Source organism: Nocardioides ungokensis (genome assembly GCF_013466985.1).
Classification (GTDB): Bacteria; Actinomycetota; Actinomycetes; order Propionibacteriales; family Nocardioidaceae; genus Nocardioides; species Nocardioides ungokensis.
Genome location: NZ_CP059164.1, coordinates 3,227,328 through 3,340,566, shown reverse-complemented (window position 1 = coordinate 3,340,566; position 113,239 = coordinate 3,227,328). Strand labels below are relative to the sequence as shown.

Genomic DNA, 113,239 nt, shown 5'->3' with positions numbered 1-113,239 from the left:
CCTGGCCCGGATGCTGAACGTCCCGTTCGCGATCGCCGACGCCACCGCGCTCACCGAGGCGGGCTACGTCGGTGAGGACGTCGAGAACATCCTGCTCAAGCTGATCCAGGCCGCCGACTACGACGTCAAGAAGGCCGAGACCGGGATCATCTACATCGACGAGATCGACAAGGTGGCCCGCAAGGCGGAGAACCCCTCGATCACGCGCGACGTGTCAGGCGAGGGCGTGCAGCAGGCCCTGCTGAAGATCATCGAGGGCACGACCGCCTCGGTGCCGCCGCAGGGCGGCCGCAAGCACCCCCACCAGGAGTTCATCCAGATCGACACGACGAACATCCTGTTCGTCGTCGGCGGGGCGTTCGCCGGCCTCGAGCACATCGTCGAGCAGCGGGTCGGCAAGAAGACCCTCGGCTTCACCGCCGAGGTCCGCGGCGCCGCCGAGCGCGAGGCCGACGACCTGCTGACGCAGGTGCGTCCTGAGGACCTCACCAAGTTCGGCCTGATCCCTGAGTTCATCGGCCGCCTGCCGCTGATCGCGTCGGTCTCCAAGCTGGACCAGGAGGCCCTCGTCCAGATCCTCACCGAGCCCCGCAACGCGCTGGTCAAGCAGTACCAGAAGCTCTTCGACCTCGACGGCGTCGAGCTGGAGTTCACACCCGACGCGATCGCGTCGATCGCCGACAAGGCCCTCGAGCGGGGGACCGGCGCACGCGGTCTGCGCGCCATCATCGAGGAGGTCCTCCTCCACGTGATGTACGACGTGCCCTCGCGCGGCGACATCGGCAAGGTCATCGTCACCGGCGAGGTCGTCACCGACGACGTCGCGCCGACGCTGATCCCGCGTGAGTCCGAGGCGAAGAAGAAGAAGTCCGCCTGACGGGCGTCGCAGCACCCTGTCGGGCTGAGCTAGTCCCTTCGGACTAGTCAATTTGGGTCCGATCGGGCCATGTTGTCCTCGGGTCAGGTTCGGTTTGCTTGGGGCAGGCGCTTTTTGCCTGCCCATCTCACGCCTACGAGGGAATCCACCACCATGAGCGCCGACCACAAGCGACCGCTTTTCGCGTTCGTCGTCGTGGCCGTGATGTGCGTCCTCATCATCGTCAACGCGATCCGCAGCGACGCTGTCGTCGGGATCCTGCAGCACGGCAGCGCACGGGTCGTGGCCGGTGTGGAGTTCGTCTCCACCGGCACGGTGCACGACCGGAGTCGTCAGCGGCAGGCGGCGGACCCGCCCTTCCCCGTGACGACCCCAGCGCCGATCACGGCGCCGCCGGCACCGTCCACCTCGGGGTCCTCGCCGACCGGGGCGCCGGCCGCCACCGGCCACGGTGCCGCGGACCATGCGTCGTCCGGACCGGATCAACCCGGGCCGGGCTCGCCATCACACGGGGGACAGGCACCCGGGCAGGGCCACTCGCAGGGCCACTCGCAGGGCCAGACGCAGAGTGAGCCGCAGGGGCACGCCCCGAACCAAGGCCAGGACCAGGGCCCTGCGCAGGGTCACACCCAGGGCCACGCCGACAGCGCGGACACGGGCAACGAGGACACGGGCCACGGCGACACGGGCCACGGCGAGACCTGGCCCGGCGACGGCTCGGAGAAGCAGGGGCAGGTCGCGGGCAGTACGCAGCTCCAGCAGCTCGCGGGCCAGCTGGGTGACGAGCTCGGGAACGCTGTCGGGCAGGCGCTCGGTCACGCCCAGCCGCCCGGGCAGAGCGACTTCCCGGCCCAGCCCGGACACTCGCAGCAGGCACCGGGACACGAGCCCGCGCGGCACCACGGCCAGGGCGGGAGCCACGGCCAAGGGAAGCAGCACGGCCACGCGAAGCCGCACGGCCTGACCAGGCAGCACGGCCACCACCACGTGGCGCAGCACGGTCACCACCGCGGGCCCCGGCACGACTGAGCCGGCCGGAGCGCTGCGGGACGTGTTCAGCCCTGCGGGGCCTCGGCGAGCTGCGCATCGACGCTGATCTCCTGCGCGTCGTCGACGACGGTGAAGACGAGGTCGCCGGTGATCCGGCCCGTCTTGCGCAGGTCGTCGGCGGCCTGCTCCGCAGCCCGGACCAGCGTCTCCGGTCCGGTGATCTCCACGCGGGAGAGCTCCGCGCGCATCGAGACCTTGGCCTGCGACTTCGCGCCACGGATCCCGATCAGCGCCGCTGCCACGGCGTCGACCATGGTCGGGTCGGCCGCCGCGGCCGAGCCGAGGTCGAGCTCGGTGGGCCAGGCGGCCCGGTGGATCGAGCCCTCCTGCCACCACGACCAGACCTCCTCGGTCACGTAGGGCAGGAACGGCGCGAGCAGCCGCAGCTGGACCTCGAGCGCGATCGCCAGGGTGGCTTTGGCCGACGAGGTCGCCGTGCCGCCTTCCTCGTCGTACGCCCGCTCCTTGACCAGCTCGAGGTAGTCGTCGCAGAACTCCCAGAAGAACTTCTCCGCCGTCTCCAGGGCCGTCGTGTAGTCGTAGGCGTCGAAGGACTCCGTCGCCTTGGTGACGACGTTGGCCAGCCGGCCGAGCAGGGCGCAGTCGATCGGCTCGGAGACCTCGAAGGGCGTCAGCCCGGTGGCGCCCACGCCGCTGAGGACGAAGCGCGAGGCGTTGAGAATCTTCATGGCGAGGCGACGGCCGACCTTCATCTGGCTCTCGTCGAACGGCGAGTCGAGACCCGGTCGCGCCATCGCGGCGCGCCAGCGGACGGCGTCGGCGCCGTACTTCTCGAGGATGTCGGTCGGGACGACGACGTTGCCCTTGGACTTCGACATCTTCTTGCGGTCGGGGTCGAGGATGAAGCCCGAGACCATGGCGTGCGACCAGGGCGCCGCGTGGTTCTCGTAGTGGGCTCGGACCACGCGGGAGAACAGCCAGGTGCGGATGATGTCGTGCGCCTGGGTGCACAGGTCCATCGGAAAGACCCGCTGCCACAGGTCGTCGTCGCTCTCCCAGCCGCCGGCGATCTGGGGGGTGAGGGACGAGGTCGCCCAGGTGTCCATCACGTCCGGGTCCCCGATGAAGCCGCCCGGCTTGCCGCGCTGCTCCTCGGCGTAGCCCTGCGGCGCCCGCGTAGACGGGTCGATCGGCAGCTCCTCCTCGCGGGGCAGCAGGGGGTGGTCGTAGTCGGGCTCGCCCTCGGCGTCGAGGGGGTACCAGACCGGGAAGGGGATGCCGAAGAACCGCTGCCGCGAGATCAGCCAGTCGCCGTTGAGGCCGCCGACCCAGTTGTCGTAGCGATGCTTCATGTGGCCCGGGAGCCACTCGATCTCGGCGCCGCGCTCGAGCATCTCGGCACGCAGCGACGCGTCCCGGCCGCCGTTGCGGATGTACCACTGGCGGGTGGCGACGATCTCGAGCGGCTTGTCGCCCTTCTCGTAGAAGTTCGTCATCCGCTGGGTCGGGGTCGGCTCGCCCTCGAGGTCACCGCTCTCCCGGAGCTTGGCGACGACCGCCTCGCGCGCGGAGAAGGCGGTCTTCCCCTTGAGGTCCTCGTACGCCGCGGCGGCCTGCTCGCCCGCCAGCCAGTCCGGGGTCTCGCGCGACATCCGGCCGTCACGGCCGATGAGCGTGCGGACCGGCAGGTCCAGCTCGCGCCACCAGGTGACGTCGGTGAGGTCACCGAACGTGCAGCACATGGCGATGCCGGCGCCCTTGTCCATCTCGGCGGCCGGGTGGGCGAGCACCGGGATCTCGACGCCGAAGACCGGCGAGGTGACCGTGGTGCCGAAGAGCGGCTGGTAGCGCTCGTCGTCGGGGTGGGCGATCAGGGCGACGACGCTGGGGATCAGCTCGGGCCGGGTCGTCTCGATGTGGATGGGGCTGCCGTCCGGCTTGTGGAAGGCGACGCGGTGGTAGTGGCCGGCGTACTCGCGGGCCTCGAGCTCGGCCTGGGCGACGGCAGTCTGGAAGCTGACGTCCCAGAGCGTCGGCGCCTCGTGGAGGTAGGCCTCGCCGCGGGCGAAGTTGCGCAGGAAGGCGCGCTGGCTGACCGTCTGGGCCTTGGGCCCGATGGTCGTGTAGTGCTGCGACCAGTCGACCGAGAGGCCGAGGGTGCGCCACAGCTGCTCGAAGACCTCCTCGTCCTGCTCCACGAGCCGCTCGCACAGCTCGACGAAGTTCGGTCGGCTGATCGGCACCTGCTTCTTCGCATCGGGCTTCTCCGGCGGGGTGAAGTCCGGGTCGTAGGGCAGGCTCGGGTCGCAGCGGACGCCGTAGTAGTTCTGGACCCGGCGCTCGGTCGGCAGGCCGTTGTCGTCCCAGCCCATCGGGTAGAAGACCGACTTGCCGCGCATCCGCTGGTAGCGGGCGATGAGGTCGGTGTGGGTGTAGGAGAAGACGTGGCCCACGTGCAGGCTGCCGCTCACGGTGGGCGGCGGGGTGTCGATCGAGTAGACGCTCTCCCGGGGCTGGGAGCGGTCGAAGCGGTAGGTCTCGTCGTCCTTCCACCGCTTGCTCCAGGAGGCCTCGAGACCCTCCAGCGCCGGCTTGTCCGGTACGACGACGGCACGCTGGTCGGTGCTCGTCGTGTTCGGTGCCTGCTCGTGCGTGGTCTCCGTCATGGCGAAATCCTAGGGTGAGAGCGCCCACCCCCGGAAACCGGTTGTGGAGCGGCGTGGTGCCGGGCCTACCCTCCGGCCATGTCCCACGAACCCCACGAGGTGCTGATCACCGAGGACCCGGCCGAGTTCCTGGCCCTATCGGAGGAGCACCTGGCCGCCGACCCGGTGCTCACGACCGTGGTCTCGACGGTGACCCACCGGGTGCTCGCCCAGCTGGAGCGGGGGGTCCCGACACCCCCGCACCCTCGGTGGTGGGCCGTGGTCCGCGACGGCGCCGGCGCGGTCGCGGGCGTGGCCATGCGCACCGCACCGTTCGCGCCCCACCCGCTGTTCGTGCTGCCGATGCCGGACGACGCGGCGGTCGCGCTGGCCCGGGCGGTGCACGCGCGCGGCGAGCACCTCGGTGGCGCCAACGGCACCCTGCCGGCCGCCCGCGTCGTGGCCGAGGAGGCCGCCCGCCTCCAGGGTGGCGCCGCCACGATCTGGGAGCACACGCGGCTCTTCGAGCTCGGCGAGCTGGTGGAGCCGATGCCGGTGCCGGGCGGGATGCGCCGGGCGACGCCCGCGGACACCGACGTGTGCCTGGCGTGGTTCCAGGCGTTCGCGGCGGACGCCGCCGAGCAGGCCGGCCGGACGGAGGGCGAGGGACACGAGGAGTACTTCACCCGCGAGGACATGGTCGAGCGGATCGACGCCGGGCGGGTCTGGCTCTGGGAGGTGGCGGGGGAGCCGGTGCACCTGACCGGGTTCAACGCGCCGAGCTTCGGGGTGGCCCGGGTCGGGCCGGTCTACACGCCGAAGGAGCACCGCGGCCGCGGCTACGCCAGCGCCGGCGTCGCCGAGGTCTCCCGGCGGCTGCTCGACGAGGGCGCCCGGGTCTGCCTGTTCACCGACCAGGCGAACCCGACGTCCAACCGGATCTACCAGGCCCTCGGCTACCGCCCGGTCGCCGACATGGCCAACCTCGTCGTCGGCTGAGGGCAGTCCAACCGGACGGAGCCCGGGCCTCGCGACTCGCGCGAGGGCCGGGCTCCGGAGGTCGTGCTGGTCTCAGTTGGTCGCCACGTCGGCGCAGGTCACCCAGGCGCGGACGATCTGGTCGGTGTTGCCGTTGTTGTATCCCTTGATGACCCACTCCGTCGGACGGAAGTTGCCCGCGTCGTCGACGGGGACGTAGTCGCCCTCGAAGTACGGCGCGGAGACCGTCACCTGGATCGACTTGTTGTCGCCGCCCAGGTCCTTGTCGCCGCCCCAGGTGGAGAACCCACCGCCGAGCGCGTACTGCCCGGCCGGGCACTCGCCGCGCACGGTCTGGAGGCTCGCGCCACCGTCGCCGACCCAGGTGGTCTTGTAGTCGGCACCGGCGGTCAGGTTGGTCACGCCGTCCTTGCCGGCAGGTCCCTGCTCGCCGGTGCGGTCCAGCCTCTTGTTGACGCCGTCGGACAGGTCGACGCCGTGGACCGCTCCGTCCTTGATCTGCGCCGAGTTGATGAGACCGGCAGCGGTCGCCCCGCCCACACCGGCCCCGACGGCCAGGACGATGCCGGCGACCGAGACGCCGAGCGCGGTACGGGCATTGATGTGCTTCATGAGATGTGTCCCCCCTAGTACGGACCCACCGGGCGTCCTTTGCCCGGCGGGGCGCCTGCAGCGTGTCACGCGGATCGGGACCGGGTGGTTGATTTGGTCAATCTTCTGGCGATTCGCGGGTTCGGCGGCTGGGGCCCGGTCAAATAGACTCGGGACACGATGAGTGAGACCCCCGCCGCCCCCCGCCTCGCCGAGACCTTCGCCGAGGTCGAGGACGCCCTCCTGTCCCGCTGGCCGGAGACCCGGCTGGAGCCGTCCCTGGACCGGATCCGGGCCTTCACCGAGCTGCTCGGTGACCCGCAGACGTCGTACCGGCTGATCCACCTCACGGGCACCAACGGCAAGACGTCGACGTCGCGGATGATCGACACCCTGCTGCGCGCACTCGATCTGCGCACCGGGCGCTTCACCAGCCCGCACGTGGAGCGGATGACCGAGCGCATCTCCGTCGACGGCGAGCCGCTGACGGACGAGGAGTTCGTGCGCGCCTTCAACGACGTCGCGCCCTACACCCACCTCGTCGACGAGGACCAGGAGCACCCGCTGTCGTTCTTCGAGACGGTCGTGGGCATGGCGTACGCCGCGTTCGCCGACGCACCCGTCGACGTGGCGGTCGTCGAGGTCGGGATGGGCGGCTCGTGGGACGCCACCAACGTCGCCGATGCCGACGTGGCCGTGGTGCTGCCGATCGCGGTCGACCACGCGCAGTACCTCGGTGACTCGCCGATCGCCATCGCGGAGGAGAAGGCCGGCATCATCAAGCCCGGCTCGATCGCCGTGCTGGCCCAGCAGACCCCCGAGGTCGCCGAGCTCCTGATCCAGCGCGCCGCCGAGGTCGGGGCGACCGTCGCCCGGGAGGGCATGGAGTTCGGCGTGGTCTCGCGCGTCCCCGCGGTCGGCGGACAGGTCGTCTCGTTCCAGGGGCTGCGGGGGAGGTACGACGAGGTCTTCCTGCCCCTCTACGGGGCCCACCAGGCGCAGAACGCCGCGGTCGCGCTGGCCGCGGTCGAGGCGTTCGCGGCCAGTGGTGAGCAGAGCCAGCCGCTCGACGAGGACCTGGTGCGCGCGGCGTTCGCCGAGGTCACCTCGCCCGGCCGGCTGGAGATCGTGCGGCGCAGCCCCACGGTCGTGCTCGACGCGGCCCACAACCCGCACGGCGCCGAGGCGCTGGCGGCCGCGCTCGAGGACTCCTTCACCTTCTCCCCGCTGATCGGGGTGCTCGGGGTGATGTCGGACAAGGACCACGAGGGCCTGCTGACGGCGCTCGAGCCGCACCTCGCCCACGTCATCTGCTCGCAGAACTCCACCCCGCGTGCCCTGCCCGCGGAGCGGCTCGCCGAGGCGGCCCGCGCCGTCTTCGGGGAGGACCGCGTCTCGGTGGCGCCGCGGCTGGCCGACGCCGTCGACCAGGCGGCCGCGCTGGCGGAGGCCGGCGAGGCGTTCGGCGACCCGCTGGGCTCCGGCGCCGTGCTCGTCACGGGTTCGGTCGTCACCGTCGGCGAGGCCCGGGCGCTGCTCGTGCCGCGCGGCAGGGAGGCCCGCGCATGAACACGCCACGAAACCGCTCGCTGTGCTTGCGCAGGGACGCCGCATGAGCGACGACCGGACCCGCTCGCCCCGCCGCGGGATGTGTGCCGCGATCCTGTGCCTCGAGGCGATCACGCTCGGGCTGACCACCCCGGTCATGGTGTCCGTCTCCGACGTTGCCCTCGGCACCGCTCTGGCCATCGGCCTCGGCCTGATGGTCGTCTGCCTGCTGCTCGCCGGGATGCTCCGCGCGGAGTGGGCCTACACCCTCGGGTGGGCGGTCCAGGTGGCCGCGATCGCCCTCGGCTTCGTGATCCCGCTGATGTTCGTCCTCGGCGCGATCTTCGCGCTGCTGTGGGGGACCGGCTACTTCCTCGGACGCAAGATCGAGCGGGAGCGCGCCGCGGCGTACGCCGCCTTCGACGCGCAGCGGGACTGACGCCCAGCCCTCACCCCAGCGGCCGCACCAGCGCCGCCAGCGCCTCCTCGAGCTGCTCGTCGGTGCACCCGCCGAAGCCGACGACCAGGCCGGTGAGGTCCGAGGAGCGGCAGTAGTCGGCGAGCAGGTTCACCCCGTAGCCGGCGGCGCGGGCCGAGTTCCGGGCCCGGCGCGCCTCGGCCGCGGGCAGCAGCCACGTCGAGTACATCCCGGCGAGCGGTCCGGCGAGCTCGGCGTACGGCGAGAGCGCGGCGGCCACCCGCGGCGCCCGCTCGGCGTACACCCGGCGTGCCGTGCGCACCACCTTGTCGACGTAGCCCTCGCGCAGCAGCGACACGAAGGCCCGCTGGACCGGCCAGGGAGCGGCGTCGTGGGTGATGCGGCGGCGCTCGTTGATCGGCTCCAGCAGGTCCGGTGGCGGCACCAGCCAGCCCAGCCTCAGGCTCGGAGCGACGGACTTCGAGGCGGTGCCCAGGTAGGCGACCCGTGAGCGGTCGAGCGTCGCGAGGGCCGGAACGGGCGCGACGTCGTAGCGGAACTCGGAGTCGTAGTCGTCCTCGAGCAGCACCGCCCCCGCCGCCCGGGCGGCAGCCAGGGCCGAGAGCCGGTCCGTCGCCGGCATCACGCGGCCGAGCGGGTGCTGGTGGGCGGGGGTGAGGTAGGCGGCGACGACGCCCGCGAGATCGGTGACCGGGGCGGTGGCCGGCAGGTCGACGACGCCCCGCCCGCTGCCGCGGACCGTCTCGACGGCGGCGCGGTAGCCCGGGTCCTCGAGGGCCACCGGGCCGGGCGGCAGCGCGGCCAGCACGTGCCTGAGCCCGTCGGTGGTGCCGTGGGTGACGACGAGCTCGTCGGGGTCCACCGCCAGGCCGCGGGTGCGGGCCACGTGGTCGGCCAGGGCCGCGCGCAGCTCCGGCAGCCCGCGGGGGTCGTCGTACCCCCTCGGCGGGCGGGCGGTGGACACCTCGCGCCAGGCCCGGCGCCAGCCGGCCGCGTGCCGCGGGTCGATCCACGGCGTCCCGGCGTCCAGCCACACCAGGTCACGGCCGGGGGACGGCGTGCGCCGTCGGGCCGGCGCCGCGAGGGCTGCGCCCCCGCCGGACGCGACGAAGGTGCCGGCGCCGCGACGGGTCTCCAGCCAGCCCTCCGCGAGCAGCTGGTCGTAGGCCTGCTCGGTGACCGAGCGGGCGACGCCGAGGTCGGTCGCCAGTGACCTGGTGCTGGGCAGCCGGTCGCCGCGGGCGAGCGTGCCGGCCAGCACCAGCTCGCGGATCTGCCCGGACAGCTGGACGCCGAGCGGCACGCCGCGGCTGCGGTCGAGCCGCACCGGCACGGGGGAGTGGGGCACCGGATTGTCCTGTCCAAGTGGTCTCGAATTGGCCCGTGACGACGGGCCACCGGGAGTCGACGATAGTCCGGTGACCACGACTCCGCTCTCGCCGTCCCCCGCACGACCGTCACCCGCGGTCGCAACCGTGCCGTCGTCGACCGCGACCAGCTGCACGCGCTGCTCGCCGACGCCCTGGTGGCCCATGTCGGCGTCGTCATGGGCGGGCACCCCGTCGTGCTCCCCACCGCCTACGCCGTGGACCCCGGCGGCCCGGACCGCGACGGCACCCTCTACCTGCACGGCTCGGTGGCGGCCGGCTGGCTGCGGGGCGCCGAGGACACGACCGTGTGCGTCACGGTCACCGAGCTCGACGGGCTCGTTGCCGGGCGCTCGGCCTTCCACCACTCGATGAACTACCGATCGTCGGTCGTCATCGGAGCGGCCCGCCTCGTCGACGACGCGGTCGAGAAGGAGCGGGCGCTCGCGCTGATCGTCGACCACATGGTCCCCGGGCGCTCGGCCACCCTGCGCGCGAGCACCCGCAAGGAGCTCTCCGCAACCGCGGTGCTCGCCGTTCCCCTGCACGAGGCCTCCCTCAAGGTCCGGGCCGGTGGCCCGGTCGACGAGCCGGAGGACGTCGCCGCCGGGGTGTGGGGCGGGCACGTGCCGCTGCGCCGCGTGGCCGGCGACCCGGTCGCGGACGCCGACGCCGGCGGTCCCGTCCCCGAGGACGTACGCCGTCGCGCCGCCGGACTCGCCGCTGGGTAGGGTGCGGGCCATGACGCAGCGCACCCTGGTCCTCCTCAAGCCCGACACCGTCCGTCGTGGACTGGTGGGGGAGGTCCTCTCCCGCTTCGAGGCCAAGGGCCTCTCACTCGTGGCCATGGAGCTCCGGACCATCGACGCCGACAAGGCCGACGAGCACTACGCCGAGCACGTCGAGCGCGACTTCTACCCGCCGCTCCGGGCCTTCGTCACCAGCGGTCCGCTGGTCGCCATGGTGCTCGAGGGTGACGAGGCCATCGAGGTCGTGCGCGCCCTCAACGGCGCCACCGACGGCCGCAAGGCCGCGCCGGGCACCATCCGCGGTGACCTGTCGCTGTCCAACCGGGAGAACCTCGTGCACGGCTCCGACGGCCCGGAGTCGGCCGAGCGCGAGATCAAGATCTGGTTCCCGAACCTCTGACACGACGCGGGCCCCGTCCGGCTGCCCCCCTGGTCGCCAGCCGGACGACGGCCCGCACGCCGCACCGTACGTGAGCGGGGGCGACCTGCTCGCCGGTGAGTCTCACCGGGTTTTGCTTCCCTGAGGCACCAGCGGGAGGCAGGATCGCCTCCATGATCCGGCTGGTCGAACGTGCCACCGAGCTCCATCAGGTCATGACGCTGATCGAACGCGCCCGGGAGGGCACGGGCGGGCTGCTCCTCCTCGAGGGGGAGGCGGGCATCGGCAAGACCACGATCCTGCGGGAGGCTGCGGCGATCGCGGCCCAGGAGGGCATCGCGGTCGCGCGGGCGACCGGCCACCCGATCGAGTCCACGCTCTCCTTCGGCCTGGTCCGCCAGCTGCTCGAACCCGCGCTGGCCGGGGTCGCGCCGGAGGAGCGCGCCGCGCTGGCGGCGGGCCCGGCCCGGGCGGCGGTCGCGCTGCTCGAGGGTGCCCCCGCCACCGGCAGCGAGGAGCTCGAGCTCGTGCACGCGGCGTACCGCCTCGTCGCCGAGCTGGCGACGGCCGGCGGCGACCGTCCCTGGCTCGTCGTCGTCGACGACCTGCACTGGGGCGACCGCTCCTCGGTCACCTTCCTGCTCTACCTGGCGCAGCGCCTCGCCGACCTGCCGGTCGGGCTCCTGGCCACGGTGCGCACGGGCGAGACCACGGACGTGGACGACCTGCTCGGCCGCCTGCTGGCGGAGGTCGGCCTGGGTGGCACCACCCTGGGGCCGCTGTCGGCAGAGGCCTGCACCGAGCTCGTGCGTCGCCGCTTCCCCGAGGCCGCCGACACCTACTGCGCGGAGTGCGCGCGCGTGACCGGCGGCAACCCGCTGCTGATCAACGAGCTGCTGCAGGCCGTCGCCACCAGCGGCGCCGCCACCGACGACGACGCGGCCCAGCGGCTGCACGAGACCTCGTCGATCTCGCTCCAGCGCTCCACCAGCCTGCGCCTGGCCGGTGCCGGGGAGGCCGGCCGCGAGGTCGCGGAGGCACTTGCCGTCCTCGAGCCGGGCGCTCCGCTGCGCCGCGTCGCGGCCCTCGCCGGCCTGCCGACCGAGGTCGCCGCCTCCGCCGCCGACGCGCTGGTCCGGGCCGGCGTGCTGCAGTCCAGCGACCCGCCGGCCTTCGCGCACCCGCTCCTGCAGTCGGCCGTCCGCAGCTCCATCCCGGATGCCGAGCGAGGCACCCGGCACCGGCGCGCCGCGGCACTCGCCCACGAGGACGGGGTCGGCCCCGAGCCGGTCGCGGCCCACCTGCTCTGGTCCACGCGCGCCGCTGACCCGTGGGCGGTGGAGCGGCTGCGCGCCGCGGCCCACGACGCCCGGTCCCGCGGTGCAGCCGAGTCGGCCTGTCGCTACCTCGAACGCGCCCTGGAGGAGCCCCCGTCGCCGGACGAACGCGCCCACGTCCTCGCCGAGCTCGCCGAGGCCGAGCTGCTCACCGGCAGGCTGAGCGCCGTCGAGCGCCTCGACCAGGCGAGCCAGGCAGCCGTCGACCCCGAGACCGAGCTGGCGGTGATGGTGCGGATCGGTGACGTGCTGTTCCAGAGCGGGAAGTACGACGAGGCGGCCGAGGTGTTCGACCGCGCCCTGCGCCTCCAGAGGGGCGGGGACGACGAGCTGCACTCGCGGCTGCGCGTGTGCCGGCTCGCCATGGAGACCCTGCGCCCGGGCGGGAAGGTGGGACCGGACCTGGTGGACGTCCCCGACGAGCAGCTCGCCACCGGCGGCCGTTTCCTCCAGGTCCACCTCGCCCTCGCCAGCGTCATGGGCGTGACCGACCACGAGCAGACCCGCCGGCTGGCGCTCGGAGCGCTCGACGACGGCGCGATGCTGCGGGAGCAGGGCATCGGCCTGGACCTGATGGTGGCGCTGGGCTGCCTCATCTGGGCCGACCTGTTCGAGGAGTGCGACGAGGAGGTGGCTCGCGGCCTCGAGGTGGCCGACCGCCAGGCCTCCCACCTGGGCCGGGCGAACCTGCTCTTCGGCCGAGCCTGGGAGCGCTACTGGGCAGGGCGGCTCGAGGAGGCCGTCGACGACTCCCTCGCCGCCATCGAGCCGTGGCGAGGGGGCTGGAACGGCCAGATCCACTTCGCGCGCTTCTGGTGCGCTGTGGCGCTCCTGGAGCTGGACCGCCTCGACGAGGCGGAGGCCGTGGTCGACGAGCCGGACTCGCCCGAGCACGGCGCGGACGCCGTCGGCATCGCCACGATCGAGGTCGCCCGCGGCCGGGTCGCGGCTGCCCGAGGCGACCACGAGGCGGCCCGCGAGCACATGGACAAGGCGGTGACGGCGGCGTCCAGCCTGCCGTTCCTGGTCAACCCGACCGTGCTGCCCTGGCGCTCGGAGGCGGCGCTGGCGCACCTCGCGGTCGGTGACGTCGAGCGGGCCCGCGCGCTGGTGGCCGACGAGGTCCGCCTGGCTCGCGCCTACGGCGCCCGTCGGCCGCTGGGGGTGGCGTTGCGCGCCCAGGGCCTGGTGGTCGGCGGCGAGGAGGGGCTCGAGCTGCTCCGGGAGAGCGTCGAGACGCTCGTCGAGTCACCGGCCCGGCTGGAGGAGACCCGTGCCCGGATCGACCTGGGCGCGGCGCTGCGCCGGGCCGGGCGGCGCAGCGAGGCGCGCGAGATGCTGCACGAGGGGCTGGACGTGGCGACCCGCCTCGGTGCGGTCCGCCTGCGTGACCGGGCCCGTGCCGAGATGACGGCCGCGGGTGGCCGACCCCGCCGGGAGGCGGTGAGCGGTCCGGAGTCGCTGACCCCGAGCGAGCGCCGGGTCTGCGAGCTCGCGGCGGCCGGTCGCAGCAACCCGCAGATCGCCGCGGAGCTCTTCCTCAGCAGACGGACCGTGGAGTTCCACCTGCGCGGCGCCTTCCGCAAGCTCGGGTCGGCTCGCGCGACGAGCTGGCCGCGGCGCTGCGCGATCCCCGGGTGGACTGACGGGCGACTTACCCGCGGGACCGGCGACCGGCCGCGGCGCGACGTACGCCGCATTTCCCGCGCCGACGGGTCCGCGTGTCCTGCCGGGGAGGGGCCCTCCCGCTCCTTAGCCTTGTGCCACTCCCTTCCCAGCAGCACCATTTCTTCCCCAGGGCGGCAGCACATGGCGAACAGCTTCATCGGCCGAGACATGGCCGTGGACCTCGGCACCGCCAACACCCTCGTCTACGTCCGCGGCAAGGGAGTCCTCCTCGACGAGCCCAGCGTCGTCGCCCTCAACGCCACCACCGGCGAGATCCTCGCGGTCGGCCACGAGGCCAAGCGGATGATCGGCCGCACGCCGGACAACATCACCGCGATCCGCCCACTCAAGGACGGCGTCATCGCCGACTTCGAGGCGACCGAGCAGATGCTGCGGTTCTTCATCCAGCAGGTGCACCGCCGGCGCTACTTCGCCAAGCCGCGGATGGTCATCTGCGTGCCGAGCGGGATCACCGCCGTCGAGCAGCGCGCCGTCAAGGAGGCGGGCTACCAGGCCGGCGCCCGGCGCGTCTACATCGTCGAGGAGCCGATGGCCGCCGCGATCGGCGCCGGGCTCCCGGTGCACCAGGCCACCGGCAACATGGTCGTCGACGTCGGCGGCGGGACCACCGAGGTCGCCGTCATCTCGCTCGGCGGCATCGTCACCAGCCTGTCCATCCGCACCGCCGGCGACGACCTCGACCAGGCGATCGTGGCGTGGATGAAGAAGGAGTACTCCCTGATGCTGGGGGAGCGCACCGCCGAGGAGGTCAAGATGACCCTCGGCTCGGCCTTCCCGCTGCCGGACGAGCCCGAGGCCGAGATCCGCGGGCGCGACATGGTCTCCGGCCTCCCGCGCACCGTCGTGGTCAGCAGCGCCGAGGTCCGCCAGGCGCTCGAGGAGCCGCTGCACGCCATCGTCGACGCCGTCCGGGCGACGCTCGACCAGACCCCGCCGGAGCTCGCCGGCGACATCATGGACCGCGGCATCGTGCTCACCGGCGGTGGCGCGCTGCTGCGCGGCCTCGACGAGCGCCTGCGGCACGAGACCGGCATGCCCGTGCACGTCGCCGAGGACCCGCTCACCTCGGTCGCCCACGGGGCGGGCAAGTGCGTCGAGGAGTTCGAGGCCCTCCAGCAGGTCCTCGTCTCCGACCCCCGGCGGTACTGATGGGTCCGCTCGACAGGCTCCGCAAGCCGTCCGGCGGGTTCGGTGGTCGCAGCCGCTCCAGGGCGGGCCGGGAGCGCCGCTGGGGCGGCTCCGGCCAGCTCGACGACGGCTCCCGCCCGTCGCGCTCCCTGCTGGTGGCCCTGGTGCTGGCCAGCCTGACGCTCATCACGCTCGACTACCACGGCGGTGACGACTCCCCGGTCGAGTCGGCGCGGCGCGCCGTGGGTGAGGTCTTCGGACCCGTCGAGACCGGCACCGCGACCGCGATCCGGCCCTTCACCGCCGTCCCGGACTGGTTCCGCTCGCGCGGCGCCCTGAACGAGGACGTCGCCCGGCTCCAGGCGGAGAACTCCCGGCTGCGGTCGGCGGCGGCCACCGAGGACTACGACCGCAACCGCCTCCGTGAGTACGACGGCCTGACCGCCGCCGCGGACAACCTCGGCTACGCCCTGGTCCCGGCCCGGGTGGTCGCGATGGGGTCGGCCCAGACCTTCTCCGACACCGTGACCATCGACGCGGGCTCCACCGCCGGGATCCATCCGGACATGACGGTCCTCAACAACGACGGCCTGGTCGGCCGGGTCCTGCGCGTCACCAGGACCACCGCCACCGTCCTGCTGATCGTCGACACGGACTCGGTCGTCGGCGGCCGGGTCGGCGAGAGCATGGAGGTCGGCTTCCTGCACGGCCGCGGCGAGATCGGGGGCGACGGCCGGCTCGACCTCGACCTGGTCGACGGTGCGGAGGTCCCGGCCAGCCACGACACGGTGGTCACCTGGGGCAGCAAGGACGGCGCGCCGTACGTCTCCGGCGTGCCGGTCGGCCGCGTCACCAGCGTCTACAGCAGCGTGCGGGAGTCGACCCAGCGCGCGGTGATCGATCCCTACGTCGACTTCGCGTCCCTGGACCTCGTCGGTGTCGTGGTGCCGTCGGGCACCCGCAGCGACCGGGCGGTCATCGAGGCCGACGGGAGCCTGAGGTGAGCGCGGTGCGCGGCCTGGTGGCCGCCCTCGCCGTCGCGGTGGCGCTGGTCCTCCAGGTCACGGTGTTCCCGCACCTGGCCTTCGAGGGCATCGTGCCCAACCTCTGCCTGCTCGTCGTGGTCGCCGCCGCGCTCACCCGCGGTCCGCAGTTCGCGGTGGTCCTCGGCTTCCTCGCCGGGGTCGCGCTCGACCTGGCGCCGCCGGCCGACCACGTGGCGGGCCGCTGGGCCCTGGCCCTGGTCGTCGTCGGCTGGCTGGCCGGCCGGATGCGCCAGGACGTGAAGCCCACCGCCACCACGGTCGTCGCGACCGTGGCCGCGTCGTCCTTCGTCGGCACCTCGATCTTCGCCATCAGCGGCCTGGTGCTCCGGGACCCCGCCCTCGGCGTGCCCGACCTGCTCCGCGTCATCCTGGTCGCCGTCGTGTGGGACGTCCTGCTGACGCCCTTCGTGCTGCCGCTGCTGATGCGGATGTTCCACCGCCTCGAGCCCGCCCGGACGGCGTGATGGCGCCGCGCGACTCCGGGCCGTCGGGGCGCATGTCCGCGGCCGCCACCACCAAGAGCCGGCTGCGCCTGATCGTGATCCAGGCGCTCGTCTTCGCGCTCTTCGCGACGCTCTTCGCCCGGCTCTACTACCTCCAGGTCGTCGGTGGCGAGGAGTATCACGCGCAGGCGGCCTCCCAGTCGGTCCGCGAGGTCGTCGTCCAGCCGCAGCGCGGCCTGATCGTCGACGACATGGGTCGCCCGCTGGTCGCCAACCGCACCTCGTGGGTGGTCTCGGTCGACCGGGCGATGCTCGACAAGATGTCTCACTCGCAGCGGGGCAAGCTCATCGAGCGGCTGGGTGCGGTGGTCGGCCAGAAGCCCGCGACGATCCGCCAGCGGCTGGTCACCTGTGGTGAGTCCGGGAGCGTGACGGGCACCTGCTGGAACGGCTCGCCGTACCAGCCCGTCCCCGTCGCCTCCGACGTCCGCCAGGGTGTGGCGCTGCGGATCCTCGAGCAGCCCGAGGACTACCCGTCCGTCGTCGCCGAGCAGCAGAGCGTGCGGGCCTACCCGCAGCCCTTCGGCGACAACCTCGCGCACGTGCTCGGCTACCTGAGCCCGATCACGGCGCAGGAGTACGACCGCGCCCAGAAGCACGGCGACCGCTCCCTCAACGGCGCCTCCTCGGTGGGCGCCGGCGTCGAGAAGCAGTACGACGCGTGGCTGCGCGGGATGCCCGGCTACAAGCGGGTCGCCGTGGACTCGATGGGCCGCGTGCTCGGCAACAGCAGCGAGGTCAAGGGCCAGCCCGGCGACACCCTGGTGACGTCGATCGACGCCAAGGTGCAGGGCGTGGTCGAGAAGCAGCTGGCGCAGACGATCAAGCTGGCCAGGCAGACCTACGACCCGGTCACCCACCAGAACTACAAGGCCGACTCCGGTGCCGTCGTGGTGATGGACGCCAAGTCGGGCCGGATCATCTCGATGGCCAGCCAGCCGACGTACGACCCCTCGGTGTGGGTCGGCGGCATCACCAAGAAGCAGCTGGCCCACTCTACTCCGACGCGGCCGGCACCCCGCTGCTCAGCCGAGCGACGCAGGGCCAGTTCGCCCCCGGCTCCACCTGGAAGCCGATCATGACCGTCGGGGCGCTCAACAACGGCTTCACCCCGCAGACCCGCCTGGACTGCTCCTCGGGCTTCCAGGTGGGCAACCGGTGGTTCAAGAACTACGAGTCCGAGGCCTACGGGATGATCGGCTTCGACCGCGCCCTGCAGCTCTCGTGCGACACGTTCTTCTACCGGGTCGGCTTCCACTTCTGGCAGAAGTACGGCTCGGACCCGACCAACGTGAACGCCAAGGACCCGCTGGTCCAGGAGGCCAAGAACTTCGGCTTCGGCAGCGAGACCGGCATCGACCTGCCGGGCGAGGCCAGCGGTCGGATCGCCGACCGGCACTGGAAGCTCGCCTACTGGAAGTCCATGAAGGGCTACTACTGCTCGATGGACCGCAAGGGCAACGCCCCGAGCGCCTTCCTGAAGCTGTTCGCCCACGAGTTCTGTCTCGAGGGCAGCTACTACCGGGCCGGCGACGCGGTGAACTACTCGATCGGGCAGGGCGACACGATCGTCACGCCGCTCCAGCTCGCCCGCGCGTACGCCGCGCTCTCCAACGGCGGCACCCTGTGGAAGCCGCAGATCGCCAAGGCGATCGTGAGCGCCGACGGCAAGGTCCTCAAGCGCTTCACGCCCAGGGCGACCGGCAAGGTGGACGCGTCCGCGTCGAGCATCCGCTACGTCAACCAGGCGCTGCTCGGCACGCCCAAGGTGGGCACCCTGGCCTGGAAGTTCATCGACTTCCCGCTCGACACCGTGCACATCCGCGGCAAGACCGGCTCGGCCGAGGTCTACGGCAAGCAGTCGACCTCGTGGGTGGCGACCTTCGACGACAACTACGTCGTGGTCATGATGGTCACCCAGGCCGGCACCGGCTCGGGCACCTCCGGCCCGGCGGTCCGCAAGATCTGGGAGGCGCTCTACGGCATCAAGGGGATGAACGTCGACCCCGCGCACGCCGCGATCCCCGGCACCGTCCCGCCGAAGGACCTGCCCACGTTCATGAAGGACGGCTCGATCCTGCCGCCCGCACGGGAGGACTGACATGCCCCACCAGCCCAGCCCCCGCTCCGCCCGCAGCACCCTGCGCGCGCCCGGCCTCGACTGGCTGCTGATGCTCGCGGTGCTCGCCCTGGTCACCCTCGGCAGCCTGCTGGTGTGGTCGGCCACCTCGCACCGCGACGACCTCACCCTCGGCGACCCCACGGCGTACCTGAAGAAGCAGCTGGTCAACGTCGCCATCGGCCTCGTGCTGCTGGTGATCGTGATGGCCACCGACCACCGGTGGGTGCGGATCGTGGCCCCGCTGGTCTACCTCGCCTCGATCGTCGGGCTGGTCATGGTCCTGACGATGGGCTCGACCATCAACGGGTCGCGTTCGTGGCTCGAGCTCGGCGGGATGTCGATCCAGCCGTCGGAGTTCGCCAAGCTCGCCGTGGTCATCGGCATGGCGCTGCTGGTCGCCGAGCGCGCGGAGAACCACTGGCACAACCAGGTCGGGACCGCCGAGGTGGTCGGCATGCTGGTGATCGCCGGCGTCCCCGCCGCCCTGATCATGCTGCAGCCCGACCTCGGCACGATGCTCGTGCTCTCGGCGACGGTCTTCGGCGTCCTGGCGACCTCGGGCGCCCCCCGGCGCTGGCTGGCCCTGCTCGGCGTCGGCGGCGTCACCGCGGCTGCGGTCGCGGTCGCGGCCGGCTTCCTCAAGCAGTACCAGGTCGACCGCTTCATGGCGTTCACCAACCCCGACCTCGACCCGCGGGGCGCCGGCTACAACACCGAGCAGGCGCGCATCGCGGTCGGCAACGGCGGCCTCTTCGGCCAGGGCCTCTTCCACGGCTCCCAGACGCGCGCCGGCTTCGTGCCCGAGCAGCACACCGACTTCATCTTCACCGTCGCGGGCGAGGAGCTCGGCCTCGTCGGCGCGGGCGTGCTGATCGCCCTGATCGGCATCGTGATCTGGCGGGCGCTGGCCATCGCGCGGCACACCGACGACGTCTTCGGCCGGGTCGCGGCCGCCGGCATCGCCTGCTGGTTCGGCTTCCAGGCTTTCCAGAACGTCGGCATGTGCCTGGGCATCATGCCGGTCACCGGCGTCCCGCTGCCGTTCGTGTCGTACGGCGGCAGCTCGATGTTCGCGGGCATGCTCGCGATCGGCCTGCTGCAGAACATCCACCTGCGCTCGACCGCCTCGCTGCCGACCCGCTACATCATGCCGGTGCGGGTGCTCGCGTCCCGCTGACGGCTGCTCAGGGCTGCACGGACAGGAACAGGTACGCCGCCAGCAGCACCAGGTGCACCCCGCCGTTGAGCGGCTTGGCCCGCCCGGGCACCACGGTCAGCACACCGACGACCACGGAGATCGCGAGCAGCACCATCTGCATGGCGTCGAGCCCGAGTGCCAGCGGACCGTCGAGCCAGATGGAGGCGGGCCGCGATGGTCGGGATGGTCAGGCCGATCGAGGCCATCGCCGAGCCGTACGCCAGGTTGAGGCTGACCTGGACGTCGTCGCGTGCCGCCGCCCGGACGGCCGCGATCGACTCCGGCAGCAGCACGAGCAGGGCGATCACCACCCCCACGAACGCCGCGGGGAAGCCGGCGGCGGCGACGCCGTCCTCGATCGCGGGTGACTCCACCTTGGCCAGGCCGACGACGGAGACGAGCGAGACCAGCAGCAGGCCCAGGCTGGCCATCGCCGTGCGGCCGGAGGGCGGGTCGGCGTGCCCGTCGCCGTCGGCGTCGACCGGTCCCGGTCCGGAGTCGACCGGCAGGAAGAAGTCGCGGTGCCTGACGGTCTGGGTGAACACGAACAGTGCGTAGAGCGCCAGGGAGGCGACCGCGGCGAAGGCCAGCTGCGAGGAGGAGAACTCCGGGCCCGGCTCGCTGGTGGTGAAGCGGGGCAGCACCAGCGTCACCGACGCCAGGGTGATCACGGTGGCCAGGGCCGACCCGGCGCCCTCGGGGTTGAAGACCGCGAGGTGGTGGCGCAGCGCCCCCACCACGAGGGCCAGGCCGACGATCCCGTTGACCGAGATCATCACCGCCGCGAACACGGTGTCACGGGCGAGCCCTGAGGTGTCCTTGTCGCCGCTGACCATGAGCGTGATGATCAGCGCCACCTCGATCACGGTCACGGCGACGGCGAGGATCAGCGAGCCGAAGGGCTCGCCGACCCGGTGCGCCACGACCTCCGCGTGGTGGACCGCGGCCAGGACCGCCCCGACGAGCACGCCGCCCACGACCGCGACGAGCAGGGCGCCGGCCGCGCCGTTCGGGTGCCGACCCCAGGACGCGGCCAGCACCACGAGCGCCACGACGGGTGTGACGACCGTCCACCGGAACCTGCTCGACACCACCGCATCCATGCCCAGACCCTAGGGAACCCCACCCAAGGACGTCCTAGGCTCGAGGACGATGACCATCGAGCACGCACCGGCCGAGACCGGCGAGTACACCCACGCCCAGGTCCTCACCATCCTCACCGGCCTGATGATGGGCATGTTCCTCGGGGCGCTGGACCAGACGATCGTCAGCACGGCGATCCGCACCATCGCCGACGACCTCCACGGCCTGTCCGTGCAGGCCTGGGTGACCACGGCGTACCTGATCACCTCGACGATCGCGACGCCGATCTACGGCAAGCTCGGCGACCTGTACGGGCGCAAGAAGCTCTTCATGTTCGCGATCACGATCTTCATCGTCGGCTCGGCGCTGTGCTCGTTCGCCACGTCGATGTACATGCTCGCCGGCTTCCGCGCCATCCAGGGGATCGGCGCCGGCGGGCTGTTCACGCTGGTGCTCGCGATCATCGGCGACATCGTCTCGCCGCGGGAGCGGGCGCGCTACAGCGGCTACTTCATGGCGATGTTCGGCACCTCCAGCGTCCTCGGCCCGGTGATCGGCGGGTTCTTCGCCGGGCAGTCGGTGCTGTTCGGGGTGGCCGGCTGGCGCTGGGTCTTCCTGGTCAACGTGCCGCTCGGCGTCGCCGCCCTGATCGTGGTGGCGCGCACCCTGCACCTGCACCAGCAGGCCCGCGACCGGGCGAGCATCCGCATCGACTGGTGGGGCGCCACCTGGCTGGTCGTCGCCCTGGTGCCGCTGCTCACCGTGGCCGAGCAGGGCCGCCAGTGGGGCTGGGACTCCGGCCGGTCGCTGACGGCCTTCGTCATCGGGGCGGTGGGCCTGGTCGCCTTCGTCTGGGCCGAGGCGAGGATGGGTGAGGCCGCGCTCATCCCCCTGCGGATCTTCCGGGTGCGCGCGGCGGCGGTGGCCATCGCCGCCAGCGTCATCGTCGGCATGGCGATGTTCGGCGGCATCATGCTGCTGCCGCTCTACATGCAGATCGTGCACGACGCCTCGCCCACCGAGGCCGGCTTCCTGATGCTGCCGATGGTCGTCGGGATGATGGCCGCCTCGATCGGCTCCGGGCAGGTCATCTCCCGGACCGGGCGGACCCGGCCGTTCCCGCTCGTCGGCTCGCTGCTCATCACCGCGGGGCTGCTGCTGCTCTCGCGGACGGGTGCCGACACGCCCCTCATCGAGGTGCTGCTGCCGATGTTCGTGCTCGGCCTGGGCCTCGGCAACTGCATGCAGCCGCTGCTGCTGATCCTGCAGAGCGCCGTGCCGCCCCGCGACATCGGCGTGGCGTCGAGCTCGGCGACGTTCTTCCGGCAGATCGGCGGCACCCTGGGCGTCGCGATCTTCCTCTCGATCCTGTTCGGCAGCGTGGGAGGCAACATCGCGAACGCGGTCCGCGCCGACGCCGCCACCCCGGCCTGGGCGGCCACCGTTCGTGACCCGCAGGTGATGGCCGACCCGCTCAACCGGGCCGTGGTCCAGGCCCTGCAGCACCCCACCCCGGACGGGGGAGTCCTGGGCCAGGTGCAGGACGACTCCTCGATCATCGGCCGGATGAACGCCGTCCTCGCGCACCCGTTCAAGGTGGGCTTCGCCGACTCGATGGCCTCGGTCTTCCTGATCGCCGGCGTCGTGGCCTTCCTCGCCTTCCTGGTGCTGCTCTGGATGCCGAAGGTCGAGCTGCGCGCCACGTCCGCGAGCGCCGCGTCGCGCGCGGACGCGGTGGCAGCTGCCGGTCCGCCTGCCGACCCGCGGGGCTGAGCCCACGCGCGCACCATGGCCCGCACGGGCCATGGTGCGCGCGGGAGGCGAGTGACACCGTGGAGGCGTGGCGCCTGCAGAGCTGCTGCGCGACGCGGTCGAACGTCGCGCGATCTCGGGCCATGAGGGAAAGTCGGGAGCCGGCCTGGAACGGGTCCGGCTCGCGGACGGGCGCGCCCTGGTCGTCAAGAGGGTGCAGCCGGGCGAGGACTTCACCCTCGACCTGACCGGTGGTGGCCCCGGGCGCGAGTACGTCCTGTGGCGCGACGGCGTGTTCGACCGCCTGCCGGACGGCGTGGGCCACGCGGTCGTGGACGCGTGGCTGGAGGGGGAGACCACCGTCGTCGTGATGCGGGACCTGGGCGAGACCGTGCTGACCTGGGAGCACCACCTGTCGCCGGCGCGTGCCTTCTGGGTCGTGGAGCGGTTGGCCGCGCTGCACCGCGGCTTCCTCGGCGACCCGCCCCCTGGGCTGGCGCCGCTGGACCTGGTGCTCAGCCTGTTCGCGCCCGCCCGGATCCGTGCCGTGGCCGATGAGGGCAACGAGCTGATGGTCCTGGCCTGCCGCGGCTGGGAGATCTTCGCGGAGACCGTCCCGGCCGACGTGGCCGACCCGGTGCTCGGGCTGCTCGACGACGTACGCCCCCTCGCCGACGCGCTCGGCCGTGCGCCGGTCACCCTGGCCCACGGCGACGTCGCCACCGTGAACATGGCCTTCGAGGGTGACGACCTGGTGCTCCTCGACTGGTCGATGCCCAGCGCCGCACCGGGCGCCCTCGACCTCGCCCGGTTCATCGCGGGCTGCGCGTCGGTCCTGGCCCCGACCCGCGAGGAGCTGCTGGCGGCCTACCGCCGCGCGGCCGGCCCGGCGGCGGACGAGAGGTCGGTGCGGCTGACCCTGCTCTCGGGCCTGGTGTGGCTGGGCTGGAACAAGGCTCTGGACGCCGCGGAGCACCCCGACCCGGCGATCCGGCAGCGGGAGAAGGCGGACCTCGACTGGTGGGTCCGCGCAGCACGAACCACGCTCGAGAGCGGAGAACTCTGATGGATCTGAACACGATGTACGCCCGCACCGTCGAGACCTGGGCCGAGCGCGTCAACGCCGTGCCGTCGGACCGGTGGGCCGACCCGACGCCGTGCCGCGACTGGACGGTGCGGACCTGGTCAACCACGTGTGCGGCGAGGACCTGTGGACCGCGCCCCTCGTCGCCGGCCGCACCATCGAGGAGGTGGGGGACCGGTTCGACGGCGACCTGCTCGGGAACGACGCGATCAACAGCGCGCTCTCGGCGGCTCAGGAGGCCACGCGAGCCGTGGCCGAGTCGGCGCCCCGGGGCGGCACCGTGCACCTGTCGTACGGCGAGGAGCAGCTCGACGAGTACGTCCACCAGCTGGCGGCCGACCACCTCATCCACGCCTGGGACCTGGCGGTGGCGACCGGTGGCGACCCGCGGCTCGACCCGGCGCTGGTGCACGAGGTGGCCACCTGGTTCGCCGAGCGCGAGGAGCTCTACCGGTCCGCCGGAGCGATCGGACCCCGGGCCGCCTCGCACGGTGACGCCCAGAGCGAGCTGCTGGCCGGTGCGGGCCGGGACGCGGCGTGGGGGCCCAACCACGCTGCGCTCGCGCGGTTCTCGGCGGCCTTCGGGCGCGGGGACGTCGACGCGATCATGGCCCTGATGACCGACGACTGCGTCTTCGAGGGCACCGAGCCGGCCCCGGACGGGACCCGGGTCGAGGGGGCGGCGGCCGTACGCGCGGTGTGGGAGGACCTGTTCGGCACCACCCGGGACGCCGCCTTCACCGAGGAGGAGTGGTTCGTGTGCGGGGACCGGGGCGTGCTGCGCTGGCGCTTCGACTGGACCGGCGACGACGGCACGCCGGCGCACGTTCGTGGGGCCGACGTGCTGCGGATGCGGGACGGGAAGGTGGCCGAGAAGCTGTCCTACGTCAAGGGCTGACCACGTCGTGAACGACTGTTGCGGGTGAGGACCGGGAGCGTCGGGTCGTGCTTGGATGTGGGCATGACCGAGCACACCATTGACCCGGCCATCGTCGAGGCGGTCCAGGCCGTCGCCAACCGCTTCGGCGCCGCGGGGCTCGAGGACCTGATCGCCGAGGCACAACGTGAGCTCGCGGAGGCGCGCGCCGCGCTCGAGCAGCTCGCCTCCGAGACACCGTAGGCCTCTCCGGGGAGGCCTCTCCGGGGAGGCCTATCCCGCCGGTCGGGCCAGGCGCTTGAGCCGGCCGCGGGCAGTCGAGTCCTCCCTGAGGGACACCAGTCCGGCCGCCTTGGCCAGGCCGTGTGGCGGCATGTTGCCGTAGACGGCTTCATACTCCCCGGCGCGCACCAGGAACGTCTCGTGCCAGATGCCCGACCGCGGGTCGCGGCCGACGCGGCGCCAGTAGTTGCGCCAGGCCGGCCGGTGCGGGTCGTCCTCGCTGTTCGCGTAGCGCTCGAGGTCCTCGAAGGACCGCCAGTACTGCACGTTCATCGTCAGCCCGTAGGTCTCGTAGCCGAGGAGGCCCTTCTCAGGATGCCTGGTGAGGTACTTGAGCATGTAGGGCATGCCGCGCATGCCCCCGAGGTCGCGCAGCGTCCGGACCGGGTGGCGCGGGTCGATCCGCGCTCCGATCAGGAACACCACGAAGTCACCGTCGATCTGGGCCGCCCAGCGGCCCTGCCGCACGTCCGCCATCCTCGGATGGTCCCCCGCGTCGACGGGCGTGACAAGGGTCGCCCGGTCCATCGGTCCGTCCGGTCTTCGGTTCGCCCGGGGCCCGGAGGGCGACGTACGCTAGGCCGATCCCCGATCCGTTGTGAGGAAGTGCTGTGTCCACAAGCCTGTTCGCCCGTCTCGAGCCCCGGCTGTCGTCGGTCTCGAAGCCGATCCAGTACGTCGGTGGCGAGCTCAACTCGACGGTCAAGGAGTGGGACTGCGCACCGGAGGGGCAGACCGTCCGCTGGGCGCTGATGTACCCCGACGCCTACGAGGTCGGACTGCCCAACCAGGGCGTGCAGATCCTCTACGAGGTGCTGAACGAGCGCGACTGGATCGTGGCCGAGCGCACCTACTCGGTGTGGCCGGACATGGAGAAGGTCATGCGCGAGGGGGACGCGCAGGGGCCCATCCCGCAGTTCACCGTCGACGCCCACCGCGCCGTGCGCGACTTCGACGTCTTCGGCCTGAGCTTCTCCACCGAGCTCGGCTACACCAACATGCTCAACGCCCTCGACCTCGCCGGGATCCCGCTGCACGCCACCGAGCGCGGCGAGGACGACCCGGTCGTGCTCGCCGGCGGCCACGCGGCGTTCAACCCCGAGCCGGTCGCCGACTTCCTCGACGCCGCCGTGCTCGGTGACGGCGAGGAGGTCGTGCTCGCGATCTCGGAGGTCGTGCGCGAGTGGAAGGAGGACAAGCTCGGACCCGGCGGCTCCGCCGTGAACAGGGACGAGCTGCTCCGCCGCCTCGCGGTCACCGGCAACGTCTACGTGCCGAAGTTCTACGACGTGAAGTACGCCGAGGACGGCTCCATCGAGGCGGTCGTGCCCAACCGTCCCGGGATCCCGTTCCGGGTCCGCAAGCACACCCTGATGGACCTCGACGCGTGGCCCTACCCGGCCAAGCCGCTGGTGCCGCTCGCCGAGACCGTCCACGAGCGCTTCTCGGTGGAGATCTTCCGCGGCTGCACCCGCGGCTGCCGCTTCTGCCAGGCCGGCATGATCACGCGGCCGGTGCGCGAGCGCTCGATCGAGACCATCGGCGACATGGTCGAGAACGGCATCCGCAAGTCCGGCTTCGAGGAGGTCGGGCTGCTGTCGCTGTCCAGCGCCGACCACACCGAGATCGGCGAGGTGGCCAAGGGGCTGGCCGACCGCTACGAGGGCTCCAACGTCTCGCTGTCGCTGCCCTCGACCCGCGTCGACGCGTTCAACATCACGCTGGCCAACGAGTTCTCCCGCAACGGCCGGCGCTCGGGCCTGACGTTCGCCCCCGAGGGCGGGTCGGAGCGGATGCGCAAGGTGATCAACAAGATGGTCACCGAGGAGGACCTGATCCGCACCGTTGCCACGGCGTACTCCCACGGCTGGCGGCAGGTGAAGCTCTACTTCATGGTCGGCCTCCCGACCGAGACCGACGAGGACGTCCTGCAGATCGCGGAGCTGGCCAAGAAGGTCATCGCCAAGGGTCGCGAGGTCTCCGGCCGCAACGACATCCGGTGCACGGTCTCGATCGGTGGCTTCGTGCCCAAGCCGCACACGCCGTTCCAGTGGGCCGCGCAGCTCGACCACGAGACCACCGACCACCGGCTCAAGCAGCTGCGCGACACCGTGCGCGAGGACAAGCGCTTCGGCCGGGCGATCGGCTTCCGCTACCACGACGGCAAGCCCGGCATCATCGAGGGACTGCTCTCGCGCGGCGACCGGCGGGTCGGTGCGGTCATCGAGCAGGTGTGGCGCGACGGCGGCCGCTTCGACGGCTGGAGCGAGCACTTCTCCTACGACCGGTGGGTCGAGTCCGCGACCACGGCGCTCGACGGCAGTGGCGTCGACCTGGAGTGGTTCACCACCCGCGAGCGGGAGTACGACGAGGTCCTCCCCTGGGACCACCTCGACTCGGGGCTCGACAAGGACTGGCTGTGGGCCGACTGGGAGGACGCGATCGACCCCGACTCCGACGTCGAGGTCGAGGACTGCCGCTGGACGCCCTGCTACGACTGCGGCGTGTGCCCGGAGATGAACACCGAGATCCAGATCGGGCCCACGGGCCGGCAGCTGCTGCCGCTCAGCGTCGTCTGAGCGGCGTCAGGCCGGCTGACGCAGCTGGTCCTCGACGTACGTCGGGCGGGCGACGTACAGGCCGATCAGGATCTGCGGCACGCTCAGCGCGGCCAGCATGACCAGCGGCCAGGTCCAGCCGCCGGTGGCGTCGTGGACGAGGCCCACGCCGAACGGGCCGACCGCCGCAAGCAGGTAGCCCATCGACTGGGTGAACCCGGAGAGTGCTGCCGTGCCCTGCGGCGTGCGCGAGCGCAGGCCGATCAGCACCAGCACGATCGGGAAGGTCACCGCTCCGACGCCCACGAGCAGCGCCCAAAGGATGGCGAGGTCGTGGGGCGACACCATCAGGCCGATGTAGCCGATCGGGTAGCACGACATCACCGCGAGCAGGATCCAGCGCTGGTCCTCCCGGCGGGCGACCGCGGCGGGGGCCCACAGCGACAGCGGGATGGAGACCGCGGCCACGAGCCCGAGCAGTGCGCCCGCCTGCGCGGCTGTGTAGCCGTTGTCGCGCCAGAGCTGGGCGAACCAGCCGAAGACCGCGTAGGCCTGCAGTGACTGGAGGCCGAAGAAGAACGCCATCGCGACACCGATCCGGGTCCGGGCGACGTCCCCGAACCGGACGGAGCGGGGCGACGTCTCCAGGGCACGGTCGTGGGCGACCAGGCCCAGCCACGGAATCGCCGCGACCAGGGCCACGACCGCCCAGGCGCCCAAGCCCGAGCGCCACCCGGCGTACGTGTCGGAGATCGGGACGGTCAGCACGAGCGCGCAGGTGAGGCCGACGGCGAGCGCGGTGGTGTAGATCGCGGTCACCTGGCCGACCCGGTCGGGGAAGTGCAGCTTGACCAGGGACGGCAGCAGCACGTTGGCCATCGCCATGCCGCCCAGCGCCAGCATCGAGAGCAGCAGGAAGACCGGCTCGCTGTGGGTCAGCGCGCGGCCGAGCAGGCCGGCGGCGACCGTGAGCAGCGCCACCAGGGTCACCCGGTGCACCCCCGCGACCCGGGCCGCGGCCGGGGCCAGCGCTCCGAAGCAGGCGAAGGCGAGGACCGGCAGCGAGGTGAGCAGGCCGGCCGCGGTGCCGGACATCCCCAGGCCGTCGCGGACCTCGGCCAGGACCGGTCCGACGCTGACCGCGGCGGGGCGCAGGTTGAGCGCGAGCAGGACCATGCCCAGGAGGATCAGCACCGAGGCGCGGCGAGAGGGGGTCACTGCACGCATGTTCCCAGTCGGGCGGGACCGGACGCGCAGCGGGTCGATGCGCCGAACCGGCTGCGTCGTCGGTGCCCTGCGGCAGGATGGCCGCATGCGGCACCTCTCGGACGTCGAACGACGCGCCCGGCTCGCACGGCGGCACGCGGTGGCCCCGGGCCTGCGCGCCCCTGACGCCGTGGCGGCCACGCGCGCGATGACGGTCCTGCACGCCACCGAGCCGGCGACCGTCTACCTGTCGCTGTTCGCGAGGGTCGACGAGCTGACCCACGCCGAGGTGGACCGGGTGCTCTACGACGAGCGTGAGCTCGTCAAGCAGCTGGCCATGCGCCGGACCCTCTTCGTCTTCCCGCGCGACCTGCTGCCCGCGGCCTGGGGGAGCGCCTCGGCCCGGGTGGCGACCCAGCTGCGCGCGCGTCTGGTCAAGGAGGTGGAGGCCGGCGGCATCGCAACCGACGGCTCGGCCTGGCTCGACGCGGCGAGGGGCGCCGTCCTCGCGCGGCTCGCCGAGGACGGCGAGCTGTCGGCGCAGGACCTGCGCGATCAGGTGCCGGAGCTCGCGGGTCGCCTCGACATGGCGGTCGGGAAGTCCTACGGCGCCAACGTGCCCATCGCGCCCCGGGTGCTGACGCAGCTGGCCGTCGAGACCGAGATCGTCCGCGGCCGCAACGCCGGCCACTGGCGCACCTCGCGACCGCTGTGGACGCTGATGCGCGGCTGGCTGGGGGAGGAGCCGGCGCCGCTCAAGTCGGACGAGGGCTACGCCGAGCTGGTCGCCCGCTGGCTGGCGACCTTCGGCCCGGGCACGGCCGCCGACATCCAGTGGTGGCTCGGCGGCACCGCCGGCGCGGTCAAGCAGGCCCTGGCTGCCGTGGGCGCCGTCCAGGTCGCGCTCGACGGGGACGGCGTCGGCTGGGTGCTGCCCGACGACCTCGAGCCCGACGGTGGCGCCGAGCCCTGGGCAGCGCTGCTGCCCGTGCTGGACCCGACCGTCATGGGCTGGAAGGACCGCTCCTTCTACCTCGGCCCGCACGGCGAGGCGCTCTTCGACCGCAACGGCAACGCCGGCAGCACCGCCTGGTGGGACGGCCGGATCGTGGGCTGCTGGGTCCAGGACCCCGACGGCGTGGTGCACGTCGACCTGCTCGAGGAGGTCGACGCCGCCGGCCGCGCCGCCCTCGACCACGAAGCGGCGCGCCTGACTGCCTGGCTCGACGGCACCCGGGTGAGCACCGTCTACTCCTCGCCGGCGATGAAGCGCGCGTTCGCCGCCGTCTCCGGTGGTTGATTGCTGACGCGAGCTCTCACCGATGGTTGAGGTGCGAGCGTCAGCGAGCCTCGAAACCCCCGCAGCCGAGGCAGGGCGTTGCTCCCTTCGGCCTGCGGGTTGGTGGGTGGTTGCGGTGCTAGGCAGCTACGCGGGGGACGCCCGCCGGGGTTGCGGCCGCCTCCCGGGCTGCGGGCCGCGACACGGCTTTGGTCACCAGGCCCTGGGGATCGAACATGTGATCGATTCGTTATTCACGACGGTGGATAACCGCAGGTCAGCGACCCCTGACTGTCGGTGGCCTCTGGTTGAGTTGGGTCATGGAGCAGCCCACCGGTACGCCGACCACCCCCGCCGGGGTGCTCGCTGCCGCGAACACGCTGGTGGCTGATCTGGACGAGACGATGTGGGTCGCGAAGTCCTCGGAGGAGCTGGTCGAGGCGGTGGTGGTGGCCGAGAGGCTCCGCGCCCACCTCGCCGCCCTCGAAGCCTCGGTGGTGGCCGAGGTGCACGCCCGTGGGGTCGCCAAGGGTGAGTTGGCGTGGGGGTCGACCGCGGAGTGGTTCACCCACCTGGCCGGCACCCACCGCGGCACCGGCCACCAGACCGTCCGCCAGGCCGAGGTGCTCGTGCACGAGCGGTCGCGACCCACGCCCATGACGCCGGGCGGGTCTCACCCGAGCAGGCCGCGGTGATCGTCGACGCGGTCGACACTCCCCACCGAGCCAGTGCGGACGGGGAGGCGTTCCTCCTCGATGCCGCGACCCGCCTGAACGCGACCGACCTGGCCAAGGCCGCGAGGCACCTGGTCGAGGTCGCCGACCCCGACGCCGACGAACGCAGACCGAGGGAGCTGGACCGGCAGGACCGGGCCGCCCACCACGGTCGGTTCCTGGCGATCGTCGAGGACGGGGCCGGCGGCATCCGGCTCCGCGGCCGGGCACCGTGAGGACGCCGCGGCGATCAAGGCCGCCCTCCTGCCGTTGACCAAGCCCAGCCCTCGGTCGACCCGGTCACGGGTGCGGAGAACGTGGACCCGCGGGACCACGGCGCCCGGCTCTGGGACGCGCTGGTCGAGACCTGCCGGCACGCCCTGACCACCGACCTGCCACCCGACTGCCACGGCGCACGGCCCCGGATCGCGGTCACCACCTCGGAGGCCTGCGGCAGAAGATCGACTGGGCCACCCTCGGCACCACCGGACCCGCGGTCACCGACGACGGGCTGGAGCTCACCCCCGCGACCATCCGGCGGATGGCCTGCGACGCCGACCTCATCCCCGTTGTGCTGGCACCCAGGGCGAGGTGTTGGACGTCGGCCGCACCAACCGGCTGGTCACCCCCGTGATCTGGCGGGCCCTGGTCTGCCGCGACCGGCACTGCGCCTTCCCCGGCTGCACCCGCCCGCCGGTGATGGGCCACGCCACCACATCGTCCACTGGGCCGACCACGGAGAAACCAGCCTCAGAACCTGGTGCTGCTCTGCGGCACCACCACCGCACCATCCACCACACCCCCTGGCAGGTCCGGCTCAACCCCACCGACGGAAAGCCCGAGTTCCTCCCCCCCAGCGACCCGGAGCACCACCACCCACCTGGATCCGAAGCAGGTGTCGGCGGGAGTGAGGTGGCGTCGACCGGCGTGCCGGGCGGCGCGGGGAGGCCGGAGGCGCGCGGATAGCCTTTCGGGGTGCGTCAACAGCCCGAGCAGCAGGCCCCACCCGTCCAACGACTGCGTGTCCGGTACGCCAAGCGAGGACGGCTGCGCTTCACCAGCCACCGCGACTTCAGCCGCGCCTTCGAGCGGGCGGTCTTCCGCGCCCGCATCCCCATGGCCTACTCCTCGGGCTTCAACCCCCACCCGCGCATCTCCTACGCCGGCGCGGCGCCGACCGGGTCGGCGAGCGAGGCGGAGTACCTCGAGATAGGGCTGGCAGAGGTGGTCTCGCCGGAGCTGGTGCGCGACGCTCTCGAGGAGGCACTGCCCGACGGTCTCGACATCCTCGAGGTGGTGGAGTCGCCGGGTGGCTCTCTCGCCGAACGGCTCGAGGCGAGCCGCTGGAGCCTCGAGGTGACGACCCCGGTCGAGCAGGTGGAGGCCGCGGTGGCGAGCTTCCTGGCGGCGGACTCGGTGGTCGTCGAGCGGATGACCAAGAAGGGGCTCCGGGAGTTCGACTGCCGGGCGGCGGTCGTGTCGCTCACTTTTGCGCCGCACGAGCGGGGGGCGCGGCTCGACCTGGTCCTGCGGCACGCGGTGCCGGCGGTCCGGCCCGACGACGTGCTGACCGGTCTCGCCGCCGTGTCCGACATGGACGCGGGGGAGTCCCCACTGCTGACGCGACTCGCGCAGGGACCGCTCGACCCGGCGACCGGCGGCATCGGCGACCCGCTGCGTGGTTCGGCATAGGACCCTTTCGGGTGGCGTGTGCGATACTCGCCGTGGTTGACGACGGATGGCTTGCTGTTCACGAGTTGACCCGACGACGTTCTCGCCGTCCCCCGTGCGGGGTCGGCACAGTGGGTGTACGTCCTCGCCAGACCGCGACGCGGCAGGTGGGTCGGTGACAGCGATCCACGACAGTCCTGGGACTGTGCCCGGCGACCGCGGCAGGTGTTGGAGCCGGCCGCCCAGTGACGCACCGCGGAGGGTGTCGCCGCCACCGAAGGCTTAGCGCCGTCGACCCTGAACTCGCGGGTCCGCGGCGTCCGACACGCCCGGCGCGAGCGCCGGGTCGAGGAGCAGTACATGCCCGACGACCTCTACCCCGCAGGGACCACCGCACACGGTGACGAACAGGCGACCGAGACCGGCGCCCCCCAGAGCGAGACCCCGAGCACCACCGGCGACAGCGTCGCCGACCAGGCTGCCGCGCCTGCGAAGAAGACCGCGGCGAAGAAGACCACCGCCAAGCGAGCCCCGGCGAAGAAGGCGGCCGCGAAGAAGACCACGGCCAAGAAGGTCGCGGTCGTGTCCCTCGAGGACGAGCCGCTCCCGGGCGCCGAGGAGGCGGGCCCCGCGCCGGCGAAGAAGGCGGCCGCGAAGAAGACCACGGCCAAGAAGACGGCGGCCAAGAAGACCACCGCCAAGAAGACGGCGGCCAAGAAGACCGCAGCCCCTGTCGAAGACCCTGCGGCCCCGGTCGCGGCCGACGAGGAGCTCGACGAGACGACGGTCGACCCTGCCGCTGCCGCTGCCGCTGCCGCTGCCGCAGCCGACGCCGCCAAGCCGACGACCGAGCCGGCCGCGGAGACCGCCGCCCCGATGCTGCTCTTCAAGGCCCCCGAGGCGACCAAGACGCCTGCCAAGCGCACCCGCAAGGCACCTGCCGCCAAGGCGCGTCCCGAGGCCGCCCAGCAGGCCGACAAGCAGGCCGACGAGGCAGTCGAGGCCGAGGTCGCGACGGCTCAGCCCGAGACCGGCGAGGAGCAGGCGGCCGAGAGCACGCCCGCTCCGGACAAGCCGGAGAGGCAGACCCGCACCCGCAACCGCCGCAGCGCCAAGCCCGAGGCCCAGGAGCTGGCCGAGGCGGACGAGAGTGCCGACGTCGAGGGTGCCGAGACCGAGAACGTCGAGGTCGGCGAGGCTGCCGAGACCACCGACCAGTCCGCAGCCTCGACGACGGGTGAGTCCGCCGACGGCGAGGAGACCGAGGGTGGCGGCCGCCGCCGTCGCCGCCGCGGGGGCCGACGTCGCCGCAAGTCCGGCGACGGCGAGTCCAACGGCAACCAGGACAGCTCCGCCGGCGACTCGGACGAGGACGAGACGTCCACCGAGGCCGAGGGCGACCAGGACGAGAACGGTGGCGAGGGCGGCTCCTCGCGCCGCCGCCGGCGCCGCCGTCGTTCCGGCGACGACTCCGGTGACGGTGGCGACGACCCGCAGAACACCGTCACCCGGGTACGCAAGCAGCGCTCCGCGGAGGACGAGATCACCGCGGTCGCCGGCTCGACGCGACTCGAGGCCAAGAAGCAGCGCCGCCGTGAGGGCCGCGAGGCCGGGCGCCGTCGCGCGCCGATCGTGAGCGAGGCGGAGTTCCTCGCCCGCCGCGAGTCGGTCGACCGCGTCATGGTGATCCGCCAGCGCGACGAGCTGACCCAGATCGGCGTCCTCGAGGACAAGGTCCTCGTCGAGCACTACGTCGCCCGCGAGTCGCAGACGTCGCTGATCGGCAACGTCTACCTCGGCCGCGTGCAGAACGTCCTGCCCTCCATGGAGGCCGCGTTCATCGACATCGGCAAGGGTCGCAACGCGGTGCTCTACGCCGGTGAGGTCAACTGGTCCGCGCTGGGCCACCGCGACGGACAGCCCCGCAAGATCGAGTCCGTGCTGACCTCCGGCCAGCCCGTGCTGGTCCAGGTCACCAAGGACCCGATCGGCCACAAGGGCGCGCGCCTGACCAGCCAGATCAGCCTGGCCGGCCGCTTCCTGGTCTACGTGCCCGACGGCACCACCAGCGGCATCTCCCGCAAGCTGCCGGACACCGAGCGCAACCGCCTCAAGACCCTGCTCAAGGAGATCGTCCCCGACAGCGCCGGCGTCATCGTGCGCACCGCCGCCGAGGGCGCCAGCGAGGACGAGCTCACCCGCGACGTCGAGCGCCTCAAGGCCCGCTGGGAGGACATCGAGCGCAAGACCAAGGGCAGCGCCCCGCAGCTGCTGTACGGCGAGCCCGACCTCACCCTCAAGGTCGTCCGCGACCTGTTCACCGAGGACTTCAGCAAGCTCGTCATCCAGGGTCAGGACGCTTGGGACACCGTCCAGGGGTACGTCAAGCACGTCGCGCCCGACCTCGAGCAGCGTCTCGAGCGCTACGACCCCGACGGCAGCGGCAAGGACGTGTTCGCGACGTACCGCATCGACGAGCAGATCGCCAAGGGGCTCGACCGCAAGGTCTGGCTGCCCTCCGGCGGCTCACTGATCATCGACCGCACCGAGGCGATGACGGTCGTCGACGTCAACACCGGCAAGTTCACCGGGTCCGGCGGCAACCTCGAGGAGACCGTCACCAAGAACAACCTGGAGGCGGCCGAGGAGATCGTGCGCCAGCTCCGGCTGCGCGACATCGGCGGCATCATCGTCGTCGACTTCATCGACATGGTCCTGGAGTCCAACCGCGACCTGGTGCTCCGCCGCCTCGTCGAGTGCCTGGGTCGCGACCGCACCCGCCACCAGGTCGCCGAGGTGACCTCGCTCGGACTGGTCCAGATGACCCGCAAGCGGATCGGCACCGGCCTGGTCGAGTCCTTCAGCGAGAACTGCGAGCACTGCCAGGGCCGCGGCGTCGTCATCAAGGACGCCCCGGTCGAGCCCAAGAGGCCAGAGGACGAGGCGCGTCGCGGCGGCCGTCGCACCCGCGGTGGACGCGGTCGTGGCGACGGCGACTCCGGGCACCAGCACGACGCCGGCGACGGTCATGCCGCCAAGTCGGCGCCGTCGCCGAAGGACATCGCAGCGGTCGCCAAGCCGGAGAACGCCGACAAGGTAGTCACCGAGGACCAGCAGGTCGAGAAGCAGTCGGCCGAGCCGAAGGCTCCGGCCGAGCAGGCACCGGTCGAGACGCCTCCGTCCGCGCAGCCGGCCGAGGTGTCCACCCCTGCGGAGCAGCCGGCTGCCGCCGAGGCAACGCAGCCCGAGCCCGTCGAGCCGGCCGCCCCCAAGGTGGTCACTCGCACCCGACGCCGGTCCGCGAGCCGACCGGCCGGACAGCCCGAGCACCAGGCCGTCCCGCAGCCCGTGGTCGTCGAGACGCCCGCCGCGGCGGTCGAGACGGCGCCGGTCGCACCGGTGGCGCCCGTCGAGCCGCCCAAGGTCGTGACCCGCACCCGCGGACGCAGTGCCAGCCGGCCCGCCGGCCCGCCCTCGGGTGCCGCGGCCGACGAGGGCGAGGTGCCCGCGATGGCCTCGGCCCCGGCGATCCCGAGCGGGAGCTCCGGCAGCGTCGGCGAGCCCCCGGCCCACGGTGTGGTCGAGCCCGGGACCGCGGTCGCGGAGACCGGGGCCCACACCGACGCGGAGCCGTCGGAGGACAGCCACCCGGTCGAGCACGTCCCGATCAAGAAGAAGGGTTCGCGCAAGCGCTGAGGCGCCCGCCACCCCTGCCGGACCCCGGGCCCGGTCACCGTTTTGCGGTGACCGGGCCCGATCCGTACTATTGACCCTCGGTGCGCTTGTGCGTGCCTCTCTCTGTGTGGCAGTCCCGCGCGACGCTCGATCCAGAACAGTCCGAGGATCGTTCTTGTGCGCTCGACAGCCCCAGACCATGACGTAAGCGAGAGATCGACGAAGGAGACCGCGGTGTACGCGATCGTGCGCGCAGGCGCCAAGCAGCAGAAGGTTGCCGTGGGCGACGTCATCGAGATCGACAAGGTGACGACCGAGGTGGGCCAGACGCTGACCCTTCCCGTCGTCCTCGCCGTCGATGGCGAGACCATCACCTCCGACTCGAAGGCGCTCGACAAGGCCTCCGTGACCGTCGAGGTGCTCGGTGCCACCAAGGGCCCGAAGATCATCATCCAGAAGTACAAGAACAAGACCGGGTACAAGAAGCGCCAGGGTCACCGTCAGAAGTACACCCAGGTCAAGGTCACCGACATCTCCCTCTGAGCGCAGCACGGCTCCGAGACACCTAAGGACTCGAAATGGCACACAAGAAGGGCGCGGCGTCGACCAAGAACGGTCGCGACTCCAACGCGCAGCGGCTCGGCGTCAAGCGGTACGGCGGCCAGACGGTCAACGCGGGCGAGATCATCGTGCGCCAGCGCGGCACCCACTTCCACCCGGGCAGCGGCGTCGGCCGTGGCGGTGACGACACCCTGTTCGCGCTCGTCGCGGGCGCCGTCGAGTTCGGCACCCGCCGGGGTCGTCGTGTCGTCAACATCCTCCCGGGTGAGTGACCAGACGCTCACCTGAGGCTTTCATCGAAGGGCGTCCCACTTCGCGGGGCGCCCTTCGTCATTTTTCGGCAAACAGCTTGATCGGCGGTTGACCATGGCAGTGCCCACCTTCGTGGACCGGGTGACGTTGCACGTCAGCGCCGGTCGGGGCGGCAACGGTGTCGCCTCGGTGCACCGCGAGAAGTTCAAGCCGCTCGGCGGGCCCGACGGCGGCAACGGCGGCCCGGGCGGGTCGGTGATCCTCCGGGTCGACCCCGACGTCACCACCCTCATCGACTACCACCACAGCCCGAAGCGACGCGGTGAGCACGGCGGCCACGGTGCCGGAGGCCACCGCAACGGTGCCCACGGTGCCGACCTGGTGCTGCCGGTCCCGGACGGGACCCTGATCACCGACCAGGACGGCAACGTCCTCGCCGACATGGTCGGCCCGGGCACCGAGCTGGTCGTGGCCCAGGGCGGCCGGGGCGGCCTCGGCAACGCGGCGCTGGCCTCGTCCAAGCGCAAGGCTCCCGGCTTCGCGCTGCTCGGCGAGCCCGGGGACGAGCTCGACATCGTCCTCGAGCTCAAGGTCGTCGCCGACATCGGCCTGGTGGGCTTCCCGAGCGCCGGCAAGTCCAGCCTGATCGCCGCGATCTCGCGAGCCCGCCCCAAGATCGCCGACTACCCGTTCACCACCCTGGTGCCCAACCTCGGGGTGGTGACCGCGGGCGACACGACGTTCACCGTCGCCGACGTGCCCGGGCTGATCGAGGGCGCCAGCGACGGCCGCGGCCTCGGACACGACTTCCTGCGCCACATCGAGCGCTGCGCGGCGCTGGTCCACGTGATCGACACCGCCACCCTGGAGCCCGGCCGCAACCCGGTCGGGGACCTCGACGTCATCGAGAACGAGCTGGCTCGCTACGGCGGCCTCGAGGACCGGCCCCGGCTGGTCGCGCTCAACAAGATCGACGTGCCCGACGGCCGTGACATCTCGGACTTCGTCGTCGACGAGCTGCGCGAGCGCGGGCTGCGGGTCTTCCCCGTGTCCGCCGCGTCGGGGGAGGGCATGCGCGAGCTGACCTTCGCGATGGCCGAGATCGTGGCGCGGGCCCGCGCCGAGAAGCCGGTCGTGGAGGCCAAGCGCATCGTGCTGCGGCCGCCGTCGGCGGACGGCTCGGACTCCTTCACCGTGACCGAGACCGCCGAGGGGTGGCGGGTGCGCGGCGAGAAGCCCGAGCGCTGGGTGCGCCAGACCGACTTCAGCAACGACGAGGCCGTCGGCTTCCTCGCCGACCGGCTCAACCGGCTCGGGGTCGAGACCCGCCTCGTGCAGCTCGGTGCGGAGGAGGGCGACACGGTCCTCATCGGGCACCCCGACAACTCGGTGGTCTTCGACTTCAAGCCCGGCATCGACGCCGGCGTGGAGATGCTCGGCCGCCGCGGCGAGGACCAGCGCTTCGACGAGTCCCGCGCTGCAGCCCGCCGCCGCCGCGCCATCGACGAGGCCATGGACGACCGGGCCGAGGGCGAGACCCGGGCCGACGTGGCCCGGCGCTTCGACAAGCCCGAGAAGTACGGACCCACGTCGTACGAGATCGGCACCCACGACGACCCGGACTGGGCCGAGGACGACCCCGGGGTGAACGGCCAGGGATGAGCGGTCTCGAGGGCCCGACCAGCGGCGGGCCGAGGTGACCGCGGCCCGGCGCGTCGTGGTCAAGATCGGCTCCTCGTCGCTCACCACCGCCGCCGGCGGCATCGACCCCGCCCGGGTCAGCAGGCTCGTCGACGTCGTCGCCGGCGTGCGCGCCCGCGGCGCCGAGGTGGTGCTGGTGTCGTCGGGTGCGATCGCCGCCGGGCTCGCGCCGCTGGGCCTGGGCCCGCCGGCCGCGTGGACTCGCGGCGCAGCAGGCCGCGGCCTCCGTGGGACAGGGCCTGCTGGTGCACCGCTACACCGAGGAGCTCGCCCGGCACGACCTGATCGCGGGTCAGGTGCTGCTCACCCTCGACGACGTGACCCGGCGCTCGCACTACCGCAACGCCTACCAGACCTTCGCCAAGCTGCTGGACCTCGGCGTGCTGCCGATCGTGAACGAGAACGACACGGTCGCGACCACCGAGATCCGCTTCGGCGACAACGACCGGCTGGCCGCGCTGGTCGCCCACTCGTCCACGCCGACCTGCTGGTGCTGCTCTCCGACGTGGACGGCCTGTACGACGCGGACCCGTCGGCGCCCGGGAGCAGCCTGGTCTCCGACGTCCTCGACGAGGGCGACCTGACGCCGTGAGCATCGGCACGGCGGGTGCTGCCGGTGTCGGCACCGGCGGGATGCAGACCAAGGTCGAGGCGGCCCGGATCGCCACGGGTGCGGGGATCCCGGTGGTCCTGACGGCGGCCGACCGCGCCGCCGACGCCCTCGAGGGCCGCCCGGTCGGCACCCTCTTCCACGCCACCGGCCGCCGACGCCCGACCCGGCTGCTGTGGCTGGCCCACGCCACCGAGCCCAAGGGCTGCCTGTACCTCGACCCCGGGGCCGTCCGCGCCGTCGTCGAACGGCGGGCCTCGCTGCTGGCGGCCGGGGTCACCGGCGCCACCGGCACCTTCGTCGCCGGCGACCCGGTCGACCTGTGCGGACCCGACGGCACCGCAGTGGCCCGGGGGCTGGTCAACTTCGACGCCGAGGAGGTCCCGCACCTGGTCGGCCGGTCCTCCCACGAGCTCAAGCGCGAGCTGGGCTCGGGCTACGAGCGCGAGGTGGTCCACCGCGACGACCTGGTCCTGCTGTGAGCGCACGCGAACCGCTGCCACGGAGCGCGGAGGAGATCGCCGAGGACGAGGCGTTCTTCCGTCGGTACGGCGCCTGGGCGCCGCTCGACCCGGCCGCACTGCGGGAGTTCATGGCGGGCTTCCCGCGGCCCTGGTGGATCGTGGGCGGCTGGTCGATCGAGGCCTTCACCGGAGCACCTCGCGAGCACGAGGACGTCGATCTCTCGATCCTCGCCTGCGACGTGCCGGCGTTCCGCGAGCACGTCGGGGACCGGTGGCACCTGTGGAGCAACCACGGGGGCACGCTGCGGCCGCTCGACGACCGGTTCCCCGAGCCCCTCAGCGTGGAGAGCCAGATCTGGGTGCGCGCCAGCGCCCACGACCCGTGGGTGATCGACCTGCCGATCACCCCCGACTGCGACGGCCTGTGGACCAACAAGCGGATGCCTGGCCAAGTGGCACCGCTCGAGCAGGTCACCTGGGTCGCCGGTGACGGGATCCGTTACCTGAACCCCGAGATCACCCTCCTCTACAAGGCCGCCCTGCAGCGGCCCAAGGACGACCGCGACCTCGACCGGACCTGGCCGCTCCTCGCGCCGACCGCCCGCACCTGGCTGCGCGAGACGGTGCACGAGCTGTACCCCGACCACGCCTGGCTGGAGCGGATGGCCTGAGGAACCGTTCGACGGTTCGCTCCGTCCGACCCTTGTGCACCGGAAGGACCAGCAGGAGGACTCCATGAACGCACGCCTCGCCGGACTGCCCGCCACGCTCCTCGTGGCCACGGTGCTGCTCGTCGGCTGCGGTGGGTCGGACGGCCCGGTGGCCAAGGACCCGGCGCCGACGAGCGGGTCGGCCGGAAGCCGCCTGCCGCCGCACTGGCCGAGCACGGGGTGCGACACCCGGTCGACCTCGCAGATCGACTACGCCATGGACGCCCGCGGGTCCCGCACCCGGGAGGAGGCGCTCGCGAGGTACGTCCCCGACGGCGCCTCGGTGGTCCGGGAGACCAAGCGAGCCCACCGCGAGGCCCGGTGGCTGGTCGTGGACCAGGACAACGTGATCATCCGGGCGGTCGCGGTGTTCGACGGCGGCAACGGCTGGCTGGTCAGCAGTGTCGAGGAGTGCAGCGGCTGACCGACCGCGGTTGGGCCGCGCAGCCGGATGCGCCGTACTCTGGTCGGTGCGATGACCACCCGGACCGCCTACCTCGACCATGCCGCCACCACGCCGATGCGCGCGGAGGCCGTCGAGGCCATGACGGCCCACCTTCTCGACGTGGGCAACCCCAGCTCGCTGCACGCCTCCGGCCGCAAGGCCCGGCGGGTGGTCGAGGAGTCCCGCGAGACGATCGCGCAGGCGATGGGCTGCCGGCCCGGCGAGGTGGTGTTCACCTCCGGCGGGACCGAGGCCGACAACCTGGCCCTCAAGGGCATCTTCTGGGCTCGTCGCGCCGGTGACCCCCGGCGCCGTCGCATCCTCTCCACCGCGGTCGAGCACCACGCCGTCCTCGACGCGCTGCACTGGCTCGGCGAGCGCGAGGGCGCCGAGGTCGAGCTGCTGCCGGTGGACCAGCAGTGCCGGCTCGACGTCGAGGCGCTGCGCGCCAGCGTGGAGCGCGACCCCGGCTCGGTCGCCCTGATCTCGGTGATGTGGGCCAACAACGAGGTCGGCACCATCCAGCCCATCGACGAGGTCGTCGCGATCGCCGCCGCCCACGGCATCCCCGTGCACACCGACGCCGTCCAGGCGGTCGGCGCGGTCCCGGTGGACTTCGCCGCGTCCGGCGTCGACGCCCTGACGCTGACCGGGCACAAGGTCGGGGGCCCCTACGGCGTCGGCGCACTCGTCGTACGCCGCGAGGTCGACGTCACCGCCCTGGTGCACGGCGGCGGCCAGGAGCGCGACATCCGCAGCGGCACCATCGACACCCCCGCGATCGCCGGCTTCGCCGCTGCCGTGGAGCTGTCGGTCAAGCAGCAGGCCGACCACGCCGTACGGGTGGGCGCGCTGCGCGACGACCTGGTCGCCCGGGTGATCGGGGCCGTCCCCGACGCCCACCTGCACGGGGCGCCGCTCGACCCGACCGGTGTGCACCGGCTCCCCGGCAACGCCCACCTCGGCTTCCCCGACTGCGAGGGCGACAGCCTGCTGATGCTGCTCGACGCCCGCGGCATCGAGTGCTCCACGGGCTCGGCGTGCTCCGCGGGCGTGCCCCAGCCCTCCCACGTCCTGCTCGCCATGGGCTGCAGCGACGAGGCCGCGCGGCACTCGCTGCGGTTCTCCCTCGGGCACACCTCCACCCAGGCCGACGTCGATGCCCTGGTCGAGGCGATCGCGCCGGTCGTCGAGCGGGCGCGGGCCTCGCGCAGGTGAGCCGCGCATGAAGGTCCTCGCCGCCATGTCCGGGGGCGTCGACTCGGCCGTCGCCGCCGCGCGCGCCGCCGAGGCCGGCCACGACGTCACCGGGATCCACCTCGCCCTGTCGCGCAACCCCGCGTCGTACCGCTCCGGCGCCCGCGGCTGCTGCACGATCGAGGACAGCAACGACGCCCGCCGTGCCGCCGACGTCATCGGCATCCCGTTCTACGTCTGGGACCTGTCCGAGCGCTTCCACGAGGACGTGGTCGAGGACTTCATGGACGAGTACGCCGCCGGGCGGACCCCCAACCCGTGCCTGCGCTGCAACGAGAAGATCAAGTTCGCCGCCGTCCTCGACCGGGCGCTCGGGCTGGGCTTCGACGCCGTCGCGACCGGGCACTACGCCCAGCTGCGCACCGGTGACGACGGCCTCATCGAGATGCACCGGGCCGTCGACCACGGCAAGGACCAGTCCTACGTGCTGGGGGTGCTCGACCAGCAGCAGCTCGCCCACTCGCTCTTCCCCCTCGGTGACTCGACGAAGACAGCCGTGCGCGCCGAGGCGGCCGAGCGCGGCCTGCTGGTGGCCGACAAGCCCGACAGCCACGACATCTGCTTCGTGGCCGACGGCGACAACGCCGGCTGGCTGCGCGAGAAGCTGGGCGAGCGAGCCCCGAACCACGGGGGCGACATCGTCGACGAGTCCTCGGGCGAGGTGCTCGGCCGCCACGACGGCACCTACGCCTACACGATCGGCCAGCGCAAGGGGCTGCGGATCGGTCGGCCGGCGCCCGACGGGAAGCCCCGCTTCGTGCTCGACATCGAGCCGGTCACCGGCACCGTCACCGTCGGCTCGCGGGAGCGGCTGGCCGTCGACCGTCTCGAGGGCATCCGGCCGCGCTGGTGCGGCACCGTCCCCTCGCGTCTCGACGGCACGGTCCAGCTGCGTGCGCACGGCGAGGAGCACCGGGCCGTCGTGACCGCCGACGGCGAGGACGTCCGGATCGAGCTGCTCGACCCGGCGTACGGCATCGCGCCCGGCCAGGCCGCCGTGATCTACGAGGGCACCCGCGTGGTCGGATCGGCCACGATCTCCGCGACCCAGCGGGTCGACGCGGACGCGGGGCAGCGGTGAGTCAGCCACCCTTTGCGCGGGTGGAACGGTGGCAGGCTCACCGCTCCCCGCGGATCAACCACCGGAGCGGTGCGTCAGCCACCGTCTCCGCAACCAAGACGGTGGCCAGCTCACCGCTCGAACGGGAGCAGGTCACCGCATGAGCATCGCCACCGGCGTCGGGTCGATGCCCGGCGCGGACCAGCACGCCTACGACGAGGCGGTGCGCCTGGTCCTCGGGGAGCTGCCGGACCTGCCCCACCTGCCCGAGGTGCCGGGTCGGGGCGCGACCGCGTCGATGACCGGTCGGGCGCTGGCGACCGTCAGCGAGCTCGGGGCCGACCTCCAACCCGCCGGGTGGCGGCTCACCGGTTCCGACGGTTCCGGCCTGGACCACCGACGCGCGCGCAGCCTGCTCGGCCAGGACCTCGACGGGCTCGAGGAGCAGGCCGAGGGCTGGACCGGCGCCTTCAAGATCCAGGTCGCCGGACCGTGGACGCTGGCGTCGACGGTCGAGAAGCCTCGCGGTGACCGGGTCCTCAGCGACATCGGGGCCCGTCGCGAGCTCGCCCAAGGCCTCGCCGAAGGCCTCCGGGACCACGTGCGCGACGTACGCCGAAGGCTCCCCGGCGTCGAACGGCTGGTCGTCCAGGTCGACGAGCCGGCCCTGGCCGCCGTGCTGGCCGGTCGGGTGCCGACCGCATCCGGCTTCCACCGGCACCGCAGCGTCGACCTGCCGGACGCCTCGGCCGCCCTGGAGTGGGTGCTGGCCGCCATCGCCGAGGAGGGCGCCGAGCCCTGGGTCCACACCTGCGCGGCAGGCGCGCCCCTGGGCCTGCTCCGCGGTGCCGGCGCCCGCGGGCTGTCCGTTGACCTCGGCCAGCTGTCCGCCGCGGACCACGACACCCTCGCCGAGGCCCTCGAGGCGGGGGAGACCGTGGCCCTCGGTGTCGTCGCAACCAGCGCTCCGGCGGCCGTGCCGACCCCGGGGCAGGTCGCCGAGTCGGTGTCGCGGTGGCTGGACATGCTCGGTCTCGACCCGGCGACGGTCGGGCCGCGCCTGGTGCTCACGCCGACCTGCGGGCTCGCGGGAGCCTCCGACGCCTGGGCGCGCCGGGCCCTCGGCCTCGTGCGCGGCGCGGCGAGCGACCTCACCGGCTGACAGGCATCGGCCCGCGGTGTCGGCGCATCCCTCGGCACACCCGGGGTACGCACGACGCAGACCGACACCTGCGAGAGGAGCGAGCATGAGTGACCTGACCGGCAAGAAGGTGGCCATCATCGCCACCGACCACTTCGAGGAGGCCGAGCTCGTCGAGCCGCGCGACGCCCTGGCCGCGGCCGGCGCCGACGTGAGGATCTACTCCACCGGCACCGACCCGATCCAGGCCGTGAAGGGCGACACCGAGCCGACGCAGAAGGTCGACGTCGACGGCAGCTTCGACGACCTGGACATCGCCTCGGTCGACGCCGTGGTGGTCCCGGGTGGCACCGTCAACGCCGACACCATCCGCACCGACGCGAAGGCCCAGGCGATCGTGCGCGGCATCACCGAGGCAGGCAAGCCGCTCGCGGTGATCTGCCACGCGCCGTGGCTGCTCGTCTCGGCCGGCCTCGTCAAGGGCAAGCGACTCACCAGCTACGCCAGCCTCGCCGACGACGTCCGCAACGCGGGCGGCGACTGGGTGGACGAGGAGGTCGTCGTCGACGGCAACCTCATCACCAGCCGCAACCCCGGCGACCTCCCGGCCTTCGTCAAGGCCCTGGAGGACGCGCTGTCCTGAGCACGGGCACGGACGCCACGAGGGCCCGGTCACCGTTGCGGTGACCGGGCCCTCGTCGTACGACGGGACGGCGTCAGCCGACGTGGACCGGGGCCTCGGGGCCGTCGGTGGCCAGCTCCTGGTGCTTGACGTCGAGGAAGACCCAGACGATCAGCGAGGCGAGCAGGATCATGGCCGAGCCGGTGAGGAACGCGTGGGTCGCGCCCTCGGTGAACGTCGCCTGGAACCCGGCGGCCTGCAGGAAGGTCAGCTGGGTGCCTGGGACGTGCATCGACGGATCGATGCCGGCGCCCTGGGCAGCCTGCGCGAGCGCGGGGCCGACCTGGTCGGCGCGGGCGTTGGTGAAGTGCAGCGACACCGTGCTCAGCGTGGCCAGCCCGAGCGCACCGCCGACCTGCTGCATCGTGTTGAGCACCCCGGAGCCGATGCCGGAGTCCTCGGCCCGCACGTGGTGCACGGCGGTGAGGGTCAGCGGCACGAAGGTCAGGCCCATGCCCACCGACATCATCACGATGAACGGCAGGATCGAGGTCCAGTAGTTCACGTCCGCTCCGGCGGTGGCGCCGCCGGCGATCGCGTGGACCACGGACGTCGGGGAGTCGTCGATCGTGAGCCGCGAGAAGCCGAGCAGGGCACCCGAGGCGAGCAGGGTGCCGACCCCGGCGATGTAGCGAGGGTCGATCCGGCTGACCAGGTTGGAGGAGATGGCGGCGCCGACCACGATGCCGACCGAGAACGGCAGGAACGCGAAGCCGGTGCGCAGCGGGCTGTAGCCCACGAGCTGCTGGATGAAGAGGCTGAGGAAGAAGAACATCGCGAACATCGCCGCCGGGACCAGCATCATCACGACGAAGCTGGCGGCGCGGGTGCGGTTCTTCAGGATCCGGATCGGCAGCAGCGGGTGCGCGACGCGGGACTCGATCCAGGCGAACAGCCCCAGCAGGGCGAAGCCGCCGACCAGCGAGGCGATCGTCCAGGGGTCGCCCCAGCCGTACGCCGCCTTCCCGGCCTGGGTCAGGCCGAAGACGATGCCCAGCAGGCCCAGGGTGCCGGTGAGGGCGCCGGGGATGTCGAGCTCGCCGTGGTGGGACTCCGACTCCGCCAGGAGCCGCGGGGCGATGAACGCGGTGGCCAGGCCGATCGGCACGTTGATCAGGAAGGTCAGGCGCCAGCCGCTGAAGTCCATGCCGGCGACGCCGTTCAGGCCGGTCAGCCAGCCGCCGAGGATCAGGCCGACGGCCGCACCGGCGCCGGACATCGCGGCGTACACCGCGAAGGCGCGGTTGCGCTGCGGGCCGGCGGGGAAGGTCGTGGTTATCAGCGCCAGCGCGGCGGGGGAGGCCAGGGCCGCGCCGAGGCCCTGCAGGCCACGCGCACCCAGCAGGAGCGTCTCGTTCTGGGCGAGGCCGCCGAGGAGCGAGGCGATCGCGAAGATGGTCAGGCCGGTCATGAAGATCCGGCGGCGGCCGTACAGGTCGCCGAGGCGTCCGCCGAGCAGCAGCAGGCCACCGAAGGCCAGGCGTAGCCGGTGACGATCCAGGACAGGTTCGCCTGCGAGATCTGCAGGTCCTGGCCGATGTAGGGAAGTGCGATGTTGGCGATGGTCGCGTCGAGCACGACCATGAGCTGGGCGATCGAGATGAGCACGAGGGCCCATCCGAGGTGGGCGTGCTGCCCCGGGGCGCGTGCCTCCGTCTGCTGCTTGAGGTCAGCCATGAGCAAGTCCTTCGGGATCGGGGTTGAACGGTCGGTGGTGGCCGGTGGCGGCCGGGAGGATGATCTGGTCGATGACCTTGGTGATGAGCTCCTCGTCGGGCAGCTCACCCATGACGTACATGCGGTGCAGGACGATGCCTGCGAGTGCGGGGGCGAAGAGGTCGATGTCGACGCCCGGGCAGAGCTCGCCGCGGTCCCGGGCGCGCTCGAAGATGGCGTGGGACAGGGCGGCCTTGGGGCCGACGACCTCGCGCCGGAAGGCCGCCGCGAAGTCCTGGTCCCGGTGGATCGCGGTGATGACGCTGGCGAAGGTGGCCACGGACTGCTCGTCGGTCAGGCCGCCCATGCCGCAGAACGACGCGATGAGGTCGCCTCGCAGGCTGCCGGTGTCGGGCATCTCCGGGGTGCTCTTCGCGGAGAGCAGGGCGTCGATGACCAGGCTGACCTTGCCGTTCCAGCGCCGGTAGAGCGTGGCCTTCGACGCCTTGGCGCGGGTGGCGACCGCGTCCATGGTGAGCCGGTCGTAGCCGACGTCCCCGAGCACCTCGAGGGTGGCGTCGAGGATCTCCTGCTCGCGATCGCCCTCGACCCGGGGTCGGCTGACCGCGGCGTCGGTGGCGTGGCCGGGCGTCATGGGTCTCCCTGTCCTGGTGCAGCTCTGCATCGATGAAACGAAACGGTTTCGTTTCATCGAACAGGGTAGGTGTCGGGGCGATTCCCGGTCAGGCGAATTGTTCGACGTGGTCTGGACCACACCCCCGCCGCGGGGTTGTCGACGCTCAGGTCAGCTGGGCGAGCGAGGACTCCGCGGCGAGCTCGTTCCACGCCGAGACCCGCTTGAGCATGTAGTGCCCGACCGGCCCCATGTCCCGCAGCTGGGCGTCGGCGGCGACGTCACGGGCGCGCTGCACGAACTCCTCGGTGGCGCGGTACGACGTGATGTGGTCGCGCCGTCCGTGCGCAGCCACCAGCCGCTTGCCGGCCAGCCCGGCGACGGGCTCGTCCCGGGGGAACCACGGGGCCAGGCCGACGACCCCGACCACCGCGTCGTCGTCGGCGACGTGCACCGCGGTCCGCGCGCCCATGGAGTGGCCGAGCAGCACGACCGGCACCCGGCCGAGGTCGCGGCGTACCTCGGCCAGAGCCCAGCGGGCGTCCTCGACCGGGCCGGTTCCGCCGTTCCAGCCACGCTCGCGGTAGCGCAACAGCCAGGTGCCGACCCCGGCGGCGTGGGCGTGAGGAGTGATGCTGCGCTGCATCGCGGCCGACCGGAGCCAGGAGGCGCTCCGTCCGTCGACCGGGGTCGTCGAGCGCTCCTTGCCACCGTGCAGCATCAGGATCACGGCGCGCGGGCCCGAGGGCGGGTCGTCGCGGGTGAGGGAGGGTCGGGTCACGGTCGTCTCCACGGCTGGCACGGTTGCGGGTTCGCAGCGGCCCCGGCGGTCGGATGGGTGTCGTCGCCGGGCAGCTGTCGGCGGCGTTCGGCAAGATAGTGCCGTGGACACGACCTCAGCCGACCCGACGCCGGCGACCGACCCCACTCCCGCGACCGACCCGACCCCGGCGACCGAGGGAGCGCTCGAGGAGCACCGTCGGGTGGCCGAGGAGGTCGAGGAGGCTCGCTGGCGCTACTACGTGCTCGACTCGCCGACGCTGTCCGACGCCGACTTCGACCGGCGGATGCGCCGGCTCGAGGAGCTCGAGGAGCAGTTCCCCGAGCTGCGCACGCCCGACTCGCCGACCCAGAAGGTCGGGGGAGCGGTCTCGACGGAGTTCACCGCGGTCGACCACCTGCAGCGGATGGAGAGCCTCGACAACGCCTTCTCCACCGAGGAGCTGGCTGCCTGGTACGCCCGGCTGGCCCGCGACGGGGTCGCCGAGCCGGCCTTGTTGTGTGAGCTCAAGGTGGACGGGCTGGCGATCAACCTGCTCTACGAGGACGGACGGCTGGTGCGGGCGCTGACCCGCGGTGACGGCCGCACCGGCGAGGACGTCACGCCCAACGTCAAGACGATCGACGCGATCCCGCACCGGCTGAAGGCCGCCGACGGGTTCCCGGTGCCCTCGCTGGTGGAGGTCCGCGGCGAGGTGTTCCTGCCGGTGCTGGCCTTCGAGCGGCTCAACGCCACGATGGCCGACGCGGGCAAGCCGATGTTCGCCAACCCGCGCAACGCTGCCGCCGGCTCGCTGCGGCAGAAGGACCCGCGGGTCACCGCGACCCGGGCGCTGGGCATGGTGTGCCACGGGATCGGCGCCCGGGAGGGCTTCGAGCCGGGCTCGCAGTCACGGGCCTACGACGCGCTCGCGGCCTGGGGCCTGCCGGTCTCCGACCGGGTGCGGGTGCTCACCAGCCTGGCCGAGGTCGAGGAGTTCATCGACCACTACGGCGAGCACCGTCACGACGTCGAGCACGAGATCGACGGTGTGGTGGTCAAGGTCGACGACGTGGCGCTGCAGCGACGTCTCGGCTCGACCAGCCGGGCGCCGCGGTGGGCCATCGCGTACAAGTACCCGCCCGAGGAGGTCAACGCCCGGCTCCTCGCGATCGAGGTCAACACCGGCCGCACCGGCCGGGTGACGCCGTTCGGCCGGATGGAGCCGACCCGGGTGGCCGGCTCGACGGGGAGATGGCGACGCTGCACAACGCCCACGAGGTCAAGCGCAAGGACGTGCGGCCCGGCGACACCGTCATCCTGCGCAAGGCCGGCGACGTGATCCCCGAGATCGTCGGGCCCGTGCTGCCGCTGCGGCCCGAGGGCCTCGCGGAGTGGGTGATGCCGACGGAGTGCCCGGCGTGCGGCACCCCGCTGGTGCAGCAGAAGGAGGGCGACAAGGACCTGCGCTGCCCCAACCACCAGAAGTGCCCCGCCCAGGTGCGCGAGCGCATCTTCCACGTGGCCGGACGCGGCGCCTTCGACATCGAGGGGCTGGGCTACGAGGCGGCGGTGGCGTTGCTCGAGGCCGGCGTGGTCACCGACGAGGGCGACGTGTTCGACCTCGACGAGGCGGCCCTGCTCGAGGCGCCCCTCTTCACCCGGGCCCCGAAGAAGGACGAGGGCGACGGTCCGGTGCTCTCCGCCAACGGACGGCGGCTGCTCGACAACCTCGGCGCGGCCCGCGAGGTCCCGCTGTGGCGGGTCCTCGTCGCCCTCTCCATCCGCCACGTCGGCCCCACGGCCGCGCGGGCGCTGGCCACGGAGTTCGGCTCGATGGAGGCGATCCGGGCCGCTTCCGAGGAGCAGCTCGCGGCTGCCGAGGGGGTGGGCCCGACGATCGCGGAGTCGGTGATCGAGTGGTTCACCGTCGACTGGCACCGCGCCATCGTCGACAAGTGGCAGCGCGCCGGGGTCTCGATGGCCGACGAGCGCGACGAGTCCACCCCGCGCACCCTCGAGGGCCTGACCATCGTGGTCACCGGCTCGCTGGCCGACTTCAGCCGCGACGGCGCCAAGGAGGCGATCATCACCCGCGGCGGCAAGGCGTCCTCGTCGGTCTCGAAGAAGACCGACTACGTCGTGGTCGGCGACAGCCCCGGCTCCAAGGCCGAGAAGGCCGAGCAGCTCGGCGTCCCGGTCCTCGACGAGGACGGCTTCAAGCAGCTGCTCGACGGCGGTCCGTCGGCGCTCTGAGGCGCCCGCGCGTCAGCCGGCGTCGGCGGCCAGGATCTGCTCCCGGAGGATGTCGCCGTGGCCGGCGTGGCGGGCCAGCTCCTCGAGCATGTGCGCGTAGATCCACCGCAGCGTCAGGGGGCCACGACGGTTGTGCACGGCGAGGTCGTCCAGCGTGTACGCCGCGGCGATCTCGTCGGCCTCGGTCCACGCCCGGCGGTAGCCGGCCAGCACCGACTCAATCGTGTCCTCGTCGGTGAGGACCCAGCTGTCCTCCGCGGCCTCCGGCAGGCCGAGCTCCGCCCGGGTCCGGCCGGCGAGCGAGACGTGGAACCACACCTTCTCCACGAAGGTCGCATGCTTGACCAGTGCCAGGAGTGTCGTCAGCGACGGCACCAGGCGGCGCCGGGCCTGCTCCTCGGTGACGCCGTCGAGGAGGGCCACGACCTCCAGCCGGTTGTCGTGGAGGAACGCCTCGAGCTGCTCGCGCTCGCTGCCGGTCAGGGTGTCTTCGCTGCGGTAGTCGTCCGTCACGAGGGCGGAGCCTATGCCGTGCTCAGCCGCCGGCCATCGGGTCCGTGTCGAACGCGCCGCGGGCAACCTCCAGACGGTCGCCGTCGAGCTCGCCTACGTTCTCGCAGGAGCCATCGGTCGGGTCGCAGACCTCGACGTGTGAGGCCTTCGCGCCGACCACGTGGCCGTCCGGGGTCCAGCCGTAGTCGCTGACGGAGCCAGCCAGCTCCAGGGGAGTGGCCTTCTCGCTGCCGGTGGCGTAGACGGTGACCGAGCCGTTGCCGCCGGTCATCACGAAGCGGCCGTCGGGAGACATCTGCCCCAGCTGTCCCCGTTCGACGGGAAGCTTCCCAGGAGATCACCGTCGGGCAGTCCGCGCAGGTGCCAGACGTCGGTCGGTTCCGTCTGGAGCGGGGCGCTCAGGTAGCCGCCGTGCCCGAACGACTGGGTGATGGTCATTCCGATCTCTTTGCCGGGGGCCTGGGAAGGCGTCCGGTCTCGCCGTTCGCCAGTCGACGGTCACCATCAGGTGGCCGCGGTCGTAGACGACCAAGTCGCCGGACATGCTCAGCTGAGGCGCCTGCTTGGCCTGCCACGGGGTGCCGACAGTCCGCTTCGCGCCGCTTGCGAGGTCGAGGGCAACGAGCTCCCAGGTGTCCGGCTCGGGTGGCCCGGGCGTACACGATCACCGAACTCCCCGGGTCGGACCCGATCTCACCGAGCTTCCCGAGCTGGCGCGTCGTCCCGTCGGGGGTCACGAGCATGATGGACGACCGGTCGTCGTCAGTCGCCAGGTCCACCACCCCGACCAGGGCGCCGACGGCGGTGTAGCCGATCGGGATGGCCAGTGGGCTCTTGCCGGACACCTTCACGGTGTGGTTGCCGACGTGGACCTGGTTGCCGAGGGCCCACGCGCCGTGCTGCTCGTAGCCGACCTGATCGGCCGGCGAGACGGCGTCGTCCCCGCCGGTCAGGGCCTGGGTCGCGACCGACGCGCCGACGGCGACGAGCACGACCGCGACGGCGCCGGCCAGTGCGGTCCGGGCGCGTCGCCGCTGCCGCAACCGACGCCCCTGCGTCATCGCCGTGTCGGCGGAGAGTGAGGGGGCGTCGAGGGTCGAGGCCGCGTCGTGGAGCAGGTTCGAGAGACGGTCAGTCATGGTGGGCTCCCTCGATGGTGGGCACGACGTCATCGCCGAGCAGCGTGCGCAGGCGGGCAAGGGCGTCGGAGGTCTGGCTCTTCACCGTGCCCTCGGAGCAGCCGAGGGCGTCGGCGACCTCGCGGACGCTGAGGTCGTCGTAGTAGCGCAGCACGACGACCGCGCGCTGGCGCGGTGGCAGGTGTCGCAACGCGTTCACGAGGCGCGGGCGGTTGCTGGGTGTCGGGCTCCGTGACGTGCTCGGGCACGGTCCTCGGCCGGGTGCTCCTTGCGCCACGACCGGCGTCGGAACCACGAGGCGGCGGTGTTGGCGAGCACGACCCGGGCGTAGACCGGGGCCGCCTCCCGGTCCCTGACCTTCCCCCACGACGCGTACGTCTTGGCCAGCGCGGTCTGGACGAGGTCCTCGGCCAGCTGGTGGTCGCCGAGCATCAGGTACGCCGTGCGGTACAGCCCCGGCCCGGCGGCATGGACGAGCTCGGTGAACTCGTCGTCCGTGAGTGGTGTCGCCATCGATCTTCCCCCTGTGGTCACCCGTAAAGATGCCGCCCGAGGAGGATCGGTTGGGTACGGCGCGCGGACCGGAGGCCCCGGTCCCCGAAAGGCCCCGGCGCTAGCCGACGTACATCGCGTTGGCCACGAGCGTGAGCTGGGCCTTGATCTTCAGCCCGGTCCCGTCGCAGTCGCCGTTGGTGGGGTCGGGATCAGGCGCCCCCGAGGAGGCTGACGGCCTCGGGGTGGTCGTGCAGTCGCTGCGCGAGCGCTTCCTCGAGGACGGTGACCGCCGCAGAGCGGCGCCCCGGCCGCTCAGCACCCCGGCCAGCCAGTCGCGGGTCTCGGAGTAGACGGTGGGGTCCTCGGTGAGCCGCGCGCCGGCAAGGCAGTCGACCACGTGGGGGCGAACGTCGACAGCAGCACCCGCCAGTCGTCTCGCGAGGTCGTGCCGTGCTCCCGCACCACGCCGAGGCGGGCCGTCGTCGCGACGACGACGTCGCGACTGATCGAGTCGCTCTCCGCCTCGATGCTGCGGGCCTCGACCGCCCCCGGGTGCCGCAGCGGACCGGCCGGGCCGACGTGCACGGGCAGTGAGGGGAGCAGCGCGAGCGCATCCTCGGGCGTGCAGGCGTACGCCGTGGCCCCGAGCCGCTGGGCGCGCACCCGCGCGCTGTCGAGCGCGCGGCCGCCGAGGACCACGGGGGTGCCGGTGCCACGCACGGCCTCGACCTGGCGCCGCACGCGCGGCAGCGTCGAGTTGAGCGAGGCGCTCAGCAGCACGGCGCGGGGCCGGTGTCGAGGATCGCGCTGACGAGGTGGTCGCGCGAGGCGCTGGCACCCAGGTAGGTGACGCGGCAGCCGTGAGCCCGCAGGGTGAGCGCCACGACCAGAGCGGGCAGGGCGTGCCACTCGCGCTCGACGCACCCAACGGTCAGCCGGACCGGCCGCGGGCATCGGCACCGCCTCGCCGAGCCGTCGCACCACCGACTCGCTTCGCGGTCGCTGGCGTGCTCGCGGGGCCACCGTCCAGCCGTTGCCCGCCCAGAGCTCGCCGACCCGACGCTGGGAAGCGATGACCAGGCCACGGAGCACCTCCTCCAGCGGCACCCCGCGGTCGAGGGCGGCCGCGCCGTGGCGTGGGCCGCGCGCTCGTCGGCGTCGACCACGGCCGTCCAGTAGGCGTCGAGGTCGGCGCCCTCCAACCGCGGCCGGCGCGGGCCGTCACGAAGGTTCCGGATGAACTGTGCTGCGAAGACGGCGATGTCGTCGTGGCGCCGCGCCGAGATGGTCGGACACGGCGACCGCGATCGACTCGATGATCGCCGAGGGCGGCAGCCCGCCCAACCCGTGCAGGCAGTCGCGCAGCCGCCGGTCGCCGAAGAGGTCGTCCACGCCGCGGGCCTCGGTCACGCCGTCGGTGTGGACGAGCAGCGTGTCCCGCGGGCGCAGCGTGAGCTCGGTGTCGGTATAGGTGGTGTTGTCGATCAGGGCGAGGGCCACGCCGTCGGCGACCACCTCCTCGACGGTGCCGTCGGCGCGGATCAGCAGCGCGGCGGGGTGTCCGGCGTTGGCCAGGTCCACCCGCATCGTGCCGCCCTCGGGACGGAGCCGGGCGCACACGCCGGTGGCCATGCCCTCGGAGAACTCCTCGGCCTCCGACACCAGCACGCGGTTGGTCAGTCCGAGGATCGCGCTCGGGCTGCGATCGACGAGGGAGGCCGTGCGGACCGCGTTGCGGATCCGCTTCGCGTGCACCGCTGCCTCGACGCCCTTGCCGGCCACGTCGCCGCACAACAAGATCAGGTCGTCCTCGGGACCGTGGATGTCGAGGAAGTCGCCGCCGAGCTCCTGGGACTGGTGCGCGACCCGGTAGTAGGTCGCCAGCGTCAGGCCCGGCACCTTCGGGAGGTCGGTGGGGGCCAGCGAGCGGCGCAGCACCGACGCGACGTACCGGCTCTCGGCGACGACCAGGGTCGCGTCGAGGCCGACCGCGATGCGCGCGGCGAGGTCGTCGAGGAAGTTCTGCGCGTCGCCGAAGCCGAAGCCGGGCGCGCGGCCGATGACCAGCACGCCGAAGGACCGGCCACGGGCGTTGAGGGGGAGTACGGCGAGCTGCTCGCTGCCCAGTGCGTCGACCTCGTCCACCAGCTCGGCGTCAGGGATGAAGTCGGCCAGGGCCTGACGTCGCGCCGTGCCGGACTTGGGCAGCACCACGTCGTCGCGCAGGCCGCGGCGCAGCGCGTTGTCGAGGTCGACGGGGGTGCCTTCGACGATCCGGGCGGCGGAGCTGTGGATCGGGCCGTCCTGCACGGCTCCGGAGACCAGCTGCCACGGGCCGGAGCGGACGACCACCTGGGCGACGTCGACCATCTCCTCGAGCAGGACCGAGACGAGGGTGTCCAGCGCACGCTGGGGGTTCTGGATGGCGGAGACGGTGCGCGAGAGCCGCAGCAGGAACTCCGCCCGGGTCGAGGCCTGGGCCAGCCGCGCCCGCGGCTCGGCCGAGCGCGACTCGGCGAGCAACCGCGCGTGTCGCTCACGAACCGAGGTGGTCAACCGCTGCTCCCGCCGTTGCGCACAAGCCCGAATAGCGCATGCGTCCAGTGGCTGGAGTGTAGGTGGAGGCGGCGACTTCGGGCGCCTCCTGGAGTCAGCCCGTCGACAAGTTCGCCCTAAAGGGTGAGGTGTCGATGACGTGCTCGAGCCGTCGGCCCGATCGACGTTTGGGAGTCGTCGCCAAGGGCCACCTAGCATGCCTCGGATGACCGGACACGACTCGTCACAGGACCAGCACCGCCATCGCGGCGAGCCCCGACGCGGTTGGGGGTGGATGCCCACCACCGCTCGCGGCGCCGCGCTGGTGGCCGTGGGCGGGTCCTCGCTGGTCGTCGGGGTCGCGGTCGCCGCGGCCTTCGTCGGCGGACCCGACTCCGCGCCGTCGTCGTCCCCGGTCCAGGGCGGGTCCCAGAGCGTGACCGCGGTCCCGGGCGGCCGACTCGGCGGTGCGCCGTCGGCCCGGCCGGACCTCACGAGCCCGGCGGCGACCGCCACGGGCAGCCGCGACGTCGAGGGCTCTGCTCCTCGCTCCGCGTCTGCCCCTGGGTCTGCCCCTGGGTCGGCCCCTGCGTCGGCCCCTGCATCGGCCCCTGCGTCGGCCCCTGGGTCGGCCACGGGCAGCGTGGGCGTGCCCTCGGCCTCGGTTCGGCTCTCCGCTCCCCGGACTCCGCAGGAGACACAGCAGACGAAGGCGGCACAGACCGCGACGGCGACGGCGACGGCGACGGCGACGGCGCACGCCACGCCCACGTCGACAACGCCGGAGCCCACGCGGGAGCCCGACGTGTCCCCGTCGCACACCCTGCCCACGCAGGCGCAGGGCCATCACACCGACAAGCCCTGAGCTGATGGCTCGCCGCAAGCCGGCCTCGGCCGTGCGCCACCGTGGCCGCCGAGCACCGCTGGGTGCCCGCCTCTCGGCCTCCGTCGGCCGCGGCGCCGTGGTGGCCGTCGTGGGTGGCGTCGCACTGGTCATCCTGACCGTGCTCGTAGCGCTCACCAGTCCCTCGGACCCGGACTCCCGGAGCCGCTGGGCCGACGGGCGATCCGCGCAGGGAACGTCCGAGCGTCGGTCGCCGTCGGCGCCGGTGCCCCATCGCTCCGTCACCGCCCCCAAGGACGTTGCGGACGCGGCCGCCACCACCTCCGTCCCCTCGGACCAACCGTCGGCCGCCGGGGCCACGGGCGCTCCGCCGGCGACGTCCAGCCCGGCGCCGTCCGCGAGCCCGGGCAAGCGGCCGAAGCATCACGGCAAGCCCCCGTGGTCCACCTCGCACCCGAAGCCGGCTCCGGGTGGCCACGGTTCCGGCGGCCGGCACTGACCTCCGACCCACGGAGCCGGTGGAGCCGAGCCATTCGCCGCCGTACCTGATCTGGCGGAACTGGGCGCCTCGGTCGCCCGGGAGGGGTGCCGGCCCGGCGTACGCTCCCGGCAGTGACCGGAAACGACGTGAGCCGCCATCGTGGCGAGGCGCGACACCCCTGGGGGTGGCGGACCCCGCGTGGTCGTGCCGCCCTGGTCGCGGTCACCGGAGCGTCCGTGATCGTCGGTGGTGTGGCCGTGGCCTCCACCCTGGTCGCCGGCTCGGACGGGGTCACCCCGGCGGCACGGGCCCCGGGCACGTCCGTGCAGGGTGCTTCCCCCGACGGCCCCCGCGACCTCTCTGCCGGGCGGTTGGTGATCCGAGATCCGGTCGCGCTCAGGTCGCCGGCACGGAGCGCGACCGTGGTCGTGCGCTCGTCCTCCGCAGGCGCGCCCGGCGTGGGCGAGAGCCTTGCCACGCTGACCGGCCCGACGGTGGGTGCCTCCCCGCGAGCGGCGGTCCCGCAGGCCACCGGCAGCCCGCAACCCACGGCCGCGACCGACCCGAGCACCCGTCCCGGAAGCACGGGCTCGGCCACCGGGTCCGGCGCTGGGTCCGGGACGGCGTCGGGATCGAGCACGGGCTGGAGCTCCGGATCAGGCAACGGGTCGGGCACCGGATCGGGCACCGGGTCGGGCGGGAGCGGGTCGGGCGGGAGCGGATCGGGCGGCAGCGGATCGGGCGGCAGCGGATCGGGCACCACGACGCCGACGGCGTGGCCCACCGCATCGCCGGTGCAGCCCTCGGCGTCGCCGCCGCCCACGCAGGAGCCCGCGGAGCCGTCCCACCACCCGCTGCCGACGCAGGCCAAGGGGCACCAGAAGAACCCACCCTGCGGACCACCGGCCCAGCCCGGGCCAGCGGGCTGCCGCTGAGCTCCGGACGGGCTCTCCTAGGATTGAGCCCATGCCTGAAGACACCCCCGGATCGAGCACGTCGCGCAGCGACCGTGTCGAGATCACCCGCGACGAGGTCGCGCACCTGGCGAACCTCGCCCGGATCGACCTCGACGACGCCGAGCTCGACCACCTCGCGCCGCAGCTGTCGGTGATCCTGGAGTCGGTCGCCTCGATCAGCGGAGTCGCCGGCGACGACGTCCCGCCGACCTCGCACGCGCTCCCGATGACCAACGTCTTCCGTGAGGACGTCGTGCGCCCGTGCCTGACCGCCGAGCAGGCGCTCTCCGGTGCCCCGGCGCAGGGAGCAGCAGCGGTTCGCGGTCCCGCGGATCCTCGGGGACGAGCAGTGAGCGGGCTGACGCGGCGCACGGCCGCGGAGCTCGCCGACGCTCTGGCGGCGGGGGAGACCACCTCGGTCGAGCTCACCCGCGCCCACCTCGACCGCATCGCCGAGGTCGACGGTGCCGTGCACGCGTTCCTCCACGTCGACGCCGAGGGGGCCCTGGCCCAGGCGGCCGCCGCCGATGAGCGCCGCGCCGCGGGCTCGCCCGCATCGGCGCTCGACGGCGTCCCGATCGCGGTCAAGGACGTGCTCGCGACCCAGGGGCTGCCGACGACCTGCGGCTCGAAGATCCTCGAGGGCTGGATCCCGCCGTACGACGCCACGGTCGTCGCGCGGCTGAAGCAGGCGGGCCTGCCGATCCTCGGCAAGACCAACATGGACGAGTTCGCGATGGGCTCCTCCACCGAGCACTCGGCGTACGGCCCGACGCACAACCCGTGGGACCTCGACCGGATCCCGGGCGGCTCCGGCGGTGGCTCGGCCGCGGCCGTGGCGGCCTTCGAGGCTCCTCTGGCCATCGGCACCGACACCGGCGGATCGATCCGCCAGCCCGGCGCCGTCACCGGCACCGTGGGTGTGAAGCCGACCTACGGCGGGGTGTCGCGCTACGGGCTGGTGGCGCTGGCCAACTCCCTGGACCAGGCCGGTCCGGTGACCCGCACCGTGCTCGACTCCGCGCTGCTGCACGAGGTGATCGGCGGGCACGACCCGCTCGACTCCACCAGCATCGACCAGCCGCTCGCGTCGCTCGTCGACGCGGCCCGCAGGGGTGCGGCCGGCGACCTGACCGGGGTGCGCATCGGCGTCGTCACGGAGCTCGGTGGTGAGGGCTACCAGGCCGGCGTGCTGGCCCGCTTCCAGGAGTCCGTCGACCTGATGGTCAAGGCCGGCGCCGAGGTCGTGGAGGTGTCCTGCCCGAGCTTCGTCCACGCGCTGGCGACGTACTACCTGATCCTGCCGGCCGAGGCATCCAGCAACCTCGCGAAGTTCGACGCGATGCGCTATGGCATGCGGGTGCTGCCCGAGGGTGTCGAGAACCCCAGCGCCGAGGAGGTCATGCGAGCCACCCGAGACGCCGGTTTCGGCGACGAGGTCAAGCGCCGCATCATCCTCGGCACCTACGCGCTGTCCAGCGGCTACTACGACGCCTACTACGGGCAGGCGCAGAAGGTGCGCACGCTGATCAGCCGGGACTTCGCCGCGGCGTTCGAGCGGGCCGACGTCCTGGTCTCGCCGACCGCGCCCACCACGGCGTTCAAGCTCGGGGAGAAGCTCGACGACCCGATGGCGATGTACCTCAACGACCTCGCCACGATCCCCGCCAACCTGGCCGGCGTGCCCGGCATCTCGGTGCCCAGCGGCCTCGCCGACGAGGACGGTCTGCCCGCCGGCGTCCAGATCCTCGCCCCGGCGCTGGCCGACGACCGGCTCTACCGGGTCGGCGCGGCCCTCGAGGCGGCGCTGCTGGAGCAGTGGGGCGGCCCGCTGCTCGACAAGGCCCCTGCCCTGGAAGGAGCGGCCCGATGAGCGCCGATGTCCTGGTCCCGTTCGACGACGTCCTGGAGCGGTTCGACCCGGCGCTGGGCCTGGAGGTCCACGTCGAGCTCAACACGGCCTCGAAGATGTTCTGCGGCTGCCCGACCGAGTTCGGCGCGGAGCCCAACACCCAGGTCTGCCCGACCTGCCTCGGCCTCCCCGGCGCGATGCCCGTGGTCAACCGCAAGGCCGTGGAGTCGGCGATCCGGATCGGCCTGGCGCTGAACTGCGAGATCGCGGAGTGGTGCCGCTTCGCCCGGAAGAACTACTTCTACCCGGACATGCCGAAGAACTTCCAGACCTCGCAGTACGACGAGCCCATCGCCTTCAACGGCTTCATGGACGTCGAGGTGGACGGGCAGGCCTTCAGGGTCGAGATCGAGCGCGCCCACATGGAGGAGGACACGGGCAAGTCGCTGCACGTCGGTGGCGCCACGGGCCGCATCCACGGCGCCGACTACTCGTTGGTCGACTACAACCGCGCCGGCATCCCCCTCATCGAGATCGTCACCAGGCCGATCGTCGGGGCGGGGGAGAAGGCCCCCGAGATCGCCAAGGCGTACGTCGCCCAGCTGCGCGACCTGATCGTCGCGCTGGGGGTCTCCGACGCCCGCATGGACCAGGGCTCGATCCGTGCCGACGTGAACCTCTCGCTCTCTCCGAGGGGCGCCGGCACCCTCGGCACCCGCACCGAGACCAAGAACGTCAACTCGCTGCGCTCGGTCGAGCGGGCGGTGCGCTACGAGATGTCGCGGCACGCGGGCGTCCTCGAGGAGGGCCGGCCGATCCTGCAGGAGACCCGGCACTGGCACGAGGACACCGGCATCACCACCAGCGGCCGCGAGAAGTCGGACGCCGAGGACTACCGCTACTTCCCCGAGCCCGACCTGGTGCCGGTGGCACCTTCCCGCGAGTGGGTCGAGGAGCTCCGCGGCACGCTGCCGGAGAACCCCACCCAGAAGCGGGCGCGGCTGCAGGCCGAGTGGGGCTTCTCCGACCTGGAGATGCGCGACACGGTGGGCGCCGGTGCCCTGGGCCTCGTCGAGGAGACCATCGCCGCCGGTGCGTCGCCGCAGGCCGCCCGCAAGTGGTGGCTCTCGGACATGGCGCGCCGGGCCAACGAGGCCGGCGTCGAGCTGACCGCGCTGGCCGTCACGCCTCTCGACGTGGCCCGGGTCCAGACCCTGGTCGACGAGGGCAAGATCAACGACAAGCTCGCGCGCCAGGTCTTCGATGGCCTGCTCGCCGGTGAGGGCACCCCCGACGAGATCGTGGAGGCCCGGGGGCTCGCCATCGTCTCCGACGACGGCGCGCTCGGCACCGCCGTCGACAACGCCATCGCCGCCAACCCCGACGTCGCCGACAAGATCCGCGACGGCAAGGTCGCCGCGGCCGGCGCCCTGATCGGTGCGGTGATGAAGGAGATGCGAGGCCAGGCCGATGCCGGCCGGGTCCGCGAGCTGATCCTCGAGAAGCTGACCTGACCCGCCGAGTCGGCGTTGCTTGACGCACCAGGAGTACGCCGAGTCGGCGCTGGTTGACCTCCACACACGTCAACCAGCGCCGACTCGGCGGTCCGGGCGGGTACACCAGCGCCGACTCGGCGTTCTGGACGGGGTCCGGACGGCACTGACCCCGGACCGGCGGCCGTTGGTAGGCTGCCGCCACCACTCATCACGCCCGCACTGGGGAAAGCCGGTCGAAGTCCGGCGCTGACCCGCAACCGTAGGCCGTCCCGCACCCCTGTCGTGGCACGACAGGCTGCCGGGGCTGCGAGCCGGAGCACCCGCTGCGACGCGTCCTGATCACACGCTGTCGAGGAAAGCAGCGGGTGGCGCCCAGGGCATCGCCCCGAGGTCCCCCGCTGTGCAGCGGAAAGGAACCCGCGATGCACCAGCACGACCCCACCCTGCTCCCGGCCCGAGGCTCGGCCCGACGGTCGGCCCGGCGCCACCCACTCCGATCGGGCCTCACCGTCGCGCTGGGGGCGCTGGCGCTGCTCGCCTCCGCGTGCGGCTCGTCGGACTCCACGCCGAAGTCGACCGCGAGCGAGACCCCGCAGCACGAAACGGCCGCGCTGACGGCCGGCTCCTCCTGGCTCGCCTCCCAGGTGACCAAGGGCGTCGTCCACAACGACCAGTACAACCTCGACGACTACGGCCTCGGCGTCGACGTCGCGCTCGCCCTGCACGGGGTGGGCGCCGAGGACTCCACCGTCCAGGCGATCAGCGACCGCCTCGCCTCCCACATCGACGACTACACCGCCCCGGGCTACGGGACGGTGACGTCGGCGGGCAGCACGGCCAAGGCGGTCGTGCTGGCCCAGGCCGTGGGTGAGGACCCCACGTCGTACGGCGGCAAGGACCTGGTCGCCCAGCTCGAGGACACCGTGGCCGACCACGGGCCGGCCACCGGCCGGATCCAGGACGCCCTGGACCCGCACGTGAAGAGCGCCGCCGACTACGCCAACGCCATCGGCCAGGCGTACGCCGTCAGGGCCCTCGACACCGCGGGCAGCGACGAGGCAGGCGCCGCGACCGACTACCTGCTCGCCCAGCAGTGCCAGGGCGGCTGGTTCCGGCTGGACTTCACCAAGGACGCCGGCGCCTCGGACCAGAGCTGCGACGGCGACCGGTCGAGCAAGCCCGACCTGGACGCCACCGCCTTCGCGGTGCAGGCCCTGAGCGCCGACGACTCGGCGCAGGTGGCCTCCCACGTGGACGCCGCGAAGGCCTGGCTGGAGAAGCAGCAGGCCGCCGACGGCTCCTTCGGGGGCGGCAGCGGCTCCACGACTGCCAACAGCAACAGCACCGGACTCGCAGGGACCGTGCTGGCCCAGACGGGAGAGACCGCGGCGGCGGAGAAGGCTGCCACCTGGGTGTTCGCCCACCAGGTCGCGGACTGCGCCGCGGCCGACCAGGCCGACGTGGGCGCGATCGCCTACGACGACGCCGCCCAGCAGGCTGCGGAGAAGAAGGGCATCACGGTGAAGACCTCCGACCAGTTCCGGCGGGCCACCGCCCAGGCGCTGCCGGTGCTGCAGTGGCTCCGGTCCGACGCGGCGACCGGGACGCCCGGGAGCTGCTGAGGTGCGACTGCCGGGCAGCCTCGGGCACGTCGCCGTCGTCGCCACCACGCTGGTGGCGGTGACGGTGCTGCCGGGCGCGCCCTCGTTCGCCCACACGGGCGGCTGCTCGGCGGGTCACGGGGTCTCCGTCGTGGTCGAGTTCAACGAGCTCGGCGGCCACGACGTGCGGACCTGCGACGCCGACGGCGGTGACCGGACGGCCGCCCGGCTGTTCGAGGACAGCGGGCTCGCGCTCGCCTACGTCCAGCGGCAACCCGGGTTCGTCTGCCGGGTCGCCGGCCTCCCGGCACAGGACCCGTGCGTCAACACGCCGCCCGACGACGCGTACTGGTCGCTGTGGTGGTCCGACGGCTCGTCGTCGGCCTGGCACTACGCCACGACGGGGGTCGGGACGCTGAGCGTCCCCGACGGCGGATCCGTGGCGCTGGCGTGGGACGGCCGGTCCGGGGACGTGAAGCCGTCCGCCCCGCCACGCGCGATCGGCGCCGCGCAGGCCGCGACCGAGGACGCCCGGACCCCCGCACGGGGCGACCGGACCGACGGCGGCCTGCCCACCTGGGTCGCCCCGACCGCCATCGCGCTGCTGGCCGCCGCCGGGGCCGGCACCGCCGTCGTACGCCGCCGGCGGGGGACACCCGGGCCATGACGACCCGCCTCCCGCGCGACCTGCACCCCGTGGCCTGGTGGCTGTGGGCCATCGGCATGGCCACGGCCGCCTCGCTGACCACCAACCCGTTCGTCCTGCTGCTGCTCGTGGCCGCGGCGACGGTCGTGGTCGTCGCGAGGCGCTCCGACCAGCCGTGGGCGCGGTCCTTCCGGCTCTACGTCGGGATGGCGGTGGTGATCGTGGTCGTGCGGGTGGCCTTCCGCGTGGTCTTCGGTGGCGGCTACGCCGGGACCGTCGTGCTCGACCTCCCCGCCGTACCGCTGCCGGGCTGGGCTGCCGGGATCACGCTGCTCGGGCCGGTGACCCGTGAGTCGCTGCTGGCCGGCCTGTACGACGGGCTCCGGCTCGGCACGATCGTGGTCTGCGTGGGTGCGGCCAACGCGCTGGCGAACCCCAAGCGGCTCCTCCGCTCGGTGCCGCCGGCCCTCTACGAGATCGGCACGGCGCTGGTCGTCGCGGTGACCGTGCTACCGCAGTTCGCCGACAGCGCTCGACGGGTCCGCGCCGCCCAGAGCCTCCGGGCCGGTGAGACCGGCCGGGTGGCCGGTATGCGCCGGTTCCTGGTGCCGGTCCTCGAGGACGCCCTCGAGCGGTCGCTGGCGCTGGCGGCCGGGATGGACGCGCGCGGCTACGGCCGCTCGGCGGGTCTGACCCCCGCGCGCCGACGGGTGACCGGTGCCCTGATGCTGACCGGGCTGGGCGGGATCTGCGTCGGGGTCTACGCCGTGCTCGACCGCACCGCTCCGCGCTACCTCGCCCTGCCGATGCTGGTGGTGGGGGTGGCGGCGGCCGTGGTGGGGCTGATCAGCGCGGGACGCCGGGTCGAGCGCTCGCGCTACCGCCCGGACTCCTGGCGCTGGCCGGAGCTCGTGGTCGCGGGTGCCGGAATCGTCACCGGCCTCCTCGGCTGGTGGGTCTCGCGGCACCAGGTGCCGCTCGCCTTCCCCGACCTCTCGACGTTCCCGCAGATCAGTGCGCTCTCGCTGCTCGGGGTCGTGATCGCGGTCGCCGGCGGCCTCTGCGCCCCGCCGCCACCGTCGTCGTACGTCGTGGCCGTCCCGCTGCGCCAGGAGGTGGCGGCGTGATCGAGCTGCGCGACATCCGGTTCGCCTACGACGGCGCGACCGTCCTCGACGGGGTCGACCTGACCGTCGAGGAGGGGGAGCTGGTGCTGGTCTCGGGCCCCACCGGCGTCGGCAAGTCGACCCTGCTGGGCATCGTCAGCGGCCTGGTGCCGCGCTTCAGCGGCGGCCGGCTCGAGGGGGACGTGCTCCTCGACGGGGTCAGCGTGGTCGGCCGGCCTCCCCGCGAGCGCGCTCACGCCGTCGGATACGTCGGTCAGGACCCGGCCGCGGGCTTCGTCACCGACACCGTCGAGGAGGAGCTGGCCTACGGCATGGAGCAGCTGGGGCTGCCGCCGGAGACGATGCGCCGCCGGGTGGAGGAGACGCTGGACCTGCTCGGGATCGCCGACCTGCGCCACCGCGACCTGCGCACCCTCTCGGGTGGTCAGCAGCAGCGGGTCGCCATCGGCTCGGTCCTCACCATGCACCCGCGGCTGCTCGTGCTCGACGAGCCGACCTCGGCCCTCGACCCGACCGCAGCGGAGGACGTGCTCGCGACGCTGACCCGGCTGGTCCACGACCTCGGCGTCTCCGTGCTGCTGGCGGAGCACCGCCTCGAGCGGGTGGTGCCCTTCGTGGACCGGATGTGCCTGATGACGGGCGACGGCACGGTCCGTGTCGGCGATCCGGGCGAGCTGCTCGCGGCCTCGCCGGTCGTGCCGCCGATCGTCGAGCTCGGCCGCGCGGCGGGCTGGCACCCGCTCCCGCTCAGCGTCCGCGACGCACGGCGTCGCGCCCGCGGGCTCGGCGAGCGGCTCGCGCCGCCGCCCGTCCCCGAGGAGCAGCCGTCGACCGACGGGCTGGAGGCGCAGGGGCTGACCGTCGTGCACGGGGCCACCGTCGCGCTCCGCGACGTCGACGTCCGGCTGCCCGCCCACCGGGTGACCGCGCTGATGGGCCGCAACGGCTCCGGGAAGTCGTCGCTGCTCTGGGCGCTGCAGGGCAGCGGGCGTCGCCGGTCCGGCCAGGTCCGGGTGGGCGCGCTGGACCCGTCCCGTCTCGACGCGGCGGGCCGCCGCGGCCTGGTCGGCCTGGTGCCGCAGAGCGCCGCCGACCTGCTCTACCTCGAGACGGTGGGGGAGGAGTGCGCCGCCGCCGACGGCGGCACCGGTGCCTGCCGGGAGATCCTCGACCGGCTGGTCCCCGGCGTCCCCGACGACCACCACCCCCGCGACCTGTCCGAGGGGCAGCGGCTCGCGCTGGCCCTGGCGCTGGTGCTCTCCGCCCGGCCCGACGTCCTGCTCCTCGACGAGCCGACGCGGGGCCTCGACTACGCGGCCAAGCGGGTGCTCGCCGGGATCCTGCGTGACCTGGCCGCCGATGCCCACGCGGTGCTGGTCGCCACCCACGACGTGGAGTTCGTCGCCCTGGCGGCCGACGACGTCGTCGTCCTCGCCGACGGGGAGGTCGTGTCGTCCGGTCCGGTACGCCGGGTGGTCGCCGAGTCTCCGGCGTTCGCGCCGCAGGTGACCAAGGTGCTCGGCGCCCCCTGGCTGCGCGTCGACGAGGTCGTCGCCGCGCTGGACGCGTCATGAGCCGCCCCGCCAGTCACCCCGCTGGCCAGCCCCTGAGCCACCTGGTCGGGCGGCCTGCGGTCGCGCTCGCGCCGCGGTCGGCCGTGGTGCTGGCCGTGGCCTCGCTGGCTGGGCTGATGATGCTCGCCTGGCCGCTGCTCGTGCGCGTGCCCGACCACGCGCGCGTGGATCCGCCGTTCCTCTTCCTGGGCCTGCTCCCGGTCGTCATCGTGGTGGTGCTCGCCGAGGTGGGCGAGGGGGGCCTGGACCCGCGGGTGCTGGCGGTGCTGGGCGTGCTCAGCGCGGTCAACGCGCTCCTGCGCGGCCTGTCTGCGGGTGTCGCCGGCGTGGAGCTCGTGTTCTTCCTGCTGATCCTCGCCGGCCGCGTGTTCGGGCCCGGCTTCGGGTTCGTGCTGGGCTGCACGTCCCTGTTCGCCTCGGCCCTGATGACAGCCGGTGTCGGTCCGTGGTTGCCGTTCCAGATGCTCGTGTCGGCGTGGGTCGGGATGGGGGCTGGGCTTCTCCCGCGTCGAGTCACCGGCCGCGCCGAGATCGCGATGCTGGTGGTCTACGGCATCGTCGCGGCGTACGCCTTCGGGCTGCTGATGAACCTCTCCACGTGGCCGTTCGCGCTCGGCGTCGACGTGCCGGGACACGAGGGGTCGCTGGCCTTCGTCCCCGGCGACCCCGTGTGGGAGAACCTCCAGCGCTTCGCGGTCTACACGCTGCTGACGTCGACGGGCAGCTGGGACACCGGCCGTGCGATCACCAACTCGGTGGCGATCGTGGTGCTCGGCCCGGCCGTCCTGACCACCCTGCGCCGGGCCGCCCGCCGGGCCACCGTCACCGGCACGCTGGGGAAGCCCGGCGCCGGAGCGTAGTCCGTGACGCTTCCGTTGTGGATATCGGGTTGTCCACAACGGAAACGTCACGGACTACCGCTCGAGCCCGGGTCCACCAGCAGGATCCGGTCGTCGCCCGGGGCCGCGGCGCCGCGACCGTCCCGGTTGCTGGTGGTCACCCACAGACGACCGTCGGGCGCGACGGCGACGGTGCGCATCCGGCCGAACTCCCCGACGAAGAAGTCGGTGGGGGCGGTGGCCCGTTCGCCGCTGACGTCGATGCGCCAGAGCCGCTGGCCGCGCAGCGAGCCGAGCCACAGGTGGCCGTCGAGGAAGGCCAGGCCGGACGGCGAGGCGACCGAGGGGTCCCAGACCACCTCCGGGTCCGTGAGCCCGGGCTTGCCGCCTCGGCCCTCGACCTGCGGCCAGCCGTAGTCGTGACCGGGCTCGATCAGGTTCAGCTCGTCGAAGGTGTCCTGGCCGAACTCCGAGGCCCACAGCCGGTGGCGGTCGTCGAACGCCAGCCCCTGGACGTTGCGGTGCCCGTAGGACCAGATCGGCGAGTCGCGGAACGGGTTGCCGGGCGCGGGTTCACCGTCGGGCGTGATCCGCAGGATCTTGCCGCCGAGCGAGCCGAGGTCCTGGGCCAGTGGGCCGTCGCCGGTCTCACCGGTCGAGGCGTAGAGGTAGCCGTCGGGGCCGAACGCCAGCCGGCCTCCGTCGTGGATGACGCCGTTGGGGATGCCGTCGAGGAGCACCTCGAGCGGGCCCAGCCGGCCGTGCCTGTACGTCGCGCGCACGATGCGGTTGTCCTCGGGCGTCGTGACGTAGAAGAACAGCCTGTGGTCGCGGGTGAAGTCCGGGGACACCGCGACACCGAGCAGCCCGGACTCTCCCGTGGGCGCGGCCGCCCCGATCACGGCGACCTGCTGGACGTCGTGGTCCGGCCCGTGGATGCGCAGCACCCGCCGGGTGTCGCGCTCGGTGACGATGGCGTCGCCGTTCGGGAGGAACCCCAGGCCCCAGGGCACTTGGAGGTCGCTGGCGACGGTGCCGACCACCCGGGGGGTGGACGCCGGCGTGGACCCGGCCGAGGAGGAGACCGCCGACGGCGCGGGGGTGGCCGTGACCGTGCGGTCGGGGCGGGCGCTGTCGTCCGAGCAGCCCGCGAGCGCGAGCGCGACGGCCGCGATGATCGCCGGCGCCGCGCCCGGCCGCACGTCAGGACACCCGGTCCAGGAAGGCCAGGAGCAGGTCGTGCACCCGCTCGGGCTGCTCCATCTGCAGGAAGTGCGTGCCGCGCAGCTCGACGTACGTCGCGTCGGCGAGCCGCTCGGCGGCCGTCGCCATGTGGCGGGCGCCGGCGAGGACGTCGAAGGTGCCGGCGACCAGCGCGACGGGGACCCGGATCTGGCTGAGCGGGACCCGGGCGTGCTCGGAGGTGCGCAGGGCCAGGTGGGCGTACCAGTCCACGGGGGTCTTGAGGAACTCCGCGACCGCGACCGCGGCCAGCTCGGGGTCCGGGACGGGGAACATGAAGCCGGTCCGCGTCAGCAGCGAGATCGCGCGGGCGCCGACCGGCAGCCGGGCCGCGATCGGCGTCAGGGCACGGCCGCCGAGCCTCAACGCCCGGGAGATGTTGACGGTCACCGCGCGGGCCGCGAAGCGGGGCAGCAGGAACGGGGCGAGCATCGTCGAGAACGTGTCGCCGGGGACGCCGGCGACCGCGAACAGGCCGCGCACCCGCTCGGGGTGGGCGAGGGCGAGCTCGAACATCGTGTTCACGCCCATCGACCAGCCCATCAGCACGGCGCGGTCCACCCCGAAGTGGTCCATCACCGAGAGGCCGTCCTCCACGAACTCCTCGATGCCGACCCGCTGCGGGTCGGCGGGACGGTCGGAGCCGCCCGTGCCCCGGTGGTTCCAGGACACGACACGGACGCCGCAGTCGGGCCGCAGCAGCGCCGGCCAGGTCCAGGGACTGGTGCCCAGGCCGTTGCAGAGCACCACCGTGGGTCCGTCGATGCTGCCGTCAGGGTCGTTGGTCCAGGCCCGCAGTCGGGTCCCGTCGTCGGAGAGGACGTCGTGGAACTCGACGCAGGTCACGGTTGCGGCGCGGGCCGCGGCGGCGGACATGGGCCAGATTGTGCCTCAGCACGGGTTCCCGGAGCGGGACCTGTGGCTGAGTTCACCGGAGGGCTCGGGGAGGCGAGCGGCTCCGGTGAACTCAGCCTTGTGCAGCGTGAGCTGCGTCCTCCACGTGGGAGTCCCTGCCGAGGGAGGCGAGGAACTGCTCGACCTCGTCGAGCTCGGCACGCCGTTGTGCCAGTGCGGTGGAGGCGACCAGGGCGTTGCGCCGCGCGCGGTGCTGCGACTCGACCGGCCAGCGCACGACGACGTCGACCAGACGTGAGACCGGCTGCGTGAGTGGTGCCAGCGGCTGGGCCGGGAGACCGATGAGGTGTGGCATGAGCTCCTCCCCATGACGTTGTCGTGCCTCCACGCTAGGAGGGCCCCACGTCAGGGGCGTCAACGTCGTGTGACGGTTGCGTGAACTCAGCCGGGATCAGCCGGGGACCGGCTCCGCGATCACGCTGCGGCTGCGGGTGGCGCCGACGCTGGCCACCACGACGCAGGCCATGGCGAGCCACTGCACCGGTGCGAGGAACTCGCCGAGCACCACGATCCCGGCGAGCGCCGCGGCCGCGGGCTCCAGGCTCATCAGGATGCTGAAGACGGCAGGCCGCAGGGACCGCAGCGCGACCAGCTCGCAGCTGTAGGGGATCACCGAGCTGAGGATCCCCACCGCAGCGCCGAGCACCACGATCCGCCCGTCGCCCAGCCGGGAGGTGCCCACGTGCAGGACGAGCGGGGTCAGCAGCAGCGTGGCGACGACGCTGGCCACCGCCAGCCCGTCGAGGCCGGGCCAGCGCCTGCCGGTCTGCGCACTCAGCAGGATGTACGCCGCCCACGCGGCGCCGGCGAGCAGCGCGAAGAGCACTCCCGGGAGCGTGATGTGGCCGCGCTCGAGCCCGAGGAGGCCGACACCGACCGCGGCGAGCGCCACCCAGAGCAGGTCGCGCGGCCGCCGTGATCCCACGACGGCGAGCGTGAGCGGCCCGACGAACTCCACCGTGACCGCGATGCCCAGCGGGATCCGGGCGAAGGACTGTAGATCGCCCAGTTCATGACGCCGAGGCTGGCGCCGAAGCCGGCCACGACCAGCCAGTCGCGGGAGGTACGACGACGCAGCGCGGGTCGCGCGACCGCGACGAGCACGACCGCGCTGGTGACCAGGCGGAGCCAGACGAGCACGGTCGGATCGACCTCGTCGAAGAGGCTCTTGGCGACCCCCGCGCCGAACTGCACCGACAGGATCCCGACGAGCACCAGCCAGACCGGTGAAATTCGGGAGGACACCGGGTCAATGTAGGTGTCGGCGCAGCATGCTGTGATCAACGGGTCGCAGGGCGCGCCGCGTGAAGGGAGCTGAGGAATGGACACGGTGCTGTTGGTCGGGACCCGCAAGGGGCTGTGGATCGGCAGGTCGGACGAGGCCCGGGTGGACTGGGAGTTCACCGGACCACACTTCGACATGGAGGAGGTCTACTCCTGCCTGGTCGACACGCGGGGGGAGCGGCCCCGGCTGCTCGCCGGCTCCTCGTCGAGCTGGCTGGGCCCGCAGGTGCGCCGCTCCGACGACCTTGGTGCCACCTGGCAGGAGACTCCGGGCGGCGCGGTCCGCTTCCCCGAGGGGGCCGGCGCGACGGTCGAGCGGATCTGGCAGCTGGTGCCCGGAGCCGAGCCCGGCGTCGTGTTCGCCGGCACCGAGCCCGGCGCGGTCTTCCGCTCCGACGACGGAGGGTCGACGTTCGCCCTCGAGCAGGCCCTGTGGGACCACCCGCACCGGCCGCAGTGGGCCGCCGGCTTCGGCGGCCAGGCCTTCCACACCGTGCTGCCGCACCCCACCGACCCGCGGTCGGTCACGGCCGCGCTCTCGACCGGCGGGGTCTACCAGACCTCCGACGGCGGGGCCTCGTGGGAGCCACGCAACCAGGGGATCCGGGCGGAGTTCCTTCCCGAGGGCCAGCAGTACCCGGAGTTCGGGCAGTGCGTCCACAAGATCACCCGCCACCCGGCCCGGCCGGAGCGGATGTACCTCCAGAACCACGGCGGGGTCTACCGGTCCGACGACCATGGCGAGTCCTGGCGCTACATCGCCGACGGCCTGCCCGCCGACTTCGGCTTCCCGATCGTGGTGCACCCGCACGACCCGGACACCGTCTTCGTCTTCCCGATCAACGGCGGCGACCGGCGCTACCCGCCCCAGGCGAAGGCCAGGGTGTGGCGCTCGAGGGACGCCGGGGAGCACTGGGAGGAGCTGGCCGAGGGCCTGCCCGACGGGTTCTTCGTCGCGGTGATGCGCGACGCCATGTGCGCCGACGACCACGAGCGGACCGGTCTCTACTTCGGAGCGAGGAACGGCGCGGTCTGGGGCTCGGCCGACGAGGGCGAGACCTGGCACCAGGTCGTCAGCGACCTCCCGGACGTGATGTGCGTCCGGGCCGCCGCGATCTGATCGCGACGGCCCGGACGACGGGTCTGCTGGGTGGGTCCCGCCTCAGCGTGGGACCCGCCTCAGCGGATGGGAAGCCTCACGGAGCGCTGCCGAGCTCCTCCTCCTCGAGCGCGGCCTCCTCCTTCGTGGCCTCGATGTGGCGCTCCATCTCCGGGGTGGGGAGGCAGAACTTCATCGCGAGGGCGTAGATGGCGACGGAGAACACCAGGATCAGGGGGATCGAGGTCTCGAACGTGAGGATGTTCAGGTTGCCGGCGGCCGGCTCCGGGTAGTTGCCCAGCCACGACAGCAGGACCAGCCCGCCGAGCCACGGCAGCACCCAGCTCGCACCCGCCGCGAAGTCGAGGTCGGGCACGTCGTTGCCCAGCGCCTTGTAGATCGGCAGCAGCACGAAGCCGATGGCGACGGCGATGGCCAACTTCCACACGATGTCCCAGCCGGACCAGTAGACGATCAGGTTCGACGCGAAGAACGCGATCACCGGGATCAGATGGCCACCGGGCACCCGGAACGGGCGCTCGGCCTGGGGAAGCCGACGGCGCAGCGCGCCGAGCACCAGCGGGCCGGAGGCGAAGGAGAGCACCGTGGCCGAGGTGATGAACCCGACGAGCTGCTGCCAGCTCGGGAACGGCAGGAACACGATGAGGCCGACGAGGAAGGTCACGATCAGCGAGATCATGGGGACACCGCGGTCGGTCGTGCGCGCCAGCGCCTGGGGGGCGTTGCGGTTCTTGGCCATCGCGTAGGAGATGCGCGAGGTCGTGGTCGTGTAGATCAGGCCGGTGTCGCCGGGGGAGATGATCGCGTCGGCGTACAGCAGGATGGCCAGCCAGCCGAGGCCCAGGGCCGTGGCGACGGCCGCGAGCGGGCCGAAGTCGCCGCTGAAGGTCAGGTTGGCCCAGCTGCCCGACTTCTCCAGGTCGGAGGGGTCCAGCGCCCCGATGAAGGCGACCTGCAGGGCGACGTAGATCAGGCCGGTGATCAGCACCGAGCCCACGACCGCGATCGGGACGTTGCGGTGCGGGTTGTCGGTCTCGCCGGCGAACTCGATGCCCTGGCGGAAGCCGAGGTAGGAGAACACGACCCCGAGGTGGCGATCGCCGTGAAGACACCGTGCCAGCCCTGCGGCATGAAGCCGTGGCTGGTGAAGTTCTCCCCGTGCACCGCGGTGAGCAGGAACGCCGCGACCACCAGCAGGATGATGCAGATCTTCCAGCCGACCAGGGCGTTGTTGATCCGGGCGAACCAGCGCACGCCGTAGAAGTTCACGACCACGAAGAGCGCCATCAGCAAGACCGCGCTGACGTAGCCGAGGCCGGTCAGCGTGTGGACGATCTCCCCGTTCACGGTGTGCGCGGCGGTGAACGGCGCGTACTTGGTGGCGTACTGCAGGGCGGCCTCGACCTCGATCGGGGCGGTCGTCGCGACCGCGACCCAGGTGATCCAGCCGGCCGAGTAGCTCGCGAACGAGCCGAACGCCAGGTGTGGGAAGCGGACCACGCCACCGGACAGCGGGAACATCGTCCCCAGCTCCGCGTAGACCAGCGCGATCATCAGGATCATGACGCCGCCGAGGCCCCACGAGATGATCGCCGCGGGGCCGGCGGCGACCGCGGCGTTGAGGGCGCCGAAGAGCCATCCTGACCCGATGATCGACCCGACGCTGGCGAACAGCAGCCCGACCACGCCGACATGTCGTTTGAGCTGTGTCTCGTCTGTCGTCGACGAGGTCTGGGTGTCCGTGGACATGTGCACCATCACTTTCACAAGGGGTCGAGCACGGTCCGGCCGAGATAGTCCGAACTCCCTTTCGTTACCCGGCTGGTGGGAGGGCAAACGCTCGGCGCTGGGCCATGATGCGTCCATGAGCCATTTCGAGGTGTCCCGCTCGGTCACGATCCAGGCCGACCCCGCACGGATACGCGGGCTCGTCGACGACTTCCACGAGTGGACCGCGTGGTCGCCGTGGGAGGACCTGGATCCGGCCCTGAAACGGACCTACTCGGGACCCGACTCGGGAGTCGGTGCCCGCTACGCGTGGTCCGGCAACCGCAAGGCCGGGCGGGGCAGCATGGAGATCACGTCCTCCTCGGAAGAGGCGATCGGGATCCGGCTGGCCTTCCTCAAGCCGTTCAAGGCCACCAACGATGTCGATCTCACCTTCGTCGCGGCCGGAGCGGCCACGGAGGTGACGTGGACGATGAGGGGTGAGCAGACCGGCATGGCCGCCGTGTTCTCGAAGCTCGTGCCGATGGACAGGCTGGTCGGCAAGGACTTCGAGAAGGGCCTCGCCCGGCTCAAGGCCGTCGCGGAGGCCTGAGCGGCTGGGGCTCGCCTCCGGCCCGGTGGCGCGCGACGTGGATCGCCGCGACGATGAGCAGCGCACCGGTGACCATCAGGGCCACTGCCGCCGACAGTGGACCGGGGAACCACTCGGTCGCAGCCCTCGGTGCGGTCCTCAGCATCCCGAACGCGGCCACGGCGAGGAGAGGGAGGCTGCGCTCGGCCAGCGCGAGGGCCACGACGGCCACGGCCGTGGCGAGGCCGATCGCGATGCCGACCTGGCTGTCGACGCCCAGCGCGCCGAAGATCGCCGCCAGCGCGCCGAAGGCCATGCCGGTGGTCCGCGGGTCCAGGCGTCCGGCCCAGGCCAGCGCGATCCAGGCCACGCCGACCACCCAGGTGAAGGTGCCACCCCACGGGTTGTCGAGGTCACCGGTGATCGTGAAGGCGAGTCCCTGCGCGGCCATCACGAGCGGGAGCAGGAAGGCGAGCTGCTGCAGCCAGGTCCGTCGCAGCCACCACAGGATGCCGCCGACCAGCGCGGTGCAGGTCCCGACCACGATCAGGGAGCTCTCGTCGTGGCGGTCCAGCACGTCTGCGGTCAGGATGCCGAAGAAGCCACCGGCGGCGGCCACGGCCAGCGCCCACAGCACCGCGCGCAGTCGCCCCGCCGCATCGCCGAGACGGTCGGGGACCGCGGTCCCACCGGCGAGCAGGGCGAGGGCGGCGGCCCCAACGAGGACCAGCCGGAGGGCCACCGGGACGTCCGTCCAGTAGAGCCCGACCAGGATGCCCGCGCCCACGAGCATGATCACGCCGCCCAGGTAGCCGAGGGCCTCGACCACGAGCGACGGACCGGTCGACGCGGCCGGTGTCGTGGCCGGTGTCGTGGCTGGTGTCGTGGATGTGGTGAGGCCGGGACGCGGCCCGACCTGGCCCCGCTCGTACGCGCGGATGTGGTCGGCCTGCTCGGCGTCGATCAGCCCGGCGGCCACCCACTCGTCCAGCAGGTCGGGGTCGGGAGGAGGTGCCGGAGGCGGACGGTGGGGCACGGCTGGGGACCTCATGGCGACCTCCTCGAGGACGTTCCCCCGTACCTCGAGCCTGCCCGGCCGGGACGCCCCGGGCAGGGGTCGAGGTGCCCGGGGCGCCGGGACCTTGGACGTCCGCCCGGACCGGCGTCACCCGGTGCGGCCGGCCACGGCGTACGTCGCGTCGTCGTCGATGTCGGACCGGCTGTGGTCGCGCAGCGCAGCGCACGCCGCGAGCGTGATCAGCGCGGGAGAAGCATGTAGACCGCCACCGCGTAGCCGCTGCCGAACTCGTGGATGAGCCAGGTCGCCACCAGGGCCGCGGGCCCGCCGGCCACGACCGACGCGAGCTGGTAACCCAGACCGGCACCGCCGTACCGCAGGGAGGTGGGGAACGACTCGGCGATCAGCGAGGCCTGCGGTCCGTACTGCATGGCATGGGGGATCAGCCCCAGGCACAGGGCGAGGAACACCAGCCAGGACAGGCCGCTGTCGAGCATCGCGAAGTAGACGAAGCCCCACAGGCCGGTGATCGCCGCGCCGGTCATGTAGACGCGCTTGCGGCCCACCGAGTCCGACAGGTGCCCGAAGTAGGGCACGAGGAAGAACTCGAGGCCAGCGGCGATCAGGGTGCCGATCAGCACGAAGTTGTTGCTGTAGCCGTGCTGGTCGTCGGTGAGGTAGGCCAGCACGAAGGCGGTCACGACGTAGAACGGCATCTGCTCCGACATCCGGATCAGCGCCGACAGCACGATCTCCTTCGGGTGGCTGCGGATCACCTCGAGGACCGGCGTCCGACGGATCCGCTTCTGCTGCACGGCCTTGGCGAACATCGGGGTCTCGAGGATCTGCAGCCGGATGTAGAGGCCGATCGCCACCATCAGCAGGCTGAGCATGAACGGCACCCGCCAGCCCCAGGACAGGAAGGCGTCGTCGGTGAGGGCGCTGTTGAAGATCGTGAGCAGTGCCGTGCCGAGGATCAGGCCGCACGCCACGCCGAGCTGCGGCCAGCTCCCCATCAGGCCCCGGCGCTTCTGGTCGCCCCACTCCATCGACAGCAGCACCGAGCCGCTCCACTCGCCGCCGACCGCGACGCCCTGGAGGACCCGCAGCACGATCAGGCAGATCGCGGCCGCACTGCCCCACGACGCGGCGCTGGGCAGGAAGCCGATCAGCGCGGTCGAGACCCCCATCAGCACCAGGGTCACGATGAGCGTGGCCTTGCGGCCGATCCGGTCGCCCCAGTGCCCGAAGATCGCCGCGCCGATCGGCCGGGCGGCGAAGCCGACGAAGTACGTCGCGAACGACTCCAGCGTCGCCACGTAGTGCGAGGAGTTCGGGAAGAAGACGTCGGGGAAGACCAGGGCGGCGGCCGTGCCGTAGAGGAAGTAGTCGTACCACTCGATCGTGGTGCCGACCGTGCTGGCCAGGGCCGCCTTCCGGACCTGCCGGCGTTGCTCGGCGGTGCCCTCCGCCTCGCGGGCTGCCTTCGCGGTCTCAGGGTCGAGTGTCATCGGAGTGCTCCCCTCTGCTGCGGCCCCGTGCCGCAGGTCCACCCCGATCTGTTCCCCCTTCGAGAACGTGGCATGCGTCACATCCCCCAGATGGGGGTCCGGTCGACGGTCGCGTCCAGCACCCGGCCGAGGTCGGACCCGGCCCTCCCCACAGGATTAGGCTCAGCCGCATGACGGACGAGCGCGCCCAGGACGGTCAGATCGACATCAAGCCCCGGTCCCGCGACGTCACCGACGGCCTGGAGAAGGCGGCAGCGCGCGGCATGCTGCGCGCGGTGGGCATGGGCGACGCGGACTTCGCCAAGCCCCAGGTCGGTGTCGCCTCGAGCTGGAACGAGATCACCCCGTGCAACCTCTCGCTGGACCGGCTCGCCAAGGCGGTCAAGAACGGCGTGCACGCCGCCGGCGGCTACCCGCTGGAGTTCGGCACGATCTCGGTGTCCGACGGGATCTCGATGGGGCACGAGGGGATGCACTTCTCGCTGGTCTCCCGCGAGGTGATCGCCGACTCCGTCGAGACCGTGATGATGGCCGAGCGGCTCGACGGCTCGGTGCTGCTCGCCGGCTGCGACAAGTCGCTGCCGGGGATGATGATGGCGGCCGCGCGCCTGGACCTCGCGAGCGTCTTCCTCTACGCCGGCTCGATCATGCCGGGCCAGGTGGACGGCAACGACGTGACGATCATCGACGCCTTCGAGGCGGTCGGGGCGTGCCTGGCGGGGAAGATCAGCCGCGAGGAGGTGGACCGGATCGAGCGGGCCATCTGCCCGGGTGAGGGCGCCTGCGGTGGCATGTACACCGCCAAACGATGGCGGCGGTGGCCGAGGCGATCGGCATGTCGCTGCCGGGTTCGGCGGCCCCGCCGGCCGTCGACCGTCGCCGCGACGGCTTCGCGCACCGGTCCGGCGAGGCCGTGGTCAACCTGCTGCGCAAGGGCATCACCGCCCGCCAGATCATGACGCGCGAGGCGTTCGAGAACGCCATCACCGTCGTCATGGCCCTCGGCGGCTCCACGAACGCCGTGCTGCACCTGCTGGCCATGGCCCGCGAGGCCGAGGTCGACCTGACCATCGACGACTTCAACCGGATCGGTGACAAGGTGCCGCACCTCGGTGACCTCAAGCCGTTCGGCAAGTACGTGATGTACGACGTCGACAAGATCGGCGGCATCCCGGTGGTGATGAAGGCGCTGCTCGACGCCGGCCTGATGCACGGCGACTGCCTGACCGTGACGGGCCGGACGATGGCCGAGAACCTGGCGGAGCTCTCGCCGCCGGACCTCGACGACGACGTGATCCGGAGCCTGGACCGGCCGATCCACAAGACCGGTGGCCTGACCATCCTCAAGGGCTCGCTGGCCCCCGAGGGCGCCGTGGTGAAGTCCGCGGGCTTCGACGACTCGGTCTTCACCGCACCGCCCGGGTCTTCGACGGCGGCGCGCCGCGATGGATGCGCTGGAGGCCGGGAGCATCAAGGCCCGCGACGTCGTGGTCATCCGCTACGAGGGCCCCAAGGGCGGCCCCGGCATGCGCGAGATGCTCGCGATCACCGGCGCCATCAAGGGCGCCGGCCTGGGCAAGGACGTCCTGCTCATCACCGACGGCCGCTTCTCGGCGGCACGACCGGCCTGTGTGTCGGGCACATCGCCCCGGAAGCCGTCGACGGCGGACCGATCGCCTTCGTCCGCGACGGGGACTCGATCACCCTCGACGTGGCCAACCGGCTGCTCGAGGTGGAGATCGACGACGAAGAGCTCGCGAGCCGCGGTGGGCTGGGAGCCGAACCCGCCGAAGTACACGCGCGGCGTGCTGGGCAAGTACGCCAATGTCGTGCAGTCGGCCGCCCACGGCGCGGTCACCAGCTGACCCCGACCCGGGCCGACCGGGTCGGGACCCCAGCGTCGGGCGCCGCGTGAGCCGCGGCGCCCGACGTGGTGCCGGGATCCGGTGGGCGTCAGACGCCGAGGCCCAGCTTGCCGAGGATCTGGTTCAACAGGTTGACCAGGCGGCCCAGCGCCCCTGGACACCTCCGTCCAGCAGGCCGGTGACCGAGCAAGCAGGTTGCCCAGCAGGTTGCGGCGCCGGACTGGGCGACGATGTCGAGGACCACGCGGTCCAGATGGACCTTGAGCCCGAGCAGGTCCAGTCCAGCGGGGCCAGCACCAGGTGCAGGACGTCGCAGGTGGCCTTGGCCCGGGCCGCCTGGCGGGCGGTGGTGACCGGGTCCCGTTGATCGCCTTCACGCGCAGCGTGCGCACGGCCGTGAACGTGCGCGTGGTGCCGTCGGCGCGGTGGACCACGCCGTTGACCAGCCCGCGGACCTTGACTTGCCGTCCTTCCTGACGAACTTCAGCGGGGTGTAGTAGCCGTGACCTGCTGCCCCTTGCTGGTCGTCCCGGCGATCCGGGACGTCATCTTGCCGGCGGGGCTGTGGGCCACGACGGTCTTCGCGGTGGACGACCTGGCGGCCGTCGTCGCCGCGTTGCCGGGCTGCCGGCGACCAGGACCATGGACAGGCTGATGAGCAGAGACAGTGCGAAGGCGGCGGACCGCGCCGGGTTCGCTCTCCCGAGAATCGACATGCTTTCCCTCCATCGACGAACCGGTCCCTCCCGGACCGGCGGGCCGGCGAACGCCGGCCTCCCACCGGAGGTACCCCGTCACCTCGGGAGTAAGCGCGGCCTCGAGGCCGGGGGACCGGCGACGTGCGGACCCCACGAGAGGACGAAGATGGTGGCCGTGAGTGACCCCCCGCGCTGGCGCCACGTCCGGCGCCAGCTGGTCGGGATCGGCCCGCACGCGGGCGCTCACCGCGTGGCGCTGCGCGCCGGTGTCAGCGTGCTGGGCCCGCTCCTGGTGCTCTGGGCGATCGACCGCCAGGAGTGGTCGATCTACGCCGCGTTCGGTGCCTTCACGTCGCTCTACGGCCGCAACCACGTCCACCTGTCGCGCGTGCGGATGCAGTCGACGCTCGCAGTGCTGCTGACGCTGGCAACCGCGACGGGCGTCGTCGTCGGGCTCTCACCCGAGCGGGCCTGGCCGGCGGTGCCGGCCGCTGCCCTGGTCGCCGTCGGTGGCTCCCTGGTGTCCGACGCGCAGGACTGGCACCCGCCCGGCCCGCTCTTCCTCGTGTTCGCGTTCGCGGCCTGCGCCTCGCTGCCCAGCAGTCCGGGGGACGTGCTGGTCGCGGTCGTGGTCGCCGGCGCGTCCGCTGCGTTCTCGGTGCTCGTCGGGGCCGCGGGTTCGTGGTGGCGCCACCGGCACGGTCAGCGCGTGGACGACGGCGCACCGGTCACCCGGCGTACGTCGTACGGCGTCGCACGCCGCCATGCCCTGCGCAACGGGCTCGCGGTCGCGATCGCCGGCTCCATCGCCACCGCCGCGGGGATCGGCCATCCCTACTGGGCCATGGTCTCCGCGGTGGTGCCGCTCGCCGCACGCGACCTCGGACCGCAGGTCACCCGCGGCGTGCACCGGCTGGTCGGGACCGGGGTCGGCCTGGGTTTGGCGGCCGTGCTGTTCGCCGTCGACCCCCGCGGCCTGGTCCTGATCCTGGTGATCGTGCTGCTGCAGGTCGGCGCCGAGCTGCTGGTCGGGCGCAACTACGCGCTGGCCCTGGTCGCCGTGACACCGCTGGCGCTGCTGATGGTCCACCTCGTCGCCCCGATCCCGGCGGGCACGCTGCTGTGGGACCGCGGCGTGGAGACCGTGATCGGCGTCGTCATCGGCCTGGCCGTGGGCTCCCTGACCCGCCGCCCGGACCGGGACACGGTCGCGGCTGGGTGACGCCGGCACGCCGTGCACCGACCTTGTCCCCGGCGGGTTCACGGTCGAGGCGAAGCCACCACGCGGTAGACATGTCCGCGTGACTGACGCGACCGCCGCCCGGCTCGACCGTGACGACCGCTCGCGGGCTACCGGGAGCGCTTCGTCGGCTCCGAGGACTCGCTGGTCTACTTCGACGGCAACTCGCTCGGCCGGCCGCTGCGGGTGACGGGGGACCGGCTCGCCCGCTTCGTCGAGGAGGAGTGGGGCGGCCGCCTGATCCGCGGGTGGGACGAACGGTGGATGGACCTGCCGATCGCCATCGGTGACGAGCTCGCCCGGATCACCCTCGGTGCCGGCCCGGGCCAGACGACCATCGGCGACTCGACCACGGTGCTGCTCTACAAGGCGATGCGCGCCGCGGTCGCCGCCCGACCGGGCCGCGCGGAGATCGTGCTGGACCGCGACAACTTCCCGACCGACCGCTACCTCGCGCAGGGGATCGCCGCGGAGCTCGGCGTGCGGCTGCGCTGGATCGACGTCGACACCTCCGCCGGCGTGACCGCCGACCAGCTCGCCGCGGCAGTCGGTCCGGACACGGCCCTCGTGGTGCTCAGCCACGTGGCCTACCGCTCGGCCTGGCTGGCGGACATGCCGACGCTGACCGCCATCGCCCACGACGCCGGGCGCTGGTCCTGTGGGACCTCAGCCACTCGGTCGGGTCGGTGCCGATGCAGCTCGACGCCTGGGACGTCGACCTGGCGGTCGGCTGCACCTACAAGTACCTCAACGGCGGACCGGGCTCCCCGGCGTTCGTGTACGTCGCGGCGCGTCACCTCTCCGACCTCGTCCAGCCCGTGCAGGGCTGGATCGGTGCGGCGGACCCGTTCCTGATGGGCCCCGACTACGCGCCGGCGGAGGGCATCCGCCGGTTCCTGTCCGGGACGCCGCCGATCCTCGGGATGCTGGCGATGCAGGACATGCTCGCCCTCCTCGACGAGGCCGGGATGCCCGCGGTCCGGGCCAAGTCGGAGGGCCTGACCGGGTACGCCGTACAGCTCGCCGAGGAGCTGCTGGGCCCGGCGGGCGTCGAGCTGGCCTCGCCGGCGGACCCGGAGAGGCGTGGCGACACGTGACGCTCAACCACCCGCTGATGCAGGCGGTCACCGCGGCGCTGTGGCAGCGCGACGTGATCCCCGACTACCGCGACCCGCAGGGGCTCAGGCTTGGGCTGTCGCCGCTGTCGACGTCGTACGCCGAGGTGAGGGTAGGGATCGAGGCCATCGCGGAGGAGCTCGTGCGCGCGGACTGAGACAGCCGGGGCAGGAGCGGAGCGCCGTGCCCGCTAATCCGTTCGCGTCCCGACCTCCCCGGCTGCGAGGCTGGGGCATGCGCTTCCCGCGACCGCTCCAGCCCGGTGACCGGATCGGCGTGACCTCGCCGTCCAGCGGTGTCGCGCCGCGCATGCAGGGTCGCCTCGACGTCGCCCTCGCCGCCCTGCGGGACCGGGGCTTCGACGTCGTGGTGGGCGAGTGCATGGGCGCCGACCGCGTCGTGTCCGCCCCGAGGGGGCAGCGCGCCGCCGAGCTCACCTTCATGCTGGTCGACCCGGCGATCCGGGCGGTCGTGCCACCGTGGGGCGGCGAGCTCGCCATCGACCTGGTCGACCAGCTCGACTGGGACGCGCTGGCGGCGGCCGAGCCCACCTGGCTGGTCGGCTTCAGCGACATGTCCACCGTGCTGCTCCCGATCACCCTGCGGCTCGGCTGGGCGACCCTCCACGGCTGGAACCTGATGGACACCCCGTTCGAGTCGCCCGAGGGGCTGCTGCACTGGCTCGACGTGGCCGGGTCGACGACGCCGTTCACGCAGCGCAGCCCGGGCCGCTATCGGAGCCTGGGCTTCTACGACTACGTGGGTGACCCGGACGTGTCGACGATGGAGCTGGACTCGACCGGCTCCTGGACGGTGGTCGGCGGGGGAGACCTCGACGTCAGCGGCCGCCTGGTCGGCGGCTGCATCGAGACCGTCTCCGACCTCGCGGGCACGGCGTACGGCGACGTGCCGGCGTTCGGGCGGGAGCACGCGGACGAGGGGCTGCTGGTCTACCTCGAGGCCGCGGAGCACGGCCGTACGACGTCGCCCGGGCGCTGCACGGGCTGCGGCTGGCCGGGTGGTTCGAGCACGCCAACGCGATCCTGGTCGGGCGCACCCCGGCGCCGAGCCTCGACGACTTCAGCCAGCACGACGCCGTCGTCGACGCCCTGGGGATGCTCGGGATCCCGATCGTGCTCGACCTGGAGGTCGGGCACACGCAGCCCTTCCTCCCGCTGGTCAACGGCGCGCTCGGCCGCGTCGTGGTGGACGGCGAGCGACGCGAGGTCACCCAGACCCTCGGGTGAGGCTCACCCGTGGACGTGGTCCTGCCAGTCGGCGGGCACCCGGCCGGCGGGACCGGGGACCGGCTGGTCCGCGGGTCGCGAGGTGGGCGGGGCGAGCGGTCCACCGAGCACGCCGACCTCCCGGGCGTAGTCCCAGAACCAGTCCTCGCCGGGCTCGAAGCTGGCGACGACCGGGTGACCGGACTCGCGGAAGTGGGCGGTGGCGTGCTGCGCGGGGGAGCTGTCGCAGCAGCCGACGTGCCCGCATCGCGCGCACCGCCGCAGGTGGACCCACCAGCCGCCGGCCGCCTCGCACTCGACGCACCCCGGGCCGGAGGGCGGCACGCTGGAGTCGATGCTGGGGTCGCTGTCGTGGCTCATCGCACGAGCCTAGGGTCGCGTCGGTGCCCTGTGCCAGAGTGACGGCATGGACCAGCGGATCAGCTTCGTGACCCTGGCGGTGCGCGACCTCGACGCCACCCGCGCCTTCTACGTGGACGGCCTCGGGTGGACGCCCGCCCTCGACGTTCCGGGCGAGGTGCTGATGATCAAGGCCGGGGAGCGCCTGGTGCTCTCCCTGTGGGCCGAGGCCGGCTTCGAGGCCGAGGTCGGACCGATCCGACGGGGCCCGGGCCTGGTCCCCGTCACGCTCTCGCACAACGTCCGCACCAACGCCGAGGTCGACGAGATCCTGGCGACCGCCCGAGCCGCGGGGGCCGACCCCGTCGTGGCGGCGGTGGAGAGGGAGTGGGGCGGCTACACCGGCTACTTCGCCGACCCCGACGGCTTCCGCTGGGAGATCGCCACCAACCCCGGACCGATCGGACAGGAGGTGCTGCCATGAGCGGCACGGACACCCTCACCCCGCAGCAGGTCGAGGCGGAGGGACTCGCCGACTGGCGTGTCCTCTTCCAGGCACTGCACGCGCGCTACCGGACCGGTGACTTCGCGACCGGCCTGCGGCTGGTCGAGGCGATCGGCGCCGCCGCCGAGGAGATGGACCACCATCCCGACCTCGACCTGCGCTACGGCCAGGTGCACGTGCGGCTCTTCAGCCACGACGTCTTCGGGGTCACCTCCCGTGACACCACGCTGGCCCGCCGGATCAGCAAGTTGGCGGCGGGGCTGGGCGTCACCGCCGTCCCCGCGGCGGTCCAGGTGCTCGAGATCGCGCTCGACAGCGCACAGCCCGACGCCATCAAGCCGTTCTGGCGGGCGGTCCTGGGGCTGCAGGACTCGCCGCTGCACGACGAGCTGATCGACGGCCGGGGAATCCTGCCGACCCTGTGGTTCCAGCAGACCGTGGCCCACGAGGAGCCACGTCAGCGCTTCCACCTCGACATCCGGGTGCCGCCGAGGAGGCGTTCGCGCGCGTGGAGGCCGCGCTCGGTGCGGGCGGCACGCTGGTCAGCGACGACCGTGCCCCGACGTTCTGGGTGCTGGCCGACGCCGAGGGCAACAAGGCCTGTGTGACGACCTGGGCGGGCCGCGCCGAGGGCGGATAGACCCCACCGGTTTCGCCCGGCGGCCATCTCGAAAGACGGGACCCGCGTCCCAGATGTTGGGACGCGTGCCAGACTCTGGTGACGGACACGAGAGCCGACGGCTACCGTGATCGCATGCGCCAGCAGATTCTTGTACGCACGCGACGCGTGAGCTGAGTCCACGACACCAGCACGCGCGTCGACCCCTCGTTGCCCACGGGCCGAGGGGTTTTTTGTTGGCCGGACCGGGTGTGTGATCGCAACGAGTGAGGACAGGAACCAGAGGATGAGCGAGCAGATCACGGGCGCACAGAGCCTGATCAAGTCGCTGGAGGCGGCCGGCGCCGAGAACATCTTCGGCATCCCGGGCGGGGCGATCCTCCCGGCGTACGACCCGCTCATGGACTCCACGGCGATCCGGCACATCCTGGTGCGCCACGAGCAGGGTGCCGGGCACGCCGCACAGGGGTACGCCGCCGCGACCGGCAAGGTGGGCGTCTGCATGGCCACCTCGGGCCCGGGCGCGACCAACCTGGTCACGCCGATCGCCGACGCGCACATGGACTCGGTGCCGATGGTGGCCGTGACCGGCCAGGTGGGCGCCTCGATGATCGGCACCGATGCCTTCCAGGAGGCCGACATCCGGGGCATCACGATGCCCATCACCAAGCACAACTTCCTGGTGACCGACCCGGCCGAGATCCCGCGGACCGTCGCCGAGGCGTTCTACCTCGCCTCGACCGGTCGCCCGGGGCGGTGCGGTCGACGTCGCCAAGTCGGCCCTGCAGTCCATGACGACGTTCCGCTGGCCGACCGAGCTGCACCTGCCGGGCTACCGGCCGGTGACGCGCCCGCACTCCAAGCAGATCCGCGAAGCCGCCCGGCTGATCCTCGAGTCGCGCCGCCCGGTGCTCTACGTCGGCGGCGGCACGATCCGCGCCGGCGCGGCCCGCGAGCTGAAGGTGCTCGCGGAGTTCACCGGAATGCCGGTGGTGACCACGCTGATGGCCCGCGGCGCGTTCCCGGACAGCCACCCGCAGCACCTCGGCATGCCCGGCATGCACGGCACCGTGGCCGCGGTCGCCGGTCTCCAGCGCAGCGACCTGATCATCAGCCTGGGTGCCCGCTTCGACGACCGGGTGACCGGCAACCTCGACTCGTTCGCCCCCGGGGCGAAGGTCATCCACGCCGACATCGACCCCGCCGAGATCGGCAAGAACCGCATCGCCGACGTCCCGATCGTCGGCGACTGCCGCGAGGTGATCAGCGACCTGCTCGTCGCGCTGAAGGCCGAGGCCGACGCCGGCCACACCGGCGACTACGAGGCCTGGGTGGAGTTCCTGGCCGGGATCAAGCAGCGCTACCCGCTCGGGTACGACGAGCCGGCCGACGGCAGCCTGGCCCCGCAGTACGTCATCGAGCGGCTCGGCAAGATCGCCGGTCCGGACGCGATCTACACCGCCGGCGTGGGGCAGCACCAGATGTGGGCCGCCCACTTCGTCGGCTACGAGAAGCCCAACACCTGGATCAACTCCGGTGGCCTGGGGACCATGGGGTTCTCGGTGCCGGCCGCGATGGGGGCCAAGGTCGGCTGCCCGGACACGACCGTGTGGGCGATCGACGGCGACGGCTGCTTCCAGATGACCAACCAGGAGCTGGCCACCTGCGCGATCAACGACATCCCGATCAAGGTCGCGATCATCAACAACGAGTCGCTCGGCATGGTGCGTCAGTGGCAGACGCTCTTCTACAACGAGCGTTACTCCAACACCGACCTGCACTCCAAGCGGATCCCCGACTTCGTCAAGCTGGCCGAGGCCTACGGGTGCGTGGGGCTCGCCTGCGACAGCCCCGCCGACGTCGACGCCACCATCAACAAGGCGATGGAGATCGACGACGTGCCGGTTGTCGTGGACTTCCGGGTCCACCGCGACGCGATGGTGTGGCCGATGGTCGCCGCCGGCACCAGCAACGACGACATCAAGTACGCCCGCGACCTGGCGCCGAAGTTCGAGGAGGACGAGGCCTGATGAGCAAGCACACCCTGTCGGTGCTGGTGGAGAACAAGCCCGGCGTGCTGGCCCGGATCGCCGGCCTCTTCAGCCGTCGGGGCTTCAACATCGACTCCCTCGCGGTGGGCCCCACCGAGCACGACGAGGTCTCCCGGATGACCATCGTGGTCAACGTCGAGGAGTCCCCGCTCGAGCAGGTCACCAAGCAGCTCAACAAGCTGGTCGAGGTGATCAAGATCGTCGAGCTCGACGGCTCGTCATCGGTCGACCGGGAACTGCTGCTGGTCAAGGTCAAGGCCGACGCCGAGTCGCGTGGGCAGGTCCTCGACGCGGTGGCGCTCTTCAAGGCCCGGGTGGTCGACGTCGCGACCGACGCGGTGACGATCGAGGTCACCGGCAACGGCGACAAGCTCGCGTCGTTCCTCAAGGTGGTCGAGCCCTTCGGCATCCGCGAGCTCGTCCAGTCCGGGATGGTCGCCATCGGCCGCGGCTCCCGGTCGATCAGCGAGCGCACCTTGCGCCCGGTGCCGATCCCCGCCCCGCCGGCCGCGACCGGCTGACCCCAGCACCCCACGACGTACCCACGGAAGACAACCCAGAAGGAGAGCCCCAGTGGCTGAGATGTTCTACGACGACGACGCCGACCTCGCCCTGATCCAGGGCAAGAACGTGGCCGTCATCGGCTACGGCAGCCAGGGCCACGCCCACGCCCTGTCCCTGCGCGACTCGGGCGTCGACGTCCGGGTCGGCCTGCAGCCGGGGTCGAAGAGCCGGGCGAAGGCCGAGGCCGAGGGCCTGCGCGTCCTCACCCCGGCGGAGGCGGCCGAGGAGGCCGACGTCATCGTGATCCTGGCGCCCGACCAGCACCAGCGGAAGCTCTACGCCGAGGAGATCGCGCCGCAGCTCGCCGAGGGGGACACCCTCGTCTTCGGGCACGGGTTCAACATCCGCTTCGGCTACATCACCCCGCCCGAGGGCGTCGACGTCTTCATGGTCGCGCCGAAGGGCCCGGGCCACCTGGTCCGTCGCGAGTACGTCGACGGCCGCGGCGTCCCGGTGCTCGTCGCCGTCGAGAAGGACGCCTCCGGCAAGGCCTGGGACCTGGCGCTCTCCTACGCCAAGGCGATCGGCGGCCTGCGCGCCGGCGGCATCCGGACGACCTTCACCGAGGAGACCGAGACCGACCTGTTCGGCGAGCAGGCCGTCCTCTGCGGTGGCGCGAGCCAGCTGGTGATGTACGGCTTCGAGGTGCTCACCGAGGCCGGCTACCAGCCCGAGGTCGCCTACTTCGAGTGCCTCCACGAGCTCAAGCTCATCGTCGACCTGATGTACGAGGGTGGCATCGCCAAGCAGCGCTGGTCGGTCTCCGACACCGCGGAGTACGGCGACTACGTCTCCGGCCCGCGGGTCATCGACGAGCACGTCAAGGAGAACATGAAGGCCGTCCTCGAGGACATCAAGAACGGCTCGTTCGCCCAGCGCTTCATCGGCGACCAGGACGCGGGCTCCCCGGAGTTCAAGAAGTTCCGCGAGCAGGCAGAGCAGCACCCGATCGAGAAGACCGGCCGCGAGCTGCGCAAGCTGATGTCGTGGGTCAAGAGCCACGACTCCGACTACGTCGAGGGCACCTCCGCCCGCTGACCCAGCAGAACCGACGCCGAGCCGGCGTGGAGCCCCGTTCCTTTGGGTGCTCCACGCCGGCTCGGCGTCCTTTCGAGGCCGTCCGCCGCGGGCTCCAGAGCGCCGTGTTTGCCCGGTGGGCGGGTGGGTAGGTCATCCGAAGGTGCCGGGGGGCCGAGCACTCGGTTCGGTCTGTGAACGCACCCGCACGGAGGTCCGAGCAGATGACAGCAACACAGGAGCCGCAGACCAAGCGGCGCAACACCAAGCTGGTGAGGGAGGTCGGCCTCATCGGCCTGATGTGGGCCTCGATGGGCTCGATCATCGGCTCGGGATGGCTCTTCGGCCCGCAGGAGGCCCTCGTCGCGGCGGGACCTGCTGCGATCATCTCCTGGATCATCGGTGGCGTCGCCATCGTCGTCCTGGCCCTCGTGCACGCCGAGCTGGGCGGCATGTACCCCGTCTCCGGCGGCACCGCGCGCTTCCCCCACTACGCCTTCGGTGGCGTCGCCGGGGCGTCGTTCGGCTGGTTCGCCTGGCTCAACGCGGCGACCGTCGCCCCCATCGAGGTCTCCGCGATGCTCACCTACGCCGGTCACTACGACTTCGCCAAGGGGTGGATCGACCCTGACACCGCGGTCCTGAACCCCATCGGCATCGCGGTGGCGATCGTCCTGATGGCGATCCTGACCGCGATCAACTTCCTGGGCGTCAAGAAGCTCGCGGCGACGAACAGCGCCGCCACCTGGTGGAAGATCGCGATCCCGTTGCTGACGATCCTGGTCCTCGCGATCGCCAACTTCGACACGAGCAACCTGACCGCGGCCAACGGCTTCAACCCGGCCGGCCTCAAGGGCATCTTCGCCGCGGTGTCCACCGGCGGCATCATCTTCAGCTACCTCGGGTTCGAGCAGGCCGACCAGCTCGCCGGCGAGTCCGCCAACCCCAAGCGGGACGTCCCGTTCGCGATCATCGGCTCCGTCGCCATCGGCACCGTGCTCTACATCCTGCTGCAGATCACCTTCCTCTTCGCCCTGCCGAAGAGCGCCATCGGTGACACCTGGGACCAGGTCGGCCCCGGCCTCTACACGACCTTCACCGGTCCGTTCGCGGAGATCGCCACGCTGCTGAGCATCGGCTGGCTGGCCGCGATCATCTACGCCGACGCGATCATCAGCCCCGGCGGCACCGGCCTGATCTACACCACCGGAAGCTCGCGCCTGGCCTACGGACTCTCCCGCAACGGCTACGTCCCGTCTGCCTTCGAGTGGACCAACGAGCGTGCGGTCCCGTGGGTCGGACTGCTCGCGGCGTTCGTCACCGGGTGCATCTGCTTCCTCCCGTTCCCGAGCTGGCAGTCGCTGGTCGGCCTGATCACCAGCGCGTCGGTGCTCATGTACGGCGGGGCGCCGCTCTCCCTGGGCGCGTTCCGGCGACGCCTTCCCCACGCCGAGCGACCGTACCGACTGCCCGCGGCCGGGATCCTCTCGCCGCTGGCGTTCATCATCGCCAACCTGATCATCCTGTGGACCGGCTGGGACACCGACTGGAAGCTCGGCGTCTCGATCCTGATCGGTTACGCGATCCTGGTCGCCAACCGCGTCTTCAAGCTCAACGAGCACAAGCCGACCCTGGACTGGAAGGCGTCGTCGTGGCTGATCCCGTACCTGATCGGCATGGGAGTCATCGTCTACATCAGCGACTTCGGTCCGAAGGGGGACAACGCGCTGATCGGGTTCGGCTGGGACGCGCTCGTCGTGGCCGCGTGGAGCCTGGTCGTCTACTACTGGGCGATGAACGTGGCGCTCAGCACCGAGAAGATCGAGGAGATGATCGGCGAGGTCGAGCTGCCCGAGGAGGGCATGGAGCCCGTCGCCCACTGATCCCCCCACCCGTCGCCCGTCGGCGGGGAGCGCGCCGGCCCGTCGTCGATCGACGACGGGCCGGCGTTGTCCTGTGACGACGCCGACGTCCGGGAATGCCCGGGACGGTTGAACGTTGTACGAGTCATGCGTATCGAGATCTGGTCCGACGTCGTCTGCCCCTGGTGCTACATCGGCAAGCGGCGTCTCGAGACCGCCCTGGCCGGCTTCGACCACCGCGACGACGTGGAGGTCGTCTACCGCTCCTTCGAGCTGGACCCGAGTGCGCCGCGGCACGGCCACGAGCTGACCACCGGCGTGCTCGCTCGCAAGTACGGCCGGAGCGAGGCCGAGATGCGCCAGATGCAGCAGCAGCTCATCGAGCTGGCCGAGGACGAGGGGCTCGCGTTCCGCCTCTTCGACAACGTCCACACCAACACCATCGACGCCCACCGCCTGCTCCACCTCGCCCTCGAGACGGGCGGGCCCGCCCTGCAGGGCGAGCTCAAGGAGCAGCTGCTGGCGGCGTACTTCGTCCGTGCCGAGGACGTCGGTGATCACGACGTCCTGCAGGCGGCAGGGACCGCGGTGGGGCTCGACGAGGTGCGGGTCAAGGAGGTGCTGGTGGGGGAGGACTTCGCCGACGCCGTCGAGGCCGACATCGCCCAGGCCCGGGCGTACGGCGCCACCGGTGTCCCGTTCTTCGTCGTGGACCAGAAGTACGGCGTCTCCGGGGCCCAGCCCGCGGAGGTCTTCGCGCAGGTCCTCGAGCGCGCATGGGCGGACTCGCGTCCCACCCTCGAGATGGCCGACGGGGGACAGGTGTGCGGCCCGGACGGCTGCGCGGTCTGACCACCCCCTCGCAGGCTTCCACCGGATCGACGCGGTAGTCCCCGCCGATCGGCACCCCGACCTGCCCGCCGGAGCGTGCCGAACGGCGGGGACTACCGAGCAGGTGTGAGGCGGGTCGCAGCGTGGTCCGGTTCCACGCGCGGACGCGGTCCATGTAAGGTTAGGCGTGCCTAAGTAAGCCAAGCCTCACCTATGAAGGACGCGTCGTGCTTGCCAACTACCTGATCGGTCTCCGCGAGGGCCTCGAGGCCGCGCTCGTCGTGAGCATCCTCGTGGCCTACCTGGTCAAGTCGGACCGTCGGCACCTGCTGCCGCGCATCTGGGCCGGTGTCGCCGCCGCGGTCGCGGTGAGCCTGGCGTTCGGCGCGATCCTCACCTGGGGCCCGCGCGGCCACACCTTCGAGGCCCAGGAGGCCATCGGCGGCACCCTGTCGCTGGTCGCGGTCGCCTTCGTCACCTGGATGATCTTCTGGATGGCCCGGGCCGCACGTGCCATGGGCGGGGAGCTCCGCGGCCGGATCGACCGGGCGCCGACGGCGGCCGCTGGTCGCTGGCGCTGGTCGCCGTCCTCGCCGTGGGCCGGGAGGGCCTGGAGACCGCCCTCTTCCTGTGGGCCGCCACGCAGGCCGGCACCCGCGACGCGGGCGGCTCGTCGGCGCCGACCTGGGAGCCGCTGCTCGGCGCGGGCCTCGGCCTGGCCTCGGCCGTCGTCCTGGGCTACTGATCTACCGCGGGGCGATCTCGATCAACCTGAGCCGGTTCTTCGCCTGGACCGGCGGCTTCCTGATCCTCGTCGCCGCCGGGGTGCTGTCCTACGGCGTCCACGACCTGCAGGAGGCCGGGATCCTGCCCGGCCTGAACTCCGTCGCCTTCGACGTCTCCGCGACGATCGACCCGGGCACCTGGTACGCCACGCTGCTCAAGGGTGTCTTCAACTTCTCGCCGGTCACCACCCACCTCGAGGCCGCCGCCTGGCTGCTGTACGCCGTGCCGACGATGGCGCTCTTCGTCCTCGGTGTCGTCGTCGGGGTGGCCGGCCGCGGCAGGCCGCTCCCGTGCCGGCCGAGCAGGAGCCGGCAGCGGCGGCCGCTGAGCGCCACCGACCGACACCCGCCCACGCACCACGAAGGAACCCCTCCCGATGCGTCTTCCCCTGCTCGCGGCCGTCCTCGCGGCCGTCCCGGCCCTGGCGGCCTGCACCCAGAACACCACCGCCACCACGGCGACCGAGGACGACCGCACCATCACGGTCAGCTCCACCGACGACGCGTGCGACGTCTCGAGAACGAAGGCGCCCTCGGGCAAGCTCAACCTTCGACGTCACCAACGACGGCTCGCAGGTGACGGAGTTCTACCTCTACACCGACGATGGCCAGCGGATCCTCGGCGAGGTCGAGAACATCGGCCCCAACCTCACCCGCCAGCTCGTGGTGAACGCCCCGGCCGGCAGCTACCTCACCGCGTGCAAGCCGGGCATGAAGGGCGCCGGCATCCGCGCCGACTTCACCGTCACCGACTCCGGGGAGAAGGTCAGCACCTCGGCCGACGAGCAGAAGATGGTCGACCACGCCCAGGAGCAGTACGGCGAGTTCGTGCAGCAGCAGTCCGACCAGCTGCTCGCCAGGACGACGGCGTTCGTCAAGGCCTACAAGGCCGGGGAGGACAGGACGACACCGCGCGGGCGCTCTACCCGGTCGCACGCACCCACTGGGAGCGCATCGAGACGGTCGCCGAGTCCTTCGGTGACCTCGACCCGAAGATGGACGCCCGCGAGGCCGACCTCGAGCAGGGCCAGAGGTGGACCGGCTGGCACCGCATCGAGAAGGACCTGTGGCCGGCCCGCGCCGGCAAGTACGAGTCGCTGACCCGCCAGGAGCGGGCGAGGTACGCCGACGACCTGCTGGCCGACACCAGGACCCTCGACGGGCGCATCGGCAAGCTCGACTTCACCGTCGACCAGATCGCCAACGGCTCCCGGGGGCTGATGGAGGAGGTCGCGAAGGGCAAGGTCACCGGCGAGGAGGAGTACTGGTCGCGCACCGACCTGTGGGACTTCCAGGCCAACGTCGACGGCGCCAAGAAGGCGTTCGAGGTGCTCGAGCCCGTGCTCGAGCGCAACGACCCCGCGCTCGAGCACACCCTGGAGGAGCGGTTCGACGCCCTGCAGGTGCTGCTCGACCGGCAGCGTGACGGGTCCGGCTTCACGTCGTACGACGACCTCTCGACCGCCGAGGTCAAGCGGCTCGCCGACGCAGTCAACGCCCTCGCCGAGCCGCTCTCGCAGCTGACCTCGGCGGTGCTGTCCTGACGTGGCCGGCTCCCAGAACCTCTCCCGCCGGGGCCTGATCGGCGGCGGCGTGGCCGCTGCCGGGCTGGCCGGTGCCTTCGTCGCCGGCCGCGCCACCGACGACGCCGCAGCCACGCCGGGCGGCGGGGACACGACGTACGCCTTCCGCGGCGAGCACCAGGCCGGGATCGTCACGCCGGCGCAGGACCGCCTCCACTTCGCGGCGTTCGACGTCACCACCGGCTCCCGCGCCCAGCTGGTGGCGCTGCTGAAGGCGTGGACCGCGGCCGCCGACCGGATGAGCCGCGGCCTGCCGGCCGGCGAGGTCGGACCGGTCGAGGGCGCTGCCGACGTGCCGCCGGACGACACCGGCGAGGCGATCGGCCTGGACGCCAGCGGGCTGACGATCACGTTCGGCTTCGGGCCGAGCCTCTTCCGTGACGCCCGCGGCCGGGACCGGTTCGGCCTGGCCGACCGGCAGCCGGAGGCGTTGCGCGACCTGCCCCACTTCCCGGCGACGACCTCGACCCGGCGCGCTCGGGCGGCGACCTGTGCGTTCAGGCGTGTGCCGACGATCCGCAGGTGGCCGTGCACGCGATCCGCAAACCTCGCCCGCATCGGCTTCGGCACCGTCGCGGTGCGCTGGTCGCAGCTCGGCTTCGGCCGCACCTCCACCACCTCGACCGCCCAGTCCACGCCGCGCAACCTCTTCGGGTTCAAGGACGGCACCGCCAACGTCAAGGCCGAGGAGACCGCCGCGCTGGAGGAGCACGTGTGGGTCGGCTCCGGCGACGACGTGAAGGCGCTGTGGCTCGCGGGGGGCTCCTATCTGGTGGCGAGGCGGATCAACATGCGGATCGAGATCTGGGACCGGCAGCCGCGCTCGGTGACCAGGAGGACTTCGTGGGCCGCACCAAGGGCACGGGGGCGCCGCTCTCGGGCGGCGGCGAGCTCACCGAACCCGACTTCTCGATGCCGGGGAGCGACGGCCCGGTGATCCCGCGCGACTCCCACGTCAGTGTGGTGCACCCCGACCACAACGACGGTGTCCGGATGCTGCGGCGCGGCTACAACTTCGTCGACGGCACCGACGCCCTGGGCGGGCTGAACGCCGGATGTTCTTCCTGGCCTACGTGCGCGACCCGCGCACCCACTTCATCCCCGTCCAGACGCGGATGGCGAAGGTCGACGCGCTCATGGAGTACCTCCAGGTCACCGGCTCGGCCCTGTTCGTGGTGCCGCCGGGCGTGGGGCCCGGGGAGCACGTCGGGCAGGCGCTGTTCGCCTGAGCCTTCCGGACCGGGCGCCGCAAACGGGGGGCGCCCGGTCCGGACCCGTCCTACGATGCGGGTCCACGCGCGGAAAGGACCTGGCGATGCCCACCGACCCCTGGTTGCCCGAGGACTGGCAGCACCCGACTCGCGTCGAGCTGCCGACCGGCCACCACCTGCGCCCGATCCACCCCGACGACACCGAGCTCGACTGCCGGCGGTGATGGGCTCCCGTGAGCGGCTCTGGTCGATCTACGGCGAGGCCTGGGGCTGGCCGCCGGCGTCGATGACCGCCGAGCAGGACCGCGAGGACCTCCAGCACCACTGGGACGAGGTCCAGGCCCACGAGTCCTTCAACTACGCGCTCTTCGACGCCGGGGAGACCGAGCTGGTCGGCTGCGTCTACATCGACCCGACCGACAAGGCCGGGGCCGACGCCGACATCTCCTGGTGGGTGCGCGACGAGCACGTCGGCTCGCCGGTCGAGGCGGCCCTCGACGAGCTGGTCCCGGCGTGGATCGCCGCGGACTGGCCGCTGACCCCCGCGGTACGTCGGCCGCGACCTGACCTGGGCCGAGTGGCTGGCCATCCCGCGCGACCGCTGACGGGGGTCAGGCCTGCGTCACCGTCACCCGGCCGTCCTCGACGTGCCAGCGGCTGGTGACGTCGAGCGACGCCACCAGGGCCTCGTCGTGGCTGACGACGAGCAGGGTGCCTGAGTAGTCGACGAGAGCCGCCTCGAGCTGCTCGATGGCCGCCACATCGAGGTGGTTGGTCGGCTCGTCGAGCACGAGCACATTGACCTCCCGGGCCTGGAAGACCGCCATCAGCGCCCGGGTGCGCTCACCATCGACAGGGTCCGCGCCGGGCGGTCGACGTGCTCGCTGCCCATCCCGAACTTCGCGAGCAGCGTGCGCACCCCCCACGGTCGGGTCCCTGCTCGTCCGGCCCGGCGAGCTCGGCCCGCACCACGTCGACCACCGACTCGTCGGAGTCCAGCAGCGAGCGACGCTGGTCCAGGACGCCGGTTCGGACCCTGGTGCCCAGCGACCGCCGTCCCGCGACGAGCGGGATCTCGCCGAGGAGGGCCTTGACCAGCGTCGTCTTGCCGCTGCCGTTGTCGCCGGAGACCGCGACCCGGTCACCGCGGGCGACGGTGAGGTCGACCGGTCCGAGCCGGAAGCCCCACGGGCGACCTCGGCCCGGTCGAGCGTGGCGACCACGGCCGCGGGCTCCGCCCCCGGGCTGATCGAGTAGCGCAGCTCCCACTCCTTGCGCGGCTGCTCGACCACCTCGAGCCGGTCGACGGCCTTCTTCAGCCGTGCCGCCTTGGCGGACTGACGGTCGGCGCGTGCGCGGTGCCTTCTCGCGGATGTGCTTGTCCGGCTCGCCGCCGGTGGACACGTTCCGGTGTCCCCTGGCCGCCCAGTCGTCGCGGCGACGGGCCTGGGAGATGAGGTCGTCACGCTGGCCGGCGTAGGTCTCGTACGCCTCACGGGCGTGCCGCCGGGCCAGGTCCCGAGCCGCGACGTACTCCGACCGTCCGCCGCTGTAGTGGCCGATCCGCTGCTGGGCGAGGTCGAGCTCGACCACCTGGGTCGCGACGCGGTCCAGGAAGCCCCGGTCGTGGCTGGCGATCAGGATGGCCCCTGGTGCCCCTCGACGAACTCGACCATGAGTGCCAGGCCGCGCGCGTCGAGGTCGTTGGTGGGCTCGTCGAGCAGCAGCACGTCGTACCTGCTGAGCAGCACGGCCACCAGCGCGGCGCGGGCGGCCTGGCCGCCCGAGAGGCTGCCGAGCGGGCGGTCCGCGTCGACGTCCAGGCCGACCTTGGCGGCCACCTGCGGCAGCCGGTCCTCGAGGTCGGCGGCGCCGAGGGCGAGCCAGCGGTCGAGCACCAAGGCGTACTCGTCGTCCGCGCCGGGACTGCCCGCGGCCAGCGCGGCCGAGGCACGGTCGAGGTCGCGGTCGGCCTCGGCGACGCCGGTACGCCGACGGGCGTACTCCAGCAGCGACTCCGACGGATCGGGCACGACCTGGGGGAGCCACCCGATGGTGGCGTCCCGCGGGGCGAGCTGGATGGTGCCGGACTCGATCGGCAGCTCGCCGACGACGGTGCGCATCAGCGTGGACTTGCCGGAGCCGTTGGCGCCGACCAGCGCGGTCACGCTGCCGTCGGCGAGGACCAGGTCGAGGCCCCGGACGAGGGTGCGCGCGGCGAACGCGACGTCGAGGCGGGAGATGGTGAGAGTGGTGGACACGGGCGACTCCGGATGACGAGGTGGCGGACCCGCGGACGCGGGCGGGGCGAGGTCGTCAGGCGATGTCCACGGCGGCAGGTTACCGGTGCGGGCGTGGGCGGACACAACCGAATTACCGGAGTGTGCTCAGGTAGTGTGGAAGGCCGCACAGCGTCGTGCATGCCAACCTCTCCGATCAGGACCGAGGACACCGCTGTGACCAAGCCCGTCGTACTCATCGCTGAGGAGCTGAGCCCCGCCACCGTCGAGGCGCTCGGCCCGGACTTCGAGATCCGCACCTGCGACGGCGCCGACCGCGGCGAGCTGCTGCCGGCGATCGCCGACGCCGATGCGCTCCTGGTCCGCTCGGCCACGAAGGTGGACTCCGAGGCCCTCGCCGCCGCCACGCACCTGAAGGTCGTGGCCCGGGCCGGGGTGGGCCTCGACAACGTCGACGTCCGCGCCGCGACCCAGTCGGGGTCATGGTCGTCAACGCCCCCACCTCCAACATCGTCTCGGCGGCCGAGCTGGCGGTCGGCCTGATGCTGGCGGCGGCCCGGCACATCTCGCCGGCGCACCAGGCCCTGCGTCGCGGGGAGTGGATGCGGTCGCGTTACACGGGCGTCGAGCTGTACGAGAAGACCGTCGGGATCGTCGGGCTCGGCCGGATCGGCGTGCTGGTCGCCCAGCGCCTGTCCGCCTTCGGGATGAAGGTCGTGGCCTACGACCCCTACGTGCAGGCGGGGCGGGCGGCCCAGATGGGTGTCCGGCTGGTCGAGCTCGACACGCTGCTCCGCGAGGCCGACTTCATGTCGGTGCACCTGCCGAAGACCCCCGAGACCCTCGGCCTGATCGGTGCCGAGCAGCTCGCGAAGGTCAAACCGTCCCTGGTGCTGGTCAACGCGGCCCGCGGCGGCATCGTCGACGAGGTCGCCCTCCACTCCGCGCTCAAGGAGGGCCGCGTGGCGGCCGCGGGCCTCGACGTCTTCACCCAGGAGCCCTGCACGGACAGCCCCCTCTTCGAGCTCGACAACGTCGTGGCCACCCCCCACCTCGGTGCGTCCACCGACGAGGCGCAGGAGAAGGCCGGCCTCGCCGTCGCCCGCTCGGTCCGGCTCGCGCTGGCCGGCGAGCTCGTGCCCGACGCGGTGAACGTGCAGGGTGGCGTGATCGCCGAGGACGTGCGGCCGGGCATCCCGCTGACCGAGAAGCTGGGCCGGGTCTTCACCGGCCTCGCCGGTGAGGTCGCGCAGCAGATCGACGTCGAGGTCCGCGGCGAGATCACCGACTACGACGTCAAGGTGCTCGAGCTGGCCGCGCTCAAGGGCGTCTTCGCCGACATCGTCGAGGAGCAGGTGTCCTACGTGAACGCGCCGCTGCTGGCGGCCGAGCGTGGCTGCGCCGTACGCCTCGTCGCGGATCCGGAGAGCCCCGACCACCGCAACCTGATCACCATCCGCGGCACGCTCGCCGACGGCGCGCAGGTCTCGGTGAGCGGCACCCTGGTCGGGATCAACCAGAAGGAGCGGCTGGTGGAGGTCAATGGCTTCGACGTCGACATCGAACCGACCGACCACCTCGCGTTCTTCCGCTACGAGGACCGGCCGGGGATGGTCGGCACCGTCGGCCGGATCCTGGGCGACGCCGGGGTGAACATCGCCGGCATGCAGGTCTCCCGCGACACCAAGGGCGGCCAGGCCCTGGTGGCCCTGTCGGTCGACACCGAGATCCCCTCGGACTCGCTGGCCGAGATCCAGGAGGCCATCGAGGCCGCGTCCGTGCGAGCCGTCAACCTGGTCTGAGGCGGGCCCCTTCGTCGGACTATCCCGCCAGGACCCTCAGGCGACCATCACGCGACCGGGCCCGTCGGGCCGCGAGCCACGTCGTCCGCGGACCACGTCCCAGGCGCGGGCGAGCCGCCCGACCGCGTCCTCGAGCTCGTCGGCCGGTCGGGTCCAGGGGATCCGCACGAAGCGGTCCAGGCCGCCCTCGGCGGCGAACACCGGCCCCGGGGCCACGATCACGCCGAGGCGCTCGGCCTCGGCGGCCAGCGCGGTGCCGAGCGGTCCCGGCAGCTCGCACCACAACGCCAGCCCGCCCGAGGGCAGCCGGAAGCGCCACTCCGGCAGCGCGGACGAGATCGCGGCGGCGAGCGCGTCGCGCTGCGCCCGCAGGCGGGACCGGTGCTCGCCGACGATGCTGCCGGCGTCCTCGAGCAGCCGGACCAGCACCAGCTGCTCCATCACGGGCGCCCCGAGGTCGAGCCCGACCCGGGCCCGCGTGAGCTGCTCCATGCCGCCCTCGGGAGACCGGATCCAGCCCAGGCGCAGGCCGCCCCAGAAGGTCTTGCTGGCGCTGCCGATGGTGATCGCCCCGGGGAGGTACGCCGCGAACGGTTGCGGCATCTCCTGCCCGTCGAGGGAGAGCGCCTGGTGGGCCTCGTCGATGACGGCGACCGTCCGGGTCCGGCGCAGGTGCGTGGCGTACTCGCGCCGTTGCTCGTCGGTCATCAGGTGACCGGTGGGGTTCTGGAAGTCGGGGATCAGGTAGGCGACCTTCGGTGCGGTCTCCCGCAGGGCCACGGCGACCGCGTCGAGGTCCCAGCCGTCGGGGTCGACCGGCGACCCGGTCAGGCGGGCGCCGCTGTGCCGGATCGCCTGGGTGGCGTTGGGGTAGACCGGCGACTCGACGAGCACCCGGTCACCGACGCCGGTGTGGGCCTGGGCCACGATCGAGGCCGCGCTCAACGCCCCCGGGGTCACCATGATCTGGTCGGGGTCGGTCGGCAGGCCGCGGGCGTCGTACGTCGCCGCGATGGCGCGCTGGAGCTGTGGCAGCCCGGCGGGGAAGTAGCCGTGGCCGCCGAGGTAGGCCGGCAGCTCGGCCGCGGCCTCGGCGTACGCCGCCGCCAGCCCGGGCGGCGCGGAGGCTGCGGCGCAGTTGAGGTCGATGGCCTCGCCGTCGCCGGGGCGGGGGAGCAGCGCGCGGTCGTGCGCGCGTGCGCGGCCGCCGGGGACGCGGGTGTAGGTGCCCGACCCCTGCCGGGCCTCGGCGTACCCAGCGTCGCGCAGCGCTGCGTAGGCCCGGGTGACGGTGGTGCGCGAGACCGCGAGCGCGTCGGTGAGCTCCCGCTCGCTGGGCAGCCGGGTGTCGAGCCCGATCCGGCCGTCGCCGATGAGCAGGGTGAGCGCGTCGGCGAGGCCGGCGTACGCCGGGTTGCGGTCGAAGCCCGCGACCAGGGCCGCGACGCGGGCGGCGCTGACGGTGCGTCCGGCGAGAGGTCCGGTGGACTGGCTCATGCAGGCCACTGTCGCACGATTGGCTATTGATGAGAAGGCCAATTCCTCGCAGGCTGGGGGTCATGTCCACGATCGCCTCGCCCGCCACCGCGCGCCCCGGACTGACCGACCTCGGCCCGCTCGCCCAGCTGCGGGCCGGCCGCCTGGCCCGTCGGCTGCCGCAGCTCTACGTCGGGCTCGTGCTGTACGGCGTCTCCCTCGCCCTGATGGTCCGCGGCGACCTGGGGCTGGCGCCGTGGGACGTCCTGCACTCGGGGCTGATCCGGCACGTGCCGATCACGCTCGGCCAGGCCGTCGTGGTGATGAGCTTCGTCGTGCTGCTGGCCTGGATCCCGCTGCGCGAGACGCCCGGGATCGGCACCATCTCCAACGCGCTCGTCGTCGGCTTCTCCGCCGACGCCACGCTCGCCCTGCTGCACCAGCCGTCCGCCCTGGTGCTGCGGGTGGCGCTGATGGTGGGTGGTGTGGCGCTGTGCGGCCTGGCCAGCGCGATGTACATCGGCGCCCAGCTCGGCCGTGGCCCTCGCGATGGCCTGATGACCGGGCTGCACCGGCGCACCGGCCTCTCGCTGCGGCTGGTGCGCACCGGTCTCGAGGTCGCCGTGGTCCTCATCGGGCTCCTGCTCGGGGGCGTGGCCGGGCTCGGGACGGTGCTCTACGCCCTCGCGATCGGCCCGCTCACCCAGCGCTGGCTCCCGTTCTGGACCGTCGTCCTGGAAGACGTCGGACGATCGTCTGCACGCCCGAGTCGCTGACTGGACCCTCGCTGCCTCAGCGCTTCGTCGCGATCAGGGTGGAGGCGTCGGAGGCAACCATCACCTCGACCGAGGTGAACCGGTCGTCGGTGAGCCACTGCTCGCGCAGCGTGTCCACGCGCCCACCCGTGATCGGCGGCCACAGCTCGCAGGGCGTGAAGTCGTCGAGCACCACGATGCCGCCCTCCTCGACCAGGTCGGCGATGGCGTCGACACCCACCTCGGTGGGCTCCCCGGAGTCCAGGAACAGCAGCGAGAACGGGCCCTTGTCGAGCAGCGTGGACCAGTCGGCCGCGAGGACCTCCACCTGGGGGTCGTCGACGAAGATCTCGGCCGCCGCGCCGGCCAGCTTCGCGTCCAGCTCGGCGGTCACGATGCGCGTCTGGTCACCGCGTACGCCGGAGCGCAGCCAGGCCGTGCCCACGCCGCAGCCGGTGCCGAACTCCGCCATCGTCCCGCCACGCGTGGCGGCCAGCGTGGCGAGCAGCCGCCCGGTCTCATTGCGGCAGAACGACACGTAGCCCGACTTGCGGGACACGGCGAACGCCCGGGACACGACATCGGGCAGTTCGGGAGGTGCGCTCATGGTTGCGAGTCTCTCATCATGGGCACCGCGTCTCGCATCGTGAACAGTTGCCGAAAAACCGTGTCGCTGGCAGGCGGGACCGTCGTACCGTTGCCCCACCATGCGGAGCGTGTTCGTACTCATCGAGCGCCGCGGCGAGGCTTCTTAGGTGAGGCCACCTCGCCGCGGAGTTCGGCGTTGTACGGCCTCACGTCTCATCTGAAGACGCCTCCGCGGCGGGATCGCACCCCACAGCACGTGCGAGATCCGCAGTCCTGCAGGTTCCCCTCCTCTCATGTGATCCATGAGTCGACCAGCCCCCGTCACGGGGCGTCTCAGCGCACGACCCACGTGCCCGACTCAGCCATGACCACCTGATCACCAGAGGAGCAGACCGATGTACGACATGTACCCCGAGTGGGGACCTGCCAGCCACCACCCCGAGAACCCCCGCAGCGCCGAGAACACCTACGCCGCAGTCCAGGCGTCGCTTGACCTGCGAGACAACGGCGGCCAGCGTCCCGACGACAACTAACGTTTCGCGACATGACTGACTCGAACCCCACCGGCACCCTCAGGCTCGCCGTCATCCCCGGCGACGGCATCGGGCAGGAGGTCACGGCCGAGGCCCTCAAGGTGCTCGAGGCCGCGGCCCCGGCCGGGGTGAAGTTCGAGCCGACCCGCTACGACCTCGGCGCGGAGCGCTACCTCGCGACCGGCGAGGTGCTCCCCGACTCGGTCCTCGAGGAGATCCGCGGGCACGACGCGATCCTGCTCGGCGCGGTGGGCGGCAAGCCCGGCGACCCGAACCTGCCGCCCGGGATCCTCGAGCGCGGGCTGCTGCTGCGGCTGCGCTTCGAGCTCGACCACTACGTGAACCTGCGACCGTCCCGCATCTTCCCCGGCGTCGCCTCCCCGCTCCGACCAGAGATCACGGGGGAGCCGGGCGACGTGGACTTCGTGGTGGTCCGCGAGGGGACCGAGGGCCCCTACACCGGCAACGGTGGCTCGATCCGGGTGGGAACCCCGCACGAGGTCGCCACCGAGGTCTCCCTCAACACGGCGTTCGGCGTGGAGCGGGTCGTGCGCGACGCGTTCGCCCGGGCCCAACGCCGCCCGCGCAAGAAGCTGACGTTGGTCCACAAGACCAACGTGCTGGTCAACGCCGGGGCGGTCTGGAGCCGAGTGGTGGGCGAGGTGGGGCTCGAGCACCCCGACGTCACCGTCGACTACCTGCACATCGACGCGGCCACGATCTTCATGACGACCGACCCGTCGCGCTTCGACGTGATCGTCACCGACAACCTCTTCGGCGACATCATCACCGACCTCGCCGCCGCGATCACCGGCGGCATCGGGCTCGCGGCGTCCGGGAACATCAACCCGGACCGCACCGCGCCCTCGATGTTCGAGCCCGTCCACGGCTCCGCGCCCGACATCGCCGGCCAGCAGCTGGCCGACCCCACCGCGGCGATCCTCTCCGCGTCGCTCCTGCTCGACCACCTCGGGTACGCCGACGCGGCCGCCGCCGTCGAGACCGCGGTCATCGACGACCTCGCCACCCGTACGCCGGGCACCGCGCGGCGGACGACCGAGATCGGCGACGCGGTCGCCGCGCGAGTAGCCGGCTGACGCCTGCCGTCACGTCCTCCCCGAGACGCCGGGCACCCGAGTGGTGCTCGGCGTCTCGCCTTTCCGAAAGGTCGGCTAACGTGCCTTCCATGCAGATCAGCACCACCCACAACCCGCAGCCGGTCGACGACGCGCGGCTCGCCGAGATCCTGGCCAACCCGGGCTTCGGCCAGTTCTTCACCGACCACATGTTCACGGTGGAGTGGACGCCCGATGCCGGCTGGCACGGCGCCCGGATCGAGCCCTACGGGCCGCTCACGCTCGACCCGGCCACGGCGGTGCTGCACTACGCCCAGGAGACCTTCGAGGGCATGAAGGCCTACCGCCACGACGCCGGGTCGATCTGGTCGTTCCGGCCGGAGGAGAACGCCGCGCGGATGGCGCGCTCCAGCAAGCGCCTGGCCTTCCCGGTCCTCGACCCGCAGGACTTCGTCGCGGCCGTCGACGAGCTGGTCAGGGTCGACCAGCGCTGGGTGCCGGACGCGGCGGGGGAGAAGAGCCTCTACGTGCGCCCGTTCATGATCGCCACCGAGAAGTTCCTCGGCGTGCGGCCCAGCCAGCACGTCACGTTCATGGTCATCGCCAGCCCGGCCGGCGCCTACTTCAAGGGCGGCGTCAAGCCGGTCACCCTGTGGCTCACCGAGGAGTACACCCGCGCGGGCCGCGGCGGCATGGGCGCGGCCAAGACCGGCGGCAACTACGCCAGCTCCCTGGTGGCGCAGCAGGAGGCGAGCGGCCAGGGCTGCGACCAGGTCGTCTTCCTCGACGCCCAGGAGGGGAAGTACGTCGAGGAGCTCGGCGGCATGAACATGTACTTCGTCTTCGACGACGGCCGGATCGTGACCCCCGGGACCGGCACCATCCTCGAGGGGATCACGCGCTCCAGCATCATCGAGCTCGCCGGCAAGCTCGGCCACCAGGTCGAGGAGCGGAAGTTCTCCATCGACGAGTGGCGCGAGGGGGTCTCCAGCGGCCGGATCACCGAGATCTTCGCCTGCGGCACCGCCGCGGTGGTGACCCCGGTCGGGTCGCTGAAGTGGGACGGCGGCGAGGTGTCCGCGCCCGCGAGCACCGACCTGACGATGAAGGTCCGCCAGGCGCTCGTCGACATCCAGTACGGCCGGGCCGAGGACGCCTTCGGCTGGATGCACCGGATCGTCTGACCGGAGCCCGCGCCGGGTCGCGGCCTCCGGCGCCCCTCCACCGGTAACCTCGGTCCGTGACGACGTCCCCGCGCCCCGACCTGCCTGAGAGCAGGACCGTGGGCGACTACACCCTCCTGTCGCGCATCGGCGAGGGTGGGATGGGCGTGGTCCACCTGGCCCGCAGGCCGGGTGGTGACCGGGTCGCGCTGAAGGTGCTGCGGCCGCACATCGTGGGTGACGACGAGGCGCGTGCCCGGCTGGCCCGCGAGGTCAGCTCGCTGACCCGGATCCGCAGCCGGTGGGTCGCCGAGATCGTCGACGCCGACCCGTGGGGGGAGGTGCCGTACGTCGCCACCCGCTACGTGCCCGGCCTGTCGCTGCACGACCACGTCGTCGACGAGGGACCGATCACGGGTGCCGACCTCACCTGGTTCGCCGGCTGCCTGGCCGAGGGGCTCGCCTCGGTCCACCGGGTGGGGGTGCTGCACCGCGACGTCAAGCCGTCCAACGTGCTGATGGAGGGACGCACGCCCATCCTCATCGACTTCGGGCTCGCCCGCGTGGCTGACGACCCGAAGCTCACCCACACGGGCTGGCTGCTCGGCACGCCCGGCTACCTGGCCCCGGAGATCCTCTACGGCGACGACGCGACCAGCGCCTCCGACGTGCACTCGTGGGCCGCGACGGTCGCCTACGCCGGCACCGGCCGGCCCCCCTTCGGGCGCGGGCCCTCGATGGCGATCATGGACCGGGTCCGGCGCGGCGAGCACGAGCTCAGTGGGCTGCCCGCCCAGCTGCGCGGCATCGTCGAGGCCGCGCTCGACCCCGATCCCGCCCGCCGGCCGGGGGTCGACGACCTGCTGCGCTGGCTGCGGCCGGACCCGTCCGGGCCGACCGCGGCGCCCGTGCCTCCGGTGCCGGCGGCGGACGACCCCTACACGATCCCCCTGGCGATCGCAGCCCAGGCGCCGGCGGCGGCGCCCACCGACCACCTGCCGCGCGAGACCTTCGCCGGCCCGGGTGACGAGGAGCCGCCCACCCTGGCGCTCTCCCAGCAGTCGCCGGGCGAGCAGTGGCCGCTCGCGCCGGCGCCCCACGACGGGTGGTCCGAGGACGAGTGGTCCGGCGATGGCGAGGCCTGGCCGGCGCAGGCCCCCCGCGCACCCTGGCCCGAGCGCCTGCGGCGCGGAGTCCTGCTCGGCACCGGTGCCGTGGCTGCCGGTGCCGCGATCGCGGCGTACCCCTGGCTGGCGTCCCTGTCCCTGCTCCTGGTCACCTGGCTGCTCCGCAGCGGCTCGCTCGCCGCGAGCGCCGCGGGCGACCGGAGGCGGCTGCGCGGCCGCAAGTGGTACGACGGGATGCAGTTCCTCCTGGCCGCGCCCTGGCACCTGGTCCGGTCGATCGGCGGCACGGTGGTGCTGACGCTGTGGAGCCTCGGCCTGGCCGTGGCGGCGGCGCTGATCTGCTACGCCGTCGCCGCCGGCCTGACGACCACGCTGGCCGTGGCGGGCATGGTGTTCGTGACCTCGCTGTGGCTCGGGCCGGGAGGCTCCCGGGTCCGCGCGCCGCTGTCCCGGGTGGTGAACCCCGCCTCAGCCTCGGCGCGACCCTGGGTGGTGGCCGTCTTCCTCGTGGCGGTGGTGGCGTTCGCGCTGTCGCTGCGACTCGACGCGGTCGGCACCTCGTGGGCGCCGGCCTCCGACCAGCCGTTCGCGGGCCTGTCCCTCCCCGGTTGGCTCCCCGGCGGCTGAGCCACCGCGCGCACCGAACGGGGGCCGGGGTGGCTCGGATGCCGAGATCCCTGCGCCGGGTCGCGGTGACCGTGGCAGCATGGTTCGCATGCAGCAGCAGGAGATCATTACCTAGCGCGTCGTCGCCCCATCCCGGGGCAGCCGACGCGCAGACCTCTCGTACCACGGGAGGTCTTTTTGTTGCCCGGACCGCATGACGGAAGAGACTGACCGATGGACCTGCACGGCACGTTCCACGTCTACGACACCACCCTGCGCGACGGGGCGCAGCAGGAGGGGCTCAACCTCTCGGTCGCCGACAAGCTGAGCATCGCCCGGCAGCTCGACGGCCTCGGCGTGGGCTACATCGAGGGCGGCTGGCCCGGGGCCAACCCCAAGGACACCGAGTTCTTCCGTCGTGCCGCGCAGGAGCTGGACTTGCGGCACGCCCGGCTGGCCGCCTTCGGCGCCACCCGGCGCGCCGGCGTGAAGGCGGCCGACGACCCGCTGGTCGCGGCGCTGCGCGAGAGCGGCGCCGGGGTCGTGACGCTGGTCGCCAAGTCCCACGACCGCCACGTCGAGCTGGCCCTGCGGACCACGCTGGAGGAGAACCTCGCGATGGTCCGCGACACCGTCTCCCACCTGCGTGCCGAGGGACAGCAGGTCTTCCTCGACGCCGAGCACTTCTTCGACGGCTACCGCGCCAACCGCGACTACGCCCTCGAGGTGCTGCGCACGGCGTACGACGCCGGCGCCGAGGTGGTCGCGCTGTGCGACACCAACGGCGGCATGCTGCCGGGCTGGGTGGCCGACGTGGTGCACGACGTCGTCGACTCCACGGGGGTGCGAGTCGGCATCCACTGCCACAACGACACCGGCTGCGCGGTGGCGAACACCCTGGCCGCGGTCGACGCGGGCGCCAGCCACGTGCAGGGCACGATCAACGGCTACGGCGAGCGGACCGGCAACGCCGACCTCGTCACCGTGGTGGCCAACCTCGAGCTGAAGCTGGACCGGCAGGTGCTCCCGCAGGGGCTGCTGCGGGAGGCCACCCGGATCGCGCACGCGGTCGCCGAGGTGACGAACGTCCCGCCCGCCTCCCGCCAGCCCTACGTCGGCACGTCGGCGTTCGCGCACAAGGCCGGGCTGCACGCCAGCGCGATCAAGGTCGACCCGAACCTCTACCAGCACATGGACCCCGTGGGGGTCGGCAACGACATGAGGCTGTTGGTCTCGGACATGGCCGGGCGCGCCTCGATCGAGCTGAAAGGACGAGAGCTCGGCTTCGACCTCACTGGTCCTCGGGGCGACAAGGAGCTGGTCACCCGGGTGACCGATCGGGTCAAGGAGCTCGAGGCGCGCGGCTACACCTTCGAGGCCGCCGACGCGTCGTTCGAGCTGCTGCTCCTCGAGGAGGTCGAGGGCCGGCGGCCGTCGTACTTCGAGGTCGAGTCGTGGCGGGTGATCACCGAGACCCTGCCGCGCTCGGCGGTGGGCGAGGAGGCCGTCTCCGAGGCGACCGTGAAGCTGAAGGCCGACGGGGTGCGCTACGTCGTGACCGGCGAGGGCAACGGTCCGGTCAACGCGCTGGACCAGGCGCTGCGCGAGGCCATCGGCCAGGCCTACCCGCAGGTCGCGAAGTTCGAGCTGATCGACTACAAGGTGCGCATCCTGGACCAGGGGCACGGCACCGACGCGATCACCCGGGTGCTCATCGAGACCAGCGACGGGGAGTCGTCGTGGGTGACGGTGGGCGTGGGGCACAACGTCATCGAGGCCTCGTGGGGGGCGCTGGTCGACGGGGTCACGTTCGGCCTGCGGCGCCGGCAGGTCTGACCCGCACCCTCCGGCACGCCTCGTCGGCCCTGTCCCGACATGGAGTGCCCGACATGGAGAACCCCTCCCTCCCGCGAGCGGGAGGGAGGGGCTGTGTCCAGCGGTCAGCGCAGGTGGACCGTGCGGCCGTCGAGGTGGCTGGAGAAGTCGCCCGACGGGTCCTCGGTGTAGATGTTGACGTCCGAGACGCGCGCGGCGCCCTGGACCCACTTGTACCCACCGGTGGGCCGGCGGACCGGGATCCAGACGGCTTCCTCGTTGCCCGAGCACTCGACGGAGTTGTAGAACGACACCTCCGAGTACTGCGTCTGCACGGTGCCGTGCGTGACCTGGGTGAGGTAGAGGTCGGCCTCGGCGGACGTGGTGTCCGGCGAGCAGGTGACCTTCAGCTTGATCCACGCGATGTTGTGCGTCGCGGAGAGCTCGCCGTACTTGCCGATCTTGACGAGTGTGCTTTCCGCACTCGCCGCACCGGCGGAGAGTGCGACCAGAGCCAGCGCGGCTACGCCGGCACCAGCGGTCTTGGTTGTCTTGTTCATTGTCTTGGCCCCCTAGGCCTCAATCGAATGGGAAGGCCTGTCCTCCCATGTCCGTGAACCTAGGAAGCGCACTCAGGCGAGTCATGCCTGAAATTGAGGGTCTTCTCAGGCTGGGCTCGGAGATCGGCCCAACATTAGGTACGCCTCCCCACGATGCGTCGGGCCAGGTCGACCCAGCCCGCGTGGATCCGGTCGACGTCGAGACCCTCGATGCGCACCTGCTGGTCGAGGACGGGCGCCTCGAGGGGCGCCATCAGTGCGGTCGCGAGAAGGGGCAGGTCCCCCGTGACGCCGAGCTGGGCGAGGAGGTAGCGCACGTGCATGGCGGCGAAGGAGTACGCCGCGAACGAGCGCGTTCCCGCCCGGCCCGCCTGCCGGATCAGGTCGGCGTGGAGCAGGGTGGTCTCGAGGCGGGAGCGTCCGAACGCCATCAGGCGTTCCCACGGCTCGGCGCCGGGGCCGAGCGGGGGCGGCCCGGACATCACGGCGGCCTGCCACTCGGTCTCGGAGTGGTCGAGCAGCGCCGCCATCAGTCCCTCGCGGGAGTGGAACCGTCGGAAGACGGTGCCCTTCCCGACCCCCGCGGCGGCGGCGACCGCGTCCATGGTGACCGCGTCCGCGCTGCAGCGCTCGACCAGCTCCTGGGCAGCCCGGAGCAGCGCCTCCCGGTTGCGTGCGGCATCGCGCCGCTCCGGGGTGGGCGCGTCCACCAGGGGCAGGAGGTGGTGCTCGGACATGACGTCGCTCACTCTAGACAGGCCGCAGGCGGGGCCGGGCGGATGAAGGTGGCCGGGACGGGGAATACTAAGCGGACCGCAGTCCGTTTGGTCTCGTGGACTGTCCCCCGAAACCCCTGTAGGAGCACTTCATGGCAGACACCCGCGTCCTCATCCTCGTCGGCAGCCTCCGCGCCGACTCGCTGAACCGCCGCATCGCGGAGAAGCTGCAGGAGCTGGCCCCCTCCGGCGTCGAGATCGAGATCGCCGAGAACCTGCACGAGCTGCCGTTCTACAACGAGGACCTCGACGGCGAGAACGTCCCTGCCACGGCCGCTGCGCTGCGGGACCGGGTAGTCGCGGCCGACCGCGTGCTCGCGGTCACGCCTGAGTACAACGGGACAATGCCGGCCGTCCTGAACAACGCCATCGACTGGCTCTCGCGCCCCTACGGCGTCGGCGCGATCAAGGGCAAGCCCTTCGGCGTCATCGGCGCGACCCCGACGCCGTACGGCGGCAAGTGGGCGCACCAGGACACCGTGCGCTCGGCCGGCATCGCCGGTGCGGTCGTCGTCGAGGACGTGACCGTGTCGCAGTCCGCTCTCGAGGTCGACGTGCTCACCGACCCCGAGGTCCTCGACCGCCTGGTCGCCGCGGTCCGCACCCTCGCGGAGTACACCGAGGAAGCTGCCGCCTGACCCGTTAGCGTCGGGGCATGGCCGACCTCCATGACCTGACAGCGCTGGAGCAGGGTGACCTCGTGCGACGCCGCGAGGTGTCGCCCGCGGAGCTCGTCGACCACTACCTCGAACGCGCCGACCGACTCGACTCGGTCGGCGCGTTCGTCACGCTCACCCCCGAGAGGGCCCGGGAGGCCGCCTTCGCGCTGGGCTCGGGCGAGTCCCCGCTCTTCGGGGTCCCCACGGCCATCAAGGACCTCAACCTGACCGCGGGGGTGCGCACCACCTTCGGCTCGGAGGCCTTTCGCGACTTCGTGCCGGACATCTCGGACGGGGTGACCCTGTCGATCGAGGCGGCCGGCATGGTGAGCCTCGGCAAGACCAACACGCCCGAGTTCGGCTCGCCCTGCTACACCGAGCCCGCGGTGGCTCCACCGGCCGTCACGCCGTACGACCACGGCCGGATGGCGGGTGGCTCCTCCGGCGGCGCCGCGGCGGCGGTCGCGGCGGGGCTGGTGCCGGTCGCGCAGGGCTCCGACGGCGGTGGCTCGATCCGGATCCCGGCGTCGTGCTGCGGCCTGGTGGGCCTCAAGCCGTCGCGCGGCCGGATCAGCGGGCACCCGATGTACGGCGACCCCGTGGGCCTCGCCACGGCCGGGTCGCTCGCCCGGACCGTGCGCGACGCCGCCGCGCTGCTGGACGTCCTGGCCGGGCGGCGACCCGGCGACCCGTCCTGGGCGCCGCCCCCGACCGCGCCGTTCCTCGCCGCCTGCGACCGGGAGCCGGGCCCGCTGCGGATCGCGCGTTTCGTCGAGCCGGTGATCGCCGACGTCGCCGTGGACCCCGAGTGCGTCGCGGCGTGGGAGTCGGCGTCGCGGCTGCTGGCGTCGCTGGGCCACGAGGTCGTGGACATCGACGTGCCGCTGCCGCACGACGCGGTGCCCGTCTTCGAGACCTGTTGGTCGGTGCTCACCGCGCTGTCGGTGGTGCCGCCCGAGAGGGAGCACCTGCTGCGGCCGCTCACGCGGTGGCTGACCGAGCGGGGGCGTGCGGTCACCGGGCCGGAGTTCGGACTGGCGATCGGGGAGGTGCGCCGCTTCGCGGCCGCTGCGCTGACCGCGCTGGCCCCCTACGACGCGGTCCTGACGCCGACCCTGGCCACCCCGCCGCTGCCGGTCGGCGCGCTGCGCGACGACGACGACCCGGCCGCGGACTTCGAGGCCCAGAAGGACTTCACCCCCTGGACCTCCGCGTGGAACGTCACCGGGATGCCCGCGGTCTCGCTGCCGCTGCACTGGACCGCCGACGGGCTCCCCGTGGGGGTCATGCTGGCCGCCCGCCCCGCCGAGGAGGAGCTGCTGCTCTCCCTCGCCGCTCAGGTCGAGGCCGCGGCACCCTGGTCGGACCGCCGCCCGCCGGGTTGGTGAGCGACGCCCGCAGCGTCAGTCGTCGCCGAGGCCGCGCGCGTGCAGCGCGTCCCCGGTCGCGCGGGCGTGCGCGACGACCCGGATCACCACGGGGGTCAGCCGGGCGCGCGGGTCCCGTTCGAGCCCCCGCGCCAGGGCGGCGTCGAGAGTCTCGTCGGCGATCTCGATGGTGGTCGGGATCGCGCGGATGGTGAGGGCGAAGGCGAGCGCCACCTGGTCGGCGTCGACACCGACCCGGCGGAATGGCCGCAGGGCTCGCGTCACGGTGTCGAGGATCTCGTCGACCGGGGTGGTCACCGTGAGCACCGTGGCGAGCAGGACCAGGGTGACGAGGTCGCCCACGGACTCGACGGCACGCGGCCACCCGTGCTGCCAGGACTGGTAGGCCGCCAGGAGCACGGCCATCACCAGGATCCCGCGCAGCGACCGCAGCGCCGCGCGCAGCGGCATGCCCGACCACACCGCCAGTCCGACGGCGCCGACGAGGAACGCGAGCGCGCTGACCGGGCCGCGAACCGCCACCACGACCACGCCCACCACCAGGAACGTCGCCAGCTTCGCGCCGGCGGGCAGTCGGTGGAGCAGGGTCGTGCCGGGCCGGTGGCTGCCGAGCAGGGTGGTCGTCACGGCGGCCGCCTCAGGCCGTGGTCCGGTAGTGCTGCACGGCGCTCTCCGCCGGCCCGTCGAAGACGACCCGGCCCCCGTCCACGACGAGCGCGCGGTCGCAGCGGGCCGCAAGGTCGAGGTCGTGGGTGACGAGCACCAGCTGCTGGGGCAGCGAGAAGAGCAGGTCACCGATCCGACGGCTGTTGGCCAGGTCGAGCAGCGTGGTGGGCTCGTCGGCGACGAGGATGTCGGGGCCGGTCGCGAGCACCCCGGCGAGCGCGAGCAGCTGGCGCTGGCCGCCGGAGAGGCCGTGCACGCTGCGGTCGCCGAGGCCCTCCAGCCCGTAGCCCGCGAGGATCTCGAGGGCGGCGCGTCGCCGTTCGGCCTTGTCGCGGTGGGTGCGCCGCAGCGACAGGGCGACGTCCTCGGCCGCGGTCGGCATCACCAGCTGTGCGGCCGGGTCGGTGAACGCGAACCCCACCCGGCGTCGTACCGCCCGTCCCTCCCGGGCCACGTCGAGACCGTCGACGAGCACCCGACCGGTCGTCGCACCGACCAGCCCGTTGACCAGACGGGCCAGCGTGGACTTGCCCGAGCCGTTGGGACCGATCAGGGCCACCCGCCGCTCGGTCAGGGTGAGGCTGGTCTCCTCCAGGATGCGCAGGTCGCCGTCGACGGTGGGAACCCGGACGGTGACCTGCTCCAGCTCGATCCGGCTCACGCGGAGACAGCATCCTCCGTGGTCGCGGGGGCGGCACGGTCGGGACGGGCGGGGAGCAGGTCGGGGAACGCCCGGAGCACCGCGGTGGCGACCAGGGCCATCACGAGGTTCTTGACGAGGTCGCCGATCCAGAACACCTTGTCGATGTCGAAGGCGGCCGACCAGCTGATGTCGAGGCGCCAGACGAGTCCGGCCATGCCGAGCGTGTGGATGAACAGGGCGCTGCCGACGAGCCCGGCGAGGAAGATCAGCGGCACGCTGGTCTGCACGGCGCGGCGCGGCAGCCGCTCGACGACGAACCCGCAGCAGCCGGCAGCCAGGGGGAAGCCGACGAGGTAGCCGACGGTCGGGCCGGAGAAGACCCCGAGCCCGGCGCTCCCCCCGGCGAAGACCGGCAGGCCGGCCGCCCCGATGACGAGGTAGAGCAGGACGGCGAGGAAGCCCCGGCGGGCACCCAGGACCGCGCCGGTGAGCAGCACCCCGAAGGTCTGGAGGGTGATCGGCACCGGGCCCGCGACGTTGATCGAGGGCAGGATCGCGCAGACGGCGATCAGGGCCGCGAACCCGGCGATGAGGGCGAGGTCGGTGCCGGTGTTCCGGCGGGCGGGGGAGTGCGGCATGGTCATCCTTCGGTGCGGACCGACCTGGAGCGAGCGCCAGGTGAACGGCGTTCAGGTTAGGGTGGGCCCACGCCGGCGGTCAAAGTGGGTGGGTCGGTGTGACCCGTCCACGAGGGCGTGACGAGGAGGGGGGCACATGCGCTACCACCGCAGCGACGTCGTCGAACGTGCGATCGTCGTGCTGGACACCTACGGCCTGGCCGACCTGACCATGCGACGGCTCGGTGCCGAGCTGGGGGTCCAGCCGAGCGCCCTCTACCACCACTTCATCAACAAGCAGACCCTGCTGGCGGCCGTCGCGGACGAGATCCTCGACCGCGGCCGGCGGCCGCGCGCTGAGGGACTGGCCTGGGACCAGCGCGTCCGGGCGGTGTGCGGCGAGCTCCGCGACGCCATGCTGGCCTATCGCGACGGCGCCGAGGTGGTCGCCACCGTGCACGCCTTCGGGCTCGGCGCCGGTGCTCCCGACCGGGAGCTCGAGGCCGCGCTGGCCGAGGGAGGGTTCGCCCCCGACCTGCGGCGGACCGCCGCACGCACGCTGCTGCACTTCGTCTTCGGGCACGTCTCCGAGGAGCAGACCCACCTCCAGGCCGGCAGCGCGGGTGCGATCGACGAGGCACCCCGCGAGGGCTCCGACTTCGAGCTGGGGCTGGGCATCGTGGTCGACGGGATCAGGCTGCGCCAGGGCGCGACGGCGTAGGGCCACGCCCCGACCGGTTCAGTGGTCGGGGAGCGCCACGTCGACGTCGGCGCCGTGGAGCTCCGCGAGGAGCACCGCCCCGGCCAGGTCCAGCTTCGTGCGCCGGAGCCGTGCTGCGGCCAGGTCGACCCGGTCCAGGCTCGCGCCCCGCAGGTCCGTGTCGCCGAGGTCGGCGTCGCGCAGGGTGGCACCGTCGAGCCGGGCGTCGCGCAACGTCGTGCCGGTCAGGTTCGAGAGCGAGAGATCGGCCTCGCGCAGGTCGAGGCCGGTGAGGTCGAGCTTCGTGAGGTTGCCGCCCCGGATGGTGACACCGCGCCACTGCCCGCCGACCACCCGCATGGGCCGCAGCGTGCACTCGGTGAAGACCGACCCGAGCATCTTGCAGCCCTCGAACGTCGCGTCGAAGAAGCTGGTCCGGCGGAAGTCGCAGGCGACGAACGCCGAGCTGAGATGGGTCGAGGCGTTGAAGCGGCCGCCGTGGAAGGTGCACTGGTCGAAGACCGCGCCCGCCGTGCTCGCCTCGCTGAGATCGACGTCGGTGAAGGTGCACCCCTCGAAGCGTGCGGCGCCGAGGTCCTCGGCGTACCAGTCGTCGTCGCGGTAGTCGCGGCCGACCGAGGGCTCAGACATCGACCGTGCCGCCGCTGCGCCAGTAGACGCCGTCCGCGCGGGTCATGAACTGGTTCTCCACCAGGTAGCGGCGCAGCGCGGCGTGGTCGGGGTGCACCCGGCCGAGGACGTCGTTGACCTCGGACTCGGGGTAGCGGCGGCCGGGCTCGAAGGCCTGCGCCAGGTGGTCGAGCACGACCAGCAGCTTGGCGTGCTTCGAGGGGATCGTGTGCAGCCGGCCGTCGGCGGTGAGGAAGTTGCCGAGCACCCGGCGGTCGCGTTCGTCCATGGGCTCACCGTAGGTCGGCCGGTTGCCGTGTTGCACCCGACTAGTCGACCGGGGTGAGGTGCAGCAGCTTGCGCGGCCAGGTCGCCGTGTCGAGATCACCCTTGACGGCTCGC

The 113,239-nt window shown here is 72.5% G+C and carries 104 protein-coding genes and 14 pseudogenes (2 of these 118 only partly in view); 76 read left to right on the top strand and 42 right to left on the bottom strand.

Annotated features, from left to right (window positions below; all coding sequences use genetic code 11):
• Both clpX and H0S67_RS16445 read left to right on the top strand, forming a co-directional pair.
• Positions 1-877, top strand: partial view of an ATP-dependent Clp protease ATP-binding subunit ClpX gene (clpX, locus tag H0S67_RS16450; protein WP_180933910.1) — the 3' portion only. The gene continues 407 nt to the left of window position 1, outside the view; only the last 877 of its 1,284 coding nucleotides appear in the window; the start codon falls outside the window, past its left edge; its stop codon occupies positions 875-877.
• Between the two features lie 153 nt (positions 878-1,030).
• Positions 1,031-1,906 carry a hypothetical protein gene (locus tag H0S67_RS16445; protein ID WP_180933909.1) on the top strand — a complete coding sequence of 292 codons (876 nt, stop codon included), beginning with the start codon at positions 1,031-1,033 and terminating at the stop codon, positions 1,904-1,906.
• Positions 1,907-1,932: 26 nt separating this feature from the next.
• On the opposite strand, the gene valS is transcribed toward H0S67_RS16445, so the two are convergent.
• On the bottom strand, positions 1,933-4,554 hold the full coding sequence (gene valS, locus H0S67_RS16440) for a valine--tRNA ligase (RefSeq protein ID WP_180933908.1): 2,622 nt from the start codon (positions 4,552-4,554) through the stop codon (positions 1,933-1,935).
• A gap of 78 nt (positions 4,555-4,632) precedes the next feature.
• On the opposite strand from valS, the gene H0S67_RS16435 reads away from it, so the two are divergent.
• Positions 4,633-5,532 (top strand): GNAT family N-acetyltransferase, encoded by a 900-nt coding sequence (locus H0S67_RS16435; RefSeq protein WP_180933907.1) that lies wholly within the window; start codon positions 4,633-4,635, stop codon positions 5,530-5,532.
• A 72-nt stretch (positions 5,533-5,604) separates the two neighbouring features.
• Here the strand turns inward: H0S67_RS16435 and H0S67_RS16430 are convergent, their stop codons facing one another.
• Positions 5,605-6,144, bottom strand: a complete 540-nt coding sequence (locus tag H0S67_RS16430; RefSeq protein WP_180933906.1) for a hypothetical protein — start codon at positions 6,142-6,144, stop codon at positions 5,605-5,607.
• A gap of 159 nt (positions 6,145-6,303) precedes the next feature.
• Between H0S67_RS16430 and folC the strand changes: the two genes are divergently transcribed.
• Both folC and H0S67_RS16420 read left to right on the top strand, forming a co-directional pair.
• The gene (gene folC, locus H0S67_RS16425) at positions 6,304-7,692 is read left to right on the top strand and encodes a bifunctional tetrahydrofolate synthase/dihydrofolate synthase (protein ID WP_180933905.1); all 1,389 of its coding nucleotides are present in this window, start codon (positions 6,304-6,306) and stop codon (positions 7,690-7,692) included.
• Between the two features lie 43 nt (positions 7,693-7,735).
• Positions 7,736-8,110 (top strand): DUF4233 domain-containing protein, encoded by a 375-nt coding sequence (locus H0S67_RS16420; protein ID WP_246354814.1) that lies wholly within the window; start codon positions 7,736-7,738, stop codon positions 8,108-8,110.
• A 10-nt stretch (positions 8,111-8,120) separates the two neighbouring features.
• Here H0S67_RS16420 and pdxR read toward each other — a convergent pair whose 3' ends face one another.
• The gene (pdxR, locus tag H0S67_RS16415; RefSeq protein WP_246354813.1) at positions 8,121-9,668 is read right to left on the bottom strand and encodes a MocR-like pyridoxine biosynthesis transcription factor PdxR; all 1,548 of its coding nucleotides are present in this window, start codon (positions 9,666-9,668) and stop codon (positions 8,121-8,123) included.
• Between pdxR and H0S67_RS16410 the strand changes: the two genes are divergently transcribed.
• The 8 genes from H0S67_RS16410 to rodA all read left to right on the top strand — a co-directional run bounded on the left by H0S67_RS16410 (position 9,657) and on the right by rodA (position 19,607).
• A complete protein-coding gene (locus H0S67_RS16410) occupies positions 9,657-10,208 on the top strand; it encodes a pyridoxamine 5'-phosphate oxidase family protein (protein WP_246354812.1) in 552 nt (183 codons plus the stop codon). The genes pdxR and H0S67_RS16410 overlap by 12 nt on opposite strands.
• Positions 10,209-10,218: 10 nt before the next feature.
• Positions 10,219-10,626 carry a nucleoside-diphosphate kinase gene (ndk, locus tag H0S67_RS16405; RefSeq protein WP_180933904.1) on the top strand — a complete coding sequence of 136 codons (408 nt, stop codon included), beginning with the start codon at positions 10,219-10,221 and terminating at the stop codon, positions 10,624-10,626.
• 152 nt (positions 10,627-10,778) lie between these two features.
• Entirely contained in the window at positions 10,779-14,780 is a 4,002-nt protein-coding gene (gene mreB / locus H0S67_RS16400) for a rod shape-determining protein MreB (protein WP_180933903.1), read from the top strand.
• A complete protein-coding gene (gene mreC, locus H0S67_RS16395) occupies positions 14,780-15,763 on the top strand; it encodes a rod shape-determining protein MreC (protein ID WP_180933902.1) in 984 nt (327 codons plus the stop codon). The genes mreB and mreC overlap by 1 nt, the downstream gene beginning before the upstream one ends.
• Complete coding sequence (gene mreD, locus H0S67_RS16390; protein ID WP_180933901.1) at positions 15,760-16,269, top strand: rod shape-determining protein MreD; 510 nt, start codon at positions 15,760-15,762, stop codon at positions 16,267-16,269. The genes mreC and mreD overlap by 4 nt, the downstream gene beginning before the upstream one ends.
• Positions 16,270-16,301: 32 nt before the next feature.
• Positions 16,302-17,390, top strand: coding sequence for a penicillin-binding transpeptidase domain-containing protein (locus H0S67_RS25675; protein WP_246354811.1), 1,089 nt, complete (start codon positions 16,302-16,304; stop codon positions 17,388-17,390).
• Complete coding sequence (locus H0S67_RS25670) at positions 17,330-18,409, top strand: penicillin-binding transpeptidase domain-containing protein (protein WP_246355396.1); 1,080 nt, start codon at positions 17,330-17,332, stop codon at positions 18,407-18,409. Before H0S67_RS25675 ends, H0S67_RS25670 begins: the two co-directional genes overlap by 61 nt.
• 1 nt (position 18,410) lies before the next feature.
• Positions 18,411-19,607, top strand: coding sequence for a rod shape-determining protein RodA (gene rodA / locus H0S67_RS16380; protein ID WP_180933900.1), 1,197 nt, complete (start codon positions 18,411-18,413; stop codon positions 19,605-19,607).
• Here rodA and H0S67_RS16375 read toward each other — a convergent pair.
• On the bottom strand, positions 19,571-20,731 hold the full coding sequence (locus H0S67_RS16375; protein ID WP_246354810.1) for a calcium:cation antiporter: 1,161 nt from the start codon (positions 20,729-20,731) through the stop codon (positions 19,571-19,573). The two genes, rodA and H0S67_RS16375, sit on opposite strands and share 37 nt — an antisense overlap.
• Positions 20,732-20,765: 34 nt before the next feature.
• Here H0S67_RS16375 and H0S67_RS16370 point away from each other — a divergent pair.
• From H0S67_RS16370 to H0S67_RS16355, 4 genes and pseudogenes are all read left to right on the top strand, one after another.
• Positions 20,766-22,484, top strand: a pseudogene (locus tag H0S67_RS16370) (MDR family MFS transporter); the annotation flags it as partial.
• Between the two features lie 67 nt (positions 22,485-22,551).
• Positions 22,552-23,529, top strand: a complete 978-nt coding sequence (locus tag H0S67_RS16365; protein ID WP_180933898.1) for a phosphotransferase family protein — start codon at positions 22,552-22,554, stop codon at positions 23,527-23,529.
• Between the two features lie 73 nt (positions 23,530-23,602).
• Positions 23,603-24,445, top strand: a complete 843-nt coding sequence (locus H0S67_RS16360) for a nuclear transport factor 2 family protein (protein WP_219635308.1) — start codon at positions 23,603-23,605, stop codon at positions 24,443-24,445.
• A 63-nt stretch (positions 24,446-24,508) separates the two neighbouring features.
• Entirely contained in the window at positions 24,509-24,667 is a 159-nt protein-coding gene (locus H0S67_RS16355; protein ID WP_180933897.1) for a hypothetical protein, read from the top strand.
• Positions 24,668-24,697: 30 nt separating this feature from the next.
• Here the strand turns inward: H0S67_RS16355 and H0S67_RS16350 are convergent, their stop codons facing one another.
• Complete coding sequence (locus tag H0S67_RS16350; protein WP_180933896.1) at positions 24,698-25,183, bottom strand: DUF4188 domain-containing protein; 486 nt, start codon at positions 25,181-25,183, stop codon at positions 24,698-24,700.
• Between the two features lie 134 nt (positions 25,184-25,317).
• Here H0S67_RS16350 and H0S67_RS16345 point away from each other — a divergent pair, with 134 nt between their 5' ends.
• Entirely contained in the window at positions 25,318-27,285 is a 1,968-nt protein-coding gene (locus H0S67_RS16345; RefSeq protein ID WP_180933895.1) for a TIGR03960 family B12-binding radical SAM protein, read from the top strand.
• Positions 27,286-27,291: 6 nt separating this feature from the next.
• Here H0S67_RS16345 and H0S67_RS16340 read toward each other — a convergent pair whose 3' ends face one another.
• Complete coding sequence (locus H0S67_RS16340) at positions 27,292-28,482, bottom strand: MFS transporter (RefSeq protein ID WP_246354809.1); 1,191 nt, start codon at positions 28,480-28,482, stop codon at positions 27,292-27,294.
• Positions 28,483-28,576: 94 nt separating this feature from the next.
• Here H0S67_RS16340 and H0S67_RS16335 point away from each other — a divergent pair, with 94 nt between their 5' ends.
• From H0S67_RS16335 to H0S67_RS16270, 15 genes and pseudogenes are all read left to right on the top strand, one after another.
• The gene (locus tag H0S67_RS16335; protein ID WP_180933893.1) at positions 28,577-29,770 is read left to right on the top strand and encodes a winged helix DNA-binding domain-containing protein; all 1,194 of its coding nucleotides are present in this window, start codon (positions 28,577-28,579) and stop codon (positions 29,768-29,770) included.
• Between the two features lie 299 nt (positions 29,771-30,069).
• Positions 30,070-30,444 (top strand): hypothetical protein, encoded by a 375-nt coding sequence (locus H0S67_RS25665; RefSeq protein WP_246354808.1) that lies wholly within the window; start codon positions 30,070-30,072, stop codon positions 30,442-30,444.
• Positions 30,441-30,698, top strand: coding sequence for a DUF222 domain-containing protein (locus H0S67_RS16330; protein ID WP_246354807.1), 258 nt, complete (start codon positions 30,441-30,443; stop codon positions 30,696-30,698). Before H0S67_RS25665 ends, H0S67_RS16330 begins: the two co-directional genes overlap by 4 nt.
• A 739-nt stretch (positions 30,699-31,437) precedes the next feature.
• Entirely contained in the window at positions 31,438-32,154 is a 717-nt protein-coding gene (locus tag H0S67_RS16325) for a TIGR03936 family radical SAM-associated protein (RefSeq protein WP_180933891.1), read from the top strand.
• A gap of 339 nt (positions 32,155-32,493) precedes the next feature.
• Positions 32,494-35,145, top strand: a pseudogene (locus H0S67_RS16320) (Rne/Rng family ribonuclease); the annotation flags it as partial.
• 897 nt (positions 35,146-36,042) lie between these two features.
• Positions 36,043-36,351, top strand: coding sequence for a 50S ribosomal protein L21 (gene rplU, locus H0S67_RS16315; RefSeq protein WP_180933889.1), 309 nt, complete (start codon positions 36,043-36,045; stop codon positions 36,349-36,351).
• Between the two features lie 35 nt (positions 36,352-36,386).
• Positions 36,387-36,641, top strand: a complete 255-nt coding sequence (gene rpmA, locus H0S67_RS16310; RefSeq protein ID WP_180933888.1) for a 50S ribosomal protein L27 — start codon at positions 36,387-36,389, stop codon at positions 36,639-36,641.
• A 94-nt stretch (positions 36,642-36,735) separates the two neighbouring features.
• Positions 36,736-38,283 (top strand): GTPase ObgE, encoded by a 1,548-nt coding sequence (gene obgE / locus H0S67_RS16305; protein WP_219635307.1) that lies wholly within the window; start codon positions 36,736-36,738, stop codon positions 38,281-38,283.
• Positions 38,284-38,317: 34 nt separating this feature from the next.
• A pseudogene (gene proB, locus H0S67_RS16300) lies at positions 38,318-39,414 on the top strand (glutamate 5-kinase).
• Positions 39,411-40,067: a nucleotidyltransferase domain-containing protein gene (locus tag H0S67_RS16295; RefSeq protein WP_219635306.1), complete on the top strand. Its 657-nt coding sequence runs from the start codon at positions 39,411-39,413 to the stop codon at positions 40,065-40,067. Before proB ends, H0S67_RS16295 begins: the two are co-directional and overlap by 4 nt.
• Before the next feature lie 64 nt (positions 40,068-40,131).
• Positions 40,132-40,530, top strand: a complete 399-nt coding sequence (locus H0S67_RS16290) for a hypothetical protein (RefSeq protein ID WP_180933887.1) — start codon at positions 40,132-40,134, stop codon at positions 40,528-40,530.
• 51 nt (positions 40,531-40,581) lie between these two features.
• The gene (locus H0S67_RS16285) at positions 40,582-41,769 is read left to right on the top strand and encodes a cysteine desulfurase family protein (RefSeq protein ID WP_180933886.1); all 1,188 of its coding nucleotides are present in this window, start codon (positions 40,582-40,584) and stop codon (positions 41,767-41,769) included.
• 7 nt (positions 41,770-41,776) lie between these two features.
• On the top strand, positions 41,777-42,889 hold the full coding sequence (gene mnmA / locus H0S67_RS16280) for a tRNA 2-thiouridine(34) synthase MnmA (RefSeq protein ID WP_180933885.1): 1,113 nt from the start codon (positions 41,777-41,779) through the stop codon (positions 42,887-42,889).
• Positions 42,890-43,028: 139 nt separating this feature from the next.
• The gene (locus tag H0S67_RS16275; protein ID WP_180933884.1) at positions 43,029-44,030 is read left to right on the top strand and encodes a uroporphyrinogen decarboxylase/cobalamine-independent methonine synthase family protein; all 1,002 of its coding nucleotides are present in this window, start codon (positions 43,029-43,031) and stop codon (positions 44,028-44,030) included.
• Positions 44,031-44,115: 85 nt separating this feature from the next.
• On the top strand, positions 44,116-44,652 hold the full coding sequence (locus H0S67_RS16270; RefSeq protein ID WP_180933883.1) for a type 1 glutamine amidotransferase domain-containing protein: 537 nt from the start codon (positions 44,116-44,118) through the stop codon (positions 44,650-44,652).
• Positions 44,653-44,725: 73 nt separating this feature from the next.
• Here the strand turns inward: H0S67_RS16270 and H0S67_RS16265 are convergent, their stop codons facing one another.
• The 4 genes from H0S67_RS16265 to H0S67_RS16255 all read right to left on the bottom strand — a co-directional run bounded on the left by H0S67_RS16265 (position 44,726) and on the right by H0S67_RS16255 (position 47,762).
• A complete protein-coding gene (locus tag H0S67_RS16265; protein WP_246355395.1) occupies positions 44,726-46,108 on the bottom strand; it encodes an MFS transporter in 1,383 nt (460 codons plus the stop codon).
• Entirely contained in the window at positions 46,099-46,368 is a 270-nt protein-coding gene (locus tag H0S67_RS25660; protein WP_246355447.1) for a hypothetical protein, read from the bottom strand. The genes H0S67_RS16265 and H0S67_RS25660 overlap by 10 nt, the downstream gene beginning before the upstream one ends.
• Positions 46,361-47,002: a TetR/AcrR family transcriptional regulator gene (locus tag H0S67_RS16260; protein ID WP_180933882.1), complete on the bottom strand. Its 642-nt coding sequence runs from the start codon at positions 47,000-47,002 to the stop codon at positions 46,361-46,363. Before H0S67_RS16260 ends, H0S67_RS25660 begins: the two co-directional genes overlap by 8 nt.
• Before the next feature lie 145 nt (positions 47,003-47,147).
• On the bottom strand, positions 47,148-47,762 hold the full coding sequence (locus tag H0S67_RS16255; RefSeq protein WP_246354806.1) for an alpha/beta hydrolase: 615 nt from the start codon (positions 47,760-47,762) through the stop codon (positions 47,148-47,150).
• Between the two features lie 202 nt (positions 47,763-47,964).
• Between H0S67_RS16255 and ligA the strand changes: the two are divergent.
• Positions 47,965-49,997, top strand: a pseudogene (gene ligA, locus H0S67_RS16250) (NAD-dependent DNA ligase LigA).
• A gap of 12 nt (positions 49,998-50,009) precedes the next feature.
• On the opposite strand, the gene H0S67_RS16245 reads toward ligA, so the two are convergent.
• The 9 genes from H0S67_RS16245 to H0S67_RS16215 form a co-directional block, all read right to left on the bottom strand.
• Positions 50,010-50,510, bottom strand: coding sequence for a DinB family protein (locus tag H0S67_RS16245; protein ID WP_180933881.1), 501 nt, complete (start codon positions 50,508-50,510; stop codon positions 50,010-50,012).
• A gap of 22 nt (positions 50,511-50,532) precedes the next feature.
• A complete protein-coding gene (locus tag H0S67_RS16240) occupies positions 50,533-50,805 on the bottom strand; it encodes a WD40 repeat domain-containing protein (RefSeq protein WP_180933880.1) in 273 nt (90 codons plus the stop codon).
• Between the two features lie 139 nt (positions 50,806-50,944).
• Positions 50,945-51,649, bottom strand: a complete 705-nt coding sequence (locus H0S67_RS16235) for a hypothetical protein (RefSeq protein ID WP_180933879.1) — start codon at positions 51,647-51,649, stop codon at positions 50,945-50,947.
• Complete coding sequence (locus tag H0S67_RS25655; protein ID WP_246354805.1) at positions 51,642-51,848, bottom strand: sigma-70 family RNA polymerase sigma factor; 207 nt, start codon at positions 51,846-51,848, stop codon at positions 51,642-51,644. Before H0S67_RS25655 ends, H0S67_RS16235 begins: the two co-directional genes overlap by 8 nt.
• Positions 51,845-52,162 (bottom strand): sigma factor, encoded by a 318-nt coding sequence (locus H0S67_RS25650; RefSeq protein ID WP_246354804.1) that lies wholly within the window; start codon positions 52,160-52,162, stop codon positions 51,845-51,847. The genes H0S67_RS25655 and H0S67_RS25650 overlap by 4 nt, the downstream gene beginning before the upstream one ends.
• A 100-nt stretch (positions 52,163-52,262) precedes the next feature.
• Positions 52,263-52,463 (bottom strand): hypothetical protein, encoded by a 201-nt coding sequence (locus H0S67_RS16225; protein WP_180933878.1) that lies wholly within the window; start codon positions 52,461-52,463, stop codon positions 52,263-52,265.
• On the bottom strand, positions 52,457-52,924 hold the full coding sequence (locus tag H0S67_RS16220; RefSeq protein ID WP_180933877.1) for a hypothetical protein: 468 nt from the start codon (positions 52,922-52,924) through the stop codon (positions 52,457-52,459). The genes H0S67_RS16225 and H0S67_RS16220 overlap by 7 nt, the downstream gene beginning before the upstream one ends.
• Complete coding sequence (locus H0S67_RS23775; protein WP_219635305.1) at positions 52,915-53,028, bottom strand: cobalamin B12-binding domain-containing protein; 114 nt, start codon at positions 53,026-53,028, stop codon at positions 52,915-52,917. Before H0S67_RS23775 ends, H0S67_RS16220 begins: the two co-directional genes overlap by 10 nt.
• A 337-nt stretch (positions 53,029-53,365) precedes the next feature.
• Complete coding sequence (locus H0S67_RS16215) at positions 53,366-54,700, bottom strand: PP2C family protein-serine/threonine phosphatase (RefSeq protein ID WP_180933876.1); 1,335 nt, start codon at positions 54,698-54,700, stop codon at positions 53,366-53,368.
• A 1,435-nt stretch (positions 54,701-56,135) separates the two neighbouring features.
• Between H0S67_RS16215 and H0S67_RS16210 the strand changes: the two genes are divergently transcribed.
• From H0S67_RS16210 to H0S67_RS16175, 8 genes are all read left to right on the top strand, one after another.
• Positions 56,136-56,939 carry a hypothetical protein gene (locus H0S67_RS16210; protein WP_180933875.1) on the top strand — a complete coding sequence of 268 codons (804 nt, stop codon included), beginning with the start codon at positions 56,136-56,138 and terminating at the stop codon, positions 56,937-56,939.
• A gap of 31 nt (positions 56,940-56,970) precedes the next feature.
• Positions 56,971-58,833, top strand: a complete 1,863-nt coding sequence (gene gatA / locus H0S67_RS16205) for an Asp-tRNA(Asn)/Glu-tRNA(Gln) amidotransferase subunit GatA (protein WP_180933874.1) — start codon at positions 56,971-56,973, stop codon at positions 58,831-58,833.
• Positions 58,830-60,326 (top strand): Asp-tRNA(Asn)/Glu-tRNA(Gln) amidotransferase subunit GatB, encoded by a 1,497-nt coding sequence (gene gatB / locus H0S67_RS16200; protein ID WP_180933873.1) that lies wholly within the window; start codon positions 58,830-58,832, stop codon positions 60,324-60,326. Before gatA ends, gatB begins: the two co-directional genes overlap by 4 nt.
• A 404-nt stretch (positions 60,327-60,730) precedes the next feature.
• A complete protein-coding gene (locus tag H0S67_RS16195; protein ID WP_180933872.1) occupies positions 60,731-61,930 on the top strand; it encodes a prenyltransferase/squalene oxidase repeat-containing protein in 1,200 nt (399 codons plus the stop codon).
• A 1-nt stretch (position 61,931) separates the two neighbouring features.
• On the top strand, positions 61,932-62,576 hold the full coding sequence (locus H0S67_RS16190) for a hypothetical protein (protein WP_180933871.1): 645 nt from the start codon (positions 61,932-61,934) through the stop codon (positions 62,574-62,576).
• A complete protein-coding gene (locus H0S67_RS16185; protein ID WP_180933870.1) occupies positions 62,573-63,682 on the top strand; it encodes an energy-coupling factor transporter transmembrane component T in 1,110 nt (369 codons plus the stop codon). The genes H0S67_RS16190 and H0S67_RS16185 overlap by 4 nt, the downstream gene beginning before the upstream one ends.
• Positions 63,679-65,256: an ABC transporter ATP-binding protein gene (locus H0S67_RS16180; protein ID WP_180933869.1), complete on the top strand. Its 1,578-nt coding sequence runs from the start codon at positions 63,679-63,681 to the stop codon at positions 65,254-65,256. The genes H0S67_RS16185 and H0S67_RS16180 overlap by 4 nt, the downstream gene beginning before the upstream one ends.
• Positions 65,253-66,116, top strand: coding sequence for an ECF transporter S component (locus H0S67_RS16175; RefSeq protein WP_180933868.1), 864 nt, complete (start codon positions 65,253-65,255; stop codon positions 66,114-66,116). The genes H0S67_RS16180 and H0S67_RS16175 overlap by 4 nt, the downstream gene beginning before the upstream one ends.
• 47 nt (positions 66,117-66,163) lie before the next feature.
• On the opposite strand, the gene H0S67_RS16170 is transcribed toward H0S67_RS16175, so the two are convergent.
• The 4 genes from H0S67_RS16170 to H0S67_RS25645 all read right to left on the bottom strand — a co-directional run bounded on the left by H0S67_RS16170 (position 66,164) and on the right by H0S67_RS25645 (position 69,210).
• Positions 66,164-67,297, bottom strand: coding sequence for a PQQ-dependent sugar dehydrogenase (locus H0S67_RS16170; RefSeq protein ID WP_180933867.1), 1,134 nt, complete (start codon positions 67,295-67,297; stop codon positions 66,164-66,166).
• 1 nt (position 67,298) lies between these two features.
• A complete protein-coding gene (locus H0S67_RS16165) occupies positions 67,299-68,213 on the bottom strand; it encodes an alpha/beta fold hydrolase (RefSeq protein WP_180933866.1) in 915 nt (304 codons plus the stop codon).
• Between the two features lie 91 nt (positions 68,214-68,304).
• Complete coding sequence (locus tag H0S67_RS16160) at positions 68,305-68,547, bottom strand: hypothetical protein (protein ID WP_180933865.1); 243 nt, start codon at positions 68,545-68,547, stop codon at positions 68,305-68,307.
• 96 nt (positions 68,548-68,643) lie between these two features.
• Positions 68,644-69,210 carry an EamA family transporter gene (locus H0S67_RS25645; protein ID WP_246354803.1) on the bottom strand — a complete coding sequence of 189 codons (567 nt, stop codon included), beginning with the start codon at positions 69,208-69,210 and terminating at the stop codon, positions 68,644-68,646.
• A gap of 363 nt (positions 69,211-69,573) precedes the next feature.
• On the opposite strand from H0S67_RS25645, the gene H0S67_RS16150 reads away from it, so the two are divergent.
• Entirely contained in the window at positions 69,574-70,656 is a 1,083-nt protein-coding gene (locus H0S67_RS16150; RefSeq protein ID WP_180933864.1) for a WD40/YVTN/BNR-like repeat-containing protein, read from the top strand.
• A 76-nt stretch (positions 70,657-70,732) separates the two neighbouring features.
• On the opposite strand, the gene H0S67_RS26845 is transcribed toward H0S67_RS16150, so the two are convergent.
• Together H0S67_RS26845 and H0S67_RS26840 are read right to left on the bottom strand one after the other, a co-directional pair.
• On the bottom strand, positions 70,733-71,737 hold the full coding sequence (locus H0S67_RS26845; protein WP_219635304.1) for an APC family permease: 1,005 nt from the start codon (positions 71,735-71,737) through the stop codon (positions 70,733-70,735).
• The gene (locus H0S67_RS26840) at positions 71,638-72,405 is read right to left on the bottom strand and encodes an APC family permease (protein WP_219635303.1); all 768 of its coding nucleotides are present in this window, start codon (positions 72,403-72,405) and stop codon (positions 71,638-71,640) included. Before H0S67_RS26840 ends, H0S67_RS26845 begins: the two co-directional genes overlap by 100 nt.
• Positions 72,406-72,520: 115 nt before the next feature.
• Between H0S67_RS26840 and H0S67_RS16140 the strand changes: the two genes are divergently transcribed.
• On the top strand, positions 72,521-72,976 hold the full coding sequence (locus tag H0S67_RS16140) for an SRPBCC family protein (RefSeq protein WP_180933863.1): 456 nt from the start codon (positions 72,521-72,523) through the stop codon (positions 72,974-72,976).
• Here H0S67_RS16140 and H0S67_RS16135 read toward each other — a convergent pair.
• Together H0S67_RS16135 and H0S67_RS16130 are read right to left on the bottom strand one after the other, a co-directional pair.
• The gene (locus tag H0S67_RS16135; RefSeq protein ID WP_180933862.1) at positions 72,954-74,006 is read right to left on the bottom strand and encodes a DUF2157 domain-containing protein; all 1,053 of its coding nucleotides are present in this window, start codon (positions 74,004-74,006) and stop codon (positions 72,954-72,956) included. The two genes, H0S67_RS16140 and H0S67_RS16135, sit on opposite strands and share 23 nt — an antisense overlap.
• 206 nt (positions 74,007-74,212) lie before the next feature.
• Positions 74,213-75,484 carry an MFS transporter gene (locus tag H0S67_RS16130; protein WP_219635302.1) on the bottom strand — a complete coding sequence of 424 codons (1,272 nt, stop codon included), beginning with the start codon at positions 75,482-75,484 and terminating at the stop codon, positions 74,213-74,215.
• A 170-nt stretch (positions 75,485-75,654) separates the two neighbouring features.
• Between H0S67_RS16130 and H0S67_RS16125 the strand changes: the two are divergent.
• The 3 genes and pseudogenes from H0S67_RS16125 to H0S67_RS25635 all read left to right on the top strand — a co-directional run.
• Positions 75,655-76,835, top strand: a pseudogene (locus tag H0S67_RS16125) (dihydroxy-acid dehydratase domain-containing protein); the annotation flags it as partial.
• Between the two features lie 94 nt (positions 76,836-76,929).
• Positions 76,930-77,058, top strand: a pseudogene (locus tag H0S67_RS26835) (hypothetical protein); the annotation flags it as partial.
• A 53-nt stretch (positions 77,059-77,111) separates the two neighbouring features.
• Positions 77,112-77,399, top strand: a complete 288-nt coding sequence (locus H0S67_RS25635; protein ID WP_246355394.1) for a dihydroxy-acid dehydratase domain-containing protein — start codon at positions 77,112-77,114, stop codon at positions 77,397-77,399.
• Between the two features lie 38 nt (positions 77,400-77,437).
• On the opposite strand, the gene H0S67_RS16120 is transcribed toward H0S67_RS25635, so the two are convergent.
• On the bottom strand, positions 77,438-77,593 hold the full coding sequence (locus H0S67_RS16120; RefSeq protein ID WP_180933861.1) for a hypothetical protein: 156 nt from the start codon (positions 77,591-77,593) through the stop codon (positions 77,438-77,440).
• Positions 77,594-78,222: 629 nt separating this feature from the next.
• On the opposite strand from H0S67_RS16120, the gene H0S67_RS16115 reads away from it, so the two are divergent.
• From H0S67_RS16115 to H0S67_RS27500, 5 genes and pseudogenes are all read left to right on the top strand, one after another.
• On the top strand, positions 78,223-79,269 hold the full coding sequence (locus H0S67_RS16115; RefSeq protein ID WP_246354802.1) for an FUSC family protein: 1,047 nt from the start codon (positions 78,223-78,225) through the stop codon (positions 79,267-79,269).
• A 282-nt stretch (positions 79,270-79,551) separates the two neighbouring features.
• Positions 79,552-80,384, top strand: a pseudogene (locus tag H0S67_RS28330) (aminotransferase class V-fold PLP-dependent enzyme).
• Positions 80,381-80,560 (top strand): kynureninase/PvdN C-terminal domain-containing protein, encoded by a 180-nt coding sequence (locus H0S67_RS25620; RefSeq protein ID WP_246354800.1) that lies wholly within the window; start codon positions 80,381-80,383, stop codon positions 80,558-80,560. Before H0S67_RS28330 ends, H0S67_RS25620 begins: the two are co-directional and overlap by 4 nt.
• Positions 80,561-80,637: 77 nt before the next feature.
• Positions 80,638-80,973: pseudogene (locus H0S67_RS25615) on the top strand (LD-carboxypeptidase); the annotation flags it as partial.
• A 236-nt stretch (positions 80,974-81,209) separates the two neighbouring features.
• The gene (locus tag H0S67_RS27500; RefSeq protein ID WP_343050508.1) at positions 81,210-81,650 is read left to right on the top strand and encodes a S66 peptidase family protein; all 441 of its coding nucleotides are present in this window, start codon (positions 81,210-81,212) and stop codon (positions 81,648-81,650) included.
• 3 nt (positions 81,651-81,653) lie between these two features.
• On the opposite strand, the gene H0S67_RS16100 is transcribed toward H0S67_RS27500, so the two are convergent.
• Positions 81,654-82,010: a UBP-type zinc finger domain-containing protein gene (locus H0S67_RS16100; protein WP_180933859.1), complete on the bottom strand. Its 357-nt coding sequence runs from the start codon at positions 82,008-82,010 to the stop codon at positions 81,654-81,656.
• 46 nt (positions 82,011-82,056) lie between these two features.
• On the opposite strand from H0S67_RS16100, the gene H0S67_RS16095 reads away from it, so the two are divergent.
• The 14 genes and pseudogenes from H0S67_RS16095 (at position 82,057) to H0S67_RS16045 (ending at position 93,681) form a co-directional block, all read left to right on the top strand.
• Entirely contained in the window at positions 82,057-82,473 is a 417-nt protein-coding gene (locus tag H0S67_RS16095) for a VOC family protein (RefSeq protein WP_180933858.1), read from the top strand.
• Positions 82,470-82,937 (top strand): annotated as a pseudogene (locus H0S67_RS16090) (4a-hydroxytetrahydrobiopterin dehydratase); the annotation flags it as partial. The gene H0S67_RS16095 and the pseudogene H0S67_RS16090, both read left to right, overlap by 4 nt.
• A complete protein-coding gene (locus H0S67_RS28325; protein WP_425489824.1) occupies positions 82,916-83,134 on the top strand; it encodes a VOC family protein in 219 nt (72 codons plus the stop codon). The pseudogene H0S67_RS16090 and the gene H0S67_RS28325, both read left to right, overlap by 22 nt.
• Positions 83,135-83,399: 265 nt before the next feature.
• A pseudogene (locus H0S67_RS16085) lies at positions 83,400-85,143 on the top strand (acetolactate synthase large subunit).
• Positions 85,143-85,685, top strand: coding sequence for an acetolactate synthase small subunit (ilvN, locus tag H0S67_RS16080; protein WP_180933857.1), 543 nt, complete (start codon positions 85,143-85,145; stop codon positions 85,683-85,685). Before H0S67_RS16085 ends, ilvN begins: the two are co-directional and overlap by 1 nt.
• A 52-nt stretch (positions 85,686-85,737) precedes the next feature.
• Positions 85,738-86,766: a ketol-acid reductoisomerase gene (ilvC, locus tag H0S67_RS16075; RefSeq protein ID WP_281368873.1), complete on the top strand. Its 1,029-nt coding sequence runs from the start codon at positions 85,738-85,740 to the stop codon at positions 86,764-86,766.
• Between the two features lie 203 nt (positions 86,767-86,969).
• Positions 86,970-88,628 (top strand): APC family permease, encoded by a 1,659-nt coding sequence (locus H0S67_RS16070; protein ID WP_219635300.1) that lies wholly within the window; start codon positions 86,970-86,972, stop codon positions 88,626-88,628.
• A 126-nt stretch (positions 88,629-88,754) separates the two neighbouring features.
• Positions 88,755-89,459, top strand: coding sequence for a DsbA family oxidoreductase (locus H0S67_RS16065; protein ID WP_180933856.1), 705 nt, complete (start codon positions 88,755-88,757; stop codon positions 89,457-89,459).
• 206 nt (positions 89,460-89,665) lie between these two features.
• Positions 89,666-89,935 (top strand): annotated as a pseudogene (locus H0S67_RS25605) (FTR1 family protein); the annotation flags it as partial.
• A gap of 98 nt (positions 89,936-90,033) precedes the next feature.
• Positions 90,034-90,803, top strand: a pseudogene (locus H0S67_RS25595) (FTR1 family iron permease).
• Between the two features lie 118 nt (positions 90,804-90,921).
• Complete coding sequence (efeO, locus tag H0S67_RS16055; RefSeq protein ID WP_219635299.1) at positions 90,922-91,767, top strand: iron uptake system protein EfeO; 846 nt, start codon at positions 90,922-90,924, stop codon at positions 91,765-91,767.
• Between the two features lies 1 nt (position 91,768).
• Complete coding sequence (locus tag H0S67_RS25590; RefSeq protein ID WP_425489823.1) at positions 91,769-92,743, top strand: Dyp-type peroxidase; 975 nt, start codon at positions 91,769-91,771, stop codon at positions 92,741-92,743.
• Positions 92,650-93,035, top strand: a pseudogene (locus H0S67_RS28320) (Dyp-type peroxidase). Before H0S67_RS25590 ends, H0S67_RS28320 begins: the two are co-directional and overlap by 94 nt.
• A gap of 202 nt (positions 93,036-93,237) precedes the next feature.
• The gene (locus H0S67_RS16045; protein ID WP_219635298.1) at positions 93,238-93,681 is read left to right on the top strand and encodes a GNAT family N-acetyltransferase; all 444 of its coding nucleotides are present in this window, start codon (positions 93,238-93,240) and stop codon (positions 93,679-93,681) included.
• Here the strand turns inward: H0S67_RS16045 and H0S67_RS23760 are convergent.
• From H0S67_RS23760 to H0S67_RS16035, 3 genes are read right to left on the bottom strand one after another with little or no spacing between them, the layout of a single operon-like run.
• Complete coding sequence (locus tag H0S67_RS23760; RefSeq protein WP_219635297.1) at positions 93,629-93,844, bottom strand: hypothetical protein; 216 nt, start codon at positions 93,842-93,844, stop codon at positions 93,629-93,631. The genes H0S67_RS16045 and H0S67_RS23760 overlap by 53 nt on opposite strands.
• A gap of 16 nt (positions 93,845-93,860) precedes the next feature.
• Positions 93,861-94,610: an ATP-binding cassette domain-containing protein gene (locus H0S67_RS26830; RefSeq protein ID WP_281368871.1), complete on the bottom strand. Its 750-nt coding sequence runs from the start codon at positions 94,608-94,610 to the stop codon at positions 93,861-93,863.
• A gap of 44 nt (positions 94,611-94,654) precedes the next feature.
• Complete coding sequence (locus H0S67_RS16035; RefSeq protein ID WP_180933854.1) at positions 94,655-95,278, bottom strand: ATP-binding cassette domain-containing protein; 624 nt, start codon at positions 95,276-95,278, stop codon at positions 94,655-94,657.
• Between the two features lie 12 nt (positions 95,279-95,290).
• On the opposite strand from H0S67_RS16035, the pseudogene serA reads away from it, so the two are divergent.
• Positions 95,291-97,059, top strand: a pseudogene (gene serA / locus H0S67_RS16030) (phosphoglycerate dehydrogenase).
• Positions 97,060-97,095: 36 nt separating this feature from the next.
• Here the strand turns inward: serA and yczR are convergent.
• The gene (gene yczR, locus H0S67_RS16025) at positions 97,096-98,556 is read right to left on the bottom strand and encodes a MocR-like transcription factor YczR (RefSeq protein ID WP_180933853.1); all 1,461 of its coding nucleotides are present in this window, start codon (positions 98,554-98,556) and stop codon (positions 97,096-97,098) included.
• Positions 98,557-98,618: 62 nt separating this feature from the next.
• Here yczR and yczE point away from each other — a divergent pair, with 62 nt between their 5' ends.
• On the top strand, positions 98,619-99,311 hold the full coding sequence (yczE, locus tag H0S67_RS16020) for a membrane protein YczE (protein ID WP_180933852.1): 693 nt from the start codon (positions 98,619-98,621) through the stop codon (positions 99,309-99,311).
• Between the two features lie 16 nt (positions 99,312-99,327).
• On the opposite strand, the gene H0S67_RS16015 is transcribed toward yczE, so the two are convergent.
• Positions 99,328-99,897 (bottom strand): O-methyltransferase, encoded by a 570-nt coding sequence (locus H0S67_RS16015; RefSeq protein WP_180933851.1) that lies wholly within the window; start codon positions 99,895-99,897, stop codon positions 99,328-99,330.
• A 376-nt stretch (positions 99,898-100,273) separates the two neighbouring features.
• Here H0S67_RS16015 and H0S67_RS16010 point away from each other — a divergent pair, with 376 nt between their 5' ends.
• From H0S67_RS16010 to cimA, 5 genes are all read left to right on the top strand, one after another.
• Positions 100,274-100,411, top strand: coding sequence for a hypothetical protein (locus tag H0S67_RS16010; RefSeq protein ID WP_180933850.1), 138 nt, complete (start codon positions 100,274-100,276; stop codon positions 100,409-100,411).
• 11 nt (positions 100,412-100,422) lie between these two features.
• Positions 100,423-101,508, top strand: a complete 1,086-nt coding sequence (locus H0S67_RS16005) for a 3-isopropylmalate dehydrogenase (RefSeq protein ID WP_180933849.1) — start codon at positions 100,423-100,425, stop codon at positions 101,506-101,508.
• A gap of 89 nt (positions 101,509-101,597) precedes the next feature.
• Positions 101,598-102,671, top strand: a complete 1,074-nt coding sequence (locus H0S67_RS16000; protein WP_180933848.1) for a branched-chain amino acid aminotransferase — start codon at positions 101,598-101,600, stop codon at positions 102,669-102,671.
• A 56-nt stretch (positions 102,672-102,727) separates the two neighbouring features.
• A complete protein-coding gene (locus H0S67_RS15995; protein ID WP_180933847.1) occupies positions 102,728-104,404 on the top strand; it encodes a serine/threonine-protein kinase in 1,677 nt (558 codons plus the stop codon).
• Between the two features lie 213 nt (positions 104,405-104,617).
• Positions 104,618-106,219, top strand: coding sequence for a citramalate synthase (gene cimA, locus H0S67_RS15990; RefSeq protein ID WP_180933846.1), 1,602 nt, complete (start codon positions 104,618-104,620; stop codon positions 106,217-106,219).
• 104 nt (positions 106,220-106,323) lie between these two features.
• Here the strand turns inward: cimA and H0S67_RS15985 are convergent, their stop codons facing one another.
• Together H0S67_RS15985 and H0S67_RS15980 are read right to left on the bottom strand one after the other, a co-directional pair.
• Positions 106,324-106,758: a hypothetical protein gene (locus tag H0S67_RS15985; protein ID WP_180933845.1), complete on the bottom strand. Its 435-nt coding sequence runs from the start codon at positions 106,756-106,758 to the stop codon at positions 106,324-106,326.
• A gap of 134 nt (positions 106,759-106,892) precedes the next feature.
• Complete coding sequence (locus H0S67_RS15980; RefSeq protein WP_180933844.1) at positions 106,893-107,495, bottom strand: TetR/AcrR family transcriptional regulator; 603 nt, start codon at positions 107,493-107,495, stop codon at positions 106,893-106,895.
• Between the two features lie 131 nt (positions 107,496-107,626).
• Here H0S67_RS15980 and H0S67_RS15975 point away from each other — a divergent pair, with 131 nt between their 5' ends.
• Both H0S67_RS15975 and H0S67_RS15970 read left to right on the top strand, forming a co-directional pair.
• Positions 107,627-108,172: an NADPH-dependent FMN reductase gene (locus H0S67_RS15975; RefSeq protein WP_180933843.1), complete on the top strand. Its 546-nt coding sequence runs from the start codon at positions 107,627-107,629 to the stop codon at positions 108,170-108,172.
• A gap of 17 nt (positions 108,173-108,189) precedes the next feature.
• On the top strand, positions 108,190-109,581 hold the full coding sequence (locus H0S67_RS15970) for an amidase (protein WP_180933842.1): 1,392 nt from the start codon (positions 108,190-108,192) through the stop codon (positions 109,579-109,581).
• A 15-nt stretch (positions 109,582-109,596) separates the two neighbouring features.
• Here the strand turns inward: H0S67_RS15970 and H0S67_RS15965 are convergent, their stop codons facing one another.
• The 3 genes from H0S67_RS15965 to H0S67_RS15955 are packed head-to-tail and all read right to left on the bottom strand — an operon-like array spanning position 109,597 to position 111,528.
• On the bottom strand, positions 109,597-110,208 hold the full coding sequence (locus H0S67_RS15965) for an energy-coupling factor transporter transmembrane component T family protein (protein WP_180933841.1): 612 nt from the start codon (positions 110,206-110,208) through the stop codon (positions 109,597-109,599).
• A gap of 10 nt (positions 110,209-110,218) precedes the next feature.
• Complete coding sequence (locus H0S67_RS15960; RefSeq protein ID WP_180933840.1) at positions 110,219-110,908, bottom strand: energy-coupling factor ABC transporter ATP-binding protein; 690 nt, start codon at positions 110,906-110,908, stop codon at positions 110,219-110,221.
• Positions 110,905-111,528, bottom strand: coding sequence for a biotin transporter BioY (locus H0S67_RS15955; protein WP_219635296.1), 624 nt, complete (start codon positions 111,526-111,528; stop codon positions 110,905-110,907). Before H0S67_RS15955 ends, H0S67_RS15960 begins: the two co-directional genes overlap by 4 nt.
• A 136-nt stretch (positions 111,529-111,664) precedes the next feature.
• On the opposite strand from H0S67_RS15955, the gene H0S67_RS15950 reads away from it, so the two are divergent.
• Entirely contained in the window at positions 111,665-112,228 is a 564-nt protein-coding gene (locus H0S67_RS15950; RefSeq protein ID WP_180933838.1) for a TetR/AcrR family transcriptional regulator C-terminal domain-containing protein, read from the top strand.
• Between the two features lie 18 nt (positions 112,229-112,246).
• On the opposite strand, the gene H0S67_RS15945 is transcribed toward H0S67_RS15950, so the two are convergent.
• The 3 genes in view from H0S67_RS15945 to H0S67_RS15935 are tightly spaced (at most 40 nt apart) and all read right to left on the bottom strand, a layout consistent with a single transcriptional unit that may run on beyond the window.
• The gene (locus H0S67_RS15945) at positions 112,247-112,858 is read right to left on the bottom strand and encodes a pentapeptide repeat-containing protein (protein WP_180933837.1); all 612 of its coding nucleotides are present in this window, start codon (positions 112,856-112,858) and stop codon (positions 112,247-112,249) included.
• A complete protein-coding gene (locus H0S67_RS15940) occupies positions 112,851-113,126 on the bottom strand; it encodes a DUF2087 domain-containing protein (RefSeq protein WP_180933836.1) in 276 nt (91 codons plus the stop codon). Before H0S67_RS15940 ends, H0S67_RS15945 begins: the two co-directional genes overlap by 8 nt.
• Positions 113,127-113,166: 40 nt before the next feature.
• Positions 113,167-113,239 carry the 3' portion of a M23 family metallopeptidase gene (locus tag H0S67_RS15935; RefSeq protein WP_180933835.1) on the bottom strand. 479 nt of this gene lie beyond the right edge of the window, so 73 of the gene's 552 nt are visible here — the last part of the coding sequence; its start codon lies beyond the right edge, outside the window; the stop codon is at positions 113,167-113,169.

Coding starts and splice junctions, on each gene's coding strand:
- H0S67_RS16445 (WP_180933909.1), top strand. CDS start 1,031: ATGAGCGCCGACCACAAGCGACCGCTTTTCGCGTTCGTCGTCGTGGCC.
- valS (WP_180933908.1), bottom strand. CDS start 4,554: ATGACGGAGACCACGCACGAGCAGGCACCGAACACGACGAGCACCGAC.
- H0S67_RS16435 (WP_180933907.1), top strand. CDS start 4,633: ATGTCCCACGAACCCCACGAGGTGCTGATCACCGAGGACCCGGCCGAG.
- H0S67_RS16430 (WP_180933906.1), bottom strand. CDS start 6,144: ATGAAGCACATCAATGCCCGTACCGCGCTCGGCGTCTCGGTCGCCGGC.
- folC (WP_180933905.1), top strand. CDS start 6,304: ATGAGTGAGACCCCCGCCGCCCCCCGCCTCGCCGAGACCTTCGCCGAG.
- H0S67_RS16420 (WP_246354814.1), top strand. CDS start 7,736: ATGAGCGACGACCGGACCCGCTCGCCCCGCCGCGGGATGTGTGCCGCG.
- H0S67_RS16410 (WP_246354812.1), top strand. CDS start 9,657: ATGGGCGGGCACCCCGTCGTGCTCCCCACCGCCTACGCCGTGGACCCC.
- ndk (WP_180933904.1), top strand. CDS start 10,219: ATGACGCAGCGCACCCTGGTCCTCCTCAAGCCCGACACCGTCCGTCGT.
- mreB (WP_180933903.1), top strand. CDS start 10,779: ATGATCCGGCTGGTCGAACGTGCCACCGAGCTCCATCAGGTCATGACG.
- mreC (WP_180933902.1), top strand. CDS start 14,780: ATGGGTCCGCTCGACAGGCTCCGCAAGCCGTCCGGCGGGTTCGGTGGT.
- H0S67_RS25675 (WP_246354811.1), top strand. CDS start 16,302: ATGTCCGCGGCCGCCACCACCAAGAGCCGGCTGCGCCTGATCGTGATC.
- rodA (WP_180933900.1), top strand. CDS start 18,411: ATGCCCCACCAGCCCAGCCCCCGCTCCGCCCGCAGCACCCTGCGCGCG.
- H0S67_RS16375 (WP_246354810.1), bottom strand. CDS start 20,731: ATGGATGCGGTGGTGTCGAGCAGGTTCCGGTGGACGGTCGTCACACCC.
- H0S67_RS16355 (WP_180933897.1), top strand. CDS start 24,509: ATGACCGAGCACACCATTGACCCGGCCATCGTCGAGGCGGTCCAGGCC.
- H0S67_RS16350 (WP_180933896.1), bottom strand. CDS start 25,183: ATGGCGGACGTGCGGCAGGGCCGCTGGGCGGCCCAGATCGACGGTGAC.
- H0S67_RS16335 (WP_180933893.1), top strand. CDS start 28,577: ATGCGGCACCTCTCGGACGTCGAACGACGCGCCCGGCTCGCACGGCGG.
- H0S67_RS25665 (WP_246354808.1), top strand. CDS start 30,070: ATGGAGCAGCCCACCGGTACGCCGACCACCCCCGCCGGGGTGCTCGCT.
- rpmA (WP_180933888.1), top strand. CDS start 36,387: ATGGCACACAAGAAGGGCGCGGCGTCGACCAAGAACGGTCGCGACTCC.
- obgE (WP_219635307.1), top strand. CDS start 36,736: ATGGCAGTGCCCACCTTCGTGGACCGGGTGACGTTGCACGTCAGCGCC.
- H0S67_RS16290 (WP_180933887.1), top strand. CDS start 40,132: ATGAACGCACGCCTCGCCGGACTGCCCGCCACGCTCCTCGTGGCCACG.
- H0S67_RS16285 (WP_180933886.1), top strand. CDS start 40,582: ATGACCACCCGGACCGCCTACCTCGACCATGCCGCCACCACGCCGATG.
- mnmA (WP_180933885.1), top strand. CDS start 41,777: ATGAAGGTCCTCGCCGCCATGTCCGGGGGCGTCGACTCGGCCGTCGCC.
- H0S67_RS16275 (WP_180933884.1), top strand. CDS start 43,029: ATGAGCATCGCCACCGGCGTCGGGTCGATGCCCGGCGCGGACCAGCAC.
- H0S67_RS16270 (WP_180933883.1), top strand. CDS start 44,116: ATGAGTGACCTGACCGGCAAGAAGGTGGCCATCATCGCCACCGACCAC.
- H0S67_RS25660 (WP_246355447.1), bottom strand. CDS start 46,368: ATGGCTGACCTCAAGCAGCAGACGGAGGCACGCGCCCCGGGGCAGCAC.
- H0S67_RS16260 (WP_180933882.1), bottom strand. CDS start 47,002: ATGACGCCCGGCCACGCCACCGACGCCGCGGTCAGCCGACCCCGGGTC.
- H0S67_RS16240 (WP_180933880.1), bottom strand. CDS start 50,805: ATGTCTCCCGACGGCCGCTTCGTGATGACCGGCGGCAACGGCTCGGTC.
- H0S67_RS16235 (WP_180933879.1), bottom strand. CDS start 51,649: ATGACTGACCGTCTCTCGAACCTGCTCCACGACGCGGCCTCGACCCTC.
- H0S67_RS25650 (WP_246354804.1), bottom strand. CDS start 52,162: ATGGCGACACCACTCACGGACGACGAGTTCACCGAGCTCGTCCATGCC.
- gatA (WP_180933874.1), top strand. CDS start 56,971: ATGCCTGAAGACACCCCCGGATCGAGCACGTCGCGCAGCGACCGTGTC.
- gatB (WP_180933873.1), top strand. CDS start 58,830: ATGAGCGCCGATGTCCTGGTCCCGTTCGACGACGTCCTGGAGCGGTTC.
- H0S67_RS16195 (WP_180933872.1), top strand. CDS start 60,731: ATGCACCAGCACGACCCCACCCTGCTCCCGGCCCGAGGCTCGGCCCGA.
- H0S67_RS16185 (WP_180933870.1), top strand. CDS start 62,573: ATGACGACCCGCCTCCCGCGCGACCTGCACCCCGTGGCCTGGTGGCTG.
- H0S67_RS16175 (WP_180933868.1), top strand. CDS start 65,253: ATGAGCCGCCCCGCCAGTCACCCCGCTGGCCAGCCCCTGAGCCACCTG.
- H0S67_RS16165 (WP_180933866.1), bottom strand. CDS start 68,213: ATGTCCGCCGCCGCGGCCCGCGCCGCAACCGTGACCTGCGTCGAGTTC.
- H0S67_RS16160 (WP_180933865.1), bottom strand. CDS start 68,547: ATGCCACACCTCATCGGTCTCCCGGCCCAGCCGCTGGCACCACTCACG.
- H0S67_RS16150 (WP_180933864.1), top strand. CDS start 69,574: ATGGACACGGTGCTGTTGGTCGGGACCCGCAAGGGGCTGTGGATCGGC.
- H0S67_RS26840 (WP_219635303.1), bottom strand. CDS start 72,405: ATGTCCACGGACACCCAGACCTCGTCGACGACAGACGAGACACAGCTC.
- H0S67_RS16140 (WP_180933863.1), top strand. CDS start 72,521: ATGAGCCATTTCGAGGTGTCCCGCTCGGTCACGATCCAGGCCGACCCC.
- H0S67_RS16135 (WP_180933862.1), bottom strand. CDS start 74,006: ATGAGGTCCCCAGCCGTGCCCCACCGTCCGCCTCCGGCACCTCCTCCC.
- H0S67_RS16130 (WP_219635302.1), bottom strand. CDS start 75,484: ATGACACTCGACCCTGAGACCGCGAAGGCAGCCCGCGAGGCGGAGGGC.
- H0S67_RS16100 (WP_180933859.1), bottom strand. CDS start 82,010: ATGAGCCACGACAGCGACCCCAGCATCGACTCCAGCGTGCCGCCCTCC.
- H0S67_RS16095 (WP_180933858.1), top strand. CDS start 82,057: ATGGACCAGCGGATCAGCTTCGTGACCCTGGCGGTGCGCGACCTCGAC.
- ilvN (WP_180933857.1), top strand. CDS start 85,143: ATGAGCAAGCACACCCTGTCGGTGCTGGTGGAGAACAAGCCCGGCGTG.
- H0S67_RS16070 (WP_219635300.1), top strand. CDS start 86,970: ATGACAGCAACACAGGAGCCGCAGACCAAGCGGCGCAACACCAAGCTG.
- H0S67_RS16065 (WP_180933856.1), top strand. CDS start 88,755: ATGCGTATCGAGATCTGGTCCGACGTCGTCTGCCCCTGGTGCTACATC.
- H0S67_RS23760 (WP_219635297.1), bottom strand. CDS start 93,844: ATGGCGGTCTTCCAGGCCCGGGAGGTCAATGTGCTCGTGCTCGACGAG.
- yczR (WP_180933853.1), bottom strand. CDS start 98,556: ATGAGCCAGTCCACCGGACCTCTCGCCGGACGCACCGTCAGCGCCGCC.
- yczE (WP_180933852.1), top strand. CDS start 98,619: ATGTCCACGATCGCCTCGCCCGCCACCGCGCGCCCCGGACTGACCGAC.
- H0S67_RS16015 (WP_180933851.1), bottom strand. CDS start 99,897: ATGAGCGCACCTCCCGAACTGCCCGATGTCGTGTCCCGGGCGTTCGCC.
- H0S67_RS16010 (WP_180933850.1), top strand. CDS start 100,274: ATGTACGACATGTACCCCGAGTGGGGACCTGCCAGCCACCACCCCGAG.
- H0S67_RS16005 (WP_180933849.1), top strand. CDS start 100,423: ATGACTGACTCGAACCCCACCGGCACCCTCAGGCTCGCCGTCATCCCC.
- H0S67_RS16000 (WP_180933848.1), top strand. CDS start 101,598: ATGCAGATCAGCACCACCCACAACCCGCAGCCGGTCGACGACGCGCGG.
- cimA (WP_180933846.1), top strand. CDS start 104,618: ATGGACCTGCACGGCACGTTCCACGTCTACGACACCACCCTGCGCGAC.
- H0S67_RS15985 (WP_180933845.1), bottom strand. CDS start 106,758: ATGAACAAGACAACCAAGACCGCTGGTGCCGGCGTAGCCGCGCTGGCT.
- H0S67_RS15980 (WP_180933844.1), bottom strand. CDS start 107,495: ATGTCCGAGCACCACCTCCTGCCCCTGGTGGACGCGCCCACCCCGGAG.
- H0S67_RS15975 (WP_180933843.1), top strand. CDS start 107,627: ATGGCAGACACCCGCGTCCTCATCCTCGTCGGCAGCCTCCGCGCCGAC.
- H0S67_RS15970 (WP_180933842.1), top strand. CDS start 108,190: ATGGCCGACCTCCATGACCTGACAGCGCTGGAGCAGGGTGACCTCGTG.
- H0S67_RS15955 (WP_219635296.1), bottom strand. CDS start 111,528: ATGCCGCACTCCCCCGCCCGCCGGAACACCGGCACCGACCTCGCCCTC.
- H0S67_RS15950 (WP_180933838.1), top strand. CDS start 111,665: ATGCGCTACCACCGCAGCGACGTCGTCGAACGTGCGATCGTCGTGCTG.
- H0S67_RS15945 (WP_180933837.1), bottom strand. CDS start 112,858: ATGTCTGAGCCCTCGGTCGGCCGCGACTACCGCGACGACGACTGGTAC.
- H0S67_RS15940 (WP_180933836.1), bottom strand. CDS start 113,126: ATGGACGAACGCGACCGCCGGGTGCTCGGCAACTTCCTCACCGCCGAC.